The sequence below is a fragment of the Nonomuraea sp. NPDC005692 genome, assembly GCF_040631115.1.
Classification (GTDB): Bacteria; Actinomycetota; Actinomycetes; order Streptosporangiales; family Streptosporangiaceae; genus Nonomuraea.
On record NZ_JBEXYU010000037.1, the window covers coordinates 1 to 94,853 of the forward strand.

At 71.8% G+C, this 94,853-nt stretch carries 98 protein-coding genes and 3 tRNA genes; 73 read left to right on the top strand and 28 right to left on the bottom strand.

Features of this window, described 5'->3' with window-relative positions:
- Positions 1-196 precede the first annotated feature (196 nt).
- Positions 197-1,030: a carbohydrate-binding protein gene (locus ABZ459_RS44455; protein WP_357984624.1), complete on the bottom strand. Its 834-nt coding sequence runs from the start codon at positions 1,028-1,030 to the stop codon at positions 197-199.
- Between the two features lie 155 nt (positions 1,031-1,185).
- Between ABZ459_RS44455 and ABZ459_RS44460 the strand changes: the two genes are divergently transcribed.
- The 19 genes from ABZ459_RS44460 (at position 1,186) to ABZ459_RS44550 (ending at position 24,931) form a co-directional block, all read left to right on the top strand.
- Positions 1,186-2,511, top strand: a complete 1,326-nt coding sequence (locus ABZ459_RS44460) for a folylpolyglutamate synthase/dihydrofolate synthase family protein (RefSeq protein WP_357984627.1) — start codon at positions 1,186-1,188, stop codon at positions 2,509-2,511.
- Entirely contained in the window at positions 2,508-2,849 is a 342-nt protein-coding gene (locus ABZ459_RS44465) for a DUF4233 domain-containing protein (protein WP_357984630.1), read from the top strand. The genes ABZ459_RS44460 and ABZ459_RS44465 overlap by 4 nt, the downstream gene beginning before the upstream one ends.
- 11 nt (positions 2,850-2,860) lie before the next feature.
- On the top strand, positions 2,861-4,438 hold the full coding sequence (locus ABZ459_RS44470; protein WP_357984633.1) for a hypothetical protein: 1,578 nt from the start codon (positions 2,861-2,863) through the stop codon (positions 4,436-4,438).
- Between the two features lie 166 nt (positions 4,439-4,604).
- Positions 4,605-5,015 (top strand): nucleoside-diphosphate kinase, encoded by a 411-nt coding sequence (gene ndk / locus ABZ459_RS44475; protein WP_352358020.1) that lies wholly within the window; start codon positions 4,605-4,607, stop codon positions 5,013-5,015.
- Between the two features lie 273 nt (positions 5,016-5,288).
- Positions 5,289-6,320, top strand: a complete 1,032-nt coding sequence (locus ABZ459_RS44480) for a rod shape-determining protein (RefSeq protein ID WP_357984885.1) — start codon at positions 5,289-5,291, stop codon at positions 6,318-6,320.
- A complete protein-coding gene (gene mreC / locus ABZ459_RS44485; protein WP_357984636.1) occupies positions 6,320-7,198 on the top strand; it encodes a rod shape-determining protein MreC in 879 nt (292 codons plus the stop codon). The genes ABZ459_RS44480 and mreC overlap by 1 nt, the downstream gene beginning before the upstream one ends.
- 90 nt (positions 7,199-7,288) lie before the next feature.
- Complete coding sequence (mreD, locus tag ABZ459_RS44490) at positions 7,289-7,753, top strand: rod shape-determining protein MreD (protein WP_357984639.1); 465 nt, start codon at positions 7,289-7,291, stop codon at positions 7,751-7,753.
- Positions 7,750-9,798 (top strand): penicillin-binding protein 2, encoded by a 2,049-nt coding sequence (gene mrdA, locus ABZ459_RS44495; RefSeq protein WP_357984642.1) that lies wholly within the window; start codon positions 7,750-7,752, stop codon positions 9,796-9,798. The genes mreD and mrdA overlap by 4 nt, the downstream gene beginning before the upstream one ends.
- Positions 9,795-10,958, top strand: coding sequence for a rod shape-determining protein RodA (rodA, locus tag ABZ459_RS44500; protein ID WP_357984645.1), 1,164 nt, complete (start codon positions 9,795-9,797; stop codon positions 10,956-10,958). The genes mrdA and rodA overlap by 4 nt, the downstream gene beginning before the upstream one ends.
- A 69-nt stretch (positions 10,959-11,027) precedes the next feature.
- On the top strand, positions 11,028-12,938 hold the full coding sequence (locus ABZ459_RS44505) for a TIGR03960 family B12-binding radical SAM protein (RefSeq protein ID WP_357984648.1): 1,911 nt from the start codon (positions 11,028-11,030) through the stop codon (positions 12,936-12,938).
- 172 nt (positions 12,939-13,110) lie between these two features.
- Positions 13,111-13,863, top strand: coding sequence for a TIGR03936 family radical SAM-associated protein (locus ABZ459_RS44510; RefSeq protein WP_357984651.1), 753 nt, complete (start codon positions 13,111-13,113; stop codon positions 13,861-13,863).
- A gap of 144 nt (positions 13,864-14,007) precedes the next feature.
- Positions 14,008-17,250, top strand: a complete 3,243-nt coding sequence (locus ABZ459_RS44515; RefSeq protein WP_357984654.1) for an Rne/Rng family ribonuclease — start codon at positions 14,008-14,010, stop codon at positions 17,248-17,250.
- Positions 17,251-17,458: 208 nt separating this feature from the next.
- Complete coding sequence (rplU, locus tag ABZ459_RS44520; protein ID WP_055506260.1) at positions 17,459-17,761, top strand: 50S ribosomal protein L21; 303 nt, start codon at positions 17,459-17,461, stop codon at positions 17,759-17,761.
- 15 nt (positions 17,762-17,776) lie between these two features.
- Positions 17,777-18,034 (top strand): 50S ribosomal protein L27, encoded by a 258-nt coding sequence (gene rpmA, locus ABZ459_RS44525; protein WP_012893687.1) that lies wholly within the window; start codon positions 17,777-17,779, stop codon positions 18,032-18,034.
- Between the two features lie 136 nt (positions 18,035-18,170).
- Positions 18,171-19,523, top strand: a complete 1,353-nt coding sequence (obgE, locus tag ABZ459_RS44530; protein WP_357984657.1) for a GTPase ObgE — start codon at positions 18,171-18,173, stop codon at positions 19,521-19,523.
- Positions 19,524-20,199: 676 nt separating this feature from the next.
- A complete protein-coding gene (gene proB, locus ABZ459_RS44535; protein ID WP_357984888.1) occupies positions 20,200-21,330 on the top strand; it encodes a glutamate 5-kinase in 1,131 nt (376 codons plus the stop codon).
- Between the two features lie 10 nt (positions 21,331-21,340).
- Positions 21,341-22,624 (top strand): glutamate-5-semialdehyde dehydrogenase, encoded by a 1,284-nt coding sequence (locus tag ABZ459_RS44540; protein ID WP_357984660.1) that lies wholly within the window; start codon positions 21,341-21,343, stop codon positions 22,622-22,624.
- A 50-nt stretch (positions 22,625-22,674) separates the two neighbouring features.
- Complete coding sequence (locus tag ABZ459_RS44545) at positions 22,675-22,851, top strand: hypothetical protein (RefSeq protein WP_357984663.1); 177 nt, start codon at positions 22,675-22,677, stop codon at positions 22,849-22,851.
- A 91-nt stretch (positions 22,852-22,942) separates the two neighbouring features.
- Positions 22,943-24,931, top strand: coding sequence for a protein kinase (locus ABZ459_RS44550; protein ID WP_357984666.1), 1,989 nt, complete (start codon positions 22,943-22,945; stop codon positions 24,929-24,931).
- Between the two features lie 21 nt (positions 24,932-24,952).
- Here the strand turns inward: ABZ459_RS44550 and ABZ459_RS44555 are convergent, their stop codons facing one another.
- Positions 24,953-25,975, bottom strand: a complete 1,023-nt coding sequence (locus ABZ459_RS44555) for a M48 family metallopeptidase (protein WP_357984669.1) — start codon at positions 25,973-25,975, stop codon at positions 24,953-24,955.
- Between the two features lie 96 nt (positions 25,976-26,071).
- On the opposite strand from ABZ459_RS44555, the gene nadD reads away from it, so the two are divergent.
- The 3 genes from nadD (at position 26,072) to ABZ459_RS44570 (ending at position 27,802) form a co-directional block, all read left to right on the top strand.
- A complete protein-coding gene (gene nadD / locus ABZ459_RS44560; RefSeq protein ID WP_357984672.1) occupies positions 26,072-26,689 on the top strand; it encodes a nicotinate-nucleotide adenylyltransferase in 618 nt (205 codons plus the stop codon).
- Positions 26,690-26,780: 91 nt separating this feature from the next.
- Complete coding sequence (rsfS, locus tag ABZ459_RS44565; protein WP_357984676.1) at positions 26,781-27,176, top strand: ribosome silencing factor; 396 nt, start codon at positions 26,781-26,783, stop codon at positions 27,174-27,176.
- Entirely contained in the window at positions 27,173-27,802 is a 630-nt protein-coding gene (locus tag ABZ459_RS44570; protein ID WP_357984679.1) for a histidine phosphatase family protein, read from the top strand. Before rsfS ends, ABZ459_RS44570 begins: the two co-directional genes overlap by 4 nt.
- A gap of 9 nt (positions 27,803-27,811) precedes the next feature.
- On the opposite strand, the gene ABZ459_RS44575 is transcribed toward ABZ459_RS44570, so the two are convergent.
- Entirely contained in the window at positions 27,812-28,999 is a 1,188-nt protein-coding gene (locus ABZ459_RS44575) for an FAD-dependent monooxygenase (protein WP_357984682.1), read from the bottom strand.
- A gap of 156 nt (positions 29,000-29,155) precedes the next feature.
- On the opposite strand from ABZ459_RS44575, the gene ABZ459_RS44580 reads away from it, so the two are divergent.
- Together ABZ459_RS44580 and ABZ459_RS44585 are read left to right on the top strand one after the other, a co-directional pair.
- Positions 29,156-30,067, top strand: coding sequence for a TetR/AcrR family transcriptional regulator C-terminal domain-containing protein (locus ABZ459_RS44580; RefSeq protein ID WP_357984685.1), 912 nt, complete (start codon positions 29,156-29,158; stop codon positions 30,065-30,067).
- Positions 30,068-30,133: 66 nt separating this feature from the next.
- A tRNA-Ala gene (locus ABZ459_RS44585) sits at positions 30,134-30,206 on the top strand.
- 43 nt (positions 30,207-30,249) lie between these two features.
- Here ABZ459_RS44585 and ABZ459_RS44590 read toward each other — a convergent pair.
- The 3 genes from ABZ459_RS44590 to ABZ459_RS44600 form a co-directional block, all read right to left on the bottom strand.
- Positions 30,250-30,717, bottom strand: coding sequence for a hemerythrin domain-containing protein (locus ABZ459_RS44590; RefSeq protein ID WP_357984688.1), 468 nt, complete (start codon positions 30,715-30,717; stop codon positions 30,250-30,252).
- A gap of 158 nt (positions 30,718-30,875) precedes the next feature.
- Positions 30,876-32,150, bottom strand: a complete 1,275-nt coding sequence (locus tag ABZ459_RS44595; protein ID WP_357984691.1) for a PHB depolymerase family esterase — start codon at positions 32,148-32,150, stop codon at positions 30,876-30,878.
- A 125-nt stretch (positions 32,151-32,275) separates the two neighbouring features.
- Positions 32,276-33,247 (bottom strand): YafY family protein, encoded by a 972-nt coding sequence (locus ABZ459_RS44600; RefSeq protein ID WP_357984694.1) that lies wholly within the window; start codon positions 33,245-33,247, stop codon positions 32,276-32,278.
- Positions 33,248-33,293: 46 nt separating this feature from the next.
- Here ABZ459_RS44600 and ABZ459_RS44605 point away from each other — a divergent pair, with 46 nt between their 5' ends.
- Positions 33,294-33,749, top strand: coding sequence for a hypothetical protein (locus tag ABZ459_RS44605; protein WP_357984697.1), 456 nt, complete (start codon positions 33,294-33,296; stop codon positions 33,747-33,749).
- Positions 33,750-33,770: 21 nt separating this feature from the next.
- Here ABZ459_RS44605 and ABZ459_RS44610 read toward each other — a convergent pair whose 3' ends face one another.
- From ABZ459_RS44610 to ABZ459_RS44625, 4 genes are all read right to left on the bottom strand, one after another.
- Positions 33,771-33,914: a hypothetical protein gene (locus ABZ459_RS44610; protein ID WP_357984700.1), complete on the bottom strand. Its 144-nt coding sequence runs from the start codon at positions 33,912-33,914 to the stop codon at positions 33,771-33,773.
- A gap of 210 nt (positions 33,915-34,124) precedes the next feature.
- Positions 34,125-34,613, bottom strand: a complete 489-nt coding sequence (locus ABZ459_RS44615; RefSeq protein WP_357984703.1) for a hypothetical protein — start codon at positions 34,611-34,613, stop codon at positions 34,125-34,127.
- Between the two features lie 36 nt (positions 34,614-34,649).
- Positions 34,650-36,446, bottom strand: a complete 1,797-nt coding sequence (gene nhaA / locus ABZ459_RS44620; RefSeq protein ID WP_357984705.1) for a Na+/H+ antiporter NhaA — start codon at positions 36,444-36,446, stop codon at positions 34,650-34,652.
- Between the two features lie 88 nt (positions 36,447-36,534).
- A complete protein-coding gene (locus tag ABZ459_RS44625; protein ID WP_357984708.1) occupies positions 36,535-37,905 on the bottom strand; it encodes a Dyp-type peroxidase in 1,371 nt (456 codons plus the stop codon).
- A gap of 139 nt (positions 37,906-38,044) precedes the next feature.
- Here ABZ459_RS44625 and ABZ459_RS44630 point away from each other — a divergent pair, with 139 nt between their 5' ends.
- Both ABZ459_RS44630 and ABZ459_RS44635 read left to right on the top strand, forming a co-directional pair.
- Complete coding sequence (locus tag ABZ459_RS44630) at positions 38,045-38,644, top strand: TetR/AcrR family transcriptional regulator (RefSeq protein WP_357984711.1); 600 nt, start codon at positions 38,045-38,047, stop codon at positions 38,642-38,644.
- A 41-nt stretch (positions 38,645-38,685) separates the two neighbouring features.
- Positions 38,686-39,066 carry a hypothetical protein gene (locus tag ABZ459_RS44635; RefSeq protein ID WP_357984714.1) on the top strand — a complete coding sequence of 127 codons (381 nt, stop codon included), beginning with the start codon at positions 38,686-38,688 and terminating at the stop codon, positions 39,064-39,066.
- On the opposite strand, the gene ABZ459_RS44640 is transcribed toward ABZ459_RS44635, so the two are convergent.
- Positions 39,042-39,536 (bottom strand): DUF523 domain-containing protein, encoded by a 495-nt coding sequence (locus ABZ459_RS44640; protein ID WP_357984717.1) that lies wholly within the window; start codon positions 39,534-39,536, stop codon positions 39,042-39,044. The two genes, ABZ459_RS44635 and ABZ459_RS44640, sit on opposite strands and share 25 nt — an antisense overlap.
- 12 nt (positions 39,537-39,548) lie before the next feature.
- Here ABZ459_RS44640 and ABZ459_RS44645 point away from each other — a divergent pair, with 12 nt between their 5' ends.
- The 6 genes from ABZ459_RS44645 to ABZ459_RS44670 all read left to right on the top strand — a co-directional run bounded on the left by ABZ459_RS44645 (position 39,549) and on the right by ABZ459_RS44670 (position 43,249).
- The gene (locus tag ABZ459_RS44645; protein ID WP_357984721.1) at positions 39,549-39,671 is read left to right on the top strand and encodes a hypothetical protein; all 123 of its coding nucleotides are present in this window, start codon (positions 39,549-39,551) and stop codon (positions 39,669-39,671) included.
- An 11-nt stretch (positions 39,672-39,682) separates the two neighbouring features.
- Entirely contained in the window at positions 39,683-40,045 is a 363-nt protein-coding gene (locus ABZ459_RS44650) for a hypothetical protein (protein WP_357984724.1), read from the top strand.
- A complete protein-coding gene (locus ABZ459_RS44655) occupies positions 40,042-40,419 on the top strand; it encodes a hypothetical protein (protein WP_357984727.1) in 378 nt (125 codons plus the stop codon). The genes ABZ459_RS44650 and ABZ459_RS44655 overlap by 4 nt, the downstream gene beginning before the upstream one ends.
- Positions 40,420-40,450: 31 nt before the next feature.
- Positions 40,451-41,068 (top strand): SRPBCC family protein, encoded by a 618-nt coding sequence (locus ABZ459_RS44660; RefSeq protein WP_357984730.1) that lies wholly within the window; start codon positions 40,451-40,453, stop codon positions 41,066-41,068.
- A gap of 196 nt (positions 41,069-41,264) precedes the next feature.
- Positions 41,265-42,431, top strand: a complete 1,167-nt coding sequence (locus ABZ459_RS44665; RefSeq protein WP_357984733.1) for an MFS transporter — start codon at positions 41,265-41,267, stop codon at positions 42,429-42,431.
- On the top strand, positions 42,428-43,249 hold the full coding sequence (locus ABZ459_RS44670) for a metal-dependent hydrolase (protein WP_357984736.1): 822 nt from the start codon (positions 42,428-42,430) through the stop codon (positions 43,247-43,249). Before ABZ459_RS44665 ends, ABZ459_RS44670 begins: the two co-directional genes overlap by 4 nt.
- 22 nt (positions 43,250-43,271) lie before the next feature.
- Here ABZ459_RS44670 and ABZ459_RS44675 read toward each other — a convergent pair whose 3' ends face one another.
- Positions 43,272-44,012, bottom strand: coding sequence for a dienelactone hydrolase family protein (locus tag ABZ459_RS44675; RefSeq protein ID WP_357984739.1), 741 nt, complete (start codon positions 44,010-44,012; stop codon positions 43,272-43,274).
- Positions 44,013-44,061: 49 nt separating this feature from the next.
- Here ABZ459_RS44675 and ABZ459_RS44680 point away from each other — a divergent pair, with 49 nt between their 5' ends.
- The 7 genes from ABZ459_RS44680 to ABZ459_RS44710 all read left to right on the top strand — a co-directional run bounded on the left by ABZ459_RS44680 (position 44,062) and on the right by ABZ459_RS44710 (position 48,148).
- Positions 44,062-44,481 carry a MarR family transcriptional regulator gene (locus ABZ459_RS44680; RefSeq protein ID WP_357984742.1) on the top strand — a complete coding sequence of 140 codons (420 nt, stop codon included), beginning with the start codon at positions 44,062-44,064 and terminating at the stop codon, positions 44,479-44,481.
- A 50-nt stretch (positions 44,482-44,531) separates the two neighbouring features.
- The gene (locus ABZ459_RS44685; protein ID WP_357984745.1) at positions 44,532-44,747 is read left to right on the top strand and encodes a hypothetical protein; all 216 of its coding nucleotides are present in this window, start codon (positions 44,532-44,534) and stop codon (positions 44,745-44,747) included.
- A 3-nt stretch (positions 44,748-44,750) separates the two neighbouring features.
- Positions 44,751-45,281 carry a Clp protease N-terminal domain-containing protein gene (locus ABZ459_RS44690; RefSeq protein WP_357984748.1) on the top strand — a complete coding sequence of 177 codons (531 nt, stop codon included), beginning with the start codon at positions 44,751-44,753 and terminating at the stop codon, positions 45,279-45,281.
- Positions 45,282-45,386: 105 nt separating this feature from the next.
- A tRNA-Ala gene (locus ABZ459_RS44695) sits at positions 45,387-45,459 on the top strand.
- A 138-nt stretch (positions 45,460-45,597) separates the two neighbouring features.
- Entirely contained in the window at positions 45,598-46,395 is a 798-nt protein-coding gene (locus ABZ459_RS44700; protein WP_357984751.1) for a hypothetical protein, read from the top strand.
- Positions 46,392-47,510 carry a histidine kinase gene (locus ABZ459_RS44705; RefSeq protein ID WP_357984754.1) on the top strand — a complete coding sequence of 373 codons (1,119 nt, stop codon included), beginning with the start codon at positions 46,392-46,394 and terminating at the stop codon, positions 47,508-47,510. Before ABZ459_RS44700 ends, ABZ459_RS44705 begins: the two co-directional genes overlap by 4 nt.
- Positions 47,507-48,148 (top strand): response regulator transcription factor, encoded by a 642-nt coding sequence (locus ABZ459_RS44710; protein ID WP_357984757.1) that lies wholly within the window; start codon positions 47,507-47,509, stop codon positions 48,146-48,148. Before ABZ459_RS44705 ends, ABZ459_RS44710 begins: the two co-directional genes overlap by 4 nt.
- A gap of 8 nt (positions 48,149-48,156) precedes the next feature.
- On the opposite strand, the gene ABZ459_RS44715 is transcribed toward ABZ459_RS44710, so the two are convergent.
- On the bottom strand, positions 48,157-48,537 hold the full coding sequence (locus ABZ459_RS44715) for a hypothetical protein (protein WP_357984760.1): 381 nt from the start codon (positions 48,535-48,537) through the stop codon (positions 48,157-48,159).
- 61 nt (positions 48,538-48,598) lie between these two features.
- Here ABZ459_RS44715 and ABZ459_RS44720 point away from each other — a divergent pair, with 61 nt between their 5' ends.
- The gene (locus ABZ459_RS44720; protein ID WP_357984763.1) at positions 48,599-49,045 is read left to right on the top strand and encodes a MarR family transcriptional regulator; all 447 of its coding nucleotides are present in this window, start codon (positions 48,599-48,601) and stop codon (positions 49,043-49,045) included.
- On the opposite strand, the gene ABZ459_RS44725 is transcribed toward ABZ459_RS44720, so the two are convergent.
- The 3 genes from ABZ459_RS44725 to ABZ459_RS44735 all read right to left on the bottom strand — a co-directional run bounded on the left by ABZ459_RS44725 (position 49,042) and on the right by ABZ459_RS44735 (position 52,243).
- A complete protein-coding gene (locus ABZ459_RS44725) occupies positions 49,042-50,514 on the bottom strand; it encodes a pyridoxal-dependent decarboxylase (protein ID WP_357984766.1) in 1,473 nt (490 codons plus the stop codon). The genes ABZ459_RS44720 and ABZ459_RS44725 overlap by 4 nt on opposite strands.
- Positions 50,515-50,602: 88 nt before the next feature.
- Positions 50,603-50,788 (bottom strand): DUF4236 domain-containing protein, encoded by a 186-nt coding sequence (locus ABZ459_RS44730; RefSeq protein WP_352326433.1) that lies wholly within the window; start codon positions 50,786-50,788, stop codon positions 50,603-50,605.
- A gap of 36 nt (positions 50,789-50,824) precedes the next feature.
- Entirely contained in the window at positions 50,825-52,243 is a 1,419-nt protein-coding gene (locus ABZ459_RS44735) for a PLP-dependent aminotransferase family protein (RefSeq protein ID WP_357984769.1), read from the bottom strand.
- A 98-nt stretch (positions 52,244-52,341) separates the two neighbouring features.
- On the opposite strand from ABZ459_RS44735, the gene ABZ459_RS44740 reads away from it, so the two are divergent.
- The 12 genes from ABZ459_RS44740 to araA all read left to right on the top strand — a co-directional run bounded on the left by ABZ459_RS44740 (position 52,342) and on the right by araA (position 67,100).
- Positions 52,342-53,088: a metallophosphoesterase gene (locus ABZ459_RS44740; protein ID WP_357984772.1), complete on the top strand. Its 747-nt coding sequence runs from the start codon at positions 52,342-52,344 to the stop codon at positions 53,086-53,088.
- 452 nt (positions 53,089-53,540) lie between these two features.
- On the top strand, positions 53,541-54,524 hold the full coding sequence (locus ABZ459_RS44745) for an ABC transporter substrate-binding protein (protein ID WP_357984775.1): 984 nt from the start codon (positions 53,541-53,543) through the stop codon (positions 54,522-54,524).
- A 52-nt stretch (positions 54,525-54,576) separates the two neighbouring features.
- Entirely contained in the window at positions 54,577-56,085 is a 1,509-nt protein-coding gene (locus ABZ459_RS44750; RefSeq protein ID WP_357984778.1) for a sugar ABC transporter ATP-binding protein, read from the top strand.
- Positions 56,085-57,098: an ABC transporter permease gene (locus ABZ459_RS44755; RefSeq protein ID WP_357984781.1), complete on the top strand. Its 1,014-nt coding sequence runs from the start codon at positions 56,085-56,087 to the stop codon at positions 57,096-57,098. The genes ABZ459_RS44750 and ABZ459_RS44755 overlap by 1 nt, the downstream gene beginning before the upstream one ends.
- 5 nt (positions 57,099-57,103) lie before the next feature.
- Positions 57,104-58,078 carry a galactofuranose ABC transporter, permease protein YjfF gene (gene yjfF, locus ABZ459_RS44760; RefSeq protein ID WP_357984891.1) on the top strand — a complete coding sequence of 325 codons (975 nt, stop codon included), beginning with the start codon at positions 57,104-57,106 and terminating at the stop codon, positions 58,076-58,078.
- A 208-nt stretch (positions 58,079-58,286) separates the two neighbouring features.
- A complete protein-coding gene (gene chvE / locus ABZ459_RS44765) occupies positions 58,287-59,405 on the top strand; it encodes a multiple monosaccharide ABC transporter substrate-binding protein (protein WP_357984784.1) in 1,119 nt (372 codons plus the stop codon).
- A gap of 61 nt (positions 59,406-59,466) precedes the next feature.
- Positions 59,467-60,996 carry a multiple monosaccharide ABC transporter ATP-binding protein gene (gene mmsA / locus ABZ459_RS44770; protein WP_357984787.1) on the top strand — a complete coding sequence of 510 codons (1,530 nt, stop codon included), beginning with the start codon at positions 59,467-59,469 and terminating at the stop codon, positions 60,994-60,996.
- 5 nt (positions 60,997-61,001) lie between these two features.
- A complete protein-coding gene (mmsB, locus tag ABZ459_RS44775; RefSeq protein ID WP_357984790.1) occupies positions 61,002-62,261 on the top strand; it encodes a multiple monosaccharide ABC transporter permease in 1,260 nt (419 codons plus the stop codon).
- A 72-nt stretch (positions 62,262-62,333) separates the two neighbouring features.
- The gene (locus ABZ459_RS44780; RefSeq protein ID WP_357984894.1) at positions 62,334-63,317 is read left to right on the top strand and encodes a LacI family DNA-binding transcriptional regulator; all 984 of its coding nucleotides are present in this window, start codon (positions 62,334-62,336) and stop codon (positions 63,315-63,317) included.
- A 53-nt stretch (positions 63,318-63,370) separates the two neighbouring features.
- The gene (gene araB / locus ABZ459_RS44785) at positions 63,371-64,990 is read left to right on the top strand and encodes a ribulokinase (RefSeq protein ID WP_357984897.1); all 1,620 of its coding nucleotides are present in this window, start codon (positions 63,371-63,373) and stop codon (positions 64,988-64,990) included.
- Between the two features lie 11 nt (positions 64,991-65,001).
- The gene (locus tag ABZ459_RS44790) at positions 65,002-65,649 is read left to right on the top strand and encodes an L-ribulose-5-phosphate 4-epimerase (protein WP_357984793.1); all 648 of its coding nucleotides are present in this window, start codon (positions 65,002-65,004) and stop codon (positions 65,647-65,649) included.
- Positions 65,646-67,100 carry an L-arabinose isomerase gene (araA, locus tag ABZ459_RS44795; protein ID WP_357984796.1) on the top strand — a complete coding sequence of 485 codons (1,455 nt, stop codon included), beginning with the start codon at positions 65,646-65,648 and terminating at the stop codon, positions 67,098-67,100. The genes ABZ459_RS44790 and araA overlap by 4 nt, the downstream gene beginning before the upstream one ends.
- Here araA and ABZ459_RS44800 read toward each other — a convergent pair.
- Positions 67,097-67,444 carry a PLDc N-terminal domain-containing protein gene (locus tag ABZ459_RS44800; protein ID WP_357984799.1) on the bottom strand — a complete coding sequence of 116 codons (348 nt, stop codon included), beginning with the start codon at positions 67,442-67,444 and terminating at the stop codon, positions 67,097-67,099. The genes araA and ABZ459_RS44800 overlap by 4 nt on opposite strands.
- A gap of 66 nt (positions 67,445-67,510) precedes the next feature.
- On the opposite strand from ABZ459_RS44800, the gene ABZ459_RS44805 reads away from it, so the two are divergent.
- The 3 genes from ABZ459_RS44805 to ABZ459_RS44815 all read left to right on the top strand — a co-directional run bounded on the left by ABZ459_RS44805 (position 67,511) and on the right by ABZ459_RS44815 (position 70,040).
- Entirely contained in the window at positions 67,511-68,716 is a 1,206-nt protein-coding gene (locus tag ABZ459_RS44805; protein ID WP_357984802.1) for an FAD-binding protein, read from the top strand.
- Between the two features lie 91 nt (positions 68,717-68,807).
- Positions 68,808-69,599 (top strand): LLM class flavin-dependent oxidoreductase, encoded by a 792-nt coding sequence (locus ABZ459_RS44810; RefSeq protein WP_357984805.1) that lies wholly within the window; start codon positions 68,808-68,810, stop codon positions 69,597-69,599.
- 36 nt (positions 69,600-69,635) lie between these two features.
- Positions 69,636-70,040: a DUF3224 domain-containing protein gene (locus tag ABZ459_RS44815; protein ID WP_357984808.1), complete on the top strand. Its 405-nt coding sequence runs from the start codon at positions 69,636-69,638 to the stop codon at positions 70,038-70,040.
- Between the two features lie 29 nt (positions 70,041-70,069).
- Here ABZ459_RS44815 and ABZ459_RS44820 read toward each other — a convergent pair.
- A tRNA-Ala gene (locus ABZ459_RS44820) sits at positions 70,070-70,142 on the bottom strand.
- 94 nt (positions 70,143-70,236) lie between these two features.
- Here ABZ459_RS44820 and ABZ459_RS44825 point away from each other — a divergent pair.
- Positions 70,237-70,902: a tRNA-dependent cyclodipeptide synthase gene (locus ABZ459_RS44825; RefSeq protein WP_357984811.1), complete on the top strand. Its 666-nt coding sequence runs from the start codon at positions 70,237-70,239 to the stop codon at positions 70,900-70,902.
- 16 nt (positions 70,903-70,918) lie between these two features.
- On the opposite strand, the gene ABZ459_RS44830 is transcribed toward ABZ459_RS44825, so the two are convergent.
- Together ABZ459_RS44830 and ABZ459_RS44835 are read right to left on the bottom strand one after the other, a co-directional pair.
- Positions 70,919-72,262: a von Willebrand factor type A domain-containing protein gene (locus tag ABZ459_RS44830; protein WP_357984814.1), complete on the bottom strand. Its 1,344-nt coding sequence runs from the start codon at positions 72,260-72,262 to the stop codon at positions 70,919-70,921.
- Between the two features lie 384 nt (positions 72,263-72,646).
- Entirely contained in the window at positions 72,647-73,666 is a 1,020-nt protein-coding gene (locus ABZ459_RS44835; RefSeq protein ID WP_357984817.1) for a 3-oxoacyl-[acyl-carrier-protein] synthase III C-terminal domain-containing protein, read from the bottom strand.
- Positions 73,667-73,736: 70 nt separating this feature from the next.
- Between ABZ459_RS44835 and ABZ459_RS44840 the strand changes: the two genes are divergently transcribed.
- Positions 73,737-74,774: a helix-turn-helix domain-containing protein gene (locus ABZ459_RS44840; protein WP_357984819.1), complete on the top strand. Its 1,038-nt coding sequence runs from the start codon at positions 73,737-73,739 to the stop codon at positions 74,772-74,774.
- A gap of 1 nt (position 74,775) precedes the next feature.
- Here ABZ459_RS44840 and ABZ459_RS44845 read toward each other — a convergent pair whose 3' ends face one another.
- A complete protein-coding gene (locus ABZ459_RS44845) occupies positions 74,776-75,438 on the bottom strand; it encodes a TetR/AcrR family transcriptional regulator (RefSeq protein ID WP_357984822.1) in 663 nt (220 codons plus the stop codon).
- Between the two features lie 22 nt (positions 75,439-75,460).
- Here ABZ459_RS44845 and ABZ459_RS44850 point away from each other — a divergent pair, with 22 nt between their 5' ends.
- Together ABZ459_RS44850 and ABZ459_RS44855 are read left to right on the top strand one after the other, a co-directional pair.
- Entirely contained in the window at positions 75,461-76,792 is a 1,332-nt protein-coding gene (locus tag ABZ459_RS44850) for an MFS transporter (RefSeq protein WP_357984825.1), read from the top strand.
- Positions 76,789-77,196: a hemerythrin domain-containing protein gene (locus ABZ459_RS44855; protein WP_357984829.1), complete on the top strand. Its 408-nt coding sequence runs from the start codon at positions 76,789-76,791 to the stop codon at positions 77,194-77,196. Before ABZ459_RS44850 ends, ABZ459_RS44855 begins: the two co-directional genes overlap by 4 nt.
- A gap of 15 nt (positions 77,197-77,211) precedes the next feature.
- On the opposite strand, the gene ABZ459_RS44860 is transcribed toward ABZ459_RS44855, so the two are convergent.
- The 3 genes from ABZ459_RS44860 to ABZ459_RS44870 all read right to left on the bottom strand — a co-directional run bounded on the left by ABZ459_RS44860 (position 77,212) and on the right by ABZ459_RS44870 (position 79,183).
- Entirely contained in the window at positions 77,212-78,075 is an 864-nt protein-coding gene (locus tag ABZ459_RS44860) for a pyridoxamine 5'-phosphate oxidase family protein (RefSeq protein ID WP_357984832.1), read from the bottom strand.
- A complete protein-coding gene (locus tag ABZ459_RS44865) occupies positions 78,076-78,519 on the bottom strand; it encodes a VOC family protein (RefSeq protein ID WP_357984835.1) in 444 nt (147 codons plus the stop codon).
- A gap of 88 nt (positions 78,520-78,607) precedes the next feature.
- The gene (locus tag ABZ459_RS44870; RefSeq protein WP_357984838.1) at positions 78,608-79,183 is read right to left on the bottom strand and encodes an ABATE domain-containing protein; all 576 of its coding nucleotides are present in this window, start codon (positions 79,181-79,183) and stop codon (positions 78,608-78,610) included.
- 98 nt (positions 79,184-79,281) lie between these two features.
- Here ABZ459_RS44870 and ABZ459_RS44875 point away from each other — a divergent pair, with 98 nt between their 5' ends.
- Complete coding sequence (locus ABZ459_RS44875; RefSeq protein WP_357984841.1) at positions 79,282-79,911, top strand: TetR family transcriptional regulator; 630 nt, start codon at positions 79,282-79,284, stop codon at positions 79,909-79,911.
- Positions 79,908-81,389: an FAD-dependent monooxygenase gene (locus ABZ459_RS44880; protein WP_357984844.1), complete on the top strand. Its 1,482-nt coding sequence runs from the start codon at positions 79,908-79,910 to the stop codon at positions 81,387-81,389. Before ABZ459_RS44875 ends, ABZ459_RS44880 begins: the two co-directional genes overlap by 4 nt.
- Here ABZ459_RS44880 and ABZ459_RS44885 read toward each other — a convergent pair.
- Positions 81,348-81,962 carry a TetR family transcriptional regulator C-terminal domain-containing protein gene (locus ABZ459_RS44885; RefSeq protein WP_357984846.1) on the bottom strand — a complete coding sequence of 205 codons (615 nt, stop codon included), beginning with the start codon at positions 81,960-81,962 and terminating at the stop codon, positions 81,348-81,350. The two genes, ABZ459_RS44880 and ABZ459_RS44885, sit on opposite strands and share 42 nt — an antisense overlap.
- 38 nt (positions 81,963-82,000) lie before the next feature.
- Between ABZ459_RS44885 and ABZ459_RS44890 the strand changes: the two genes are divergently transcribed.
- Entirely contained in the window at positions 82,001-82,450 is a 450-nt protein-coding gene (locus ABZ459_RS44890) for a hypothetical protein (protein ID WP_357984848.1), read from the top strand.
- A 38-nt stretch (positions 82,451-82,488) separates the two neighbouring features.
- Complete coding sequence (locus ABZ459_RS44895; RefSeq protein WP_352357888.1) at positions 82,489-83,253, top strand: class II aldolase/adducin family protein; 765 nt, start codon at positions 82,489-82,491, stop codon at positions 83,251-83,253.
- Positions 83,254-83,258: 5 nt separating this feature from the next.
- On the opposite strand, the gene ABZ459_RS44900 is transcribed toward ABZ459_RS44895, so the two are convergent.
- Positions 83,259-84,209 (bottom strand): DJ-1/PfpI family protein, encoded by a 951-nt coding sequence (locus ABZ459_RS44900; protein WP_357984851.1) that lies wholly within the window; start codon positions 84,207-84,209, stop codon positions 83,259-83,261.
- 71 nt (positions 84,210-84,280) lie between these two features.
- Between ABZ459_RS44900 and ABZ459_RS44905 the strand changes: the two genes are divergently transcribed.
- Complete coding sequence (locus tag ABZ459_RS44905; protein WP_357984854.1) at positions 84,281-85,549, top strand: MFS transporter; 1,269 nt, start codon at positions 84,281-84,283, stop codon at positions 85,547-85,549.
- Complete coding sequence (locus ABZ459_RS44910) at positions 85,549-86,214, top strand: peptidyl-tRNA hydrolase (RefSeq protein WP_357984857.1); 666 nt, start codon at positions 85,549-85,551, stop codon at positions 86,212-86,214. Before ABZ459_RS44905 ends, ABZ459_RS44910 begins: the two co-directional genes overlap by 1 nt.
- Here ABZ459_RS44910 and ABZ459_RS44915 read toward each other — a convergent pair.
- Entirely contained in the window at positions 86,204-87,169 is a 966-nt protein-coding gene (locus tag ABZ459_RS44915; RefSeq protein WP_357984860.1) for a DUF3616 domain-containing protein, read from the bottom strand. The genes ABZ459_RS44910 and ABZ459_RS44915 overlap by 11 nt on opposite strands.
- A 170-nt stretch (positions 87,170-87,339) precedes the next feature.
- Between ABZ459_RS44915 and ABZ459_RS44920 the strand changes: the two genes are divergently transcribed.
- The 6 genes from ABZ459_RS44920 to ABZ459_RS44945 all read left to right on the top strand — a co-directional run bounded on the left by ABZ459_RS44920 (position 87,340) and on the right by ABZ459_RS44945 (position 93,464).
- A complete protein-coding gene (locus ABZ459_RS44920) occupies positions 87,340-88,140 on the top strand; it encodes a hypothetical protein (RefSeq protein ID WP_357984863.1) in 801 nt (266 codons plus the stop codon).
- 37 nt (positions 88,141-88,177) lie between these two features.
- Positions 88,178-90,097, top strand: coding sequence for an ATP-dependent zinc metalloprotease FtsH (ftsH, locus tag ABZ459_RS44925; RefSeq protein WP_357984867.1), 1,920 nt, complete (start codon positions 88,178-88,180; stop codon positions 90,095-90,097).
- A 100-nt stretch (positions 90,098-90,197) separates the two neighbouring features.
- Positions 90,198-90,788, top strand: coding sequence for a DUF937 domain-containing protein (locus ABZ459_RS44930; RefSeq protein ID WP_357984870.1), 591 nt, complete (start codon positions 90,198-90,200; stop codon positions 90,786-90,788).
- Positions 90,789-90,816: 28 nt separating this feature from the next.
- The gene (locus ABZ459_RS44935) at positions 90,817-91,398 is read left to right on the top strand and encodes a nucleoside triphosphate pyrophosphatase (RefSeq protein WP_357984873.1); all 582 of its coding nucleotides are present in this window, start codon (positions 90,817-90,819) and stop codon (positions 91,396-91,398) included.
- 10 nt (positions 91,399-91,408) lie between these two features.
- Complete coding sequence (locus tag ABZ459_RS44940) at positions 91,409-92,188, top strand: EI24 domain-containing protein (RefSeq protein ID WP_357984876.1); 780 nt, start codon at positions 91,409-91,411, stop codon at positions 92,186-92,188.
- 172 nt (positions 92,189-92,360) lie between these two features.
- Positions 92,361-93,464, top strand: a complete 1,104-nt coding sequence (locus ABZ459_RS44945) for a DUF4192 domain-containing protein (protein ID WP_357984879.1) — start codon at positions 92,361-92,363, stop codon at positions 93,462-93,464.
- Positions 93,465-93,508: 44 nt separating this feature from the next.
- Here ABZ459_RS44945 and ABZ459_RS44950 read toward each other — a convergent pair whose 3' ends face one another.
- Positions 93,509-93,853, bottom strand: a complete 345-nt coding sequence (locus tag ABZ459_RS44950; protein WP_352327808.1) for a hypothetical protein — start codon at positions 93,851-93,853, stop codon at positions 93,509-93,511.
- A 130-nt stretch (positions 93,854-93,983) separates the two neighbouring features.
- On the opposite strand from ABZ459_RS44950, the gene ABZ459_RS44955 reads away from it, so the two are divergent.
- Positions 93,984-94,580: a DUF1707 and DUF4870 domain-containing protein gene (locus ABZ459_RS44955; protein WP_357984882.1), complete on the top strand. Its 597-nt coding sequence runs from the start codon at positions 93,984-93,986 to the stop codon at positions 94,578-94,580.
- Positions 94,581-94,853 lie beyond the last annotated feature (273 nt).

Genomic DNA, 94,853 nt, shown 5'->3' on the forward strand with positions numbered 1-94,853 from the left:
CGGAAGTTAAGCTTCTCTGCGCCGATGGTACTGCACTCGGGAGGGTGTGGGAGAGTAGGTCACCGCCGGACAATCTTTCGAAGAGGCCCCACACGCGTTCGTGTGGGGCTTCTTCGCGTTCAAAGGCATGGCAACACGAACGAGGGCCACCCCCAGCAGCCGGGGTGGCCCTTTTGTGCGTTCGGGGACCAGTGGGTCAGACGCGCTGCCACAAGGCCGGGACGTTGGGTGGCTCCCAGCCGGTCAGTGACGTGTGCCCCTGCAGGCACCGGTACGTCGACCCGCCGTAGGTCACCTGGTCACCCGCCTGGTAGGTCACCCCAACCTTCCAGGTTCCGCCGCCCGGAGACGGGCTTGTCGTGGGCGTGGGAGTAGGCGTCTGTGTGGGTGGCACGCCCTGGACATTGAGCACGAAGTCGAACGTCGCTTCCTTTCCCGAGCCGACGGGGCGGACGTTCATGAGCAGTCTCGGGTCGTAGATGGTGTCGGTGTTGTTGCGCGGCTCACCCGGGAAGTAGAGCTGCGTGGTCAGGATCCCGCGACCCGGAGCCTGCGCCTTGACGTGGATGTGCCGGGTACGGCCGGGGTAGAGGCCGGGCACGATGGTGGTGAGCTTGAAGGCCCCCTGGGCGTTCGTGTACTGGTGCCCACGGAAGTTGTACGTGACGTTGTCGTAGTTGCCGTTGGTGTCGGCCTGCCAGAAGTCGAGCAGGACGTTCGCCAGCGGCTGACAGGACAGTCCGAACACGTATCCGCTCACCGTCAGCGGGGTTCCCGAGCCGGGGAGGGTCGAGCGCTGGGGGGAGTTGGGCTTGAAGTAGGGGCCCTCGGTCTGCGAGATCGTGAGATCGTCACCGTCGTCGCAGAACGGGGTGGGCTCAAGCTGCTGGCCGGTCCCAGCCATGGTGCGGGCCAGGGCCGGCACCTCGCCGATCAGGAACGGGACCGGTGTCGCTATGAGAGCCGCCTTGAACAGCGCTTTCCTGGTGATTCCGCGCTGCCTTTCCTCGCGAGTGTTCTCGCCTTCCACGATGGCCTCCTTGAAAGCGCCTGCTGGGGGGTAGAGCAGGCTGTTCTCCAAGGTGGCACCCTGCGGCGGAGGTGAGTACCCTCTAATTTTCTATACGATTCACGATATGTTTGCCCCGCGTCCAGACCGCTACGCGTGGTCAGTAGGGTTGAGGGGTGGATTATCGTGCGGTTGAACGTGCCATCCTCGAGCGGGGCGTCGAGTGGGATTTCGAGCCGACGCTCGACAGGATCGCTGCGCTCATGGATTTGCTCGGCTCGCCTCAGCGGGCGTACCCGGTCATACACATCGCCGGCACCAACGGCAAGACGACCACGGCGCGGCTGACAGAGGCGCTGCTCCGGGAGCGCAACCTGAGGGTGGGGCGGTTCACCAGCCCGCACCTGGTCACCGTGCGCGAGCGCATTACGGTCGACGGCGAGCCGCTGAGCGAGGAGCGTTTCGCCGAGGTCTACGAGGAGATCGCGCCCTACGTCGAGCTGGCCGACGCGCAGGGGCACCGGCGCATCCAGTTCTTCGAGCTGCTGACGGCCATGGCGTTCGCGGCGTTCGCCGACACGCCGGTCGACGTCGCGGTCATCGAGGCCGGCATGGGCGGGTCGTGGGACGCGACTAACGTCGCAGACGGCCTGGTGTCGGTCATCACGCCCATCTCCCTCGATCACATGGATCGTCTGGGTCCTGACATCCCGAGCATCGCCGGGGAGAAGGCCGGGATCATCAAGCCGGGCGCCACGACCGTGCTCGCTCAGCAGGAGCTGGCCGCGGCCGAGGTGCTCATGCGCCGCGCGGCCGAGGTCGGCGCGGTGGTGGCGCGCGAGGGGCTGGAGTTCGGCGTGCTCGGCCGGGAGCTGGCGATGGGCGGGCAGTTGCTCACGCTGCGCGGGCTCAAGGGCGTCTACGACGAGATCTACCTGCCGCTCCACGGCAGTTACCAGGCGAGCAACGCGGTGTGCGCGCTGGCCGCCGTCGAGGCGCTGACCGGTGGCGACGATCCGCTCGACGCCGACCTGGTGCGCCAGGCGTTCGCCCAGGCGGCCTCGCCCGGCCGGATGGAGGTCGTACGGCACACACCCACGGTGTTGATCGACGCGGCGCACAACCCCGGCGGGCTGGAGGCGAGCCTGGAGGCGCTGCACGAGGCCTTCGACTTCGCCAAGGTGATCGGCGTGGTCGCGGTCATGCGCGACAAGGACGTCGAGACCCTGCTGGAGCTGCTGGAGCCGATGCTCGACGAGATCGTGGTGACGCGTAACTCCTCGCCCAGGTCGTTGTCGGCGCAGGAGCTCGCCGCGCTGGCCGTGCCGCTGTTCGGCGAGGACCGCGTGCACGTCGTCGAACGGCTCGACGAGGCCATCGACAGGGGCATCGGCATCGCCGACGCTGAGGGCGAGTTCAGCGGGACCGGGGTGTTCATCACCGGTTCAGTGGTCACGGCCGGAGATGCCCGGCATCTGCTCAAGGCGGATGGTGTGAGATGAATTTCGAGGTCACACCGGGCATGCGCAGGCTCGGCGCGAGCGTGCTCGGCATGGAGGCCATCGTGGCCGGGCTCATCACGCCGGTGGCGATCACCGTGGGCGGCGTGGCCCCCGCGCTCGCCGTCACGGTGGGCATCGGGCTCGCGGTGTTGTGCGTGGTCGCCGCGGGCCTGCTCAAGCGGCCCTTCGGGTACGTCATGGGCAGCGTCATCCAGGTGCTGGCCATCGCCACGGGCTTCCTCGTGCCGACCATGTTCTTCCTCGGCGCGATCTTCGCGGCGCTGTGGATCACCGCGATTATCGTAGCTCGCCGTGTCGAGGGCGTGACTTCCCGCTAAAGTCGGCCTACATGGCCGTCCCCCCGATTCAACGGTCGCCGCATCCGGCTGGCCTCAGACATTCCTGGCTGCTCGACGTGGTGCTCGGGCTGCTCGTCCTCGTGGCGTTGCCGCTGGCGATCGTCGCGATACCCAACACGCTGTCCGTGGTCGCCGATCTGCTGCCGGGCGACTTCGACCAGATCGGACTGAGTCGTACGCACGGGCTGGCGCTGCCCGCCCTGATGCTGACGGTGCCGCTCGCGGCCGTCGCGTTGCGGCGGATGAAGGTGGCCCACGTGCTGGTCGCGGGGCTCGCGCTGGTGGCGGTGGCCGACGCGGCGGGCGGATACGCGGCCTCCGAGCTGGTCGTCGGGGTCGTACGCGTGCTGCGCGGCGTCGGCGGCGGCCTGATCGTGCCGGCCACGCTGGTGGCGGTCTGGGACCGTACGCCCGCGCTGCGCGGCCTGTGGGCCGGGGTGTTGTGCGTCAGCCTGCTGGAGGCTCAGGCGTTCGCGCTCTGGCCGCTGGTCGACGTGACGAGCTGGAAGGTCACGCTGCAGCCCTACCCGATGGCCACCGGGGTCGCGCTGGCGCTGGCGGCGGCGTACCTGGTGGTCTGGAGGTTCGCCGGGCGGCGGCCCGCGCCCGCGCCGGACGCCAGGGAGCGCAGCCGGCTACTGCTCGCGGCCGTGCCCGCGGCGGGCATCGCGGTCGTGGCGGTCAGCACGGCGAGCGCTGGGTGGGGCGTCGTCCCGGTGATCCTGCTGGCGGGGGTGGCGATCGCCGGCCTGCTGGCGCTCGGCTCGATCGGACGGGCGGAGGGCCGCACGCACGCGTACACGATGGTGGCCGTCGGGGTGGTGCTGCTGCCGAGCACGGCCCAGGTCACGCTGGTGGAGATGGGCGGCCTGGGCGGGCCGGGGCTGCGCGGGCTGTGGACGCCGTTCGGGGTGGCGGCGGTGCTCGCGGTCGTCGCCGGGGTGGGCGTGCGGCTGTTCGCCAAGGGCGTGGGGCGGCTCGCGGCGCCGCTCGGGCTGCTGGCGATGGTGGTCGGCCTGTGCTCGGTGCGGCTGGTCGTCCCGTCGGCGGACGGGCTGGTGCTGGCGGTGCCGTTCACGCTGCTCGCGGTGGGAGCCACCGTGGCGGTCACGGCCACGCTCGGCGAGGTCGGGATCGGGGCGGCGGCGTTCGGGTTGTCGCTGGGCGTCGCGGGCGTGCTGGCGGGCTACCTGCTGGGCACCGGCGTGCAGATGTGGATGCTGGAGGGGGTCGGGTCGCGCCAGGAGCTGGTCGACAGCTTCGTGGGCGCGTTGCACTGGTGGGCGTTGATCGGCGGGTTCCTGCTGGTGGGCGTGATCGTGCTGGCGGCGGCGATGGGGCGGCGGCCGTCCCGGGAGGAGGAGCCGTCGTCGGGCGGCGAGGCGGCGGAGGTCGCGGTCGCTGTCGGGGCCGGTCGCGAGCGCGGAGGCGCGGCGCAGGAGCCGGTCACGACGTGGGGCTCGGTCGTTCCCGAGGGTTCTCCCGCGCCGGAGGAGGACGAGCCTGCCGAGCCCGCGCCCGCGGTGCCGCCGCAGGCGCCATCGCCGGAGGACGGCGAGCGGTCCTGAAGTCCTCGCCCGCGCGCGTCATGCCTGTGGCGCCGAGGGTGTGGGCGCGGACGGTAAGCTGAGCGACGGCTATGGCGACGCGAGGGCCCGTGTCCCGCGGAGCGCCCTCGTGGTCAGGCCAGGCGCCCGTAGCCGCGACCCGAATCTGTTCAAAGGAGAACCACACGTGTCCGAGCGCACTCTTGTCCTGATCAAGCCCGACGGGGTGAAGCGTGGCCTCATCGGTGACGTGATCGCCCGCGTGGAGCGCAAGGGCCTCAAGGTCGTGGCGATGGACCTGCGCACCCTCGACGCCGACACCGCCAAGGCGCACTACGCCGAGCACGCCGAGAAGCCGTTCTTCGGCGAGCTGGTCGACTTCATCACCTCGGCGCCGCTCGTGGCCCTCGTCCTTGAGGGCCCGCGCGCCATCGAGGCCTTCCGCGCGCTGGCCGGCGCCACCGACCCGGTCAAGTCCGCCCCCGGCACCATCCGCGGCGACCACGCCCTGGAGATCGGCGAGAACGTCGTCCACGGTTCCGACTCGCCCGAGTCCGCAGCCAGGGAGATCAAGATCTTCTTCCCCGACCGCTTCTAGCAGTCAGCTTCACCCGCGCGCCCGCCGGCTTCACGCCGTGCGGGCGCGTCTTTTTGTCGGCGGTGAGTTGTAGCGTTCACCGAGTCTGGCAGGCGTCGGCGCAGTTGATCCGGTCGTGTGGGTGCAATTCGGGCAAAATCCAGGTTGAGGTAGGGGCTGGAGATTTTTGTGGAGCGCGAGGGCTCATTGCGCTCACTGGTGGGTACGTCACGTTACGATTCGAATTCGATCCGTAGTCATTCGCGAACGACGATACGGAGGGCTCCGTTCCCCATGGGCAGCAAGCTCGCGTTTCTCGGCCGTGACATGGCGGTCGATCTGGGCACCGCCAACACGTTGGTGTACGTGCGTGGCCGGGGCATCGTGCTCAATGAGCCGTCAGTCGTAGCGATCAACACCACCACAGGCAAGATCGTGGCGGTGGGCATCGAGGCAAAGCGAATGATCGGTCGTACGCCCGGCAACATCGTCGCCATCCGCCCGCTGAAGGACGGCGTGATCGCCGACTTCGACGTCACCGAACGGATGTTGCGCTACTTCATCCAACGAGTGCACAGACGACGCCATTTCGCCAAGCCGCGCATCATCATCGCCGTGCCGAGCGGCATCACCAGCGTCGAACAGCGCGCGGTGAAGGAAGCCGGATACCAGGCCGGCGCAAGGAAGGTCTACATCGTCGAGGAGCCGATGGCCGCCGCCATCGGGGCCGGGCTGCCGGTGCACGAGCCCACCGGGAACATGGTGGTCGACATCGGTGGCGGCACCACCGAGGTGGCCATCATCTCGATGGGCGGCGTGGTCACCAGCCAGTCGATCAGGATCGGCGGCGACGAGCTCGACCAGGCGGTGATCACGTTCGCCAAGAAGGAGTACTCGCTGATGCTCGGCGAGCGCACCGCCGAGGAGATCAAGATGGCGATCGGGTCGGCCTGCCCCAACGGCGAGGAGTCCCACGCCGAGGTGCGGGGACGCGACCTGGTCAGCGGGCTGCCCAAGACGATCATCGTGTCGAGCGAGGAGATTCGCAAGGCCACCGAGGAGCCGGTCAACGCGATCGTCGACGCGGTGAAGACCACCCTCGACAAGTGCCCGCCCGAGCTGTCGGGCGACATCATGGACCGCGGCATCGCCCTGACCGGCGGCGGTGCCCTGCTCAAGGGCCTCGACGAGCGGGTCAAGGCCGAGACCGGCATGCCCGTCCACCTGGTGGAGAACGCCCTCGACTCGGTGGCCATCGGCTCGGGCAAGTGCGCTGAGGAGTTCGAGGCCCTGCAGCAGGTGCTGGTTCCGGAGTCGCGGCACTGATGAGAGATTCGCGCCGGGCCCGGCTGATCCTGGGAGTGCTGCTGATGGCGGCGCTGGTCGTCCTGACCATCGACCATCGTGCGGGCGACAGCTCACCGCTGCGTCCGCTGCGCTCGGCGGGGTCCTGGGTGTTCGGCGCGGCCGAGCGGTTCGGTGGGGGCGTGGTGCGGCCCGTCGGCGGCTTCCTGCACGCTCTGGCCAGCGCGCCCAGCGCGCAGCGGCACATCGAGCAGCTGCAGGAGGAGAACGCCAGGCTACGGGCCGGGCTCTCCACCAGCACGCTCGACGCCACCCGCTCGGCGGAGCTGAAGAAGCTGCTCGGCCTCTCCGGCACCGGCGGCTACAAGGTGGTCACGGCCAACGTGGTGGCCAGGCGCGGGCAGCCGGGGTTCGAGGACAGCGTGCAGATCGACGTGGGCACCGGTGACGGGGTGCGTCCCGACATGACGGTGCTCAACGGTGACGGGTTGGTCGGCCGGGTCATCCACGCCTCGTCCGCCACCTCCACGGTGTTGCTGCTCAGCGACCCCGCCTCGGCCGCCGGGGGGCGGCTGGAGGGCGGCCAGGAGATCGGCGTGGTGCACGGGGTGGGCGAGAACGGGCGGCTCGTGCAGTTCAGGCTGCTCGACTCGACGGCGCCGATGGAGCGGGGCGGGCGCATCGTCAGCTTCGGCTCCAAGAACGGGCGGCCGTACGTGCCGGGGGTGCCGATCGGGGTGATCGAACGCGTGGAGTCGACGCCGGGGGAGCTGACCCGGATCGCCTACGCCAGGCCGTTCGCCGACCTGACGGCGCTCGACGTGGTCGGGGTGGTGGTCGAAGGGCCCAAGCGGGATCCGCGTGACGCGGTGCTGCCGGTCAAGGAGGGGGCGCGGTGATCGGCGACGGCACGGCCTCCGGCGAGGCCGCTGCTGGTGTGGTGATCGGGGGATGAGAAGCGTGCTGCTTTCGGCGGGGACGGAGGCGCGGTGATCGGGGCGATGGTCGTGGTGCTGGCGTTGCTGGCACAGGTCATGCTGGTCAACCGGCTGCCGTTGCCGGCGGGCGGCGCGCCTGACCTGGTGCTGCTGGCGGTGGTGGGCGTGGCGCTCGACCGCGGGCCGGTGGCGGGGGCGATGGCCGGGTTCTTCTCGGGGCTGCTGGTGGACCTGGTGCCGCCGACGGCGCATCTGATGGGCCAGTACGCGTTCGTGCTGGCCCTGGTCGGTTATGTGGCGGGGCGGGGCGCGGGCGGGCCGGCGACGACCGTCGTGCTGTGCGTGCTGATCGCGCCGCTGGTGGCCGTGGGTGTGGCCGGGCTGCTGTCCGATCCGCGGGTGTCGCTGGCGACGCTGACCCAGCAGGTGCCCGTCACCGTCCTCTACACGCTCATCGTGGCGCCGGTGGTGATCTGGCTGGCCACCCGGGGGAGACAGCCGAGGTTCTCGACATGATCCGCATGCGTACCAGGTTGCTGGTGTTGCACGTCCTGGTGGTGCTGCTGCTCGTCGTGCTGGCCGTACGGCTGTGGCAGGTACAGGTCGTGCGCGGCCAGGAGTTCGTGACCAGGGCGATGGAGACCAGGACGCGCACGGTGATCGTGCCCGCGGTGCGGGGGCAGATTCTCGACTCGTCGGGGCGTCCGCTGGTGCGCAACCGCACGGCGCTGGTCGTGTCCGTGGACCGGACGAAGCTGAACCGGATGCCGGGCGGGGGGATGAGCGTGCTGCGCAGGCTCTCCTCGGTGCTCGACCGGCCGGTCAAGGACCTGCGGCAGCGCATCACGCCCTGCGGGCCGGGGGTGGGCAGGCCGTGCTGGACGGGGTCGCCGTACCAGCCGGTTCCGCTGGACGAGAAGGTGGACACGCGCGAGGCGTTGCAGATCCTGGAGCGGCAGGAGGAGTTCCCGGGGGTGACCGCGGAGATCCACTCCGTCCGGCAGTACCCGGGCGGGCGGGCCGGGGCGCAGATGCTGGGTTACCTGCAGCCGGTGACCGAGGCGGAGCTGGAGAAGCGCGAGGGGCTCAAGGCCAGCTTCTCCGGTGTCGACCTGGCGGGGCGCGACGGCATCGAGTACGTCTACGACGACGCGCTGCGCGGCAAGTCGGGGCTGCGCAGGGTGCAGGTCGACCGGATGGGCAAGGCCCTCGGGGTCGAGGAGCAGGTGCCGCCGGTCGCCGGCGACCACCTGGTGACCAGCATCGACGCGCGGGTGCAGGCGGTGACGGAGAAGGCGCTCGCTCACGCGATGAAGAACGCGCCCGGGGCCGACGGCGGCGCCGCGGTGGTGCTCGACGCGCGTTCCGGGCGGGTGGTGTCGGTGGCCAGCGCGCCGGGGTACGACCCGGAGATCTGGGCCGGTGGCATCTCGGCCAAGGGGTACCAGTGGCTGTTGTCGGACAAGTCGGGTAAGCCGCTGGTGTCGCGGGCGATCAACGGACAGTTCGCGCCCGGTTCGACGTTCAAGGTGTCGTCGGTGTCGTCGATGTTGCGGGCCGGGTATCCGATCAACGGCACGTACGACTGCCCCGGGGCGTACATGGTGGGCGACCGGTCCTTCAGCAACTTCCGGGGCATCGGCCTCGGGCAGATGAACCTGCACACGGCGCTGGTCAAGTCGTGCGACACCATCTTCTACCGGGCGGCGTACGAGCAGTACCTGAAGGACGGCGGGCGTAACCCGAAGAAGCGCACGAAGGAGGTGTTCGCCAACACGGCCAGGGCCTTCGGCTTCGGCCGGCCGACCGGGGTCGACCTGCCGGGCGAGTCCTCCGGGCGCATCCCCGACCGGGCCTGGAAGAAGGACCTGTGGAACCGGACCAGCGCCACGAGCTGCGAGCGGTCGCGCAAGGGATATCCGGAGGAGAAGGACCGGGCGCGGGCCGACTTCCTCAAACGCCTGGCCCTGGAGAACTGCACCGAGGGCTTCCTGCTGCGGCCCGGTGACTCGGCCAACTTCGCGATCGGGCAGGGCGACGTCCTGGTGACGCCGATGCAGCTCGCGCGGGCGTACATGGCGCTGGTGAGCGACGGCAAGGTCCGCAGCCCGCGCATCGGGTGGGCGCAGGTGAGGCCCGACGGCAAGGTGGTCAAGACCATCGACGTGCCGGTGGTCGGCAAGCTGCCGATCAGCGACAAGGAACGCGCCTACATCAAGAACGCGCTGAGCCAGGTGCCCTCCGACGGCACCGCGGCGGGGGCGTTCACCGGCTTCCCGATGGACAAGGTGCGAATCGGCGGCAAGACCGGCACCGCGGAGGTGTGGGGCAAGAAGGACACCTCGTGGTTCGCGTCGTTCGCGCCCACCAACGATCCGCAGTTCGTGGTGGTCGTCATGGTGTCGCAGGGCGGCATGGGCGCCTCGACCGCGGCGCCGGCCGCACGTGAGATCTACGAGGGCATCTACGGCTTCAAGGGGCAGCCGGCCGCCGTGCCCGGCGGAAGACTTCCGACCAAGCTGCCGAAGTTCGCGCCCGACGGGACGGTGATCCACCAATGAACCGTGCCGCGGCCGCGCGGCGGCCCTCGCTCATCCAGCGGGCCATCGGCGAGCACTCGGTGGTTCGGCGCATGGACGGGCTGATGCTGGTCGCGGTGGCCGGGCTGTGCCTGATCGGCACCCTGCTGGTGTGGTCCTCGACCCGCACGTGGGCGCCCGGCGCCACCGGGCTGGTCAAGAAACACCTGCTCAACGAGGTCATCGGCGTGACCCTGTGCGCCGTGGTGGCGATGGTCGACCACCGGGCGATGCGGGCGTACGCGCCGCTGGTGTTCCTGGTGTCGCTGGTGGGGCTGGCGCTGGTGATCACACCGCTGGGCGCGACGATCAACGGGTCGCACTCGTGGATCCTGCTCGGCGGCGGGTTCGCGGTGCAGCCGTCGGAGTTCGCCAAGGTCGGGCTGCTGCTGATCATCGCGATGCTGCTGGCCCAGCCCGCCGAGGGCAGCGACCGGCCGCGCGGCCTGGACATCACGCTGGCCCTGATCGCGGCGGGCATCACGATGGGGCTGGTGATGCTGCAGCCCGACCTCGGCACGGCGCTCGTGCTCGCCGTGATCACGGCCGCGGGGCTGGTGATCGGGGGCGTGCGCAAGCGGTGGATCGTGGGGCTGGTGCTCGTGGCGGCGGCCGGGGTGTTCTGCGTGTTCTGGTTCAACCTGCTGGAGCCGTACCAGGTGGCGCGGTTCACCGCGTTCGTCGATCCGAAGGTGGATCCGCGCGGGGTGGGCTACAACAGCACGCAGTCGCTGATCGCGATCGGCTCCGGGCAACTGCTGGGCAAGGGGCTCTTCGGCGGCGGGCAGACGACCGGCCGGTTCGTGCCCGAGCAGCACACCGACTTCATCTTCACGGTGGCGGGGGAGGAGTTCGGGTTCATCGGGTCGGTCACCGTGGTGCTGCTGCTCGGCGTGGTGCTGCTGCGCGGGCTGAAGGTCGCCAGGCACTGCGACGACCGGTTCGGCACGCTGGTCGCGGGCATGATCGTGTGCTGGTTCGCGTTCCAGACGTTCATCAATGTCGGGATGACGATCGGGATCATGCCGATCACCGGTCTGCCGCTGCCTTTCGTGTCCTACGGCGGCACCGCCACGTTCGCGAACCTCATGGCGGTAGGGCTGCTCCTGGCCATCAGAGTGCGGCGGCAGTCGTTCGACTGAGCGCGTTGCGGGGGCCGTCCGCCGGTGGGCCGGATTTGTCACCGTCCGCGCGCCGCTACCCTGGACGGTATGCCTGTCGAGTCGATATTCCACCGCCTGGAAGCGCTGCTGCCCAAGGTGCAGAAGCCCATCCAGTACGTCGGGGGTGAGCTCAACTCGACCGTCAAGGACTGGGACTCCGCCGACGTGCGGTGGGCGCTGATGTACCCGGACGCCTATGAGGTCGGGCTGCCCAACCAGGGCGTGGCGATCCTCTACGAGATCCTCAACGAGCTGCCCCGCACCCTGGCCGAGCGCACCTACGCGGTCTGGCCCGACCTGGAGGCCCTCATGCGGGCCGAGGGCGTGCCGCAGTTCACCGTCGACGCCCACCGGCCGGTGCGCGCCTTCGACGTGCTCGGCCTGTCGTTCTCGACGGAGCTGGGCTACACCAACATGCTGACCGCGCTCGATCTCGCCGGGATCCCGCTCAACGCGGTCGACCGGGGTGAGGACGACCCGATCGTGCTCGCCGGCGGTCACGCGGCCTTCAACCCCGAGCCGATCGCCGACTTCCTCGACGCGGCCGTGCTCGGCGACGGCGAGCAGATCTCGATCGCCATCTCCGAGGTCATCCGTGAGTGGAAGGCCGAAGGGCGTCCCGGCGGGCGCGACGAGCTGCTGATGCGGCTCGCCGAGTCCGGCGGCGTCTACGTGCCTAAGTTCTACGACGTCGACTACCACCCCGACGGGCGCATCAAGCGTGTCGCGCCCAACAGGTCCGACGTGCCGTGGCGGGTGCACAAGCACACCGTGATGGATCTCGACGAGTGGCCCTATCCGAAGAAGCCGCTGGTGCCGCTGGCCGAGACGGTGCACGAGCGGTTCAGCGTGGAGATCTTCCGCGGCTGCACGCGCGGCTGCCGCTTCTGCCAGGCGGGCATGATCACCCGTCCGGTGCGGGAGCGTTCGATCACCACGATCGGCGCCATGGTCGAGAACGGCATCAAGGAGTCCGGCTTCAACGAGGTCGGCCTGCTGTCGTTGTCCTCGGCCGACCACTCCGAGATCGGTGAGGTCGCCAAGGGCCTGGCCGACCGCTACGACGGCACCAACACCTCGCTGTCCCTGCCCTCGACCAGGGTCGACGCGTTCAACATCGACCTGGCCAACGAGTTCTCCAGGAACGGCAGGCGCTCGGGTCTCACGTTCGCCCCCGAGGGCGGCTCCGAGCGCATGCGCAAGGTGATCAACAAGATGGTCACCGAGGAAGACCTCATCCGCACGGTCACCACCGCCTACTCGCAGGGCTGGCGGCAGGTGAAGCTCTACTTCATGTGCGGCCTGCCCACCGAGCAGGACGAAGACGTGCTCGGCATCGCCGACCTGGCCAAGAAGGTCATCCAGGCGGGCCGTGAGGCGACCGGCAGCCGCGACATCCGCTGCACCGTCTCCATCGGCGGGTTCGTGCCCAAGCCGCACACCCCGTTCCAGTGGGCCGGGCAGGCCGACCACGAGACCGTCGACCGGCGGCTCAAGGCGCTGCGCGACTCGCTGCGCGGCGACAAGCAGTACGGCCGGGCCATCGGCTTCCGCTACCACGACGGCAAACCGTCCATCGTGGAGGGCCTGCTCTCGCGTGGCGACCGCAGGGTCGGCGCGGTGATCAGGGCCGTCTGGGAGGCCGGCGGCAGGTTCGACGGGTGGAGCGAGCACTTCTCCTACGACAGATGGATGCAGGCCGCCGAGAAGGCGGGCGTCGACGTCGACTGGTACACCACACGTGAGCGGGCCGAGAACGAGGTCCTTCCGTGGGACCACCTCGACGCCGGGCTCGACCGCGAATGGCTCTGGCAGGACTGGCAGGAGGCCGTGTCCGGCGGCGAGGTCGAAGACTGCCGCTGGACCCCGTGCTACGACTGCGGGGTCTGCCCGACCATGGGCACCGAAATCCAGATAGGCCCGACAGGGCGCAAGCTCCTTCCTCTCACAGTGGTCTAGCGCGCTTCACAATGGTCTGGCGCGCTCAGTGGGCGAGCCGTGTCACGGCGTACACGTACACGCCTTGCGGCGGCTTATCCTGGGAGAAGGAACTCTTACAAGGGAAGGACGCAAAGCTCTGAAACCTGTTCCCGACGGGCCTCCGCCCGCGCCTACGGTGCAACGCCTACGTGTGCGTTACGCCAAGCGCGGACGTCTGCGCTTCACCAGTCACCGCGACATCTCGCGGGCCGTCGAGAGGGCGGTCCGCCGTGCCGGCATTCCGGTGGCCTTCAGCGCGGGCTTCTCGCCCCATCCGAAGATCTCCTACGCGGGCGCAGCGCCGACCGGCGTCGCCAGCGAGGCCGAATACCTCGAGATCGGTGTCACCACGCTGTGCGACCCCGAGCAGGTCAAGTCCAGCCTGGACGCGTCACTGCCGCCCGGTCTCGACGTGCTCGACGTCGTACAGGCGGGCCCGGGGGGGCTGGCCGACCGCCTGGAGGTCTCCGACTGGGAGGTACGCCTGCCCGGGGCCGATCGCGAGCTCGCCGAGACGGCGGTGCAGAAGTTCCTCGCGGCGGGCACGGTGGAGGTCGAGCGCCTCACCAAGAAGGGCCCCCGGCGCTTCGACGCGCGGGAGGCCGTCCTGGGGCTCGTGGTGTCCGAGGGAACAGACAGAACCGCAGCTCAGGTGCCAGGACAGACGTGTGTCATACTGCGCATGGTTGTTCGGCACATGACGCCTGCCGTTCGACCCGATGATGTGCTCACAGGGCTGCGCCTTGTGGCCGACTTCGCGCCGCCGGTTCCCCCCGAGGTGACCAGGCTGGCGCAGGGGCCGCTCGACGCCGGCACCGGTGCGCTTGCCGACCCGCTCGGCCTTGACCGCGACACCACGCGCGGCGGCGAGGCGGGACCGGCGGGTGAGCACGTCGTCGGCTAAGGAGGTGCCCTGCGCGAGCGGGGTGCCACCGCTGACAGGACTTGGCGCCCGCGCCTCCTTTCCGGAGGCGGGGGCGGACAACGAGACACGAGGGCTCCTGCGCGGCGCGGCGACGCGCCCGGGAGCTGACGGGAGAGCGCCCGCATGCTCGACAACGAGCCCAACGCCGGGGCCACTGGCCCTGACGGGGAGACAACTGAACAGCCCAAGGTGACCAGGCGCCGCCGCTCCGCGAGCCGCCCGGCGGGTCCTCCGCCGGAGCTGCCGGAGGAGCCGGCCGCCACCGCCCCGATCACCGTCGCGGCCGCCCAGGCCGCGCCGTCGGTTGCCGACGTGCAACCGGTGCAGACCAATGCCGTGCAGCGCGCTGCCGGAGAGCCCGCGCCCGACGCCGGGCGCGGCCGGAGAACCCGGGCCCGCGCGGCGGCGCCCGCGGCCGAAACGCCGGCAGGCCCGGCCGGAGCCGCCGAGGGCGGCCCGGAGGGCGTTCAGGCACAGCCCGGCGCGCCCGAGAGCGCCGTGGCTGGAGCCGGTGCGCCGCAGGGCGCCTCCGCTGTGGCCGGCGCGCCTGAAGGTGCGGCGGCCGGTGCGTACGAAGGTGCCGCGGCCGGGGCCGGTGCGCCTGGGGCTGTCGTGCCCGAGGGGCCGGCGCCGCAGCAGGCCGAGAGCCCTGCCGCCTCGCAGGCCGGCACGTCGGCAGAGCCCGTCGTGGAGCCCGTCGTGGAGCCCGTCGTGGCGCCGGTCGTCGAGCAGCGCGAGGCCGCCGAGCGGGTGGCCGGTGCGGCAGAGCCGGTCGTGGCGCCCGTGGTGCAGACTCCGGGCGCGCCGGAGGCCGAGAGCCCCGCGCACGCGGGTGGCCCGGCCGGTGCCGGCGAGGTGGCCAGTATGGTCGAGGCCGCTGTGGCCGACGCCGTGGTGGAAGCCGCCGACGTTCCCGAGGAGAAGCCCAAGAGGGCCACGCGCACGCGGTCCACCGCGACCACGACGCGCCGCCGTACGACGAAGAAGGCCGAGCCGGAGATCGCGGGAGCGCTCCCGGAGGAGGAGGCCGAGGCACCGAAGCGGCGGCGTACCCGGAAGAAGGCCGAAGAGGTCGTCGTCGAGGCGCCGGCCGGCGCCGACGTCGAGGTCGTCGCGACGCCCTCCGACGTGGAGGTGGCCGTCACCGTGCCCGAGGCCGCCGAGGCGGCCGACGAGGACATCCTGGAGATCCTGCCCGAGGACGAGCCGCTCGACGACGAGCCCGCCGGCGAGGACCTCGACGAGGACGTCGACCGCCCGAGCCTGCTCGCCGACCCCTTCGGGCTGAGCGCGCGCCGGCACGACGAGCCGGGCACGGCGTTCCAGCGTCCGGCGGCCATCTTCGCGCCGCTGTTCCAGGCCCCCGACCCCAGCCAGGGCAAGCCCGCCGTGATCCGGCGGCCCGAGCCGGAGCCCGAGCCCGAGGAGATCGAGGAGCTGGTCGACGAGACCGTCGTCGAGGACGAGGGCGACGTCGACACCTCCGACGAGCAGGAGGAGGAGGGCGGCGGCCGTCGTCGCCGTCGCCGGCGCGGCGGCAGGGGCCGCGGCAAGTCGCGCGAGCGTGACGAGGCCGAGGACGGCGAGGAAGGCGACGAGGAGGAAGGCGAGGACCAGGGCGAGGAGGCCCAGGAGGAAGAGGCCGCCGGCTCGCGCCGTCGTCGCCGTCGCCGTCGCCGCGGCACCGAGGAGACGCTGGAGCCCTCCAGCGACGACCCGCCGAACACGGTGGTGCGCATCCGCGCGCCGCGCTCCGGCCGTGCCGCCTCCCTGGAGACCGCCACCGACGGCGTGCAGAGCGTGCGCGGCTCGACCCGCCTGGAGGCCAAGAAGCAGCGCCGCCGCGAGGGGCGCGAGCTCGGCCGCAGGCGTCCGCCGATCATCACGGAGTCGGAGTTCCTGGCCCGCCGCGAGTCCGTCGACCGCATGATGGTGGTGCGCCGCCAGGGCGACCGTACGCAGATCGCGGTCCTGGAGGACGGCGTGCTCGTCGAGCACTACGTCAACCGCGAGGCCAGCCAGTCCTACGTCGGCAACGTCTACCTGGGCAAGGTCCAGAACGTGCTGCCGTCGATGGAGGCCGCGTTCGTGGACATCGGCAAGGGGCGCAACGCCGTCCTGTACGCCGGTGAGGTGAACTTCGACACCGCCGGGCTGGAAGGCCAGCCCAAGCGCATCGAGGCGGCGCTGAAGTCCGGCCAGTCGGTGCTGGTGCAGGTCACCAAGGACCCGATCGGCCACAAGGGCGCCCGGCTCACCTCGCAGATCAGCCTGCCCGGCCGTTACCTGGTGTACGTGCCGGACGGGTCGATGACCGGCATCAGCCGCAAGCTGCCCGACAAGGAGCGCACCCGGCTCAAGAGCATCCTGAAGAAGGTCATGCCGGAGAACGCCGGTGTGATCGTCCGCACCGCGGCCGAGGGCGCCTCCGAGGACGAGCTGGCCCGCGACGTGGCCCGGCTGTCGGCCCAGTGGGAGAACATCCAGAAGAAGGCCAAGTCGGCCAGCCCGCCCGAGCTGCTGTCGGCCGAGCCCGACCTGACGATCCGGGTCGTGCGCGACGTGTTCAACGAGGACTTCACCTCGCTGGTCGTGCAGGGCGACGACGCCTGGGACACCGTCGACGACTACGTCAAGTACGTCGCGCCGCACCTGGCCGAGCGCCTGTCGCGCTGGGACACCGGGCAGGGCGACGTGTTCGAGTCGTACCGGATCGACGAGCAGCTGGGCAAGGCGCTGGAGCGCAAGGTGTGGCTGCCGAGCGGCGGCTCGCTGGTGATCGACCGTACCGAGGCGATGACCGTCGTCGACGTCAACACCGGCAAGTTCACCGGCCAGGGCGGCAACCTCGAGGAGACCGTCACCAGGAACAACCTGGAGGCGGCCGAGGAGATCGTGCGCCAGCTGCGGCTGCGGGACATCGGCGGCATCATCGTGATCGACTTCATCGACATGGTGCTGGAGTCCAACCGCGACCTGGTGCTGCGGCGGCTGCTGGAGTGCCTGGCGCGCGACAGGACCAAGCACCAGGTCGCCGAGGTGACCTCCCTGGGCCTGGTGCAGATGACGCGTAAGCGGGTCGGTCAGGGGCTGCTGGAGGCGTTCTCGACGGCCTGCGAGTGCTGCAACGGGCGTGGGCTGATCGTCTCGACCGAGCCGGTCGAGGCCAAGCCGGAGCCGCGCGGCACGCAGGGCAAGATGGCGGTCGAGAAGGCGGTCTCGGACAAGGTTTCCGCGGCCAAGGACTCCGCCAGCCGTGATACCGTGACCGGTGCGCTTGATGACGTCCCGGCTGAGGACGACCAGGCCAGCCAGACTTCCGGCAGAGGGCGGCGACGCTCCCGCCGAGCCAAGTCAGCCGAGTAGCCTCGGCAGGCTTCCGACGATCCGTCCGGTTCGCCTAGGGCACCGTTAAGCGGTACCCTGGTGAATCGGTGCGTCAGGTGACGTGCCCTGTTGGCGCGCTTACTCGGTTCGTCGGTTTGAGACAGGCCGAATGATAGGCGCAGCATTCGGCGGCCGCCTCGATGCGGGGCGGCTAAGGGCAACAGCGAGTCAGTAGAAGGGTTCCGCGGTGTACGCGATCGTTCGTTGCGGCGGCAGGCAGCAGAAGGTCTCCGTCGGTGACGTCCTCGAGGTGGACAAGGTCGCCGGCGAGGTCGGCTCTTCGGTTACGCTGCCGACGGTGCTCGTCGTCAACGACGGCGATGTGACCACCGAGGCGGGCAAGTTCACGGTCAGCGCCGAGATCCTCGGTGAGACCAAGGGCCCGAAGATCCGCATTCTCAAGTACAAGAACAAGACCGGTTACAAGAAGCGCCAGGGTCACCGTCAGCGGTACACCCAGGTGAAGATCACCGGTATCGACCAGGCCTGATCGGGAGTTTGAGAGATGGCACACAAGAAGGGCGCGTCGTCCACCCGGAACGGCCGTGACTCCAATGCTCAGCGCCTGGGCGTCAAGCGCTTCGGCGGCCAGCTGGTGAACGCGGGCGAGATCATCGTTCGCCAGCGCGGCACCCACTTCCACCCCGGCGACAACGTCGGCCGCGGTGGCGATGACACGCTGTTCGCGCTGGCCGCTGGCCACGTGCAGTTCGGCGTCAAGCGCGGTCGTCGCGCCGTCAGCATCGTTCCCGTCGCGGAGTAATCAGCTTCGCTTCGGTGTTGCTTCAAGGGGTGGATCGCCTGTCGATCCACCCCTTAGGCGTTTTCTGGGGGCCCTGCGGGGGCGCCATGTTGTGAATGATCTTGTATGCCCTGGTGGGCTGATGGAGGAGAGCTGGATGCCGGACTTCGTGGACCAGGTGGTCCTGCACGTCAAGGCCGGTGACGGAGGGAACGGGTGCGCCTCCATCCACCGGGAGAAGTTCAAGCCGCTCGGCGGCCCCGACGGGGGGAACGGCGGTCGTGGCGGCGACGTGATCCTTGAGGTCGATCCCAACACCGCGACCTTGCTGGAATATCACCGCCGTCCCCATCGCAAGGCCGACAACGGCAAGCAGGGGCAGGGCTCCAACCGTGACGGCGCCAACGGCGACGACGTGCTCCTCGCCGTCCCGAACGGGACCGTGGTGAAGGACGCCAACACGGGTGAGGTGCTGGTCGACCTCGTGGGGGCCGGCACCCGGTACGTCATCGCGCAGGGCGGCCACGGCGGGCTGGGGAACGCCGCGCTGGCCACGGCCCGGCGGAAGGCGCCCGGGTTCGCGCTGCTGGGGGAGCCCGGTGACGGGCTCGACGTCATGCTGGAGCTCAAGAGCGTCGCGGACGTGGCGCTGGTCGGGTTCCCCAGCGCCGGCAAGTCGTCGTTGATCGCGGCGCTGAGCGCGGCCAAGCCGAAGATCGCGGACTATCCGTTCACCACCCTCATCCCCAACCTGGGGGTCGTGACGGCCGGCGAGAACGTGTTCACGGTCGCCGACGTGCCCGGGTTGATCCCGGGGGCCTCGCAGGGCAAGGGGCTCGGGCACGAGTTCCTCCGTCATGTCGAGCGCTGTGACATGCTCGTGCACGTCATCGACTGCGCGACCATGGAGCCGGGGCGCGACCCCCTCACCGACTACGAGGTGATCGAGGCCGAGCTGCAGGCGTACGGGAAGCTCGAGGACCGGCCGCGGATGATCGTGCTGAACAAGGCCGACGTGCCTGACGCGCGGGAGCTGGCCGACCTGGTCAGGGCCGAGTTCGAGGAGCGGGGGCTGCAGGTCTTCGTCATCTCGGCGGCCACGCACGACGGGTTGCGGGAGCTCACGTACGCGATGGGCGAGTGGGTGGCGGCGGCCAGGGCCAACAGGCCGGTCGAGGAGCCGACCCGACTGGTGATCAGGCCCAAGCAGCTCGGCGACGCCGGGTTCAAGGTGCGCCGGGTCAACGAGAACCTGTTCCAGGTCACTGGCGAGAAGCCGGAGCGGTGGATCCGGCAGACCGACTTCAGCAACGACGAGGCCGTCGGATACCTGGCCGACCGGCTCGAACGGCTCGGCGTGGAGACGGAGCTGGTCAAGGCGGGTGCCAAGGCGGGGGCCGAGGTGGTCATCGGGCCGATGGAGGGCGGGTACGTCTTCGACTGGCAGCCGACGCTCAGCGCCGAGTCGGTGCGGCAGGGGCCGCGCGGCTCGGACAACCGCCTCGACTGACCGCTGCCGGGGTCGACGGTCCTCTTGGCGTGACCACCGTCTGGTGACCACCGAATGGCGTGCCCGCCGTCTGGCGTGCCCGCCGTCTGGCGTGCCCGCTGTTTGGGGTGACCGCAGCCGGTGGGTGCGTTGCGAACGCGCCCGCCGGTGGTTTCTCATGGCGGGACCGTTGTGGTTCCACGGGAGGTAAAGGGCCGGTGGTGGTGGCCGTGGGGTGGATTGCTGCCGTTCTGTGAGGGTGGGGCTGGGGGCGGCGGGCGCGCGGCGGGATCGCTGTGGTTCTTCAGGAGGCGAAGGGCTGGCGGTGGTGGCTGTGCGGTGGGGCCGCTGAGGGGTCTCGGGGTGAAGGGTTCGGAGGCGGGGGCGTACGGGGACCCTCGCTGCTCTCTGGGGGATAGAGGGGCCGGAGGCGGGGCTGTTCGGTTCGGGGCTGCTTAGGTTCCTTGGGGGTGAAGGGGCGGTAGGCGGGCTGGTGGTGCGGTTGTTGGCGTTCTGTGAGGGGGAAGGCGGCGGTTGCGTGGAGGGCCGCGGTGGTTTTCCTGGGGTATAGGGGCTGGGGGCGTACGGGGGGAGCGTCGCTGATCCGTTAGGGGGCGATGTTGTGTGAAGGGGCGCGGGCGGGTGCGGTTCTGCGGGGGGCGAAGGGGGACGGGGGTGGGGGTGGGGCGCGGATAGGCTGTCAGGCGTGCGGGAACAGATCAGCTCAGCGTCGAGGGTCGTCGTCAAGGTCGGCTCCTCCTCGCTCACCACCCCCCAGGGCATGATCGACGTCGACCGGGTCGACGCCTTGGTAGACGTCCTGGCGGCGCGGCGGCGTGCCGGGGCGCAGATCGTGCTGGTGTCATCGGGAGCGATCGCGGCGGGTCTCGGCCCGCTGGGGTTGTCGGCGCGACCACGCGACCTGGCCACCCAGCAGGCGGCGGCCTCCGTCGGCCAGGGGGTGCTGGTCGCGCGCTACACCTCCTCATTCGCCCGCTACGGCCTGCGCGTCGGCCAGGTGCTGCTGACCGCCGACGACATGATGCGCCGCGCCCACCACGCCAACGCCCAGCGCACCCTGGCCCGGCTGCTGGAGCTGGGCATCGTGCCGATCGTCAACGAGAACGACACGGTCGCCACCGACGAGATCAGGTTCGGCGACAACGACCGGCTCGCCGCGCTGGTCTCCCACCTCATCCACGCCGACGCGCTGGTGCTGCTGTCCGACGTCGACGCCCTCTACGACGGCCCGCCGAGCCGGCCCGGCTCGCGCCGGCTGGCCGAGGTGCGCGGCCCCGAGGACCTGGTCGGCGTCGAGCTGGGCAGGAACGGCGCGGCGGTCGGCACCGGCGGCATGGTGACCAAGGTCCAGGCGGCCAGGATCGCCACGGGCGCGGGCGTGCCGGTCGTGCTCACCGCCGCCGCCCACGCCGCCCAGGCGCTCACCGGGGCCGACATCGGCACCTACTTCCACCCCGGCGGCCGGCACCCCGGCACGCGGCTGCTGTGGCTCGCCCACGCCACCACCGGGCGCGGCCGGCTGCACCTCGACGAGGGGGCGGTCGAGGCGATCGTGGGCCGGCGCAAGTCGCTGCTGCCCGCCGGTGTGACGTCCGTGGAGGGCGAGTTCGCCGCGGGCGACCCGGTCGACCTGTGCGGGCCGCAGGGCGGCGTGGTGGCGCGCGGCCTGGTCAACTTCGACGCCGTGGAGATCCCGGGGCTGCTCGGCCGCTCCACGAAGGAGCTGGCCAGCGCGCTCGGTCCGGAATATGAACGCGAGCTGATCCACCGCGACGACATCGTCATACTGGAAGCCCGTCACCAGTGAGGAGCACGCGATGTCCGAGGAGTTCCTGAAGGTCGCCCGCGCGGCACGAGAGGCCGCCGCCGAGCTGGCCCCGCTGCCGCGGGCGCCCAAGGATCGGGCGTTGCGGGTGATCGCCGACGCCCTGGTCGCGCACGCGGCGGAGATCGTCGAGGCCAACGCCGAGGACGTCGAGCGGGCGCGGGCCCAGGGCACGTCCGAGGCGATGATCGACCGGCTGCGGCTCGACGAGGCCAGGATTGAGGCCATCGCCGAGGCCGTGCGGCAGGTGGCAGACCTGCCCGACCCGGTCGGTGAGGTCGTCCGGGGCAGCACGCTGCCCAACGGGCTGGAGCTGCGGCAGCTCAGGGTGCCGCTGGGCGTGATCGGCATCATCTACGAGGGGCGTCCCAACGTCACGGTCGACGCCGCCGCGCTCTGCCTCAAGAGCGGCAACGCGGTGCTGCTCAGAGGCTCGTCTAGCGCCTACTCGTCCAACACGGCGCTGGTGCGGATCATGCAGGGCGCGCTCGCGGGCACGCAGGTGCCCGCCGGGGCGGTGCAGCTTGTGCCGGGTACGACGCGGGAGTCGGTCAAGGAGCTGATGCGCGCCCGCGGGCTGGTCGACGTGCTGATCCCGCGCGGCGGCGCGGCGCTGATCAACTCGGTGGTCGAGGAGTCCACGGTCCCGGTGATCGAGACCGGCGTCGGCAACTGCCACGTCTACGTCGACGCGGAGGCCGATCTCGACCTGGCCGTGCAGATCCTGGTCAACTCCAAGGCGCAGCGGCCGTCGGTGTGCAACGCGGCCGAGACGTTCCTCGTCCACGAGGGGGTCGCCGACGCGTTCGTGCCGAGGGCGCTGCGGGCGCTGGCCGAGGCCGGGGTGACCGTCCACGGTGACGAGCGCATCGCCGGCTACGGCGAGGTCGTGCCGGTCACCGACGACGACTTCGCCACCGAATACCTGTCGCTCGACATCGCCGCCGCCGTCGTCGGCTCGCTGGAGGAGGCCGTGGCCCACATCCGGCGCTACGGCTCCGGGCACACCGACGCGATCGTCACCCGGTCGCAGCCGGCCGCCCGCCGCTTCGTCTCGCTCGTGGACTCCGCGGCCGTGGCGGTGAACGCCTCGACCAGGTTCACCGACGGGGGCGAGTTCGGGTTCGGCGCGGAGATCGGCATCTCCACGCAGAAGCTGCACGCGCGTGGCCCGATGGGCCTGCCGGAGCTGACCTCCACCAAGTGGATCTACACAGGAGAAGGGCATCTGCGCACGTCAGAAGGCACCGTGGTGCCCGGACCGGCTTGCGGTTAGTCGGCGTGTCGGGCTGACCGACGGCCCGCGGCCTGGGTTGACTGGGTGTCATGGAAATTGTCGTCGCCCTTGTCTTCTCTGCCGCGGTGCTGTTCGGCGCCGACCGTCTGCTGCTCTGGCTGGAGAGCCGCGGGCACGTCAACTGGCGCAGGAAGGGGCGCAAGGCCCTGGCCGAGGAACCCACGGCCGAGCTCGACAGCATGCTCTCCGACCGTTCACACCGATAAAGGTTCAACGGCTCCGGCGCGCCGCGGGCGTCAAGTGTCGTCCCAGCGCTAGGGTTGTGTCCCTTATGGGCGCGCCGGGCGGGGAGGGACGGTGAGCAAGCTCGGCAAGGTCGGGCCGTACAGCCTGGTCGAGCGGCTCGGCCGAGGCGGCATGGGCGAGGTCTACCTCGCCACCACCCGCCGTGGCGAGCAGGTCGCACTCAAGGTCCTCCACGACCTGGCCGAGGACGAGATGTCCCGGGTCAGGCTGGAGCGCGAGGTGCGCGCGCTGCGCAGGGTCGAGAGCCCCTACGTGGCCAAGGTGCTCGACGCCGACCTGAGCTGCGCCCGGCCCTACCTGGTCATGGAGCACATCGAGGGCGTCACGCTGCTGGAGCGCGTACGCCAGAGCGGGCCGCTCGACCTCGGCCAGCTCGTGCACATGGCGCAGAGCATCGCCGCGGCGCTGGCCATCATCCACGCGGCCGGGGTCGTGCACCGCGACCTGAAGCCGGGCAACATCATCATGGGCACCGAGGGGCCGGTCCTCATCGACTTCGGCATCGCGCAGGTGCTCGACGCGACCAGGCTCACCATGACGGGCACGTTCCTCGGCACGCCCGGTTACACCGCGCCGGAGATCTTCGCCGACGAGCAGGTCGACTCACCCGCCGACGTGCACGCCTGGGCCGCGACGGTGGCGTTCGCGGCGACCGGGCGGCCCACGTTCGGGCGCGGCACGGCCGAGGCGCAGATGTACGCGGTGCTGAACGGGCAGGCCGACCTCAAGGGCGTGCCGGTGGCGCTGCTGCCGCTGGTGCGGGCCGCGCTCAACCGGGAGCCTGGCAAGCGGCCCACCGCGGCGTTGCTGGCCGACCGGCTCTCCCGGCTGGCCAAGGCCACGAACGGGCCCGACGGCGACGCGCCCGCGGCCGCCGAGGAGGCGTCCAGGGGCGAGAGCGCGCGGAACCGGGCGAACGGCGCGGCGGCCGAGGTCCCCGCGCCCCGCGGCCGGGCCGGCACGGAGGGCAAGACGCCCGTGCCGCGCGGCCGTACGGGCACGGACGGGAAGACGCCCGTGCCGCGTACGCGTACCGGCGTGGACGGAAAGCCGCCCGTACCCAGGAACCGGACGGAACCGCCGACGGCGCGGAACCGGACCGAGCCGCCCGCCGCGCGGAGCCGGGCCGACGGCGCGGCCTCGGGCGCACGCCCCAGGCCGGGCACGGACGGCGCGGCCCCCGGATCGCGCACCAGGACGGGCGCAGAAGGACCGGCCTCCGGCCCCCGCCCCAGGCCGGGAGCGGAGGGCACCCGCGCCAGGACCGGCACGGAGGGGACGCGGACCCGCACCGGCACGGAGGGCACGCGGGCCCGCACCGGCGCCGACGGGACGCGGGTCAGGGCCGACGGCGCGGTTCCGCCGCCGCGGAGCAGGACGAACACCGACGGCAAGGCCGCCACGCCCCGGACCAGGATCGGCGCCGACCCCAAGACGGGCCCGCGCGCGCGGGCGACGGCGGCCGTGCGGAGCAGGTCACAGGACGGCCGGCGGGGCAGGCTCAGGGGCGAGGCGCCGACCACGCTGCCCGCGGGCAACACGGCTCTGCTGCTGCTCGCGGTGCTGGCGGTGCCGTGCGTGGTGACGTCGGTGATCTGGCCGATCGCCTCGATCGCCATCACGACGGCGTTCGTGGTGCTGACCAGGACGCTCTGGATGAGTCATTGGCTGGTCAGGAAGCGCAGCGCGCGTCGCATGCGGATCGCGCTGCGCGTGTTGCTGTTCCCGTTCGCGCTGACCGGGGCGGCGGCGACCGCCGTGGTGTGGCCGGGAGTGCCCGTCGCGGTGGCGTCGGGCGGTGCGCTCTGGGTGACCGGTGGCGGTCAGATCGACTCCGACTGGTGGCAGCAGCCGGCGCCCGTGACGGTCGCGGCGGTGGTGTTCGGCATGTTGTGCGGCGGTATCACCGGGCGCGAGATCGAGCGGATCGGCGGCAAGCTGCCGGAGTTGCGCAGGGAAGGGCTGCGCGCACTGGCCGTGCTGGGCGGGTTCGTCGCCCTGTGCGCGGCCGCCGTGCGCGCGATCGCCCTCCTGCTGTAGGCGGCGAGGACGGCCGGCCGGTCAGCCCTGGCCGCCGTCGCGGCGCGAGAAGCGGTTGAAGATGCGCTCGCCCGCGTTCACCGCCCCTTCGGCAACGTCGCGCAGCACGCCGATGAACGGGTCCTGCGACTGGGACCAGGAGGCGCGGTAGGACTCGGCCGCCGCCTTGATCTCGTCGGTGACGCGGGCGTTGGCGTCGTCCTCCCGGCGCGGGTAGTCGCCGCCGATGATGCGGTCGTACTCGCCGCTGCGCTGCCACCTGTCGAGCTCGGCCACGCGCACCACGGCGAACGGGTGGGTGGTGCCGAGCAGGTTGAGCACCTTGAGGAAGCCGTCGCGCAGGTCGCCCGCGGTGTCGTACTCCTGGTACTGCGCCAGGAACGCCTCGATGTTCATCTCGTGGGTGTAGTCGCCGCCGGCGAGCTTCATCAGGGCGCGCTTGGCCGACTCGGGGTTCTGGGCGGTCAGCAGGCCGCCGCGGTCGGAGGAGAGCTCCGACTTGCGATACCACTCCTCCAGGCCCGCGACGATCGCGCGCAACCCGATGTAGCCGAGCGGGATCCAGGCGACGCGCGTGGCCAGGCGGGTGAGGATGTCGAGCATCGTCCGGTAGACCGCGTGACCCGACAGGATGTGCGAGGTCTCGTGGCCGATGACGAAGCGCTGCTCCTCCTCGTCCATGAGGTTGAGCAGGCCGGTGGTGACGACGATGAACGGGTCGTCGAAGCCGATGGCCTTGGCCTGGACCTGCGGGTCCTGCTGGACGTAGATCTCCGGGATGCGGTGCAGGTCGAGGATGTAGGCGGCGTCGCGCCCCATGTCGTACAGGGAGCGGAACTGGGTCTCGCTGACGCGCACGGACGACGCCAGGTACATCAGGCGAAGGCGGCGCTCACTGACAAGACCGGACATCTGCTTGAGAACCGTGTCGAACCCACTCAACTTGCGCAGAGCGACCAGGGCGGACCGGTCTGCGGGGTGTTCGTAGGCTCGGGACGAGATGCCGGGCAGTTGGACGCGGTTGCGGTCCGGGGTGGTCGTCATGCCCGGCATGCTACGTCCGCAACGGATGTGATGCGCGGACATCACCAAGGGGGGTGCCGTCATGTTCGGGTACCGCGTCCGCGTAGGGTCCGACTCATGATGAACGCGCCTGGGGTCCAGGGGAAGCGGCGGGTGGGTGTGATGGGCGGGACCTTCGATCCCATCCACCACGGCCACCTGGTCGCAGCAAGCGAGGTCGCCCATCACTTCGACCTCGACGAGGTCGTGTTCGTGCCGACCGGGCGGCCGTACCAGAAGTCCGGACGCGAGGTGTCGGCGCCCGAGGACCGCTATCTGATGACGGTCATCGCCACGGCCTCCAACCCCCGTTTCTCCGTGAGCAGGGTGGACGTGGACCGCCCCGGCCCCACCTTCACCATCGACACGCTGCGGGACATCTCCCAGGTCTACGGCCCGCAGGTGGACCTGTTCTTCATCACCGGCGCCGACGCGCTCGGCGCGATCCTGGGCTGGCAGGACGCCGACGAGCTGTTCGAGCTGGCGCACTTCGTGGGCTGCACCCGTCCGGGGCACACACTGCACGATCCCGGGCTGCCCGAGGGCCGGGTGACCCTGCTGGAGATCCCCGCGCTGGCCATCTCGTCGTCGGAGTGCCGTCAGCGGGTGGCCAAGGGGGAGCCGATCTGGTATCTGGTGCCGGACGGAATCGTGCAGTACATCAACAAACGAGGGCTGTATCACGGGGAAGGCTGAAGCTCTCCGCGCCGTGGGTGAGGGGTTTCGGCCTGGAAGGGTACCCTCGGTATATGGGCATGCTGCCGACACAGGAGGACAGACCCGCATCGTGACCGCATCCGACAGATCCGTTCAGCTCGTCCAGATCGCCGCCGAGGCCGCGGCCGACAAGCTGGCCGATGACATCCTCGCCTATGACGTGAGCGAGCAGCTCGTCATCACCGACGCCTTCCTGCTCTGCTCCGCCACGAACGACCGCCAGGTCCGCGCCATCGTCGACGAGATCGAAGACCGGCTGCGCGCCGAGGCCGACGCCAAGCCCGTGCGCCGCGAGGGCGAGCGCGAGGGCCGCTGGGTGCTGCTCGACTACATCGACATCGTCGTGCACGTCCAGCATGAGGAAGACCGTACGTTCTACGCGCTCGAGCGTCTGTGGAAGGACTGCCCGGCCATCGGCCTGCCGGAGAGCGTCATGCTCGCCAACATGCAGCGGGCCCGCAGTTGAGCAGGCGGATCGTCTGCCTCCGCCACGGACAGACCCTGTGGAACGTCGAGCACCGCTTCCAGGGGCACTCCGACATCCCGCTCGACGAGACCGGCGTCGCGCAGGCGGCCAGGGCCGCCTCGCTGCTGGCCTCGCTGCGGCCCACCCTCATCGTCTCCTCCGACCTCCAGCGCGCCCATGACACGGCCCTGGCGCTCGGCAGGCTCGTGGGGCTCGACGTGACCGTCGACAAGGACTTCCGCGAACGCGGCGGCGGCCAGTGGGAGGGGCTGACGCGCGACGAGATCGCCGCGCGCTGGCCCGAGGAGTACATCGCCTGGGAGGCCCCCGACGGCGAGCCCGTCTCGGAGGTCGCGACCCGGGTGGCCACCTCCATGCGCAAGTGGGCGGCCCGGCTCGACGACGACGGCCTCCTGGTCGTCGCCTCGCACGGCGCGGCGCTGCGCCTCGGCATCTGCGAGCTGCTCGGCCTGCCCGAGGAGCTGTGGCCGGCGCTGGGCGGGCTGGGCAACTGCTCCTGGTCGGTCCTGCAGGAGGGCCGTCAGGGCTGGCGGCTGCTCGAACACAACGCGGGCACCCTTCCCGAGCCCATCAGCAGCGACGACCGCCCTGACGCGGAGGCGTAGCCGACCTGCTCAGGCCGGCCGCGCGGGGCGGCGAGCGCCCTGCCCGGGGTGGTCCGGCAGCGTGACGGCGCTCGCGGCCTTGTCCGTCATCCGCTTGACCATGCCCTTGCCCGGCAGGTACGGCAGCATGCGCATCATCTGGTTCCGCAGCCGGATCCGCGCCCGCGTGCCCGGCACGAGGTATTTGTCGGCCCCCTCGGCCTGCTTCTGACACACCTCGACGTACGGCCGCATCCGCCGCTCGTAGGCGGCGAAGGCGGCGCTGTGGTCGTCGGGGGCCGTGGCCAGCTCGGCGGCCAGCACGTACGCGCCGATCATCCCGAGCCCCGTGCCCATGCCGCCGGGGCCGGGGGCGTACCCGGCGTCGCCGACCAGCGCCACCCGGCCGGACGACCACCGGGGCAGGACGACCTGGGCGGCCTGCCAGAAGTAGAAGTCCTCGGCCCTGTCCATGGCCGCCAGCAGGGACGGGACCTGCCAGCCCACTCCCCGGAACGCCCGCGCCACCAAGGCCCGCTGCGCCGCCTGGTCGCGGTGGCCGACGTCGAGCGGGGGCGTGGCGAAGTCGAGCGCCGCCCTGGTCCGGCCGTTCGTCCTGACGATGGTGGCGCAGCGGCCCGGCACGTTGTGCATCAGGCCGTCGTGGTCCAGCCCGTACGTGCCGGGGACGGAGAAGACGGCGCCGTAGAAGCCGAGATGGCGCAGGGGAGCGGCGGGGAAGGCCAGCTCGCGTACCTTGCTGCGGATGCCGTCCGCGCCGACGACCAGGTCGAACGTGCGGGGTGCGGCCTTTTCGAAGGTCACGTGCACGCCGTCGGGGCGCTCGGTCAGGGAGGTGATCGAGTCGCCGAGGAGGCGCTCGGCGGGGGCGGCTTCGTTCAGGATGCGGGTCAGGTCGCCGCGCAGGATCTCCACGTCGCCGCTGAACACCTCCGACGGCAGCCTGGCCAGCCGTCTGCCGCCGCTGTCGACGATGGCGATGTCGCCCATGCCGGTCCGGGCCGCCCTGATCGTGTCCAGCACGCCCATGCGCTCCAGGACCTCCAGCTGCGGGGCGCCGCGGAAGTCGACGGCCTGGCCGCCGGTGCGCAGGGCGGGGGCGCGTTCGACGACGGTCGGCCGGAACCCGTGGCGGGCCAGCCAGTGGGCGAGCGTGGGCCCGGCGACGCCGCCGCCGGAGATGAGTACGGTCTGCACGGAAGCCTCCCTTGGTAGTGCGCCATGTACGTTGTACGCCGTACCGTAGGTTCGGGTTTTCCAACAGGCAAGAGGGTCGCCCGGCGCACTAGTGCGGCCGTCAGGTGCCGATGGGTGCGCCGGTCCTGGTGCACTAGTGCTGCGGAGGGGGTGGACGTGGATCGGCCCGTGTATCTGCGGATCGTGGAGGAGCTGCGCGACCGCATCGCCGCCGGCGAGCTGGCGCCGGGGGACAAGGTGCCCTCGACCCGGCAGATCATCCGGGAGTGGGGCGTGGCGATGGCCACCGCGACCAGAGCCCTCGGCAGGTTGCGCGAGGAGGGGCTCACGCGGGCCGTGCCGGGCGTCGGGACCGTCGTCGCCGGGCCCGTGCGGCGGGCGGCGCAGGACCTCACCGGGCGGCGTGTCGTGCGCGAGGCGATCAGGGTCGCCGACCGGGAGGGGCTGGCCGCCGTGTCGATGCGCCGCCTGGCCGCCGAGCTCGACGCCTCCGCCATGTCCCTGTACCGGCATGTGGCGGGCAAGGACGAGCTCGTCCGGCTCATGATCGACGCGGTCTACGGCGAGGAGCCGCCCGCCGGGCAGCCGCCGCGGGGCTGGCGGGCCCGGCTGGAGCTGGAGCTCCGGCAGCTGTGGCGGGTGCACCTGCGGCATCCGTGGCTGGCGCAGGCGGTCTCGCTGACCCGGCCGCAGCTCGTGCCCAACGGCATGGCGTCCACCGAACGGCTGCTGCGCGCCCTGGACGGGCTCGGCCTCGACGCCGGCGCCATGCTGCACGCCGTCGTCTCCCTGGTGAACTTCGTCCGGGGCACCGCCGTGGCCCTGGAGGCGGAGCTGCAGGCGCGTACCGAGACCGGGGTGACCGAGGACGACTGGTTGAGCGAGCACGAAGGGGAGATGGCGGCGTTGTTCGCCTCCGGCGCCTATCCGACTCTGGCGAAGGTGGTCACGGATCCCGGGGTGGATCTGGACCTGGACTCCGTCTTCGAGTTCGGGCTCCGCAGGCAGCTCGACGGCCTCGCCGTGCTGGTGGCACGGGTGCAAGGCGGACGGCGGCCGGGCGATTAGGTGAAAGGGCGCGGATGGCTATATGCTCTCGGAGCGCCGCAACGGGTGATCCCGCAGCGGTGACCAGGGGCTATGGCGCAGTTGGTAGCGCGCCTCCATGGCATGGAGGAGGTCTGGGGTTCGAATCCCCATAGCTCCACACAGATTGTTTCCCTGGTTCGAGCGGTCGGCTCGAACGCTCGCTAGTCCAGAAACGCCGGAGAGCTCCACGTCGTGGCGGGCAGGGCGTTGAGGGCGGCGACGATCCGCTTCTCCTCGTAGACGAAGTGCGATTCCAGCAGGGCCGACAGGCCGTCCAGCTCGGTGCGCACGTCACGCGGGCCGCCGGGTGCGTCGGCGGCCAGCAGGGTCTCCAGGTCGCGCAGGATGACGGCCACCTGCTCGTGGTCCCGGCGCAGCTCGTCGAGGACGGGGCGCAGTTCGGGGAACTCGGCGGCGAGCACCGGGAAGGCCGTGGCGTCCTCGCCGGTGTGGTGGGTGGTGATCGCCGAGCAGAAGGTCAGACAGTGGGTGCGCAGGTCGCGCAGGGACCCGCCGCGGCCGGCGGTGTCGCGCAGCCTGGCCAGCTCTTCGCGGAGCCGGAGGTGCACGTCGATCAGTTGGTTGCCGAAGGCCGCCAGACGGCGGGCCGGCTCGGGGAAGTCGTCCATGGGTCTTGTCCGATGTCACGGCGCCTCCATGCCCGCGGCGGTCTCCTGGCCGGGTGCACTGCGACGCTGACTCGGGATCAGATCATGCTTTTCGCGGCGGATCAACTCGGAGGGCCGAGCCCCGAAGAGGCCCGGCCCCAGGAGAGGCGTGCCCGGCGTCAGGCGCAGGGGGTGTTGTCGAGGGTGAAGGCGGCCGGCGGGGCGGTGTTGCCCGTGTGGGTGGCCTGGAAGCCGAACGACGCCGAGGCGCCGGGCGCGATCGTGGCGTTGTAGGCGACGTTCCGGGCGGTGACCTGGCCCGTGGTGGGGGAGATCGTGGCGTTCCAGGCGGAGGTGACGGTCTGGCCCGCGGGCAGCGTGAAGCTCAGCGCCCATGAGGGCAGGGCCGTGGCGCCGGTGTTGGTGATCGTGACGGCGGCCGTGAGGCCGGTGTTCCAGGCGTTGGTGGTGTAGGAGACGCGGCAGGCGCCCGGAGGGTTCGGCGTGGGGGTCGGCGTGGGGCTCGGGCCGCTGCCGGTGAGGCCGAAGAAGGCGAGGGCGGCGGCGGCCATCCCGCTGGTGGGCAGGCTGTGCCCCACGCCCTGGACGCTCACCGCCTCGACCGGCGCGGTCGACCCAGTGCTGCCGTACCTGGTCCTGGTCCAGCCGGGCTGGGGCTGGTCGGTGAGGCTGGGGGTCTGGGGCAGGCCGTGGACGTTCGTCCACTGCTTGATCTCCTCCTGGAAGTTCGGGTAGCGCAGGGTGGCGTCCTCGGTGCCGTGCCACACCTGCATGCGCGGGCGGGGGCCGGTGTAGCCGGGGTAGGCGGCGCGTACCAGTTCACCCCACTGCTGCGGGGTCTTGGTGAGCCGGCCGTTCGCGCACGCGCTGTTCCAGCTCGACCCGTCGGTGGTGGCGAAGCAGCCGAACGGCACGCCCATGAACGCCGCTCCCGCCTGGAACACGTCGGGATAGTCGCCCAGCAGCACGTTCGTCATCATGCCGCCGGAGGAGGCGCCGGTCACGTACGTGCGGGCGGGGTCGGTGGCGTACCGCTGCTGGACGTACCGGACCATGGACACGATGCCGACGGGGTCGCTGCCGCCGTCGTGCCTCAGCGCCTGCGGGGAGGAGACGTCGAAGCAGGAGCCGCTCCTGGTCGCCGAGGGGTAGATCACGATGAACTTGTGGCGGTCGGCGAGCGAGGCGAACTCCGTGCCGGAGTGGAAGGCGGGGCCGGAGCCGGTGCAGTAGTGCACGGCGACCAGCAGCGGCGGACGGGTTCCGACGCCGTCCGGGACGTACAGGTGCATGCGCAGACCTGTCGGGTTGGCGCCGAATCCGGTCACCTCGGTGAGCTGGGCCGAGGCGGCCGGGGGAGCGGTGACCAGGCCCGCGACGACGAGTGCGGCGACGGCGATCACGGCGCCCGCCAGTCGAGCTCTCAGGTTCATCGGGTTCCTCTCGTTCGCCTGAAATATTGCGAGTATGAAGAGAAACTTTTCGGGACGGCAATGGCCTGACTGCCTGCCGCGCTTTGACCTGGGCCAGGTCGGAGAACAACCGTGAAACTTTCGGGTCAGGCGTAGCGCCGGGCCAGCTCCGCCGCCGCCGCGCCCAGAGCCTCGCGCAGCGCGGGCGGCGACAACACCTCGACGTCGGTCCCGAGCCGCAGGAACTCGCCGAGCGCGTGATCGTGCGACTCGATCGGCAGGGTGACCCGCGTCCAGCCCTCGGCGTCCGGCGGCTCGGCGGTCTCCCGAGCCGCCGCCGCGACGCCGGGCGTCATGAGGTCGGGCAGGCGCTCCAGGCCGCGCGGCGACAGCCGCACCACCGCCTCGCCGCGCCGCAGCCTGGCCTCGAACTCGGCCAGGTAACCCTGCCAGTACGCCGTCAGGGAGAAGCTCTCCGGCCTGGTGAAGGTCTCCGGGAGCGCGTGCAGGTCGAGGATCTGGGAGACGCGGTAGGTGCGGACGTGCTCGCCGCAGCGCGCCACCAGGTACCAGCGGCCCGCCTTGACCACCAGCCCGTACGGCTCCAGCCGCCGTTCCACCTCCTGCGGCGCCTTCCACCGCCGGTAGGTGACCTGAACGGGCCGCTCGTTCCACACGGCGTCGGCCACGGCGGGCAGGTACGTGACCGGCTCGGCGTCCCGGTACCAGGAGGGCGCGTCGAGATGGAACCGCTCCTGGATGCGGCCCGCGCGGTCGCGCAGCTCGACGGGGAGCGCGGCCATCAGCTTGAGCTGGGCGGCGGTCACCACCGCGCCGAGGCCCAGCTCGGCCGCCGGCCCCGGCAGCCCGGCCAGGAACAACGACTCGGCCTCGTCGGTGGTCAGCCCGGTGAGCCGGGTGCGGTAGCCGGCCAGGAGCTGATAGCCGCCGTTGGGCCCGGCGTCGCCGTAGAGCGGGATGCCGGCGGCATGCAGGGACTCCATGTCGCGGTAGATGGTGCGGACGGAGACCTCCAGGCGCTCGGCGAGGTCGTGGGCCGTCATACGGCCCCGTGTCTGCAACAGCAGCAGGATCGAGACCAGGCGGGAGGCGCGCACGGTCACTGACACTACATGTCAGTGACCCGGCCGTACGTTCGCCCGCATGAACGACTTCGATTTCCTCGCCGGCACCTGGGACGTCGTGAACCGCCGGCTCCTCAAGCCGCTGACCGGCAGCGACGAATGGGACGAGTTCCCCGGCCGTTCGGTCGCGACCCGGCACTTCGACGGCGCGGCCAGCTTCGACGAGATCGCCTTCCCCACCAAGGGCCGGCACGGGCTGACCGTACGCGTCTACAACCCCGGGACGCGGCTGTGGTCGATCTACTGGGGCAGCAGCGCGAGCGGCACGCTGGACACCCGGCCCATGGTGGGCGGATTCACCGGGAACCGGGGCGAGTTCCACGGCGAGGAGACCCACGAGGGCCGGCCGGTGCGCTGCCGGTTCGTCTGGACCGTCGTCGACGAGCAGCGGGCCAGGTGGGAGCAGGCCTTCTCGGCGGACGACGGCCAGACCTGGGAGACCAACTGGACGATGGACTTCACCCGGGCGTCCTGAGCGAGGGGCTTCGTCCGGGCCTCAGGACGCCTGGCCGCGCACCCACAGGACCGTGGCCACGGCCAGCACCGCGACCAGCAGCAGGAGCCCGCCCACCAGGACCACCCACCGCCAGGCGGACTTCGGGGGCGGCGTGGTCTCGTACAAGGGGACGTCGGGGAGCATGTCGGGGGTGTAGGGCAGACTCTGCGTGTACGGCGCCTCCGGCGGACCCTGCGGGGGGTGTTCCGGATGCGGGACGCGATGTCGGACGGTCCGGTTCGGGTCCGGCTCCTGCGGCTCTCGCTTCATGATCCCCTCAGACACGGCTCTGGAGGTGGGTTTCATCGACATTGTCATACTTGCCGGTGAAACGCGGTCCAGACGTCGGAAGGCTCAGTAACCGCTCTGATCGCCCCCGTGCGGCGGCTGCGGCGGCTGCCAACCACCCTGGGGGCCGGGCTGAGGGCCACCCTGGGGGCCGGGCTGCTGGTAGGGCTGCTGGTAGGGCTGGTGGTACGGCTGCGGGGGCTGCTGCCAGCCGGGGCCCTGCGGCCGCTCCTGCCGGGGGGCGGCGCGGCGCGCGACGACGGCCCAGATCAGCAGCCCGATGCCGGCCAGGTGGAAGAGCGAGGAGATGAGGTACGCGAACGGCAGGGCGGCCAGCATGCTGGAGCCGTACGACTCGATCAGCGTCTGGGTCAGGATCGCCAGCACGAGGTTGATCAGGGTGCCGATCAGCAGCAGCCCGCAGCCCGACATGCCGAGGGTGGCCGCGCGGCCCACGTGCCGTCTGTTCATCCCGATCAGGACGATGCCCACGACCAGCAGCAGGGCGGTCACGAGGGTGGGGAGCAGGTTCGTGAGTATGTTGAGGAAACTCATGGGGCGACTCCAGCCAGAAGGGGGACTCGGGCGACGTTACGGGGATCCGCGCAGTTCTTCCACCGCACGGCTGATCGACTGCAGGTCGAGACCGCCCTTGTGCCGGCGGCCGTTCAGGAACAGGGTGGGGGTGCCGCGTACGCCGCTCTCCCTGCCCGACGCCTCGTCGAGCGCGATGCGGGAGGCCTGCCCGGCCACGTCCGCCCAGGGGTCGACGTCGAGTTCGGCGGCGTAGTGCTCGAGGTCGGCGTCGGTGAGGAAACGCTGGTTGTCGTAGAGGATGTCGTGCATCTCCCAGAACCGGCCGTGGTCGGCGGCGGCCTCGGAGACGATGGCGGCGGACGCGGCCCGTGGATGCAGCGTCCGGATCGGGAAGTGCCGGAAGACCAGCCGGACGTCGGGGTTCCGGCGCAGGATCTCCTCCAGCACCGGGCGGAGACGGCCGCAGTAGGGGCACTCGAAGTCGCCGTACTCGACGATGGTCACCTTCGCGGTCGCCGGACCCCGTACGTGATCGTCGGGGCCGACCGGCACGGACAGCACGTCGGGCAGCTCCTCGTCGGGCTCGGCCTCGGGCGGCGCGCAGACGCCCCCCCGGTCCCAGGCCAGCCGGAAGACCACCCAGCCCAGCGCGGCGGACAACAACGACCCGGCCAGGATGCCGATCTTGGCCTGGCTCTGGATCGCCGGGTCGTCGAAGGCCAGGTCGACGATGAACAGCGCCACCGTGAAACCGATGCCGGACACCGCCGCGCCGCCCAGCAACTGCCCCCACACCAGGTTCCCCGGCAGGATGCCCCAGCCGAACCGCAGCGGCAGCCACGTGCCGAGCGAGATCCCGGCGAACTTCCCGAGCAGCAGCCCCAGCGCGATGCCGAGTGAGATCGGCGAGGTCAGCGCCGCCCGCAGGGTCTCGCCGTCGAGCCGCACCCCGGCGTTGGCCAGCGCGAACACCGGCACGATCACGTAGCTGCTCCAGGGATGCAGGCGGAGCTGGAGCCGTTCGTTGACCGAGACGGCACGCTGCACGCGCCGCGAGGCCTCCCTGGCCGCCCGCGCGCTCGGCTCGGTGGTGAACTCCTGGACGGCCTCGCCCGCCAGCAGCAGCTTCTGGTCGCTGGGGGCGTAGACGAACACGAGGACGCCCAGCGCGATGCCCACGAGCGTCGGATGGATGCCGCTCTCCAGCGTCGCGACCCACAACCCGAACCCGAGCGCGATGTAGGCCGGCGCCCGCCAGATCTTCAGCCAGCGCAGCAGCACGATCGCCGCCAGCAGCACGACGGCCACGACGAGCGCGGTGAGCTGGAGGCTGGCCGTGTAGAAGATCGCGATGATCATGATGGCCAGCACGTCGTCCACGATGGCCAGCGTCAGCAGGAACGCCCGCAGCGGGTCGGGACAGCGCGCGCCGACCACGGCCAGCACGCCCAGCACGAACGCGGTGTCGGTGGCGATCGGCACGCCCCACCCACCCGCGCCGGGGCCGCCGAGGTTGAGCGCGAGGTAGACGGCGGCGGGCACGAGCATGCCGCCGAGGGCGGCCACGGCCGGGACGGCGATCAGCCGCCGGTCCCTGAGCTGCCCGAGGCGCACCTCGTAGGAGACCTCCAGGCCGATCAGGAAGAAGAACACGCTCATGAGGCCGTCGTTGACCCAGTGGCGCAGGTCGAGGGAGAACACCGCGTCGCCGAACGAGATGCCCATGGGCAGGTGCCAGAACGACTCGTAGGTCTCGGCCCACGGCGAGTTGGCCCAGACCATGGCCAGGGCGGTGGCCACGAGCAGCACGCTCGTGCTGCCCGCCTCGGTCTTGAAGAACGCCCGCAACATCGTCAGATCTCCCCCCGGAGATCCGATCTTAGAACCCGCCCCGGCGGCGGCCGGGCCCGGCGGGGGTGTTCCCCGCCGGGCCCGGATGTCACAGGTTGCGGAGATAGGCCAGGGACGGCGCGAAGAAGTACTCGCCGCCCTTCATCGTGATCGTCTGGGCGACCTGGGCCTGCGGGGCCGACGCCTCGTCCCGGCCCCACACCTTCGGCCAGCTCACCTTGACGTCGCGGGCTCCCTGCCCGATGAGCGGGTCGTGCCCGGTCGCCGGGTTCTGGAAGTCCTCGTTGTTCGCCCAGCTCTGCTGCGTGAACTCGAACTGGGCGAGCAGGCTGCTGTTGAACGCCATGAACAGCAGGCCGACCTCACCGCTCGGGCGGGTGCCGGGCGGGGAGTCGTCCCAGGGGTCGTCGGTGCGGTCGCCGTAGGTCTGGCCCCGGCGGGCCATGAGGACCTCGCGGCCGAACGATCGCGGGTTCGTCTTCCTGATGTGCCCGCTGAAGGGGCACTTCGAGCCCGAGTCGTCGTCGAAGGTGAAGTCGTTGGCCACCGGGCCCCCACCCGGCTTCTGCTTGAGCGTGACGGGGGTGCCGTCCTTGAAGCGGCCGACGAGCATGGCGCCCGCGCGGTCGCGGTCGGCGCCGAGCAGGCCGAGGGCGTCGGCCAGGTCCTGCTCGATCTCCTTGAACGCCCGTACGTTCTGCTCCAGCTTCCTGAAGACCAGGTAGCTGCCGAAATGCCGCTTCGGGTGCGGCGCGAAGGGGTCGGCGACCAGGATGTTGGAGAGCGGGAAGGCGGGGTCCCAGTGCTCCTTCGGCTCCTTGTCCACCTCGTCCTGCACGAACAGCGGCTGGCTGCGGCCGTCCACGTACCCGAAGTGCTCGATGCCGTCGCCGGCGGGGTTGCGCATGCCCTGGCCGGTCTCCTCGCCGAGCAGCCGCGCGCTGGCGGGCAGCTCGCCCAGGATCTCCTCGCGCAGCTCCTCGACCCGGTCCTGGCGGGCGTCGCCGATGAGGATGACGGCGTGGATCTCCCGCTGATAGGCGGGCTCCCACTCCGTCACCGGCGGGTCGTCCAGCTCGGCGCCGCGCCGCTTCATGCCGTCGCGGAACGCCTTGTCGCCGAACTTGCGCACGTCCTCGACCGAGTGGCCGAGGTCGCGGTAGCCGGCCTTGCTGATGCCGATGCCGACGTACGGTGTGCCGCGCCGGCCGTTCGCGCCGAACTCGCGCACCTCCTCGAGGTGCCGGCGCGCCGACTTCATCTTGGTGACGGCGATGTGCCGCAGGAACGCCTTTCCCGCGGCGACGTCGTTGCACCTGACGAACAGCACGGACAGGTGCTCGCGCACGTGCGCGCGGAGAATGTTGGGCTGGAGATTGTCCAGCATCTCCTTGGTGTCCGCGTCGAGCTTGGCCGAATCCCAGGCCAGAGGTTGTGCGTTGTTCAGGTCGACAGCCATTGTCGCCGAATCCTTTCCCCGTTTCGAAATGAATCGGGCCCCCTGCATCTGTACGACTCCCGGGAATGCGAGAAAGTTTCCGTTGATCAGGTCAGTTCGATTTCCTGATCAAACCTGGCGGACCGTACATAATGACCGGATGAAGAACCGGGGCTGGGGACGTTCCAGCGGCACCCGCGACACGCTGCTGCGCGCGGCCCGCGAGGTCTTCCTGGCCAAGGGGTACGCCGAGGCCACCGTCGCCGACATCGTCGAGACGTCGGGCATCAGCGTCGGCAGCCTGTACCACCATTTCGGCGGCAAGCCGGGCCTGTTCCTCGCCCTGTGGGAGCAGTTCATGCGCGGTCAGGAGGAACGCACCTCCCGCGCGGCCAAGGCCACCGCGGGCGCCGGCGAGGAACGGTTCCTGGCCGGCGCCCGCGCCTATCTGGAGGGCTCGTGGGAGCAGCGCGACGTGGCCAGGTTGTTCCTGGAGAACGACGGCCCGGCCGAGTTCACCACCCTGCGCAGGCAGCGCGGCTGGGAGTGGATCGGCGGCAACAAGCGACTGCTCGGCCTGGCGGACACGCCGGAGGGCAACGTGCTGGTGGTGCTGCTGACCACGGTGATGGGCGAGGCCGGGCGCGAGGTGGCGGCCTGCGAGTCCGACGAGGACGCCCAGGAGACCATCGACGAGGTGATCCGGATCGTCCGCCGCATGCTGGCTACGACGGGCGGCGTACCGCGGCCTTCTCCCTGAGGACGATTCCGCCGCACGCCCGCGATGCGAGCGTGTAGCCCATGGACGCACTGCGCAAAGCCCTCGGCGCGCTCTCACTGACCTACGCGTTGATCTTCGCCGGGGCCGCGCTGCTGCACTCGGGCATCACGGTCGGCCCGCTGTCCCAGCCGGTCGTGCCGCCCGCGGTGGTGGTGGAGACGTTGTGCGCCCTGGGCCTGTTCGCCGGCGGCCACGGCGCGCTGACCCGCCGCCGGTGGGCCTGGGACGGCCTGGTCTACACCCACGCGGGGGCCCTGGGCGGCGTGCTGATCGGCATTTTGGCGCTGGCCCTGGACCCGTCGTCGGCCACGGCCCTGAGCACCTGGTTCCACGACACGATGGCGGTGCTGCTGGCCGCCGGTCTGGCCGGGGCCTTCTACGCCTCCAGATCGCGCAGGTGATCGGCCGCCTCGGGCAGCTGGTCCTCGGTGAACACGCGGACGCCGTGCGCCTCGAGCAGTGCGGTGGTCACCCCCTGGCCGGGCACCCGCCGTCCGCCGAACGTGCCGTCGTAGACCGCCAGCGCGCCGCACGAGGGGCTGCCCTCCTTGAGCACGGCCAGCCGGATCCCGGCCGCGCGGGCGGCCGCCAGCGCGGCCCGCGCCCCGGCCACGAACTCGGCCGTCACGTCGGAGCCGTCGCTCGCCAGCACGCGCGCGTCGCCGGAGAGCACCGCCGCCCCGCCCGCGCCGCCCTCGATCTCGGCCGCCGGGCGCGGAACGGGCAGCCCGCCCGTCACCTCGGGGCAGAAGACCACCAGCCGGCCCTCCGCCCGCCAGCCCGCGAGCAGGGCGTCGGCGCTGGTCTTCGCGCCGCCGTCGTAGCGGACCCGGCGGCCCATCAGGCAGGCGCTGACGAGGATTCTCTGCACGTCCCCGATCCTATGAGCGCGATCGGCACCAGCGAGACGACGGCCAGGACGCCCGCGCAGCCGGCCGACGGCAATTTCGAGCGCGGCCTGTCGTGGGTGCTGGACGGAATCGAGGGCGACCTGCACGGGCGCTAACCTGTGTCCCGATGAACACCACCGTCGCCACGATCGTCATCGCCGGCTCACTGCTGCTCATGCTGGCGAGCCTGGTCGTCGCCGTCCGCAATCGGCCCATGGGCATGGTCCTGCTGGTCGGCTTCGCCGTGCTGGAAGTGGCGATCCTGGTGCAGGCCGGGTTCGTGATCGCGGCGGTGAGCGGCGGCGCGGGGCCGCCGGAGAAGGTCACGCTGTTCGGGTACATCGGCGGTCAGGTGCTCATCCCGCCCGCCGGGGTGTTCCTCGCGCTGGCCGAGCGCAGCCGGTGGGGCACGGCGATCCTGGTCGTGGCCGGGTTCGCGATCGCGGTGATGAACGCGCGGCTGCTGCAGATCTGGCAGGGCGTGGCGTGAGCGCCCCTATCGGCAGCGGCCCCGGGCGCGCGCTGGTCGCCGTCTACGGGCTGTTCTCGCTGGCGGCCGGGGCGCGGGCGGCGGTGCAGATCGCCACCAGGTTCGACGAGGCGCCGCTGGCCTACGCGCTGTCGGCCTTCGCCGCGCTGGTCTACGTCGTGCTCACCGTCGCCCTCGTGCGCGGCGCCCGCCGTCTCGCGCTCGGCGCGCTCGCCATCGAGCTGGCCGGCGTGCTGCTGATCGGCACCGCGAGCGTGGTCGACCCGGCGGCCTTCCCCGACGCCACGGTGTGGTCCTCGTACGGCAAGGGTTACCTGTTCATCCCCCTCGTGCTGCCCTTCGTGGGTCTCTACTGGCTGCTGCGCAGGCGTTAACGCCGGGCGTGCGCGGGCAGGGACAGACCCCATGAGCACGATCGAGCACTCAGTAGACGTCAACGTCCCGATCCGCGTGGCCTACAACCAGTGGACCCAGTTCGAGAGCTTCCCCGAGTTCATGGAGGGCGTGGAGTCCGTCAAGCAGATCTCCGACACGCTCACCGAGTGGGTGGTCGAGATCGCCGGGGTCCGCCGCGAGTTCCAGGCCGAGATCACCGAGCAGCACCCCGACGAGCGCGTCGCCTGGCGCGGCACGGACTCGCCGCACCACGCGGGTGTCGTCACCTTCCACCGCATCGACGCCGACACCACCAAGGTCACCCTCCAGATGGAGTACGACCCCGAGGGCGTCGTCGAGACCGTCGGCGACGCGCTGCAGATCGTCCGGCTGCGCATCAGGAACGACATGGAGCGGTTCAAGTCGTTCATCGAGTCGCGCGGCGGCGAGACGGGCGGCTGGCGCGGCGACGTCCCCGGCGCCCACCAGCACCAGCACGAGCACGGCTCCACCTACGGCGACAGCGGCGCGCCGGTCCCGCCCGGGACCGTCGGCGGCGGTGACTACCCGCCGAGCGGCACCCTGCCGCCCCCCGGCCCGGTTCCCCCGCGCAACCAGCCCCCGGAGGGCCCGAGCCCGGTCCTGTAGGACGGGCTCTCCCTTGAGAATCTCAGCCCCCGCCCCGGGGGCTTTCTCATGTCCAGGAATAAAGGGACATTTCGGTCCTGTTAAGGTGGTGATTCGTCCCATGATTTGATGAGTGGAGGACCTGACCAGCATGAGCGTGCTAGCCCATGAGGCCCGTGGCAGAACAGGCAGAACCGCCCCCCTGGCCTGGCTTCTCGTGCTGGGCATCGTTCTGGCGGCGTTGAACCTGCGCACGGCCGTCACCAGCGTCGGGCCGCTGCTGGACCAGCTCGCGGGAGCGCTCGGCATGAGCAGCGTCGGCACCGGCCTGCTCACCACGCTGCCCGTGCTGGCCTTCGCCGGCGTCGGCGCGATCACCCCCACGCTGGCCCGCCGGATCGGCGAGCACCGGTTGCTGCTGCTCGCGCTGGTCACCCTCGGCTCGGGCATGCTGGTCAGGTCGCTGGTCGGAACGGCCCCGGTGTTCCTGGTGAGCAGCGCGGTCGCGCTGTCCGGCGGCGCCGTCGGCAACGTGCTCATCCCGACGCTGATCAAGCGTCACTTCCCCGGGCGTACCGGGATCATGACCACCGTCTACACCACGGCCCTGGCGGCGGGCACCATGCTGGCCGCCGCCGCGACCGTGCCGATCGAGCGCGCGTCGGGGGACTGGCACATCGCGCTCGGCGTGTGGGCGGCCCTGGCCGCCGTGGCCGCCATTCCGTGGCTTGCGCTGCTGCGCAGTGAGCCGGAGCGGGACACGGGCAGCCGGGACGCGGGCATCTCGACCCTGCTCAGGAGCAGGCTCGCCTGGATGGTGGCGATCTACTTCGGCACCCAGTCGATGATCGCCTACATCATGTTCGGGTGGCTGGCCACGATCCTCACCGACGGGGGCTACACCTCCTCGCAGGCCGGGATCATGCTCGGCGTGTTCACCGCCCTGAACATCCCGGTCTCGATCCTGGTGCCGACGATCGCCGCGCGCTTCCGCGACCAGCGGCCGGTCGTCGTGGGGCTCGTCGTGGCCTACGCGATCGGCTTCCTCGGGCTGTGGTTCGCGCCCTCCTCGACCGCCATGGTCTGGGTGGTGTTCGTGGCGGTCGGCATGGGGTCGTTCCCGCTGGCGCTGGTGATGCTGGGGCTGCGCACCCGTACGCCGGAGAGCACGGCCGCGCTGTCGGCCTTCGGGCAGAGCGCCGGATATCTCATCGCCGGCGCCGGCCCGCTGCTGGTCGGGGTGATCTACCAGATGACCGGCGGCTGGGCGCTGACGTACGTGCTGATCTTCGGCGTGATCGCCGTCCAGCTCGCCACCGGCCTGTACGCCGGCCGCGACCGCTATCTGGAGGACGAGCGCCGCCCTGCCACAATGACCAGGTGAGATCCACTGTCGTCACCTTCCCCAACGGCCAGGTCAGCGGCCGTTCCCCGATTGTCGGGGCCGTGCCGGTGGGGGACCGGCACGGCCTCGTCACCGCCGAGACGCCGTTCCACCCCCTCGACCACACCTGGCCCGACCAGCCCGCAGACCGGGGGACGATCGGCGAGCTGCCGGTCCTCGACTGCGTGACAGGGGCCCAGTCGAACGACGGTGAGATCTTCGTCGGCGAGTCCGTCCCGGTCCGGCGGGGCGCCGAGGGCTGGGAGTGGCTGGTCGTCCACGTCACCGACACCCCGCTGCCCGTCGGCGCCGAGGTGGCCCTGGAGGTGGACGCCGGATACCGGGCGGCGCTCTCGGCCGGCCACACCGCCTGCCACCTGGCCGCGCTGGCGCTCAACGCGGCGCTGGCGGACCGGTGGCGCAAGGAGGTGCGGCTGGACCGGCTGGGCCACCCCGACTTCGACCAGACGGCGATCACCTCCTCGCGCATCGTGCCGCACGGCAGCGTGGACGAATACCGCCTCGGCAAGTCGCTGCGCAAGAAGGGCTTCTCCGCCGACGACCTGGATCTGACCGAGCTGGCCCAGCGGGTGAACGAGCAGCTCAGGACGTGGGTGGCGGCCCGCGCGCCGGTCCGGCTCGACGTGCCGGGGCCCGGTCTGACCGCGTTGCGCACCTGGCACTGCTCGCTGCCCGAGGGGGAGGCGTCGATCCCGTGCGGCGGCACGCACGTGCGCGACACGGCGGAGCTGGGCACGGTCGAGGTCGCGTTCACCCTGGAGGAGGCCGCCCTCACCATGCGCACCACCTGCGGCTAGCGGGCCCTGACTCCGGGGCCCCTCAGGCTCTGGCGGCCAGGAAGGCGAGCACCCGGCGCCACGCGTCCGCGCAGATCGCCTCGTGCTCGCCGTGGGCCTCGTCGAAGAAGCCGTGCGGGGCGCCCGGGTAGACGACGATCTCGTGCTCCACCCCGGCCCCGGCCAGCGCGGTCCCGAACTCCGTCACCTGCTCGGCCGGGATGCCCTCGTCGGCCCCGCCGAACAGGCCGAGGATCGGCGCGCCCAGCTCGGCGGCGTGCTGGGTGGGGCCGGGGCCGTACGGGCCGGCGATCCCCGGCGCGCCGTAGAACCCGATCACGCCGGCGAACCCGAACCTGGGCGCCGAGGCGAAGAACGCGTTCCTGCCGCCCATGCAGAAGCCGAGCGCCACCGCCGGCCGTCCCAGGTGCTCGGTGGCGGCCCGGATGTCGGCCTGGATGTTCTCCCTGGTCAGCTTGGGGATGTGGGCCATGACCTGGAACGACTCGCCCCGGTCGGCGTCGGTGGCGGTCCTGCCGTAGTAGTCGAGGGCGAGCGCCGGATGACCCTGTTCGGCCAGCCGTACGGTGAGCTGCTTGTAGAAGCCGTGCAGGCCGCGGACGTCGGGCAGGATCACGACGCCGGGCCCGCTCACCTGGTCGGGACGGGACTCGTAGGCGGCGAACGACGTGCCGTCGGCGGAGGTCAGGCGCAGGTCGGCGGAGCGGGTGCCGGTGATCGGCGGTTGCGGGCGCGGTGGTGCGGCGTCGTTGTCGTAGCACATAGTGCCGGGAAACTACCAAAGCTGGATTGATAAAGCTAGACTTGGTTTTGTGCTCGCCAAGGAACTGCGGATCTCGGTCGGGCGGCTCGCCCGCCGCATCCGGCAGCTTTACACCAACGCCTCGGGCGACGACGTGTCGTTCACCGAGCTCGCCGTGCTCTCCCGCCTCGACCGGGACGGGCCGCACACCTCGGCCCAGCTCGCGCACCTGGAACGCATCACCGCCCAGGCGATCGGCACCGTCCTGGGCGGCCTCCACCAGCGCGGCATGGTGGCCCGCGAGCCCGACCCGGGCGACCGGCGGCGGGTGATCACCGCCATCACCGGCTCCGGCCGCGCCGCGCTGGTCAGCCGCGAACAGGTGATCACCGAACGCCTGGCCGCGGCCGTCGACTCCCTCACCCCCGACGAACGCGAACGCCTCGCCGCGGCCCTGCCCGTCCTCGCCGACCTGGCCGAACGGCTCTGAGGCGTCAGCATGTGTTGACAAGCTCCCCTCTGTCAGCACATGCTGACACCATGGACGTCACCGAACTGGCCGGGGCGGCATCCGACCGCGACCCCGGAACGGGCCTCGCGGCGGTGGCCGCGCTCAGGGCCCTGCTGGAGGAGCTGGAGGCGGTCCACGTCAGCAACGCCCGCGCGGCGGGGTGGTCGTGGGAGCAGATCGCCGGCGCGCTCGGGGTCCGGCGGCAGTCCGCCCATCGCAAGCACGCCCGCAGAACGGGGAGGTAGCAGGTGTTCGACAGGTTCACAGAAGGCGCCCGCCGGGCGGTGGTCCGGGCCGGGATCCTCGCGCTCGACGCCCACCGCAGCACGCTCGACGCCGACCTCCTGCTGCTGGGCGTGGCCGAGGTGCGGCCGTTCTCGCTGTCGTCGTTCACCGCCTCCGGCGCCGGCCTGCGCGCCCGCATCGACCTGGGCGACGCGCGTGCGCTGCTGGCCACCCTCGGCATCGACCTCGACGAGGTGCACCGCCGTACCAGAGCCGGGACGGACGCGCCTGACCAGTGGGTGCTGCGCCGATCCCGGCTGCGCCCGCTGCGCGTGACCCTGGACGGGCCGCTGGGCCGGATCCCGCTGGCCATGCACGCCAGGAAGGTGATCGAGGTGGCGATGTGGAAGCCGGGGCCGGTCACCGGCGAACGGCTGCTGTGGGGCCTGCTCGCCGACGGCGCGAACGGCGCCGGCCGGCTGCTCGACGAGGCCGGGGTCGACGTGGCCGCGCTGGTCAGGGAGGCGGGTATCCCGTCCCGCCGCGCCGCCTGACGGCACGCCGTTCAGGGCGGGCCGGAGAGCTCCTCCGGCCCGCCGGGGTGCGGGATCCGGCGTGACGCGAGGGGTCCGGAAGTCCGATACACTTGGTGATCGCAAGGGGCTATGGCGCAGTTGGTAGCGCGCCTCCATGGCATGGAGGAGGTCTGGGGTTCGAATCCCCATAGCTCCACAGAAGAGAAGGTGGCGTCCACAAGGGCGCCACCTTTTTTCGTGCCTGCGTCAGGCCGTGTCAATACCTCTCAGGTCACCTCTTGTCCGGACCTGGGGGAGACGCGGGCGGCCGGCCGGAGCCGGGATCGTCGGGGGCATGCGACTTCAACGACTGCAGATCTCGGCGCTGTCCGTCCTCGCGCTCGTCGTGGCGCTCGCGCTCGCGCCGCTGCCCGGGTTGCCGTACACCATGGGGTTCGCGCCGCACTGGGTGACCGTCCTGGCCGCCGTGCTGGGGGCGGTCTTCGTGGTGCGGCCGCATCCGGCGGGGCTGCTGCCCGTCCTGCTGCTGCTGTGGTCGGCGGGCGGGCTCGTGCTCGACGTCTTCCGCGCCTTCTTCGCGCTCACCGGGATCCCCGCCGGGGAGTTCGCGCAGGTCGACTGGCCCGGGATGGCGCTGCGCGGGCTCAGCCTGGCGGGCTGCGCGCTGCTGGGCGCGCTGCTGCTGCCGCGCGTCAGGGTGCCCGGCGGGCCCTGGCTCGGGTACGCCGCGTTCGCCATCGGGTTCGTCTACCCCCTGGCCAAGCTCTACTGGTCGGCGGGCGGCACCCTGCTGCGCCCCGCGGACTACGGCGAGGGCTTCCCGTACGGCGAGACGATCATGCTGGTCATCGGGGCGGTGGGCTCGCTGGCCCTCGTGCAGAGGTGGGGACGGTCGCTGCCGCGGCGGCTGGTGCTGACCGGCGGTTGGACGGGCGCCGCCATGTTGACCACTATGGGAGCCATGTCCGTTCTCGGCACGCTCTCCCAGCTCCTCGGCCTCACCCAGGGGCCCGTGCCGCTGTCCGATCCGGCCGCGGTGGCGGCGGTCGCGGTCGTGTACGGGAGCTGGCTGCTGTTCGGGCTGGCGGTCGCCGGGGCCACCCTCTCCTACCAGCGCACGACGGCGCGATGACGCCCCGCCGCGCCGACGTGGTCCTGGCCCTGGTCGCCGGGGTGACACTGTTTCCGCTCTCCCTGACGGTGGCGGTGTTGTCGGCGCCCGGCGTGCGGGCGGTCCTGCTGGCGGGGGCCTGCCTGGTGGCGCACGCGGCCGTGGCCTACCGGCGGCGGACGTGGGCCTTCCTCGTGGTCGCCGCGGCCTTCACCGTCCAGGTCGCGGTGACCGGGTTGTTCCTCGTGCTGCCGTCGTCGGCGCTGTTCCCGCTCGCGGTCTACTCCTGCGCGGCCCACGCCCGGCGCAACCCGCCGCTGCTGGTCGGCCTGGCGGGGGCGGGGGCGGCGGCGGCCAGGTTCGCGACCGACTCCAGCGTCGCGGCGGCCGGGCTCGGGCCTGACCCGTGGCTGCTGCTCGGGCTGCTGGCCGCGGTGGTGGTCGCGGCGTGGGGGCTCGGCCTGTACCGGCGGACCCAGCTGGCCCACCTCGACCTGCTGCGGGAGCGGGCCCGCGAGGCCGCGGCGCGGGCCACCGCCGAGGAACGGGCGCGGATCGCCAGGGAGATGCACGACGTGGTCGCCCACGCGCTGGCCGTCATCGTCGCCCAGGCCAGGGGCGGCCGGTTCGCGCCCGCGCGGGCGGCCGAGATCCTGGCCGCGATCGAGGAGACGGGCCGCGCGGCTCTCACGGACATGCGGGCCGCCGTCGGCGTGCTGCGCGCCTCGCCAGGGGACGGGCCGCCGCCCGGACTGACCGGCCTGCCGGACCTGGTGGCGCGGACCAGGGACGCCGGGCTGCCCGTCGAGGAGATCGTGCGCGGCACGCCGCGTCCCCTCGGGCCGGGGGCCGACCTCGTCGCGTACCGCGTGGTGCAGGAGGCGCTGACGAACACACTCAGGCACGCGGGTGCGGGCGCGCGCAGCACCCTCCATCTGGAGTGGACGGACGACGCCCTGCGCATCACCGCCGGCGACGCGGGCGGCACCGCCGCTGCTGGAACGCGCGGTGACGGGCCGGGGAACGGGCTGGCGGGCATGCGCGAGCGGGTGACCGCACTGGGCGGGATCCTGGACGTCCGGACGGAGGAGGAAGGCGGGTTCGTCGTCGAGGCCCGCCTTCCGTACCCGGCATGACCATCGGCGTGTACGTCGTCGACGACCAGCGGCTGGTGCGTACCGGCACGGTGATGGTGATCGACGCCCAGGACGACATGCGCGTGGTCGGGGAGGCGGGCGACGGGGTGGAGGCGCTGGCCGGGCTGCGCGCGGTGACGGCGGACGTGGTGCTCATGGACGTCCGCATGCCGCGCATGGACGGCGTCGAGGCGACCCGGCGGCTGCTGGCGGCCCCCGGCGCGCCCAAGGTGATCGTCCTGACCACCTTCGACCTGGACGAGTACGCCTTCGCCGCGCTGCGGGCCGGTGCGTCGGGGTTCCTGCTCAAGGACGCCCCCGCCGAGGAGCTGCTGGCCGCGGTGCGGACCGTCCACCGGGGGGACGCGGTGATCGCCCCCTCGACCACCCGCCGCCTGCTCGACCACGTCGCGCCGCAGCTGCCGGACGCCGGGCCCGACCCGCTGACCGACCGGGAGCGGGAGGTGTTGCGGCACATCGCCCTGGGCGAGACGAACGCCGAGATCGCGGGCTCGCTGTTCCTGTCGGAGGGCACCGTCAAGACCCATGTCGGCCGCATCCTGGCCAAACTCGGGCTGCGCGACCGGGTCCAGGCGGTCATCTGGGCCTACGAGCACGGCCTGAACCGCCGCCCCTGAGCGGGCCGTCAGACCGCGGCCGGGGCGCTGCGGGAACGGCGGGTCAGCGTCCAGGCCGACAGCAGATGGACGGCGGCGCCGATCGCCCCGCCCACCGCCATGCCGGGCAGGCCCTGCGCGAGCCCGATCGCGACGTCGGCGGCCTGCACCGCCCCGGACGCGACGAGCAGCGGGACCAGCGCGGGCCTGCCCTTCGCCGTCATCGACCACAGCAGGGCGGCGCCCAGGGGGAGGGCGCGGGCGGCGTAGGCCTGGGCGTACAGGGAGACCCCGCCGGAGACATCGGCGCCGGCAGGCAGGATGATCCCGGGGTCGGCAAGGGCGAGCACGCCGGAGACCATGGCGCCGGCGGCGGCCACGCAGTTGAGGACGATCAGCGGCTTGGACATAACACTTCTCCACTCGAATCGTTCATACTCTGAATGATGTATCGACGGTACCATTGGGGACGTGGACGAAGTCAAGCCGGTGTCGGTGGCGGGGACGATGGCCTTCAGGCTCGGGACGCTCGGGGCGATCCTGACCGAGCGGTTCACGGCCGCGCTCGTGCCGCTCGACCTCAAGCCCAAGCACGTCGGGCTGATGATCCTGCTGGAGGCGCGCGGCGCGGCCTCGCAGCTCGACGTCGCCAAGACGATGGGCGTCGCGCCGAGCCTGGTGGTGACGCTGGCCGACCACCTCGAACGGCTCGGCGCGATCTCCCGGGTGCGCGACCCCGGCGACCGGCGGCGTCAGCTCCTCGACCTCACCGGCGACGGGCGCGCGCTGCTGGGCCGGTGCCTGGAGGTGACGGTGCAGCTCGACGCCGAGCTGACCGCCGGGCTCGGCCCGCGGGACCGGGCCGTGCTCGCCAGGGTCCTCGGCACGCTGGCCGCCCAGGCGGGGCTGCCGGTCTAGTCGTCGCGGGCGGTCTCCCCGGCCAGCGTGGCGTGTCCCTGCCGGATGTCGGCCCAGGCGCGGTCGACGTGACGGCGTTCGGTGGCGGGGGCGCCGACGGCCATGCGGAGCACGATCCGGCCGCCGATCCTGGTGTGCGTGAGGTAGAGGGAGCCGCCGGCGTTCAGGGTCTCCATCAGGCGCAGCGTGGCCGCGTCGGCGTCGGCGGGCGGCAGGCCGGGCCAGCGGGGGCGGAAGCAGACCAGGCCGAGCGGGTGCGGCTCGTGCAGCTCGAAGGTGGGGTCGGCGGCGATCCGGGCGGCCAGGTGCTGGGCCAGGGAGACGCCCTTGCGGATGTGGGCGCGCAGGCCCTCGGCGCCGTACCAGCGGATCACCGACCACAGTTTCAGCGCTCTGAACCGGCGGCCCAGCGGGATCTGCCAGTCGCGGTAGTCGACCACCGAGCCGGCCGAGGTCGCGGCGTTGCGCAGGTACTCCGGCAGGATCGACAGCGCGCCGAGCAAGCGGGCGCGGTCGGCCGTCCACAGGACGGTGCAGTCGAAGTTGGTCAGCAGCCATTTGTGCGGGTTGGTGGAGTAGGTGTCGGCGTACTCCGCCACGCCGTCGTTGAGCCCGCGGAACTCGGGGCAGACCGCGGCGACCCCGGCGTAGGCGGCGTCCACGTGCAGCCACACGTCGTGCTCGCGGCACACCTCGCCGATCTCCGGCACCGGGTCGACGGCGGCCGAGGAGGTGGTGCCGACGGTGGCGCAGACCATCGCGGGGACCGCGCCGCCGGCCTTGTCGGCCGCGATCAGCTCGCGCAGCCGCCCCGGGTCCATGGCCAGCGTACGGGGGTGCACGTCCACCACCCGTACGCCGTCGGAGCCGAGACCGGCGACGCGGGCGGCCTTCTCCAGCGAGGAGTGCGTCTGTGACGAGACGTAGATCGTGTACCGCTCGGCGACGCCCGTACGCGTGACCCGGCCGCCGCTCGCCCGGTGCAGGGCGGCGAGCAGCGCGACCAGGCAGGCGCTCGACGCGGAGTCCTGGATCACGCCGCCGCCGCGCGCGTCGGTCCTGAAGTGCGCGGGCAGGCCGAGCAGGCTCGCCAGCCAGTCCACCACCACGGTCTCCAGCTCGGTGCAGGCGGGGCTGGTGACCCACAACATGCCCTGCACGCCGAGGCCGCTGGAGAGCAGGTCGCCGAGGATGGCGGGGCCGCTGGCGTTGGAGGGGTAGTAGGCGAAGAAGGCGGGGTGCTGCCAGTGGGTGATGCCGGGCAGCAGGATGGTGTTCAGGTCGTCCAGGACGGCCTCGAACGGTTCGCCGTGCTCGGGCGGCTCCGCGGGCAACGCGCGGCGGACGTCTCCGGGCTCGGCCCGTGACATCACCGGACGGGACTCGATGCCCGCCATGTAGTCCGCGATCCAGTCGACGACCTGCCTGCCGTGGCGGCGGAACTCCTCCGGGCTCATGTGGGCGTTCATGCCTACAGATCATCATCCGGGCGGCGTCCCGGGAAGACGGGAACGGGCCGGAGGCCGCGCGCCTCCGGCCCGTCGTTCCGGCGGGGGGTCAGCGCCCGCTGAGTGTCTTGCGCCAGTGGAAGCCGCCGGGCAGATTGACCGACAGCGTACGGCGGCCGTCGGCGGTACGCGTCACCCTGAACAGCCGGTTGCCCCAGCTGTGCCCAACGCCGCCGCGGGACAGGTTCAGCCGGACCGGGCCCAGCTTGATCGTCTTGCGGTAGCTCCAGCTCATCGGACTCCTCCGTCGAGGTCGGTGAGAGCTGGTCAACTACCCGGGAACGCCGGAAATATCGGGGTTTTCGGCGTTGGCACTGCTTCCGTCGGCGGACGCCCAGGTCAGGGCATCGGCGAGGGCTTCCAGGGCGGCCGGGTAGGCGCGTTCGGAGGGGGCGGCGTACCCGATCAGCAGGCCGCCGGGGCCGGGCGTCTGGCGCAGCGGGGTCAGGCCGCGCAGGACGACGCCGCGCCGTTCGCAGGCCGCCAGCACGGCGGACTCGGCCGGCCCGGCCGGCGGGAGCAGCAGCAGGGCCCGCAGGCCGGCGGCCACGCCGGGCAGGCGCGCGCCGGGCAGCGGGGCGGCCGGCCCGGGGCCGAGCCGCGACAGCAGCAGGTCGCGGCGGCGGCGGTAGCGCAGGCGCGCGGCGCGGACGTGCCGGTCGTAGTCGTGGTCGTCGATCAGCCGGGCCAGGACGAGCTGGCCCAGCACCCCGGTGTGGGCGTCGGCGTACAGCTTGGCCTCGGCGACCGGGCCCACCAGGGCGGGCGGGAGCGCCATCCAGCCCAGGCGCAGCGCCGGGGAGAGCGACTCGGAGGTGGTGCCGCAGTAGACGACCTGGTCGGGGGCCGTGCCCTGGAGGGCGCCCACGGGACGGCGGTCGTAGCGGAACTCGCCGTCGTAGTCGTCCTCGATGACCGGGCCGCCCCACTCGCGCAGCAGGCGGCGGCGCGCCGGGGCCAGGGGGACGCCGGTCGGGTACTGGTGCGCCGGGGTCAGCACGGCGGCGGCCACCCCGGACGTGAGATCGCCGGTACGGGCGCCCTGCTCGTCCACCGGGAGGGGGACGATCGTGCGGCCGGCGCGGCGCAGGACCTCGCGGTAGAAGTCGTGGCCCGGGTCCTCCATGGCGATCGGGCCCGCGCCGAGCACGTCCGCCAGCAGGTTGAGCGACTGGACGAAGCCCGTGGTGACGACGATCCGGTCGGGGGTGGTGCGCACGCCGCGGGTCCTGCCGAGGTAGCCGGCCAGCGCGGTGCGCAGTTCGATCCGGCCCGTGGGGTCGCAGGGGCCGAAGACCTCGGCGGAGGACGTGGCGAGCACGTGGCGGGTGGCCCGCAGCCAGGCGCGCGCGGGGAAGGCCGACACGTCCGGCTGCCCGGGACGGAGATCGTGCACCGGCTGCGGCGGCCCGGCGACGAAAGGAGAGCGGATCAGCGCGGGGGCCGGTGGGAAGGCGTCGGCGACCTCGGTGCCCGAACCCGGGCGGGTGGTGAGGTAGCCCTCCTCGGCGAGCTGGTCGTAGGCGGCGCTCACCGTGCCGCGCGCGAGGCCGAGCCCTGACGCGAGCGCCCTGGTCGAGGGCAGGCGGGTGCCGGGCGGCAGCCGCCCGTCGCGTACGGCGGCGCGCAGCGCGTCCTCGACGGCCCGCCGCCGCCCGAGTGCGGGATCGAGCTCCAGATGCAGGTCCACTCCGGAACTGGCCCAATGTTTCGCCACAAAACCGGATCTTACGGGTGGTCCGGTGGGCGGCTACCGTCGAGGGCGTACCTCGAAAGGAAGTTCTGCCCATGCTCGTGATCGCCCATCTCAGCGACATCCACGTCGGCGGCTCGGACCGGTCCGTCGAGCGCGCCGACGCCGTCATGCGCTACCTGGACGCCCTCCCGTACGACCTCGACGCGGTGCTCGTCTCCGGCGACATCGCCGACCACGGGCTGGCCGAGGAGTACGAGCAGGCGCGCAAGCTGCTGACCTCGCGCCACCCGGTCCTCGTGTGCCCCGGCAACCACGACGTCCGGGAGGAGTTCCGGCGGGTGCTGCTCGGCGAGCCGGCCGCGTCCGGGCCGGTCAACCGGGTCCACCGCACCGGCGGGGCCGTCTACGTGTTGTGCGACTCCTCCGTCCCGGGCCGGCCCGAGGGCCACCTGGACGACGAGACGCTGACCTGGCTCGACGGCGTGCTCGGCGCGGAAAGTGACCTGCCGGTGTTCATGGCCTTCCACCACCCGCCCACCACGCTGCACTCGCCGATCGACACGATCATGCTCCAGGCCCCGGACCGCCTCGCGGACCTGCTGGCCGGGCATCCGCACGTGGCCGCCGTGCTGGTCGGCCACGCCCACACATCGGCGGCCACCACCTTCGCCGGACGCCCGCTGCTGGCCGCGCCGGGCGTGGTGTCCACCCTGCGGCTGCCCTGGGAGGGCGCGACGACGCTGGCCGAGTGCGCCGACTACGAACTCCCGCCGGGGCTCGTCTTCCACGTGCTGGACGACGGCCGGGTCACCACCCACCACCGCGTGGTCCCGGTCTGATGGCGTAGGCGGACGGGCCGGGAGGCCGCGGGCTTCCCGGCGCCGGGACGGATCGCTTCATGGGAGGTGCTCCTCGGGCGAGGGACTGTTAGCGCTACCAGTCGAAGTGGCCGCTGACAAAGGTGATCGGCGTCACGTTAGGGAGGGGACACCCCTGGAGTCAAGGGGGTCCGGCGTGACGTGACCGTGATGCGCAGGGCCCTTGACGGATGTGCTTGTTAACGTTCACAGTCGTGGCCAAGCCAGGAAAGGAGCGGTCGCGGGATCGGTCCGGGGTCGTCTCCCCTCGGTCGCGGCCGAGGAGGCGAGGTGGCGGCCCGCCTCCTGGCACCCCGCGGTGGCCGGTACGCGAGACGGGCACGGCCCGACGGGACCGCGCAGGCCCCCGAGGCAGGAAGGCGCCGGCAGCCGGTTGCGGTTGTTAGCGCTCACATGAGAAGGGAACCCCCCACGTGTTCAGAAGGATCTCGGCGCTGGTGCTCGCCGGGCTCACCGCGATGTCGGTGGCGAGCTGCGGCGGAGGCAGTGGCGGCAGCGGCGGCAGCGGCGGCGGCGACGGCTCGATCACCATGGGCTTCGCCCAGGTCGGCGCGGAGAGCGGCTGGCGCACCGCGAACACCAAGTCCGTGCAGGACTCGGCCAAGAGCGCGGGCGTGACGCTCAAGTTCTCCGACGCCCAGCAGAAGCAGGAGAACCAGATCAAGGCCATCCGCTCCTACATCCAGCAGAAGGTGGACGTCATCGCCTTCTCGCCGGTGGTGGAGTCCGGCTGGGACACGGTGCTCAAGGAGGCCAAGGACGCGAAGATCCCGGTCATCCTGACCGACCGCGCCGTCGACTCCAAGGACACCTCCCTGTACAAGACCTTCCTCGGCTCCGATTTCGTCGAGGAGGGCAAGAAGGCCGGTCAGTGGCTGGTGCAGGAGTACAAGGACGCCAAGGACCCGGTGAACATCGTCGAGCTCCAGGGCACCACCGGCTCGGCCCCCGCCAACGACCGCAAGGCCGGGTTCGCCCAGGTCATCGGCGCCGACCCGAAGTTCAAGGTCGTCGCCTCGCAGACCGGCGACTTCACCAGGGCCAAGGGCAAGGAGGTCATGGAGGCCTTCCTGAAGTCCAACCCGGACATCGACGTGCTGTACGCCCACAACGACGACATGGGCCTGGGTGCGATCGAGGCCATCGAGGGCGCGGGCAAGGTGCCCGGCAAGGACATCAAGATCATCACGGTCGACGCCGTCAAGGACGGCATGCAGGCGCTGGCCGACGGGAAGATCAACTACATCGTCGAGTGCTCGCCGCTGCTCGGCCCGCAGCTCATGGACCTGGCCAAGAAGGTCGTCAAGGGCGAGCAGGTGCCGGCCCGCGTGGTGACCGAGGAGACCACGTTCACGCAGGAGCAGGCCAAGCAGGTCCTGTCCAGCCGTCAGTACTGATCGCGCGGGCCGGGCCCGGCGGCCCGGCCCCTTCAGGCGGAAGGGGAGGCTCATGGCCGCACCCGTGCCGGTCCTGACGATGAACGGGATCGGCAAACAGTTTCCCGGGGTCAAGGCCCTGGACGGCGTGGACCTGCGGCTGCTGCCCGGCGAGGTGCACGCGCTCATGGGCGAGAACGGCGCCGGCAAGTCCACCTTGATCAAGGTGCTCACCGGCGTGCATCCGGCCGACTCGGGCACGATCGAGCTGGGCGGGCGGCCCGTCGCCTTCGCCGGCCCGGCCGAGGCGCAGCGGGGCGGCATCAGCACGGTCTACCAGGAGGTCAACCTCTGCGCGAACCTGTCGGTGGCCGAGAACATCTTCATCGGCCGCGAGCCGCGCAGGTTCGGGCGCATCGACTGGAGACGCGTGCGGGCCAGGGCCGGCGAGCTGCTGAGCGGGCTGGACCTGAGCATCGACGTCTCGGCGCCGCTGTCGGCGTACTCGCCGGCGGTGCAGCAGATGGTGGCCATCGCGCGGGCGGTCGACATCGAGGCGCGGGTGCTGATCCTGGACGAGCCCACCTCCAGCCTGGACGCCGACGAGGTGCGGCAGCTCTTCCGGGTGATGCGGCGGCTCAAGGAGGAGGGCATCGCCATCCTCTTCGTCTCCCACTTTCTCGACCAGATCTACGAAATTTCGGACCGTATGACGATCCTGCGCAACGGACGGCTCGTCGGCGAGTACCTGACCCGCGAGCTCCCCCAGCTCGACCTGGTCGCCAAGATGATCGGCCAGGAGCTGGCCGCGCTCGAACGCCTGCACGGCGCGGCCAGGGTCTTCGACCGCCCGCTGGTCGAGGCGCGCGGGCTGGGCCGGGCCGGGGCCGTCGAGCCGTTCTCGCTCACCATCCACGAGGGCGAGGTCGTGGGGCTGGCCGGGCTGCTCGGCTCGGGACGTACCGAGGTCGCGCGACTGCTGTTCGGCGCCGACCACGCGAGCGGCGGCGAGCTGTCCGTCGGCGGCGCGCCCGCCGCGCTGCGCACCCCGCGCGCGGCGATGAACCACAAGATCGCCTTCTGCTCGGAGAACCGCAAGGAGGACGGCCTGATCCCCGACCTCACCGTGCGCGAGAACATCATCCTGGCGCTCCAGGCCACCCGGGGCTGGACCAGGCCGGTCCCGCGCGAACAGCAGGACGAGCTGGTCGGCCGGTACGTCAAGGCCCTGCGGATCAGCCCGCCCAACCCCGAGCACCTGGTGCGGAACCTGAGCGGCGGCAACCAGCAGAAGGTGCTGCTGGCGCGCTGGCTCATCCTGGAGCCCCGGCTGCTCATCCTCGACGAGCCCACCCGCGGCATCGACGTCGGGGCCAAGACCGAGATCCAGCGCCTGGTCGCCGAGCTGTCCGACGGCGGCATGGCGGTGCTGTTCATCTCCGCCGAGCTGGAGGAGGTGCTGCGGCTCAGCCACAAGGTCGAGGTGCTGCGCGACCGGCGGCTGGTGGCCGAGCTGCCCAACGACGAAGCCCTCACCTCGGACGTGCTGATGGAGACGATCGCGAGCGGAGGGCGGGCCTGATGCGGCGGCTGCTGTGGCCGGTGGCGGTGCTCGTGCTGCTGCTGGCCCTGAACGTGTTCTTCACCCCCAGCTTCCTCTCCGTCCAGGTCAGGGACGGGCACCTGTACGGGAGCCTGATCGACATCCTGCGCTTCGGCGCGCCGCTGATCCTGGTCTCGCTCGGCATGACGCTGGTCATCGCGACCGGCGGCATCGACCTGTCGGTGGGCTCGGTGGTGGCGATCTCGGGCGCGCTGGCCTGCCTGCGGATCAGCGAGGACGCCGGCGTGCTCGCCGCCGTGGCACTCGCGCTCGGGCTGTGCCTGCTGCTCGGCGCCTGGAACGGGTTCCTGGTCGCGCAGGCGGGCATCCAGCCGATCATCGCCACGCTGATCCTCATGGTGGCCGGGCGCGGCCTGGCCCAGCTCATCACCGACGGGCAGATCATCACGGTCAACAGCCCGTCGTACAAGCTGATCGGCGGTGGGTATCTGCTGGCGGTGCCGTTCGGGGTGCTGCTGGTGCCGGTCGTGCTGGCGGTCACCGCGTTCCTGACCCGCCGGCTGGCGCTGGGCCTGCTGATCGAGTCGGTCGGCGGGAACGCCGAGGCCAGCAGGCTCGCGGGCATCAGGTCGCGCGGGATCGTCATCATGGTCTACGCCTTCGCCGCCCTGTGCGCCGGCATCGCCGGGATCCTGATCAGCTCGAACGTCTCCAGCGCCGACGGCAACAACGCCGGCCTGTGGATCGAGCTGGACGCGATCCTGGCCGTGGTGATCGGCGGCACCTCGTTGTCGGGCGGCCGGTTCTCACTGGGCGGGACCGTGGCCGGCGCGCTCGTCATCCAGACGCTCACCACGACGATCTACTCCATCGGCGTGCCGCCCGAGACGACCCTGCTGTTCAAGGCGCTGGTGGTGACGGCGGTCTGTCTCGTGCAGTCGCCGTCGTTCCGCGCGAAGGCGCTGCGCCGGCGCGGTGGCAGCGCGCCGCCCAGCCCGGCCCCCGAGGAGAAAGTGCGGGTGACCCTGTGACGACCATGACCGTGGGCCGGGTCGCGTTGCCGGCCCGCCACCTGCCCGTGCTCGTGACGGCGTGCCTGTTCGTGGCGATGTTCGTCGTGGGCGGCGTCCGGTACGAGGGCTTCGCCAGCGGGCAGGTGGTGCTCAACGTCTTCATCGACAACGCGTTCCTGCTGGTGGTGGCGGTGGGGATGACGTTCGTGATCCTGGCCGGGGGCATCGACCTGTCGGTGGGGTCGGTGGTGGCGCTGTCCACGATGATCTCGGCGTCGCTGATGTCGGGGCCGGGGTGGCCGCCGTACGTGGTGGTGCCGCTGGTGCTGGCCGTCGGGGCCGGGCTCGGGCTGGTGATGGGGTACATCGTGCACGCCTTCGACATCCAGCCGTTCATCGTGACGCTGGCCGGGATGTTCCTGGCCCGGGGGCTGTGCTACACGATCGGCACGGACTCGATCCCGATCGAGGACCCGACGTTCACGGCGTTCGCGCAGACCAGGATCGACCTGTTCGCCGGTCTGTGGATCTCGCCGAGCGTGCTCATCGCGGTGGGGGTGGTGCTGGTGGCGGCGTACGTGCTGCACCACACCCGGTTCGGCCGGGCCGTGTACGCGACGGGCGGCAGCGAGCAGTCGGCGCTGCTCATGGGCCTGCCGGTGGGCCGGACGAAGATCACGGTCTACACGGTGAGCGGCTTCTGCTCGGCGCTGGGCGGCGTGCTGCTGTCGTTCTACATGCTCTCGGGCTACGGCCTGCACGCCGTGGGCATGGAACTGGACGCCATCGCCGCCGTGGTGATCGGCGGCACGCTGCTCACCGGCGGCAGCGGCTTCCTGCTCGGCACGGTGCTCGGCGTGCTGGTGCTCGGCCTGATCCAGACGATCATCAGCTTCGAGGGCACGCTCAGCTCCTGGTGGACCAAGATCTTCATCGGCCTGCTGCTCTTCGTCTTCATCGTGCTGCAACGGATCTTCAGCGCGCGCCCAAGGCGCTGACCTGCGAGGAGTCTGCCGCGAACGTTACCTAAAGGTTTCCGTGAGGTTATGCTCAACCGTTGACATCGTCTTTGTTAGCGATAACAATCGGCGAGAACGAAGCGAGAACTTTGTTCTGATTCGGCACGTTCTGTGACCGAGTCCTCTGCACCATCGGCAGTTAACGCTCACATTCCGCTGCCGCAACCCCCATTGCAAGGAGTGCCACATGAGGTTGGGACGTATCGGGGGCGTGGTGTCCGCCATCGCGCTCGCCGCGACCATGACGGCCTGCGGCTCCAGCCAGAAGACGGTCGACGCCGACGCCTCCACGTCGGCCGCCGCCGGGGGCGCGGGCGCCCTGATCGGCGTCACGATGCCCACCAAGTCGTCCGAGCGGTGGATCCATGACGGCGACAACGTCAAGCAGCAGCTCGAACAGCTGGGCTACAAGGTCGACCTCCAGTACGCGGAGAACGACATCCCGACGCAGGCCAACCAGATCGAGAACCAGATCACCAAGGGCGCCAAGCTCCTGATCATCGCCTCGATCGACGGCACCGCGATCACCTCGCAGCTCCAGCAGGCCGCCGACGCCAAGATCCCGGTCATCTCCTACGACCGCCTGATCCGCAACAGCCCCAACGTCGACTACTACGCCACCTTCGACAACTTCAAGGTCGGCGTGCAGCAGGCGACCTCCCTGCTCAAGGGCCTCGGCGTGGACGACGGCAAGAAGGGCCCGTTCAACGTCGAGCTGTTCGGCGGCTCGCCCGACGACAACAACGCCACGTTCTTCTGGAACGGCGCCATGTCGGTGCTCCAGCCGAAGATCGACGACGGCACCCTGCTGGTCAAGAGCGGCCAGAAGGACTTCAAGACCGCCGCCATCCTGCGCTGGGACCCCGCCACGGCCCAGAAGCGCATGGAGGACATCCTCACCAAGACCTACACCGGCGGCACCAAGGTGGACGGCGTGCTCTCCCCGTACGACGGCCTGTCCATCGGCATCCTGTCGGCGCTCAAGAGCTCCGGCTACGGCACCAGCGGCCAGCCCTACCCCGTCGTGACCGGCCAGGACGCCGAGCTCGCCTCGGTCAAGTCGATCATCGCCGACGAGCAGTACTCCACCATCTTCAAGGACACCCGCAAGCTCGCCGAGCAGACGGTGAAGATGGCCGACGCGGTGCTCAAGGGCGGCAAGCCCGAGGTGAACAACACCAAGGACTACGACAACGGCAACAAGGTCGTCCCCTCCTACCTGCTCGACCCGGTGATCGTGGACAAGAGCAACTACAAGGAGATCATCGTCGGCGGCAACTACTACACCGAGGACCAGCTCAAGTAAGGGCCCGCCCCGGGGGACGGCGATCCCCCGGGGGCACTTCCCACACCTGAGCGAGGGGCATATGACCGAGCACATCTTGCGGATGAGCGGGATCACCAAGACGTTCCCCGGTGTCAAGGCGCTGCAGGACGTCAACCTGGCCGTCCGGCGCGGCGAGATCCACGCCGTCTGCGGCGAGAACGGCGCCGGCAAGTCGACGCTGATGAAGGTGCTGTCCGGGGTCTACCCGCACGGCGACTACGAGGGCGAGATCACCTTCGAGGGCAGGCGCTGCGAGTTCGCCGGCATCCGCGACAGCGAGCACGCCGGGATCGTCATCATCCACCAGGAGCTGGCGCTCAGCCCGCAACTGTCGATCGCGGAGAACATCTTCCTCGGCAACGAGCGTGCCAGGCGCGGCTTCATCGACTGGAACCGCACCAACTACGAGGCCGCCGAGCTGATGCGCCGCGTCGGCCTGCAGGAGAACCCCACCACCACGGTCTCCGACCTCGGCGTCGGCAAGCAGCAGCTCGTCGAGATCGCCAAGGCGCTGTCGAAGGAGGTGAAGCTGCTCATCCTCGACGAGCCGACCGCCGCGCTCAACGACGACGACTCGGCCCACCTGCTCGACCTGCTGCGCGGCCTGCGGGACGAGGGCATCACCTGCGTGATCATCTCGCACAAGCTCAACGAGGTGACCGCGATCGCCGACGCCGTCACGATCATCCGCGACGGCCGCACGATCGAGACCCTGGACATGGCCACCGACCACGTCACCGAGGACCGCATCATCTCCGGCATGGTCGGCCGCGCGCTGGACAACCGCTTCCCGCCGCACGAGTCGACGATCGGCGAGGAGGCCCTGCGCATCGAGGACTGGACGGTCCACAGCCCGAGCCAGCCCGGCCGGAAGGTCGTGGACGGCGCCTCGCTCACCCTGCGCAGGGGCGAGATCGTCGGCCTGGCCGGCCTGATGGGCGCCGGGCGCACCGAGCTGGCGATGAGCCTGTTCGGCCGCACGTACGGCGTGCACATCTCCGGCAAGGTCTTCAAGGACGGCGAGCCGATCGAGATCCGCAACGTGCAGGACGCGATCCGCCACGGCCTGGCCTACGCCACCGAGGACCGCAAGCGGTACGGCCTCAACCTCATCGAGGACATCAAGCGCAACATCAGCGCGGCCGGGCTCAAGGGCCTGGCCCGGCGCGGCTGGGTGAACGAGAACGAGGAGTACAGGGTCGCCGAGGAGTTCCACCGGAGCATGAACATCAAGGCGCCCAGCGTCGACAGCGTCGTCGGCAAGCTGAGCGGCGGCAACCAGCAGAAGGTCGTGCTCTCCAAGTGGATCCTGACGCAGCCTGACGTGCTCATCCTCGACGAGCCCACCCGCGGCATCGACGTCGGCGCCAAGTACGAGATCTACACGATCATCAACCGCCTCGCCGACCAGGGCAAGGCCGTGCTGGTGATCTCCAGTGAGTTGCCTGAGCTGCTCGGCCTGTGCGACCGCATCTACACGCTCTCCGAAGGTCGCGTCACCGGCGAGGTCCCCCGCCGGGAGGCCACCCAGGAAAGCCTCATGCATCTCATGACCAAGGGACAGGAGTAGCTCCGATGAGCAGCATCACGCCCGCCGACGTGCAGGTCGGCGCGGGAGGCGACGGGGGAGCGCCGCGGCGGCCCGGCCGGGTCTCGCTGGGCGGCCTGTCGCTGAACCTGCGTTCGAGCGGCATCTACATCGCCTTCGCGCTGATCATCGTGCTGTTCTCGGTGCTCACCGACGGCGCGTTGCTCCAGCCGCAGAACATCTCCAACATCATCGTCCAGAACTCCTACGTCCTGATCCTGGCGATCGGGATGATCCTGGTCATCATCGCCGGGCACATCGACCTGTCGGTCGGCTCGGTGGTGGCGGTCACCGGGGCGCTGGCCGCCGTGCTCATGGTGAACATGGGCCTGCCGTGGCCGCTGGCCCTGCTGATCACGGTGGCCGCCGGGGCGCTGATCGGGGCCTGGCAGGGGTACTGGATCGCCTACTTCGGCATCCCGGCCTTCATCGTCACGCTGGCCGGCATGCTGCTGTTCCGCGCGCTCACCATGACCGTCCTCGGCAACCAGGGCATCGGCCCGTTCCCCGACCAGGTCCGTACGCTGGCCAACGGCTTCACCGACGGCTACCTCGGCAACGTGGGCCTCGGCCCGCTGGGCGGCGCCGACCTGTTCAGCCTGATCATCGGCCTGGTCGCGATCGGCGGCATGGTCGCCGCGCAGTGGCGCACCCGCAACGCCCGCCGGGGTTACGGCCAGTCGGTCGAGCCGATGGCCGTGTTCGCGCTGAAGATGGCGGCCGGCGCCGCGCTGATCCTGTTCCTGGTCGTGCAGCTCGCCCGCTTCAAGAACCTGCCGTGGGTGCTGGTGCTGCTGGCCGCGCTGGTGCTGGCGTACTCGCTGATGGCCAACCGCACGGTCTTCGGCCGGCAGATCTACGCCATCGGCGGCAACCTCCAGGCGGCGGTCATGTCCGGCGTCAAGGTCAAGTCGGTGGTCTTCTGGATCTTCGTCAACATGGGCGTACTGGCCTCCGTCGCCGGCATCATCTTCGCCGGCCGGCTCAACCAGGCGGGCCCGACCGCGGGCAACAGCTTCGAGCTGGACGCCATCGCGGCGGCCTTCATCGGCGGCGCGGCCGTCCAGGGCGGCGTGGGCAAGGTCGTCGGCGCGATCACCGGCGGTCTGATCATGGCTGTCATCAACAACGGCATGTCGCTCATCGGTTCGCCCAGCGAGCGCGTGATGCTCGTCAAGGGCGCCGTGCTGCTGGCCGCCGTCGCGTTCGACGTGTGGACCAAGCGGCGCGCCGGCGCCTCCCGCTGACCACCGCAGGCCCCGGCAAGCCCCGCGAAAGGAGAACCCGTGGTACCGAGCCCCAGGCCGCGTCCGCCGGTCATGGCCGACGTGGCCAAGGAAGCCGGCGTGTCGCACCAGACGGTCTCACGGGTGCTCAACGACCACCCGAACGTCCGGGCCGACACCCGCGCCCGGGTGGAGGAGGCGATCGTCCGGTTGGGCTACCGGCGCAACCTGGTCGCCCGCGCGCTGGTCACCAAGCGGTCGCGCACCCTCGGGGTGGTGAGCTTCGACACCACCCTGTACGGCCCGGCCAGCATGGTCTACGGCATCGAGCAGGCGGCCAGGACCGCCGGTTACTTCGTCAGCATCGTGAGCCTGAAGTCGATCGACGCGGCCGGCGTCCGCGACGCGCTCGACTACCTGGCCGAGCAGAGCGTCGACGGGGTGGTGGTGGTCGCGCCGCAGCGCTCGGCCGCCGCCGCCCTGGAGAGCCTGCCGCCCGGGGTGCCCGCGGTGGTGGTCGAGGGCGCGCACGGCGCCGACGTCTCCGCGGTCTGCATCGACCAGGTCGAGGGCGCCAGGCTCGCCACCCGGCACCTGCTGGACCTGGGCCACGAGACGGTCTGGCACGTCGCGGGGCCGCCCGACTGGCTGGAGACCGAGGGGCGCGTCGAGGGCTGGCGCTCCACGCTGGAGGCGGCCGGCCGCCCGGTGCCCGAGCCGCTGCCCGGCGACTGGAGCCCGCGCGCCGGGTACGCGGCCGGCCGGCGCCTGGCCGGGATGGACGGGGTCACCGCGGTGTTCGCCGCCAACGACCAGATGGCGCTGGGCGTGCTGCGCGCGCTCAGCGAGGCCGGGGTGCCCGTCCCGGGGCGGATCAGCGTCGTGGGCTTCGACGACATCCCCGAGTCCGAGTTCTTCTCCCCGCCGCTCACCACGGTCCGGCAGGACTTCGACGTGGTGGGCCGCCACTGCATCGAGGTGCTGCTGCGGCAGATCGACGCCGGGCCGGCGGCGTACGAGCGCATGGTGGTGCGTCCCAGCTTCGTCGTCAGGTCCAGCACCGCGCCGGCCCGATAGCCGGCAGGCGAACAGACAACTCTCTGGAGTGCAATGTGAACGCTAACAAGTTCGTGGTCGGAGTGGACTTCGGCACGCTGTCGGGGCGTGCGGTCGTCGTCCGCGTGTCCGACGGCGCCGAGCTGGGCAGCGCCGTCCACGAGTACGCCGAGCGCGTCATCGAGCACACGCTCCCCGGCACCGGCGTGCGGCTCGGCCCCGACTGGGCGCTGCAGTCGCCGCGCGACTGGCTGGACGTGCTGCGCGTGGCCGTGCCCGGGGCCCTGGCCGCCGCCGGGGTCGCCGCCGAGGACGTGATCGGCATCGGCACCGACTTCACCGCCTGCACCGTCCTGCCGGCCACGGCCGACGGCACCCCCCTGTGCTTCGAGACGCCCGAGCAGCCGCACGCCTGGCCGAAGCTGTGGAAGCACCACGCCGCCCAGCCGCACGCCGACCGCATCAACGAGCTGGCCGCGCGGCGGGGCGAGAGCTGGCTGCCGCGCTACGGCGGCAAGATCTCCTCGGAGTGGGAGTTCGCCAAGGCCCTGCAGGTCCTTGAGGAGGCCCCCGAGGTGTACGCCAGGGCCGAGCGCTGGATCGAGGCGGCCGACTGGATCGTCTGGCAGCTGTCCGGCGTCGAGAGCCGCAACATCTGCACGGCCGGCTACAAGGGCGTCTTCCAGGACGGGAGCTACCCCTCCGAGGACTTCCTCGCCGCCCTCGACCCCGGCTTCTCCGGCTTCGCCGGCAAACTGGCCACCGGCGTGGTCGGCGACGACGTCAACGGCACCACCCTGGCCCCCCTCGGCGGCCTGGCCGGTGTGCTGACGGCGCGGGCGGCCGGGTGGACCGGGCTGCCCGAGGGCATCGCCGTGGCCGTCGGCAACGTGGACGCCCACGTCACCGCCGCCGCCGCGGACGCCGTGCGCCCCGGCCAGATGGTGGCCATCATGGGCACCTCCACCTGCCACATCATGCCCAGCGACCGGCTGGCCGAGGTGCCCGGGATGTGTGGTGTCGTCCGGGACGGCATCGTGCCCGGCCTGTGGGGCTACGAGGCCGGCCAGTCCGCCGTCGGCGACATCTTCGCCTGGTACGTCGACACCTTCGGCACAGACGGCCACGAGCGCCTGACCGAGCTGGCCGAGCAGCAGGCCGTCGGCGCGCACGGGCTGGTCGCGCTCGACTGGTTCGGCGGCAACCGCTCGGTGCTCGTGGACCACGACCTGTCCGGCGTGATCGTCGGCCAGACCCTCGCCACCAGGCCCGAGGACGTCTACCGCGCGCTCATCGAGTCCACCGCGTACGGCGCCCGCATGATCGTCGAGACGTTCGAGAAGTCCGGCGTGCCCGTCGAGGAGTTCGTGGTCGCCGGCGGGCTGCTGAAGAACCGCTTCCTCATGCAGGTCTACGCCGACGTGCTGCGCCGCCCGCTGTCGGTCATCGGCTCCGACCAGGGCCCCGCGCTCGGCTCGGCCGTCCACGCGGCCGTCGCCGCCGGGGCCTACCCGGGCATCGAGGAGGCCGCCGCGGCGATGGGCAAGCGCACGCGGGCGGCGTACGTGCCGGACGAGGCCCGCGCCGACGCCTACGACCGCCTGTACGCCCAGTACCGCGAACTGCACGACCACTTCGGGGACGGGCGCATGCTGCACGCCCTCCGCGCGATCAGGAACGAGGCCGCCAAGTGAACCACGAGGCAATGAGAGCGACCGTCGCCGGGCTGCACGCCGAGCTGGTGAACTACGGCCTGGTCGTCTGGACCGCGGGCAACGTCTCGGGCCGCGTCCCGGGCGAGGACCTGTTCGTCATCAAGCCGTCCGGAGTCTCCTACGACGAGCTGACCCCGGAGAACATGGTCGTCTGCGACCTCGACGGCAACCTGGTCGAGGGGGCCCACGCGCCCTCCAGCGACACCGCCGCGCACGCCTGCGTCTACCGCGAGATGCCCGAGGTCGGCGGCGTCGTGCACACCCACTCGACCTACGCCTCGGCGTGGGCGGCCCGCGGCGAGCCGATTCCGTGCGTGCTGACGGCCATGGCCGACGAGTTCGGCGGCGAGATCCCGGTCGGCCCGTTCGCGCTGATCGGGGACGACTCCATCGGCCAGGGCATCGTGCAGACGCTCAAGGGCCACCGCTCGCCGGCCGTCCTCATGCAGAACCACGGCGTCTTCAGCATCGGCAAGGACCCCAAGGCCGCCGTCAAGGCCGCCGTGATGTGCGAGGACGTGGCCCGCACCGTCCACGTGTCCAGGCAGCTCGGCACGCCGCTGCCCATCGGCCCGGCCCACATCGACCGCCTGTACGACCGCTATCAGAACGTCTACGGACAGAGGAGCCCGCGTTGAACATCTGGTTTCTGACCGGCAGCCAGGGACTGTACGGCGAGGACACGCTGAGCCAGGTGGCCGAGCAGTCGCGGCGCATCGCCGAGCAGCTTCCCGTGCCCGTGCAGTGGCGGCCCGTGCTGACCGACGCCGCCGCGATCAGGCGCGTCATGCTGGAGGCCAACGCGGACGACGAGTGCGCCGGCGTCATCTCCTGGATGCACACCTTCTCCCCGGCCAAGATGTGGATCGCCGGCCTCGACGCGCTGCGCAAGCCGCTGCTGCACCTGCACACCCAGGCGAACGTCGAGCTGCCGTGGAGCTCCATCGACATGGACTTCATGAACCTCAACCAGGCCGCGCACGGCGACCGCGAGTTCGGGTTCGTGCAGACCCGGCTCGGCGTGCCGCGCAAGACCGTCGCCGGGCACGTCAGCGACCCGGCCGTCGGCGCGCGCATCGAGGCGTGGGCGCGCGCGGCCAGGGGCGTGGCCGAGGTGCGGGCGCTCAAGCTGGCCCGCTTCGGTGACAACATGCGCGACGTGGCCGTGACCGAGGGCGACAAGGTCGAGGCGCAGCTCCGGTTCGGCGTCTCGGTCAACACCTACGGCGTCAACGACCTGGTCGAGGCCGTGGACGCGGCCTCCGACGCCGACGTGTCGGCACTGGTGAAGGAGTACGCCGAGCTGTACCGGGTGGCCCCCGAGCTGCTCGGCGAGCGCCACGAGTCGCTGCGGTACGCCGCCAGGATCGAGCTGGGCCTGCGCGGTTTCCTGGAGCGCGGCGGCTTCCGTGCCTTCACCACGAACTTCGAGGACCTCGGCGGCCTGCGCCAGCTGCCCGGCCTGGCCGTGCAGCGCCTGATGGCCGACGGCTACGGCTTCGGCGGCGAGGGCGACTGGAAGACCTCGGTCCTGCTGCGCACCCTCAAGGCGATGAGGCCGGGCGGGACGTCGTTCATGGAGGACTACACCTACGACCTGACGCCCGGGAACGAGCTCATCCTCGGCGCGCACATGCTGGAGGTGTGCCCGTCCATCGCCGCCGGGACGCCGTCGTGCGAGATCCACCCGCTGGGCATCGGCGGGCGGGAGGACCCGGTGCGGCTGGTGTTCGACGCCGCACCCGGCCCCGGCATCGTCGTCGGCCTGGCCGACATGGGCGACCGGTTCCGCCTGGTGGCCAACGAGATCGACGTCGTCGCGCCGCCGCAGCCGCTGCCGAAGCTGCCCGTGGCCCGTGCCGTCTGGTCGCCGCGGCCGAACCTGCGCACCTCGACCGAGTCCTGGCTGAGCGCCGGGGCGCCGCACCACACCGTGCTGTCCACGGCCGTCGGGCGCGAGGAGCTGACCGACCTGGCCGACATGCTCGGCGTGGAGCTGCTGGTGATCGACAAGGACACGACGACGGCGCAGTTCGCCAAGGAGCTCCGCTGGAACCAGGCGTACTACCGGCTCGCCCAGGGCTTCTAGTCCTCCGGCGGCTTCTTCGGGGCGTTCCTGCGCTGCTCCTCGGCACGTTCGCGGCAGCGGCGCAGGAACTCCGCGTCGTCGTCGGGGTTGGTGGCGGCGAAACGCCCCGGGCGGTCGTACTCGGGGAACGCGCTCGGGCGTGAGGCCGCCTGCGGGGCGCGTTCGGGACGGCCGGCCACGAGCCAGATGACCGAGCCGACCAGCGGGAACAGCAGGACCACCAGCACCCATACGATCTTGGGCAGGTTCCTGCAGACCGCGTCCGGCGTGGTGATCACGTCGAAGAGGCAGTAGAGCCACAACACGAGGGTGGCCAGGCCCATGGCCTCGGACAGATACAGCACTTGGCCGAACGTAGTGACGGGCGGGGGAGTCGGCAAGGGAAACCGGATGAATAGGGTGAAGCCGTGATGTTGACCAACTGGGCGGGCAACACCGCCTTCCGGGCGCGGGCCGTCCACCGTCCCGTCTCGCTCGACGAGCTGCGCGGCATGGTGGCCGCCAGTGACCGGGTGCGGGCCCTGGGCAGCGGTCATTCCTTCAACGACGTCGCCGACTCCACCGGCGACCTCGTCGTGCTCAACCGCATGCCCGCGACGATCGAGATCGACAGCGCGGCGCGCAAGGTCCGGGTCGCGGCCGGCACCACGTACGCGCGGCTGGCCGAGGCGGTGCACGCGGCCGGGTTCGCGCTGGAGAACATGGCCTCGCTGCCGCACATCTCGATCGCCGGCTCGGTCGCGACCGGCACGCACGGCTCCGGCGACGCCAACCGCTGCCTGGCCGCCGCCGTGTCCGGTCTGGAGCTGGTCACCGCCGACGGCTCGCTGCTGTCGTTGTCCCGCGGGGACGCCGGCTTCGCCGGCGCGGTCGTCTCGCTGGGCGCCCTCGGCGTCGTCCACACGCTGACGCTCGACCTCGTACCGGCCTTCGAGCTGCGCCAGTACGTCCGCGAGGGCCTGACGCCCGACGCGCTCGACGGATTCGACGACATCATGGCCGGCGGCTACAGCGTCAGCCTGTTCACCGACTGGCGCGACACCCGGATCTGGCTGAAGCGCCGCGATGAGTTCACCGGCGACTCCTGGCACGGCACCCGCCCCGCCCCCGCCCCCCGGCACCCGCTGGCCGGGATGCCCGCCGACGCCTGCACCACGCAGCTCGGCGTGCCGGGCCCCTGGCACGAACGGCTGCCGCACTTCCGGCCCGACGCCCCACCGAGCGGCGCAGGCGACGAGCTCCTGTCGGAGTTCCTGCTGCCCCGGGCGCACGCGGTCGCGGCGCTGCGCGAGCTGTACGCCGTCGGCGACCGCGTCCGGCCGGCCCTGCAGATCTCGGAGGTGCGCACGATCGCCGCCGACGACCTGTGGCTCAGCCCGTTCCGCGACCGCGACAGCGTCGGCGTGCACTTCACCTGGATCAGGGACGTCGCCACCGTGCTCCCGGCGATCGACCTGGTCGAGCGGACGCTCGCGCCCTTCGAGCCGCGGCCGCACTGGGGCAAGCTGTTCACCCGCCGCCCGGCCTGCCCCGGCGACTTCCGCGAGCTGGCCGGGCGGCTGGACCCGGCGGGCAAGTTCGCCAACGACTTCGTCCGGCTACTGCTGGGGGAGTAGCGGCGCGCGCCGGGCATGCGCCCGCCGTCGTAGCGGGCCACCGGTCCGGCGGACGATGTGCCGGCCGGGCCGTCGCGGCATCGTGGAGCCCATGACCGATCACCCGTTCAGATTCGGGGCCGTCGCCGGTTACGCCCCCACCGCGCAGGCCTGGACCGGGCTGGCCCGCAGGGTCGAGAGCCTCGGCTTCTCCACCCTGCTCGTCCCCGACACGCTCGGGACGCTGTCGCCGTTCGCCGCCGCGGCCGCGGCCGCCGCCGTCACCACGACGTTGCGCGTCGGCACGTACGTGGTCAGCGCCCCGTACCGCACGCCCGAGACCGTCGCCTGGGAGACCGCCACCCTGCACACCCTCACCGGAGGACGCTTCGAGCTGGGGCTGGGCGCCGGCCGGCCGGGCGCCGAGCAGGACGCGGCGGCGCTCGGCGTGCCGTTCGGCAGCCCGGCCGAGCGCGTGGAACGCCTGGCCGCGACGATCGACGCGGTCAAGGACGTGCCGATCCTGGTCGCCGCGACGGGCGCCCGCGTGCTGGGGCTGGCCGCGCGCAAGGCCGACACGGTGGCGCTCGGCGTGCCGCCGCAGCATACCGAGGACCAGGTCGCCGCCAAGCTGGACGAGCTGTACGAGCTGGCCGGCGACCGCTTCCACGACCTGGAGCTCGGCATGAACCTGGTGGCCGCCGGCGGCGAGCCGCCCGCCTGGCTGACCGGCCGCTTCGGCCCGCTCGGCCCCGAGGCCACCGGCCTGCTCACCGGCACCCCCGACGAGATGGCCGACGTCCTGCGGCGGCGCAGGGACCGGCTCGGGATCTCGTACGTGACGGTGAACGCCCAGTTCATCGACGCCTTCGCGCCCGTCGTGGAACGTCTGGCCGGTACCTGACGGAAGCTGACAGGTAAGACCGGCAGGATGCCTCCCATGACCGCAAAGGGAACCTTCGACACCGCCGGCTGGGACGCCAAGCCGCCCTTCGACGACCGCGACGGCGTCGCGCTCGGCCTCGTCAGCATGACCAAGACCTTCCACGGCGACCTGACCGGGACGAGCGTCGTCCATCTGATGGTGGCCTCGACCCCGGTCGAGGACTCGCGCGTGTACGTGGCGCTGGAACGCATCGAGGGCACCCTGGAGGGCCGGAAGGGCGGCTTCGTCGTGGCGCACCACGCGACGAGCGACCGCGGAGGGCAGTCGCTGACCATCACGATCGTGCCCGACTCGGGCGTCGGCGAGCTGACCGGCATCACGGGACGGATGAACATCACCATCGCCCCGGACGGCTCGCACTCCTACACCCTGGACTACGAGCTGCGGGCGGAGAACTGACCCAGGCGGACGCCCGGGTGGATGAGGGGTGGAGCTATGGGGATTCGAACCCCAGACCTCCTCCATGCCATGGAGGCGCGCTACCAACTGCGCCATAGCCCCTTGCTGCGGTCACAAGTGTACAGGGCTTCGGGGCCCGCGACACACATGCGCGTACCAGGCATACGCTCGGTCAAATCTTGCTACTCTCCGTGCCATGTCCAGCGTGCAGGCCGTCCCGTTGACCCCGCGGTGCGCGAAGATCCTCGCCGCTCGTGAGCATGCCGTCGTCGAGGTCAGCGCGTTCAACGGGTTCTTCACCCTGCGGGCCATCCGCAGCCTGCTGGAGTGGGCCACCCGCACGTTCACCGGCGTGCACGTGCTCGTGCCGGGCGTCGAGCTGGCCGGCACGCTGGTGGCGCGCGGGCTCCCGTCCGGGGCGGCGCTGATCAAGGCGCGGTCGGCGGCCAACAACACGCGCAACCGGGTGATCCGGGTGCTCGAAGGCATGGGCGCGGCCAACGCCACCGTCTTCGACTGGAACGAGCTGGCCGGCAACCGCGCCTACCGGCGCTCCCGGCGGGAGCTGGAACGGCTGGCCGCGAAAGACGTCGCGTTCCGCGCGCGGTGCGTGGCGGCGGTGCTGCCGAGCGTCGGCGGGCAGGAGCTCACCCCCGAGCAGGCCGCGAACGCGCTGCCCTTCCTGCTGGCCGGGCTGCCGCTGGTGCTGAACAGCCCGGCGATCCTGCGCACGGGCTCGTCGGTGTTCTGCCATCCCGAGCCCATGCCGCTGGTGGGGGAGCTCTACGCGGGCACACTGCCCGTCTCGCGCTCGCCCCACCAGGGCTTCGTCGCCTCCCGGCCGGCCCCCGACCCCGCCTGAGCCGGCCCGGCTCCGGTCAGCCGACCGAGCGGGCCTTGTCGATCAGGGTGACCAGCTCGGCGACCATCGGGTCCTCCGAGGTCCGCGACAGGCGCTCGGCGTGCTCGCGCAGCGCCGGCAGGTCCAGGCCGAACGCCTTCCTGTCGCGCAGGTAGACCGCGAAGGCCGCGACCACCACGTCCACCTGCAGCCGGACCGGCGTACCGGTCCAGATCGAGGGGTTCAGCTCGTCGGCCCGCAGCGACTTGCCGGCCTCGGAGGCCGCCCGGGTGTCGGGGTCCTGCCAGCGCACGGTCGCCTGGGCGAGCTGGCCTCGCGCGCCCGGCTTGAGGTGGAGGGCGTACAGGGCCGTGACCGAGTGGCCGGGGCCGATCTCGCCGCCGTCGCGGCTGTCGTCACGGAACTCCTCGGCCGACATCGCGCGGTTCTCGTAGCCGATGAGCTGGTAGCTCTCCACGACCGAGGGGTTGAAGACGACCTGCGCCTTGGCGTCGCGGGCCCGTACCTCGATGTTGGCCGGGAGCCGGGTGGTGAAGACCTTCTCGGCCTCCTGCTCGGAGTCCACGTAGACGGCCATGCCGTCGCCGTTGTCGGCGAGCTGCTCCATCAGCTCGTCGCCGTAGTCGCGGCCGACGCCGACGGTGAGCAGCGTGACCTGCTTGCCCGCGTACTCCTTGACCTGCTCCACGATGGTCCGCCACTCGGTCTCGCCCTGGTTGGCCAGGCCGTCGGAGAGCAGGACGACCCGGTTCGTGGCGGCGGCCCGGAACGCCTGGGACGCCTCCCGGTACCCGGCCAGGACGCCGCTCTGCAGGTTCGTGCCGCCCTCGGTGGCCAGTTCGTCCACCGCGGCGTGGAGCTGGCTCCGGGCGGTGAGCGGCGTCATGGAGGCCAGCACCTCCGCCTCGTCGCTGAACGCCACGAGCGACACCTGGTCGCCGGGCGCGAGCTGGTCGAGCAGCTTGTGCAGGGCCGACTTGACCAGGTCGAGGCGGCCGGTCTCGGCCATCGAGCCGGAGACGTCGACCACGAACGTGAGGTTGGCCGGGCGGCGCGCGGCCGAGTCGGAGGCGCGGGTCTGCAGGCCCACGCGGAGCACGGCCTCGTCGCGGCCGGGCAGCCGCGCGCCGTCCACGTGCACGGCGAAGCCGTCGTCGGCGGGCTGCGCGTAGTCCTGCCCGAAGGCGTTGACCCACTCCTCGGGGCGGATCTCGGCGGGCGCGGGCCAGCGCCCTTCCTGGAGCGTACGGCGGGCGTAGCCGTACGAGGCGGTGTCCACGTCCAGGGCGAAGGTGGAGATCTGCGCCGTGGTCGTGTCCTGCTCGGTTTCCTGGGTGCCGGCCGGGGACGCGCTCGGCACGGGCTGACGCTGCGTGTCGGACAGGGGGGCCCGCGCGGCGCTGCCGCTCGACGATCCGCCGGAGCCGCCGCACGCGGCGAGTCCGAGAAGCGCGGCGAGCCCGACGCTGATGGCCAGGGGACGAATGGCTAAGGGGCGACATCTCATCGCAACCACCTCCGCGTCCTATGACGGAGATCGGCGCGGGAGCGGCCGGGCCGGAGACGCAAGCGAGCACAAACCGCGATCGTCACGTGATCAGTTGTGACAAATACGGATAAATGTGCTGGGCGGGGATGAGCGGCGCGGACGGTCGCGCGGGCCCGGAGGAGGCCGCCGTCGCCCCGTCGTTACCGGCCGTCGCCCGGTCGTTATCGACCTCGTCCGGCCGCGGCCCGGTCGCCGTCACCAGTGCAGCAGGAGCAGTTCGGCGGAGAAGCCGGGGCCCAGCGCCATCAGCACGGCGGGCAGCCCGGGGTGCCCGCGGGTCTCCTGGAGCACGTGGAGCACCGAGACCGACGACAGGTTCCCGTACGTCCGCAGCGACCGCCATGTCACGTCCAGGGCCCTGGGGTCGAGGTCGAGGCTCTGCACGATCTTGTCGATGACCTTGGGCCCGCCGGGGTGGCAGATCCACGTCGGCACCTGGTCGGGGGTCAGGCCGTAGTCGGCCAGGAAGGCCCTGATGTCGTCGGCCAGCACCTGGTCCACGAAGTGGGTGAGATCGGCGTCGAGCACGATGTGGAAGCCGTGGTCGCCCACCTCCCATCCCATCAGGTGCTCGGTGTCGGGGTAGAGCCTGCTGCGGGTGGCGACCACCTCGGGGCCCCGGCCGCGCCCGGTGGCCACGACGGCCGCCGCGCCGTCCCCGAACAGGCCGCTGGCGATCATGTTGGCGATCGAGGAGTCGTCGCGCTGGATGGTCAGCGAGCACAGCTCCACGCAGACCAGCACGGCGGCGTGGTCGGGCCAGCCGCGCAAGTAGTCGTGCAGGCGCGACAGGCCCGAGGCCCCGGCCGCGCAGCCCAGGCCGAACACCGGCACCCGCTTGACGTCGCCGCGCAGCCCGAGGCGCTGGGCGAGTTTGGCGTCCAGCGAGGGCGTGGCCAGGCCCGTGGTCGAGCAGAACAGCAGGTGGTCGATCTTCTCCGGCGGCACGTCGGCCTTTTCGAGGGCGCCTCTGACGGCCTGTTCGCCCAGGTCGAGGGCGACCTCGACGTACATGGCGTTGGCGCGGGCGAAAGAGTCGAGCTTGGTGTAGCCGTCCAGCGGGAGTGCGAGGTTGCGGCCCACGACGCCGGTGGCCGCGTGGAAGTGCCGCAGCAACTCCTCGTCGCAGTCCGTCAGACGGGAGAACGCTTCGGTGATCTCCGCCTGCTCGTAGCGGTGATCGGGGAAAACGGTCTCTACCCCCGAAATATGCATATATCACTCCTGCCGCAGGGAGCGGAGCGCTAACCTGCTCGCGCCGGATATGGGCGGTTAATATGCGGATGTGCCGCTTCCGACCTCCGGCCGACCGCCCTCCACCCACGCCGCCCCGCTTCCGGCCCCCGTCCGGCTGCCGCTTCCGGTTCCCGCCCGGCTGCCCACGGTCGCCGTGCTGGCCTTCGACGGGATGGCGCCGTTCGAGCTGGGGTGCGTCGTGGAGTTCTTCGGGCTGCCCCGGCCCGAGCTGGACGTGCCCTGGTACGACCTCAAGGTGTGCGCCGAGACCGCCGAGCCGCTGCGCGTGGTCGGCGGGTTCACCATGCAGGCCGCGCACGGGCTCGACGTCCTGGCCGGGGCCGGGACGGTCATCGTGCCCGGCGTGGCCGACGTCCGGGGCGAGGTCTCGGGCGAGCTGGTCGAGGCGCTGCGCCTGGCCCACGGCCGGGGCGCCCGGATGGTGTCGATCTGCTCCGGCGCGTTCGCGCTGGCCGCCGCCGGTCTCCTGGACGGCCGCGAGGCCACCACCCACTGGAGGTACGCCGACCTGCTCCAGCGACGCTTCCCCGCCGTCCGCGTCAACCCCTCGGTCCTGTACGTGGACGGCGGCGACGTGCTGACCAGCGCGGGCAGCGCGGCCGGCCTCGACCTGCTCGTCCACCTGGTACGCACCGACCACGGGCCGAACGTGGCCAACGCCGTCGCCCGCCGCCTGGTCGTCCCGCCGCACCGGGAGGGCGGTCAGGCCCAGTTCATCGAGGCCGCCGTCACACCCGTGGCCGACGACGGCGGCGTGGCCAGGGCCATGGGGTGGGTGCTCGAGCACCTGGCCGAGCCGATCGGCGTGGCGGACCTGGCCGCGGTGGCGCACATGTCGCAACGCTCGTTCATCAGGCACTTCAAACGGCAGACGGGGACCAGCCCACTGCGGTGGGTGATCTCGCAGCGGGTGGCGGCGAGCCTGCCGATGCTGGAGTCGACGGCGGCGCCGGTGGAGGAGATCGGGGCGGCGGTCGGGTTCGAGAGCCCGGCGACGTTCCGGCACCACTTCACGCGCGCCATGCGCACCTCGCCCTCCGCCTACCGCCGCACCTTCGGCGCCTGACTCAACCCGTTGCCGGGTGGCCGGGGCGGGGGAGCAGGCCGTCCACCAGGGTGCGCAGCCCCAGCTCGTAGGTGTCCTCGGCGGTGAGCTCGGCCCAGCGGCCGCCCAGTTCGGCCAGGCGGGGCAGGGCGGCCGGGTCGAGACCGGCGAAGACCTGGTCGCGGTAGGTCGGCCCGCCCTCCTCGCGCCTGCGCCCGGCAGCCGCGCGGATGGCGATCTCGCCCGCCGTGTAGTGCCAGATGATCCGGTAGAGGTGTACGGCGCGCTCGGCCGTCAGGCCCGCGTCGAGGGCCGCGTCGATGATCTTCTCCGGGTACCACAGCGCGCCTACCGCGAGCAGGTCGTCGGCGCGCAGCACGTCCACCGCCCACGGGCAGCCGGCCACCCCGTCGCGCATGGCCAGGGCCACGACGACCACGCGTTCGCGCGGGTCGGCGGGCAGGTCGGGGCGCGGCAGCCCGGCCGCGTACTCGTCGAGCAGGAGCAGCAGGAGCTCCTCCTTGTCGCGGACGTGGTGGTAGAGCGCCATCGGCGTGCTGCCGACCTCCTTGGCCAGCCTGCGCATGGTCAGCCCGCCGACTCCGTCGGCCTCGATGACCCGGTGCGCCGCTGCCACGATGTCCGCCCGCGAGATCCGGGGCGGCCTTCCAGTGCGTGCGGGCATGCCGTCATGTTACTTTCTATACATGTATAAAAAGGCATCTCCCTGGACGGCGGTGGTGGTCCTGGCGTTCGCCGTCGCCGTCGGGTCACTCCAGATGACCGTCGTCGTGCCGATGCTCCCGCTGCTCCAGAGGCAGCTCGGCGCGTCACCCACCTCCGTCTCCTGGACGCTCACCGCCGGCCTGCTGTCCGGCGCGGTCGCGATCCCGCTGCTGTCCCGGCTCGGCGACATGTACGGCCGCCGCGCCGTCGCCCTGTCCGCGCTCGCCCTGCTCGTGGCCGGTGCGGCGGTCGCCGCCCTGTCCGGCACGCTCGGCGCGGTGATCGCGGGACGGGTGCTCCAGGGCGTGTCCGCCGCGCTGCTCCCGCTGGCCATGGGGCTGGCCAGGCAGGCGGTCCCCGCCCACCGGCTGGCCACGGCGATCGGCGTGCTGAGCGCCACCATCGGCGTGGGCAGCGGCGGCGGCATGATCCTGGCCGGGCTGGTCGGCGGCGACCACCGGGCCATGTTCTGGATCCTGGCGGCGCTGGGCGCGCTGAGCTTCGTCCTGGTGGCGGCCCTGGTGCGGGAGGCCGTGCCGGCCGGGCCCGCGGGGCGTCCCGACCTGGTGGGGGCCGTGCTGGTCGCCGGCTGGCTGGTCTGCCTGCTGCTCGCGATCAGCAAGGGCGGCGCCTGGGGCTGGACGTCGCCGCCGACGTGGGGGCTGCTCGCGGGGGCGGTGGTGCTCGCGGTGGCGTGGGTGGCCACGGCCCGGCGCACCGCCTCGCCGCTGATCGAGATCCCCATGCTGCTGCACCGGGGCACGGTCGGGGCCACGGTGGCCTCGTTCCTCATCGGGTTCGCGCTGTTCGGGGCGATCACCACGCTGTCGGCGGTCGCCCAGGGCGCCCTCGGGGCCTCGGTGCTGCAGGTGGGGCTGTACCTGCTGCCCACCACGGTGCTGATGCTCGCCGTCTCAATGCTGGCCGGGCCGCTGATGCGGCGCTTCCCGGCCGCGGCGCTGGTCTCCGGCGGCTCCGCGCTGGTCACCGCCGCCGCGGTGTGGCTGATGGTCTTCCGCGACACCGCCGCCGACCTGTACGGGGCCGCCGCCGTCCTCGGCCTCGGCGTGGGCCTGGTCTACGCGGCGCTCGGCACGATGGCCGTCGAGCACGTCGAACCGGCCAAGACCGCGGCGGCCGGCGGCGTGAACGCGCTGGTCAGAGTCGTGGGCAGCAGCCTGGCCGGAGCCGTCGGCGCGGCCGTGTCGGCCGCCGGGGGAGCCGGCTGGAGCTTCGGCGTCGCCGCCGGGGCCGCCCTGCTGGCCGCCGTGTTCGCGGCCGTCCACCGGGCGAGGGCGGTGGTGTGGGCATGAGCGCGGAACAGCGCCTGATCGCGTGGGGCGACGAGCTGGTGAAGCTGCACGACGGCTTCCGGCGGGAGCTGGCACGCCTGCGGGCCGGTGGCGAGGGGTTCGACCTGCGTACGCACTGCCTGGCCTTCTGCGACGCCCTGCACGCCCACCACGAGGGCGAGGACGCGGTCCTGTTCCCGCACCTGGCCGCCGAGCGCCCCGAGCTGGCCGGCGTCCTGGCCCGGCTGGGCGCCGAGCACCGCGTGGTGGCCCGGCTGGTCGCCCGCGTCCGCGACCTGGCCGGCACGGACGCGGGCGACGAGCTCGACCGGCTGGCCGCCGAGCTGGAGGCCCACCTGGACTACGAGGAGGAACAGCTCGTCCCGCTGCTGAACGGCATGACCTCGATGCCCGAGAACCTGTGAGCCCGCCGCCCGTCGTCAGCGGGTGACGGGCGGGTTGAAGCGGTGGTGTTCCGGCGGCGTCCAGCCCGCCCCGACCGTGCCGGCCACCTCCGTGTACGCGGTCAGCCCGAACCGCACCGACCGTTGCTCCGCGGCCCAGTCCACCTCCGCCCGCCCGGTCAGGTGGAGGGTCCGGCCACTGTCCCAGTCGACGAACAGCAGCCCGGCGGCCGGGTCGAGCTCCAGGTTGCCGAGCGTCATGTACATCGAGTTGCCGACGTAGTCCGGGAACTCCAGCGACCCGGGCCCGGTCACCCGGACGAACCCCGGGTTGCCGCCGCGATGGGAGACGTCGGCCCCCAGGCCCGCGGCGCGGGTGGCGATGAAGAACGTGTCGGCCCGCTCGATCCACTCGACGTGGCCCGGCGCGAGCCGCGCCCCGCCGCCGACGACCTCCGGGACGCCGGGGGCGGCGGTGGGCTCGCGGGCCTGGATGTACTTGGGGCAGTTGGAGTACACCTGCTCCGTCCAGATCACCAGGCCGCCGCCGGCCTGCACGGCGGTGCCGTTCACGCGCATCCGGCGCCGGGTGTGCGGCTCGATGGCCAGCAGCCCGATGTCGCGTTCCGCCGTGAACAGGCCCCGCAGCGGCGCCGCGGGCAGGGCGCGGACGGTGATCGTGCGATCGTCGTCGGCGTCGGCGAACCCCGGCGGCCCGGTCAGCACGTCGGCCCACACCTGCCCGAGGTCGTCGGCCGCGCCCGCGACCAGCAGGTGCTGCGCACCCAGGAACGCGGCGGCCACCTCGGGGATCTCGGGACGGGTGCGCGAGCTGCCGAACGCGCCCGGCGTCCGCACCCCGGCGCGGGCCTGGACGGCGATCTCCCCTGGATGTCTCATTTAGAAGAATCCGCAGGTGGGAGCGCCGGCGGTGGGAGCGGGACGGTCGCCGGCGGCGCCGGGGGCGGAGATCTCCAGCCGGATGCCGTCGGGGTCCTCGAAGAACACGCCGCCGGAGGAGGCGCCCTCGCCGTGGGGGACCACGCCGTCGTGGTGCAGCTTCGCGCCGATCTCCCTGATGACCTGCTCGGCCCTGCGCACCGCGTCGAGGTCCTCGACCTGGAAGGACAGGTGGTGCAGGCCGGGCAGGGCGGTGGGGAAGCGGCCCTCGCTCTGCTGCCAGAGCGTGACCACGAGCTTGCCGTCCTGGGCGAGGAGGGCGTAGCGGCGGCCGTCCTCGGCGGACTCGCTGGCGACGGTGAAGCCGAAGACGCGGCCGTAGAACTCCTTCGACCTGTCGAGGTCGGTGACATTGAGCCCGACGTGCCCGGTCCGGAACGACATACGACTCTCCTCGTCTAACGGTTGCACGACCGAGTGGCCGTTAGAAATCAATATAACGGCAAAAGTCGGTCGTTGGCGTTAGAAGGGGTTATTTCTTGTGCTCCCGGTAGTGCCGCGCCGCCCGTGCGCGGTTGCCGCACGCCGGCGAGCACCATTCCTGGCGCGGGTGCTCCTTGACGAAATAGAGCACGCAGCGCGGCGCCCCGCAGGTGCGGAGCAGGACGTGCTCGGGGCCGGCCAGGAACTCCATGGCCGCGACGGCGAGCCGCCCCCGCAGGCGCGTGGACGGGTTCGCCTTGACCGCGGGGACCATGGTCAGCGCCGGCTCGCCGGTCCACGACAGGTGCGGGGCCGTGGGGGCGGCCAGGGCGGTCGCGTTGACGAGGGCCAGCGACTCGGCGAAACCGGGCAGCGTGGCCGCGTCCGCGACGCTCGGCGGCTCCGGCGCGATCGCCCTGGCCAGCAGCGCCCTGACGGCCTGGCGCAGGCGTACGGTCTGCTCGCGCAGCTCCTCCGTGGCGGTGAAGTCGGGCGGCAGGCCCAGGTCGGCCGCGTGCTCGCGGAGCCATCCGGTCATCGCGGCGGCGTCGCCGAGCCGGTCGACGGGCCCGTGGCGGTCGGCCCTGACCGTGCCGGCGAACTCCATGGTCAGCGTGGTGGACATGGCTCCAATCTAACGCCTGCTCCACGGCGCCCCCGTTAGGTAAAAAATTGCTTATCCAGAAAGATTGCGCGATCAGCAAAAGTGCGTAATCTGAAAGGGTGACCGGATTGAGGGAACGGAAGAAGCAGGCGACCCGCGAGGCGCTGATGGACGCGGCGCTCGGGCTCGCTCTGGAGCGCGGGCTGGAGAACGTCCGGGTGGAGGACGTCGCTGAGCGGGTCGGCGTGTCGCCACGCACGTTCAACAACTACTTCTCCAGCAAGTACGAGGCCCTGGCCGCCCGCCACACCGACCGCGTCCGGCGGACGGTGGCCGTGCTGCGCGCCCGCCCGGCGGCCGAGCCGCTGTGGGAGGCGCTGATCGCGGCCGTCGCCGAGCCCTGGGAACAGGCCATGACCAGCCCGGGGCCGCCCGACGCCGACCGGCTGGCCCTCACCAGGCTGCTGGCCGAGGAGCCCGCGCTGCGCGCCGAGGCGCTGAAGGCCCAGTTCGCGGCCGACGGCGAGCTGGCCGCGGCGGTGGCCGAGCGCACGGGTACCGATCCGGACGAAGACCTCTACCCGCACCTGGTGGCGGCCACCGTGAGCGCCGCCGTGCAGGTGGCCGTGGGCCACTGGCTGCGCTCCGACCCGCCCGTCCCGCTGGTGCCGGTGCTGCGCGAGGCGCTGCACCGCCTGGCCGCGGGACTGCCGTCCCCCCACCCCCGAACCGAAGGAGAGACCTCATGAACTCGGCGGACTCCACGATCGCGGACGTCGTCATCGCCGGCGCCGGTCCCAACGGCCTGATGCTGGCCTGCGAGCTCGGCCTGGCCGGGATCCGGTCCGTCGTGCTCGAACGCCTGCCCGCCCGCAGCGGCCGGCCCAAGGCCAACGGCATCATCGGCCAGGTCGTCGGCCTGCTGCACCAGCGCGGGCTCGCCGCGGCGCCCGTGCCCGTGCCCGCGTTCGTCTTCGGCGCCATGCCGCTCGACCTGGCCGGGCTCGACGGCAACCCGCTGCGCGCGCTCCCCGTCCGGCAGCCGGAGCTGGAGGAGCTGTTCGAGCGGCGGGCCGCCGAGCTGGGCGTGGAGATCCGGCGCGGCCACGAGCTGACCGGCTTCGAGCAGGACGCCGAGGGCGTCACGCTCGCGGTGACGGGCCCCGAAGGCCCCGGCGAGCTGCGTACGCGCTATCTGGTGGGCTGCGACGGGGCCCACAGCCTGGTCAGGAAGCGGGCCGGCATCGGCTTCCCGGGGGTGAGCGCGCCCGACGTGGTCAGCCGCACGGCCCACGTCACCGTGCCGGGGGCGGACGTGCGGCCCGGCACGGCCGAGATGGAGGTGCCCGGCCACGGCACGTTCGTGCTCTACACCTGGCACCGGACCGAGCGCGGCGCGTACGCGATGCTCCCCACCGGGCCGGGCGAGCTCTCGGTCACCGCGATGGAGTGGGGCGGCGAGACCCCCGGCGACGACGTGCCGATGACGATCGGCGAGCTGCGCGCGAGCCTGGCCCGCGTGCTCGGGGCCGACCTGCCGCTCGCCCCGCCCACCGGCGAGGGCCCCCATCTGCTGCGGCGTCTGAACGGCCGCGAGACCCGGGTGGCCGACCGCTACCGGGCCGGCCGTGTCTTCGTGGCCGGCGACGCCGCCCACGTGCACTCGGCCATGGGCGCCCCCGGGCTCAACCTCGGCCTCCAGGACGCCGCCAACCTGGCCTGGAAGCTGGCCGCCGAGCTCCAGGGCTGGGCGCCCGAGGGGCTGCTGGACACCTACGACGCCGAGCGCAGGCCCGCCGCCGAGCGGGTGGCCGTGCACTCCAGCGCCCAGCTCGCCCTGGCCGCGCCCGGCCCCGACGTGACCGCCCTGCGCACGCTGTTCGCCGAGCTGCTGGGCGACGACGCCAACCGGCGGCGCGTCGCGGCGCTCATGGCGGGCTCCGACCTGCCCTACCCGACGCCCGGCGGCGGGCATCCCCTCGCCGGCCGGTTCCTGGCCGACCTGCCCGCGGAGCCCGCCTTGCGGGCCCGGCCGCTGCTGCTCGACCGCACCGGCGAGCTGCGCGTGCGCCACGAGCGGGTCGAGACGGTCACCGTGCCGTCGTGCCCGGCCGAGGCCGTACTGGTACGCCCCGACGGCTACGTGGCCTGGGCGGGCACGCCGGACGAGACGCTGACGCAGGCGCTAGAGACCTGGTTCGGCAAGGGTGTCGAGGTGGCGGCGTAGACAGCGGCGCATCAGGCCGGGCGTCATCCGCTCGGGGTGCAGCACGCCCTCGACCGTGAGCCCGTCGATCAGCGCGCACAGCCGTTCGGTCTCCACCTCGACGTCGGCGCCCAGGCGGCCGTGCGCGGCGATGCCCTCGATGATCCGGCCGACCAGGCGGCGCATGCCGTCGTAGGCCTCGCGGGCCAGCGGCCGCAGCTCCGGCCGGGTGCGCGCGGCCGTCGTGAAGGCCAGCCAGACCGCCGCCTCCTCCAGCCGCGGCTCGTCCAGGGGCAGCAGCTCCGACAACATCTGCTCCACCAGCTCGGTCCGCTCCGCGCCGTTCTGTGCGGCGAGCAGCGGGCCGACGCGTTCCTCCAGGCGGGCGCCGACCCGCTCGATCGAGGCGCGCATCGCGAAGGTCATCAGCTCGGTGTGCCCGGCGAAGTAGTGGCGGACCGAGCCGATGGCGAGCCCGGCCTCCTCCGCCACGTTCCGCAGCGACGCCTGCTCGAACCCGGCGCGGCGCACGACCCGGAACACGGCGTCGGCCACCTCGTCGCGGCGGGCCTCGGGATCCACGACTTTCGGCATGTTGTCCTTTATAGCACGGCCCTGCTAATTTATTTAGCATGGACGTGCTACTAATCGCCGCGCTCGTCGTCTATGCCGTGGCCCGGCGCATGATCGGCCAGCCGCTCGTCGCCAAGGACGTGTACGCGCCGCCGGTCATCCTCATCGGCATCGGCCTCCACGGCCTGCTCGACTTGCGCCCCACCGCGCTCGACATCACGTGGCTGGCGGTCACCGCCCTGATCGGCGTCGCCTTCGGCGCCCTGCGTGCCGCCACCACGCAGGTCTTTCCCAAGGACGGCGTGCTCTGGCAGCGCTACACCTGGCGGACGCTGGTCGTGTGGGCCGTGACGTTCGCGATCAGCTTCGGCGTGGGCGCGCTGGCGCTGGCCACCGGCATGCACGAGGAGGTGCGCTCGATCCCGCTGTCGATCGGCGTCGGCCTGCTCGGCGAGGCCCTGGTGATCCTGGCCAGGTCGCGGACGGCGGGCGCGCCGTTCAAGCGTTAGTCTGCGGTCAGAACAACATTCTGTGCACGAGGAGAGCCATGCCGGACAACCTCATCTTCCGCCTGCCGCCGACGTTCGAGACGATCGAGGAGGAGCGGCGGCACCGCAAGGAACGGCTCGCGGCGGCGCTGCGCATCTTCGGCAGGTTCGGCTTCGAGGAGGGCGTGGCCGGGCACATCACCGCCCGCGACCCCGAGCTGAGCGACCACTTCTGGGTCAATCCGTTCGGCATGTCGTTCAAGCACGTCAGGGTCAGCGACCTCATCCTGGTCAACCACGAGGGCCAGGTCGTCGAGGGCCGCTACCACGTCAACGAGGCCGCCTTCGCCATCCACTCCCAGGTCCACCAGGCCCGTCCCGACGTCGTCGCGGCCGCCCACAGCCACTCGATCCACGGCCGCGCCCTGTCGGCGCTCGGCCAGACCATCGAGCCCATCACCCAGGACGCCTGCGCCTTCTACCAGGACAACGCGCTGTTCGACGACTACACGGGCGTCGTGACCGACCTGGAGGAGGGCAAGCGCATCGCCGCGACCCTGGGTGGCAACAAGGCCCTCGTGCTGCGCAACCACGGCCTGCTGACCGTCGGCGACACGGTCGACGCGGCCGCCTGGTGGTTCATCACCATGGAACGCTCGGCGCAGGTGCAGCTCCTGGCCAAGGCCGCCGGGCAGGTCGTGCCCATCGAGCCCGACAACGCCGCGCTCACCCACCAGCAGATCGGCAACGACCTGGTCGGCTGGATCAACTACCAGCCGCTGCACGACCAGATCGTGCGCGAGCAGCCCGACCTGTTCGAGTAGGGCTCTCAGGAGCTGCGGAAGGTGTGCCGGTAGGTCAGCGGCGCGACGCCGACGGCCGCGTGCAGGTGCTGCCGGAGCGAGACCGCCGTGCCGAAGCCGGAGCGCCTGGCCACCTCCTCCACGCCGAGGTCGGTGGTCTCCAGCAGGCGCCTGGCATGGCGGACGCGGTGGCCGGACAGCCACTTGGCCGGGCTCATCCCGGTCTCCTCGCGAAAGCGCCTGGTGAAGGTGCGCACGCTCATCCTGGCGTGGGCGGCCAGCACGGCGAGGTCGAGCGGGGCGTCCAGGTGGGCCAGCATCCAGTCGCGGGTCGCGGCGGTGCCGCCGGCGCCGTCGTGCGGCAGGGGGCGCTCGATGTACTGCGCCTGGCCGCCGTCCCGCCAGGGCGGCATCACGCAGCGGCGGGCGGTCCGGTTGGCCACCTCGGTGCCGTGGTCGCGCTTGATCACGTACAGGCACAGGTCGAGGCCCGCCGCCACCCCGGCCGAGGTCAGCACGTCGCCGTCGTCCACGAAGAGCACGTCGGGGTCCAGCTTGACCTGGGGGAACAGGGCGGCGAACCGGGCCGCCTCGCGCCAGTGCGTGGTGGCCGGACGGCCGTCCAGCAGGCCCGCCGCGGCCAGCACGAACGCGCCCGTGCAGATCGACATGACCCGCGGCCGGTCCTGCAGGGCCGCCCGCAGGCCGGCGGTGATCGTGCCGTCCTTCATCGCCCGGCCCGCGTGGATGCCGGGCACCAGCACCGTGTCGGCCGTGTCGAGCACGTCGAGGTCGTGGTCGGGCAGCACGGTGTAGCCGGCCGTGCAGCGGACCGGCTCGCGGTCGGGGGAGCAGGTCACGACCTCGTAGAGCTTCTCGCCGTCCGGCGTCTCGGCCGACTCGAAAACCTGGCCGGGCACGCCGAGGTCGAGCGGGGCGAAGTGGTTCAGCACGACGACCGCGACACGATGGGCCATGGCCCGATTCTTGCACATATTGGCTTTCGGGCCACTCACGCCGTCAAAAGGCCATGAATCAGGATTGGCGCATGACGTTGAGCACCACCCCCGCCCCCACGCGGACCCGCAGGATCCACCGAGCGTGGTGGGTCGCGGCCGTGGCCTTCGTGGCCATCCTCGGCGCGGCGGGCTTCCGCGCCACCCCCGGCGTGCTGATCACCCCGCTGCACGACGAGTTCGGCTGGAGCACGGGCACGATCTCGCTGGCCGTGTCGATCAACCTGGTGCTCTACGGGCTGACCGCGCCCTTCGCCGCCGCGCTGATGGACCGCTTCGGCATGCGCCGCGTGGTGTCGCTGGCCCTGCTGCTGGTCGCGGTGGGCAGCGGGCTCACCGTGATCATGACGGCGAGCTGGCACCTGCTGCTGTTCTGGGGCGTGTTCATCGGGCTCGGAACCGGGTCGATGGCGCTGGTGTTCGCCGCCACGGTGACCGACCGCTGGTTCGTCCGGCACCGGGGGCTGGTCACCGGCATCCTGACCGCGGCGGGCGCGACGGGGCAGCTCATCTTCCTGCCCGTGCTGGCCTGGCTCGCCGAGGGGCCGGGCTGGCGGGTGGCCTCCCTGACGGTGGCGGGCGCCGCGCTCGCGGTGGTGCCGTTCGTCTGGTGGTTGCTGCGCGACCACCCCGAGGAGGTGGGCACGACGGCGCTCGGCGCCGAGGCGGGCGCCGTACGGACCGGGCCGGCCGGCGGGAACGCGGCGGCGCGGGCGCTGACGGTGCTGCGCTCGGCCGCGCGCACGCGGCCCTTCTGGTTCCTCGCCGGCGGCTTCGCGATCTGCGGCATGAGCACGAACGGCCTGGTCGGCACGCACTTCATCCCCGCCGCGCACGACCATGGCATGGCCGAGCCGGTCGCCGCCGGCCTGCTCGCGATCATCGGGATCTTCGACATCGCCGGGACGGTCGCCTCCGGCTGGCTCAGCGACAAGGTCAACCCCAAGCTGCTGCTCGGCGTGTACTACGGCCTGCGCGGCCTGTCGCTGATGTTGCTGCCCGGCCTCTTCGCGGCCACCACCGAGCCCAGCATGCTGATCTTCATCGTGTTCTACGGCCTGGACTGGGTGGCCACCGTGCCCCCGACCGTCGCCCTGTGCCGCCAGATCTACGGCCAGGACGGCGCGGTCGTGTTCGGCTGGGTGTTCGCCTCGCACCAGGTGGGCGCCGCCGTCGCCGCCGTGGGCGCCGGCCTGACCCGCGACCACCTCGGCGCCTACGACCTGGCCTGGTACGCCGCCGGCGCCCTCTGCCTGCTGGCCGCGGGAATGTCCCTGGCCATCCGGCATGCTAGACGGTGATGAACGAGACCGAACTGATGGTCCTCCCCCTCGTGGTCAGGATCGAGAGGGCCGCTCCCCCCGAGCGCACCGACGCGCTGGAGGCCGCCGCCATGGCCGTGCTGAGCCTCTTGGACGACCCGGGGGAGTGGGCCGCCGAGCTGCACGCCTGGCAGTCCACCGGCAAGATCCGCAAGGTGGTGCGCCGCGCCAGGGGCGCCGAGTGGCGCAGGGCCGCCGCGCTCCCCGGCCGCACGGTCGAGCACCGCACGGCGGAGGTGCGGGTGCACCCCCCCGTCCCGCTCGACGCCTGGCCCAAGGACCTGGCCCGGCTCCAGGTGGGCGGCACCGAGCTGAACGACACCGCCGAGCCCGGCGATCCGCCTGGCCCGCCGGTCCTGTGGGAGAACCCGAGGCTGACCATGTCGGCGGGCAAGGCCATGGCCCAGGCCGGGCACGCCGCGCAGCTCGCCTGGTGGGCCAGCGACGAGGCCGAGCGGGCCGCCTGGCGGGCGGACGGCCTGGCGGTCTCCGTGCGCGCCGCGCCCGGCAGGGACGACTTCGACGCCAAGGTCGCCGCCGGGCTGCCCGTGGTGCGCGACGCCGGGTTCACCGAGATCGAGCCGGGTTCGTGCACGTTCGTCGCCGAGGCGCCCTGGCTGCTCGGGCGGGTCGCTAGATCGTGAAGACGTCGGCCAGCACGCCGCCCGCCGGGGTGATCCGGGCGGGCGACGGGCTGTCGTAGACGACCATGAGCCGGCCGTCGGGCAGCACGGCCAGCCCCTCCGGATGGTCGTCGCCGACGCCGTAGGGCAGCTCCAGGACCGTCTCCAGGTCGTGCGCGGGCACGAGCCCGCCGCCCTGCCGCTCCCGCCAGCGCACGACCCGCACCGGGCCGTCCAGGCTCATGGTGGGGCCGGTGAGCAGCAGCAGGTCGCCGCCGTGCGGGCACATGTCCCGCACGCCCAGCCCGCCGAGGTCCAGGAAGTGCTTGCGGTACGGCCCGTCGAGCCGTAACCGGCCGCCGCCGTCGTCGACCGGACGGATCTCCAGCACCACCGCCCAGCCGCGCAGCACCGGCCCGCGCAGCCCCAGGTAGACCCGCTCGCCCACGACCGCGATGCCCTCGATGTCGAGCCCGTTGTCCTTGCCCGGCAGCGCCAGGAACGGCGCCAGATGGCGGTCGCCGGCCAGCATGGCGGCGACGTTGCGCTCGCCGGACAGGATCGCGCCCGGCAGCGGACGCTCCCCGGTCCCGTCCAGCGGCAGCCGGACCAGGATGAACCGGTTCTCCTCGCGGACGACCGTGCCCAGCCTCCTGATCGACTTCTCCGGCGAGCCCGGCTTGGCCTTGCGGCGCTTGAGGCTGTGCGAGCCGACCGCCCACAGATGGCCGTCGGCCCTGGCCAGGCCCTCGATGTCGGCCTCGTCGAAGCGTCCGGCGGGCAGGTCCACGTAGTCGGCCAGGTAGAAGGAGCGCTCGTCGCCGAAGTGGTCGCCGGTCCAGGTGAGCCGCTCGACGGTGGCGGTCTCGTCGCCGGCCACCCACAGGCCCGACGGCTCCCACCTGACCGCCGAGAGATTCGTGTGCGTCTGGGCGAACCGGGAGTCCTCGCCGAACCGCAGTTCCACCTGTTCCACCTCGCCATGATTGCACTTCGGTCGCTTCACACACGCAATGGCGGGATATGTCGTACGCTCCCGTCGTGCTCCATGGGGAAGATGAGACCGAGGGTTCACGAGTGAGAACCACAGACCGCCCTGCGAACCCTGTTTCACCGCCCAGGCGCTCCCGCATCGGCGATGTCCGGATGCGGTCGATATATCGGGGGCTCGCCGTCGTGGCGGCCGTGGCGGTCGCCGCCACGGTGATCGTCCTGGCGCTCCCGTCCGGGCCGGACGAGGTCGTGGCGGGGCCGGTAACCGCGCCGCCGGCCGCACCCGCCTCGTCCGCACCCGCCTCATCCGCTCCGGCCCCCACGCCGTCGGCCACCCTCACGCCGACGTCGCCCCCCACGCCGACGTCCGCCCTCACGGCGACCCCGGCCCCGTCGCCGGGCGCCTCGCTCGCGCCCGGCTACACCGCCATGCAGGCCCTGTACGCCGACCCGCGGGTGCCCCGCCTGACCGGCCGGGTCAAGCGGATGGCCCTGCCCCGGCCGGCCGGGCGCCTGGTGAAGGACAGGCGCACCGGCCTGGCCGTGCCCCGGCTGGGCAAGCCGTGGAAGGCGCACGGCGCGGCGCCGTTCACCAGCAAGCAGGTGCTGCCGGCGGTGCGCGGCGGCAAGCTGCGCGGCATGCTCGTGACCTGCCCGCTGCCGATCATGGAGCAGCGGTCGCCGCGCGACACGGCGCTGCTGGCCGCCCGTTGGACGCTCAACCACCACCCCAAGGGCTCCAAGATCAGTTGGCTCGCCTCACAACGTGTCAAAACCGGATGGATGCTCGTATACCGCGTCAAATACGGCAAACATTCCTCCCGAGCGGCCGTCGTGGTGATGGACGGGGGAATGAGCAAGCCGGGACTTGCGTTCGTCACAGTGCCTGACTCGCAGAGAAAGCGTTGGCGTGATATTGGCCGCGTGGTCTCAGGAGTGCGTGTTCTAGGCTAGAAAGATCATGTATGCGGCGATGTGGGGGAGTGACGCCGTGGAACGCTCTGGACCGCCGCAGGCACCGAACAAGGGCAAGGTCAAGCCGCCCTGGCGCTCGGAAGGCCTGCCCGGTTCGCCAGGCGGGCGGCCGAAGATCAACTGGTGGCGCTTCGTCGTCACCCTGCTCGTGGTGTACGCGGGCTTCTTCGTCGTCTCCTCGCTGGTCGACAACAACTCGGTCGAGACGATCTCCTACACCGAGTTCACCAAGCAGGTCGATGCGAAGAACGTCAAGGACATCTACGCCCAGGGGCTGTCGGTCGAGGGCGACCTGAGGAGCGCGGCCAAGAACCCCGAGAGCAACGAGTCCTACACCAAGTTCCAGACCGAGATCCCCGCCTTCGCCAACACCGACCAGCTCGACCAGCAGCTCAAGTCGGCCCAGGTGGAGACCACGTCCAAGCCGCTGACCCGCGGCTTCTTCTCCAACCTGCTGCTGTCGCTGCTGCCCGTGCTGCTGCTGGCCGGCCTGTGGATCTGGATCATGCGCCGCGGCGCCAGCATGATGGGCGGCGGCCTGAGCGGGCTCGGCAAGTCCAAGGCCGCCAAGCCGGTCGAGGCCGGCAAGGTGCGCGTCACGTTCGACGACGTCGCCGGCATCGACGAGGTGGAGAACGAGCTCGTCGAGGTCGTCGACTACCTGAAGGACCCCGGCAAGTACCGCAGGCTGGGCGCCAAGCTGCCCAAGGGCGTGCTGCTCGCCGGCCCTCCCGGCACCGGCAAGACGCTGCTGGCCAGGGCCGTGGCGGGCGAGGCCAAGGTGCCGTACTTCTCGGCCAGCGCCTCCGAGTTCATCGAGATGATCGTCGGCGTGGGCGCCTCGCGCGTCCGCGACCTGTTCGAGGAGGCCCGCAAGGTCGCGCCCTCGATCGTGTTCATCGACGAGATCGACGCCATCGGACGGGCCCGCGGCGGCGCGGGCGGCATCGGCGGCCACGACGAGCGCGAGCAGACGCTGAACCAGATCCTCACCGAGATGGACGGCTTCTCCGGCGCCGAGGGCGTGATCGTCATCGGGGCCACCAACCGGCCCGAGATCCTCGACCCGGCGCTGCTGCGTCCCGGGCGCTTCGACCGTACAGTGCAGGTGGGCCTGCCCGACGCGGCCGGACGCACGGCCATCCTGGAGGTCCACTCGCGCGGCGTGCCGCTCGACGGCGGGGTCAGCCTCGACCGCATCGCCAAGACCACCCCCGGCATGACCGGCGCCGACCTGGCCAACCTGGTCAACGAGGCCGCACTCCTCGCCGCCAAGCGCGGCAAGGAGAAGGTCGACATGTCCGACTTCGCGGACGCGCTGGAGAAGCTCCAGCTCGGCGCGGCCCGCAGCATCGTGATGCCGGAGGAGGAGCGCACCCGCACCGCCTTCCACGAGGCCGGGCACGCCCTGCTCGGCATGCTCCAGCCCGGCGCCGACCCGGTCAGGAAGATCTCGATCATCCCACGCGGCCGGGCGCTCGGCGTCACGCTGTCCACCCCCGACACCGACCGCTACGCCTACGACGAGCCGTACCTGCGCGGGCGCATCACCGGCGCGCTCGGCGGCATGGCGGCCGAGCAGGTCGTCTACGGCATCATCACCACCGGCGCCGAGAACGACCTCGAACAGGTCACCATGATCGCGCGCGGCATGGTGGGCCGCTGGGGCATGTCGGAGAAGATCGGCCCGCTGACCATCCTGCCCAACGACGGCTCCTCGCCGCAGGCGTCGCCGGCCACGCTGGCCACCGTCGACGAGGAGGCGCGGCGCATCGTGGACGAGTGCTACGAGCGCGCCGTCCAGGTGCTCACCGAGAACCGCGAACGGCTCGACGGCATCGTGGCGGCCCTGCTCGAACACGAGACGCTCGACGAGGCGAGCGCGTACGCCGCCGCCGGCCTGGCCAGCGGCAGCAAGCAGCCCGCCCTCGACTGAGCCCCGACAGACCCGCCTTTTTCCGAGACTTAGGGGAACCCCGGCCTTGCCTCGATCACGGCCGGGGAACGTCTCCCGCGACTCGGATCGGGGGACTGCCTTGACACTGAATGACGAGCTCCTCGCCCAGCTCGGCGACTCAGGCGTAGACCAGATCGCCGGCATGCTCGGCACCGACACGGCCACGGCGCGCAAGGTCGTCGAGGCCGTGTCCGGCACCGTGATCGGCGGCATGGCCCGCAACGCCGAGCACCCCGACGGCGCCGAGGCCCTGCGCGGCGCCCTCGACGACCACGTCGACGCCGACCCCTTCAACGGTGACGTGGCCTCGCTGACCCGCGACGGCCACAGCATCCTCGGCCACGTCCTCGGCGGCCAGGGCACCGAACGGGCCGCGGCCGGGCTCTCCCAACTGGCCGGCGTCAGCTCCGGCACCATCATGAGGCTGCTCCCGCTCGTCGCCCCCATGGTCATGTCCCTCCTGGCCGGCCGCGCCGCGAAGGCCAACATGGACGCCTCCGCCCTGGCCGCCGACCTGCGCGAGGAACACGCCTCGCTGCCCGGCGGCCTCGGCCACCTGCTCGACGGCCTGCTGAGCGGCATCTTCGGCGGCACCGTCCCGGCCCAGAGCGGCCCGTACGACCCGGCCGACCGGCAGCCCGCGAGGGGCACCCCCAACCACGACTGGTGACCGCGCGGGCCTTCGGTAAGCTGGGACGGTGATCGTTCTGGCCTCTGCCTCGCCCACCCGCCTCACCGTGCTGCGCAACGCCGGCCTCGACCCCAAGGTCATCGTCTCCGGGGTCGACGAGGACGCCTTCTCCGCGCACTCGCCGGCGGCGCTCAGCCTCGTCCTGGCCAGGGCCAAGGCGGAGGCGGTCGCGAGCGGGCTGGAGGAGGGCCTGGTCATCGGCTGCGACTCGATCCTCGAGCTCGACGGCCGCCCCTACGGCAAGCCCGGCACGCCCGAGGAGGCCGTCGAGCGCTGGCGGATCATGCGCGGCCGCACCGGCCGCCTGGTGACCGGCCACTGCGTGATCGACGTGCCGGCGGGCCGGCAGGCGGCGCAGGTGGCCTCCACCGTGGTGCGCTTCGGCCAGCCGTCGGAGGAGGAGATCGCCGCCTACGTCGCCACCGGCGAGCCGCTCGGCCTGGCCGGCGGGTTCAGCATCGAGGGGCGCGGCGGCTGGTTCGTCGAGGGCATCGAGGGCGACCACGGCAACGTGCTCGGGGTGTCCCTGCCGCTGCTGCGCGAGCTGTTCGACGAACTGGGTTACGCGATCACGTCGTTCTGGCGCTAGCCTGCCGGGCATGCGATCTCTGCGCGACTTCGCCGCCGGCGTCGGCTTCTTCTTCCAGGGTCTCGGCTGGGTGTCGCGGCACGGCCGGTGGTGGCTGTTCGGGCTGATCCCGACGGTGATCGCGTTCGCCGTCTACGTGGCGGCGCTGATCCTGCTCGGCACCCACGCGCGCGACCTGGCCGAGTTCTTCACCCCGTTCGCCGACTCGTGGAGCTGGGCCGACCTGTTCCGCACGCTGGTGGGCATCGCGCTGTTCCTCGGCGGGCTGGCGCTGGCGGTGCTGACGTTCGCGGCGCTGACGCTGGCGATCGGCGAGCCGTTCTACGAACGCCTCTCGGCCGAGGCCGACCCGCTGCCCGGCGCGGTGGAGCAGCCGTGGTGGCGTACGCTCCCCCGCTCGATCAGGGACAGCCTGGTCACCCTGTTCTACGTGCTGCTGTTCACCGTGCCGCTGTTCTTCCTGGGGTTCGTGCCGGTGATCGGCCAGACGGTGGTGCCCGTGGTCGGGGCCTTCATCTCGGGGTTCTTCCTGACGGTCGAGCTGACCACGCTGGCCCTCGAACGCCGGGGTGTGGCCAGGAAGGAACGCTTCGCGCTGCTGCGCCGGAACATGGCGACCACGCTGGGGTTCGGGGTGGTGGGGTTCCTGCTGTTCCTGGTGCCGTTCGTGGCGGTGGTGGCCATGCCGGCCGCGGTGGCCGGCGCCGCCCTCCTCGTACGCGCTCGCATCGCCCCCACCCCACCGCTGGACCCCACCTCCAGCCCCACCCACCTGACCCCACCAGCCTGATCCCCACCCGCGTGGTGCCGCCCGCCTGACCTCCACCCGCGGCCCCGCCCCTGACCTGCCGGTCTGTTTCACCCCCGCGGTCGTCCACAGGGGTGGGCGTCGGGGCGCTCGTTGTCCACAGAACCGCGCTCGGGCGTTTTCGGTACGTGCCTTCCCGGCACCCTTGACGCTCATGACGACCAACGCCCCGGCCCCCTGCCTCACCCTGACCAGCCCGGCCGACATCCTGGCCGCCGTCCCCTACCTGGTCGGCTTCCACCCCCACGACAGCCTGGTCGTGATCGGCCTCCACCGCGGCCAGGCCAAGGTGGCCGCGAGGTGGGACCTCCCGTTCCCCCGGGGCACCCTCGACCCCCTCACCGGCCTCCTCTCCCGTGAAGGCGTCACCGAGCTGGTCATCGTCGGCTACGGCAGCGGCGACACGGTCACGCCCGCCGTCGACGGGGCCAGGCTGCTGGCCGCCGCGTCGGAGATCCGCGTGGGCGAGGCGCTCCGCGCCCACGAAGGCCGCTACTGGTCCTACGTCTGCGACCTGCCCCGCTGCTGTCCGCCCGAAGGCACCCCGTACGACCCGACCACCAGCCAGATCGCCGCCGAGGCCACGGTGCGGGGCCTGGTCGCCCTCCCCGACCGCCGCAGTCTCGAACGCACGATCGCCCCCGCCACCGGCCCGGTCCGCCTGGCGATGCGCCAGGCCACCGCCACCGCCGTAGCCGAGGTGCGAGCCCGCCTGACGGTCGCCCCCGACCTGGACACCTTCGCCCGCGGCTACGTCGCCGAGGCGCTCGCCGAAGTCCGCGCGACGCTGACCGCCCACGCCGGCGGCGTCCGCCTCGACGACATCGCAGCCGCCCGGCTGGGCCTGGCCCTGACCGTGATCAGAGTCCGCGACGAAGCCTGGACCATGATGCGCGAGGCCCACCTGCCCCTGTGGAAAGACCTCACCCGCCGCCTGGAGCCCCGCTTCGTCCCGCCGGCCGCTTCCCTGCTGGCCATGGCGGCCTGGCGCGCGGGCGACAACATCCTGGCCACCATCGCCCTCGAACGCGCCCTCACCACCGACCCCCACTACTCGATGGCCAATCTCCTGATGCACGCCCTGCAGAGCATGCTCTCACCCGCCGTCGTCCGAGACCGCCTGCCCACCCCCGCCGAGCTCGACACCGCCATGGGCCCGGCCAACGGCGGCTGGCTGATCCCCATGCTCGGCCTGCTCGACGACGCCCCGTCGCCGCCGGGGCCCGACCGGCACCCGAAGGCGGGTGGGAGCGCATGAAGAAAGGGTGCCGGTGGCCTCCACCAGCACCCTTCCCGCCAGAACTACAGGCTGCCTTCTTCGCGGCGCCGGCGCTCGTTGTACGCCCGCATCCGAGGGGGATAGCCCGTCAGCTGCACGTCGTACACCGGTAACGCCAGATCTCGGGCCACCTTGTGGATCACCGCGGGCGACCCGACCCTGCGCCTGGTCCACTCGCCGTCGTCGGCCACCGCCACAGCGGTCGTGTCGGTGGCGAAGGTCTCAGGCTCGACGTAGAACTCGACGCCACGCCGCGAACGTGCGAAGGCGATGAGCGCTTCGATGTCGGCATCGGTCGCCTCGCGGTCGAACCGCGCGATCTTCTGCCCGCGCAGCCGACGGATACCGTAGCGGTCTCGCCATCTCATGGATCCTTTTTATACCGTCCGGAGCGCCGGTGTCGGGGATGATCTCGGGGACAGCTCGGGGTTTCTCCCGATGGCACGTCCGGCTCCGAGGACGCAGTATGAAAGTTGACTGCCGATTCCAAGGAGAGGCATGACCATCATGGCTGGGGTACCCAAGACCCCCGGGCCGGGACAGGTGCCGCCAGCTCATCTGCGCGTCACCCACCAGGACCGAGAGCACGTCGTCGAGCACGTCAAGGCCGCCTACGCGGAGGGCCGGTTCGACAAGCTGGAGTTCGACGACCGGCTGGAACGTGCGATGACCGCGCGTACCCACGGCGACCTGTTGCCCATCATGAACGAGCTGTACGGGGCGATGGCGGTGCCCAGATTCGCGCCGCCAATGCCTCGGCCGGTCCGTCCGGAACGGGCTTCGGAGAGCAACGAACGCGTCCAGGCCGCCTTCGGCCACCTGCTGATGGCCATCGGGATCCCGGTGGTGGGCCCGTTGATCCTGCTGCTCACGGCGGCCAAGACCTCTCCGTACCTGCGGCGGCAGGCGCTGGAGGCCCTGAACTTCCAGCTCACCGTGGTGGGGGCCACCTGCATCCTGCCGCTCACCGTCATCGGCATCGTGCTGCTGCCGGTGATCTGGGTCGGCGCCGTCGTCCTGGGCATCGTCGGTGGCATCTCGGCCCTGGCGGAGAGCAGCTTCCGCTACCCGCTGACGGTCCGGCTGGTCAAGTAACGCCTCCCGGCAGCACGCGGGGGAGCCGGCTCTCGGCGCAACTGCGGCGTGCGCATGGGCTGGGTAAGTGCGACGCCCGGCTGGAGCCACCGAACGGACGCACGGACTGCAGATGCGGGGTGCCTCGCGGATAGCGGATGTCGGGGGATATCCGGGAGGCTGGATCGGGACCTCCGAGGGTTGCGTCCACGGGAGTGGTGTACGAGTTTGACCTGGTCACAAGCGTGGCGGCCGTGAAATGAAGACGGCCATCGCGTGATCCTTCGAGTAGCA

Excerpts from the sequence above, each read along its gene's own strand:
- mrdA (WP_357984642.1), top strand. The coding sequence starts at position 7,750 with ATGATCCGCATGCGTACCAGGTTGCTGGTGTTGCACGTCCTGGTGGTG.
- ABZ459_RS44635 (WP_357984714.1), top strand. The coding sequence starts at position 38,686 with ATGGACGCACTGCGCAAAGCCCTCGGCGCGCTCTCACTGACCTACGCG.
- ABZ459_RS44790 (WP_357984793.1), top strand. The coding sequence starts at position 65,002 with ATGAGAGCGACCGTCGCCGGGCTGCACGCCGAGCTGGTGAACTACGGC.
- ABZ459_RS44540 (WP_357984660.1), top strand. The coding sequence starts at position 21,341 with ATGTCCGAGGAGTTCCTGAAGGTCGCCCGCGCGGCACGAGAGGCCGCC.
- ABZ459_RS44810 (WP_357984805.1), top strand. The coding sequence starts at position 68,808 with ATGACCGATCACCCGTTCAGATTCGGGGCCGTCGCCGGTTACGCCCCC.
- ABZ459_RS44700 (WP_357984751.1), top strand. The coding sequence starts at position 45,598 with ATGCGACTTCAACGACTGCAGATCTCGGCGCTGTCCGTCCTCGCGCTC.
- ABZ459_RS44730 (WP_352326433.1), bottom strand. The coding sequence starts at position 50,788 with ATGAGCTGGAGCTACCGCAAGACGATCAAGCTGGGCCCGGTCCGGCTG.
- ABZ459_RS44850 (WP_357984825.1), top strand. The coding sequence starts at position 75,461 with ATGTATAAAAAGGCATCTCCCTGGACGGCGGTGGTGGTCCTGGCGTTC.
- ABZ459_RS44615 (WP_357984703.1), bottom strand. The coding sequence starts at position 34,613 with ATGAGTTTCCTCAACATACTCACGAACCTGCTCCCCACCCTCGTGACC.
- ABZ459_RS44715 (WP_357984760.1), bottom strand. The coding sequence starts at position 48,537 with ATGTCCAAGCCGCTGATCGTCCTCAACTGCGTGGCCGCCGCCGGCGCC.
- ABZ459_RS44940 (WP_357984876.1), top strand. The coding sequence starts at position 91,409 with ATGCGATCTCTGCGCGACTTCGCCGCCGGCGTCGGCTTCTTCTTCCAG.
- yjfF (WP_357984891.1), top strand. The coding sequence starts at position 57,104 with ATGACCGTGGGCCGGGTCGCGTTGCCGGCCCGCCACCTGCCCGTGCTC.
- ABZ459_RS44905 (WP_357984854.1), top strand. The coding sequence starts at position 84,281 with ATGACGTTGAGCACCACCCCCGCCCCCACGCGGACCCGCAGGATCCAC.
- ABZ459_RS44900 (WP_357984851.1), bottom strand. The coding sequence starts at position 84,209 with ATGGCCCATCGTGTCGCGGTCGTCGTGCTGAACCACTTCGCCCCGCTC.
- ABZ459_RS44755 (WP_357984781.1), top strand. The coding sequence starts at position 56,085 with ATGCGGCGGCTGCTGTGGCCGGTGGCGGTGCTCGTGCTGCTGCTGGCC.
- ABZ459_RS44675 (WP_357984739.1), bottom strand. The coding sequence starts at position 44,012 with ATGTGCTACGACAACGACGCCGCACCACCGCGCCCGCAACCGCCGATC.
- ABZ459_RS44595 (WP_357984691.1), bottom strand. The coding sequence starts at position 32,150 with ATGAACCTGAGAGCTCGACTGGCGGGCGCCGTGATCGCCGTCGCCGCA.
- mmsA (WP_357984787.1), top strand. The coding sequence starts at position 59,467 with ATGACCGAGCACATCTTGCGGATGAGCGGGATCACCAAGACGTTCCCC.
- ABZ459_RS44780 (WP_357984894.1), top strand. The coding sequence starts at position 62,334 with ATGGCCGACGTGGCCAAGGAAGCCGGCGTGTCGCACCAGACGGTCTCA.
- ABZ459_RS44895 (WP_352357888.1), top strand. The coding sequence starts at position 82,489 with ATGCCGGACAACCTCATCTTCCGCCTGCCGCCGACGTTCGAGACGATC.
- ABZ459_RS44845 (WP_357984822.1), bottom strand. The coding sequence starts at position 75,438 with ATGCCCGCACGCACTGGAAGGCCGCCCCGGATCTCGCGGGCGGACATC.
- ABZ459_RS44465 (WP_357984630.1), top strand. The coding sequence starts at position 2,508 with ATGAATTTCGAGGTCACACCGGGCATGCGCAGGCTCGGCGCGAGCGTG.
- ABZ459_RS44870 (WP_357984838.1), bottom strand. The coding sequence starts at position 79,183 with ATGTCCACCACGCTGACCATGGAGTTCGCCGGCACGGTCAGGGCCGAC.
- ABZ459_RS44835 (WP_357984817.1), bottom strand. The coding sequence starts at position 73,666 with ATGCATATTTCGGGGGTAGAGACCGTTTTCCCCGATCACCGCTACGAG.
- ABZ459_RS44825 (WP_357984811.1), top strand. The coding sequence starts at position 70,237 with ATGTCCAGCGTGCAGGCCGTCCCGTTGACCCCGCGGTGCGCGAAGATC.
- ABZ459_RS44945 (WP_357984879.1), top strand. The coding sequence starts at position 92,361 with ATGACGACCAACGCCCCGGCCCCCTGCCTCACCCTGACCAGCCCGGCC.
- ABZ459_RS44660 (WP_357984730.1), top strand. The coding sequence starts at position 40,451 with ATGAGCACGATCGAGCACTCAGTAGACGTCAACGTCCCGATCCGCGTG.
- ABZ459_RS44865 (WP_357984835.1), bottom strand. The coding sequence starts at position 78,519 with ATGTCGTTCCGGACCGGGCACGTCGGGCTCAATGTCACCGACCTCGAC.
- ABZ459_RS44645 (WP_357984721.1), top strand. The coding sequence starts at position 39,549 with ATGAGCGCGATCGGCACCAGCGAGACGACGGCCAGGACGCCCGCGCAG.
- mreC (WP_357984636.1), top strand. The coding sequence starts at position 6,320 with ATGAGAGATTCGCGCCGGGCCCGGCTGATCCTGGGAGTGCTGCTGATG.
- ABZ459_RS44610 (WP_357984700.1), bottom strand. The coding sequence starts at position 33,914 with ATGCTCCCCGACGTCCCCTTGTACGAGACCACGCCGCCCCCGAAGTCC.
- ABZ459_RS44545 (WP_357984663.1), top strand. The coding sequence starts at position 22,675 with ATGGAAATTGTCGTCGCCCTTGTCTTCTCTGCCGCGGTGCTGTTCGGC.
- ABZ459_RS44650 (WP_357984724.1), top strand. The coding sequence starts at position 39,683 with ATGAACACCACCGTCGCCACGATCGTCATCGCCGGCTCACTGCTGCTC.
- ABZ459_RS44470 (WP_357984633.1), top strand. The coding sequence starts at position 2,861 with ATGGCCGTCCCCCCGATTCAACGGTCGCCGCATCCGGCTGGCCTCAGA.
- ABZ459_RS44515 (WP_357984654.1), top strand. The coding sequence starts at position 14,008 with ATGCTCGACAACGAGCCCAACGCCGGGGCCACTGGCCCTGACGGGGAG.
- nhaA (WP_357984705.1), bottom strand. The coding sequence starts at position 36,446 with ATGTTGCGGGCGTTCTTCAAGACCGAGGCGGGCAGCACGAGCGTGCTG.
- ABZ459_RS44750 (WP_357984778.1), top strand. The coding sequence starts at position 54,577 with ATGGCCGCACCCGTGCCGGTCCTGACGATGAACGGGATCGGCAAACAG.
- ABZ459_RS44855 (WP_357984829.1), top strand. The coding sequence starts at position 76,789 with ATGAGCGCGGAACAGCGCCTGATCGCGTGGGGCGACGAGCTGGTGAAG.
- ABZ459_RS44815 (WP_357984808.1), top strand. The coding sequence starts at position 69,636 with ATGACCGCAAAGGGAACCTTCGACACCGCCGGCTGGGACGCCAAGCCG.
- ABZ459_RS44555 (WP_357984669.1), bottom strand. The coding sequence starts at position 25,975 with ATGACGACCACCCCGGACCGCAACCGCGTCCAACTGCCCGGCATCTCG.
- ABZ459_RS44885 (WP_357984846.1), bottom strand. The coding sequence starts at position 81,962 with ATGCCGAAAGTCGTGGATCCCGAGGCCCGCCGCGACGAGGTGGCCGAC.
- ABZ459_RS44705 (WP_357984754.1), top strand. The coding sequence starts at position 46,392 with ATGACGCCCCGCCGCGCCGACGTGGTCCTGGCCCTGGTCGCCGGGGTG.
- ABZ459_RS44630 (WP_357984711.1), top strand. The coding sequence starts at position 38,045 with ATGAAGAACCGGGGCTGGGGACGTTCCAGCGGCACCCGCGACACGCTG.
- ABZ459_RS44890 (WP_357984848.1), top strand. The coding sequence starts at position 82,001 with ATGGACGTGCTACTAATCGCCGCGCTCGTCGTCTATGCCGTGGCCCGG.
- ABZ459_RS44880 (WP_357984844.1), top strand. The coding sequence starts at position 79,908 with ATGAACTCGGCGGACTCCACGATCGCGGACGTCGTCATCGCCGGCGCC.
- ABZ459_RS44710 (WP_357984757.1), top strand. The coding sequence starts at position 47,507 with ATGACCATCGGCGTGTACGTCGTCGACGACCAGCGGCTGGTGCGTACC.
- nadD (WP_357984672.1), top strand. The coding sequence starts at position 26,072 with ATGATGAACGCGCCTGGGGTCCAGGGGAAGCGGCGGGTGGGTGTGATG.
- ABZ459_RS44590 (WP_357984688.1), bottom strand. The coding sequence starts at position 30,717 with ATGGACGACTTCCCCGAGCCGGCCCGCCGTCTGGCGGCCTTCGGCAAC.
- ABZ459_RS44860 (WP_357984832.1), bottom strand. The coding sequence starts at position 78,075 with ATGAGACATCCAGGGGAGATCGCCGTCCAGGCCCGCGCCGGGGTGCGG.
- ABZ459_RS44955 (WP_357984882.1), top strand. The coding sequence starts at position 93,984 with ATGACCATCATGGCTGGGGTACCCAAGACCCCCGGGCCGGGACAGGTG.
- ABZ459_RS44805 (WP_357984802.1), top strand. The coding sequence starts at position 67,511 with ATGTTGACCAACTGGGCGGGCAACACCGCCTTCCGGGCGCGGGCCGTC.
- ABZ459_RS44910 (WP_357984857.1), top strand. The coding sequence starts at position 85,549 with ATGAACGAGACCGAACTGATGGTCCTCCCCCTCGTGGTCAGGATCGAG.
- mmsB (WP_357984790.1), top strand. The coding sequence starts at position 61,002 with ATGAGCAGCATCACGCCCGCCGACGTGCAGGTCGGCGCGGGAGGCGAC.
- ABZ459_RS44605 (WP_357984697.1), top strand. The coding sequence starts at position 33,294 with ATGAACGACTTCGATTTCCTCGCCGGCACCTGGGACGTCGTGAACCGC.
- ABZ459_RS44740 (WP_357984772.1), top strand. The coding sequence starts at position 52,342 with ATGCTCGTGATCGCCCATCTCAGCGACATCCACGTCGGCGGCTCGGAC.
- ABZ459_RS44920 (WP_357984863.1), top strand. The coding sequence starts at position 87,340 with ATGCGGTCGATATATCGGGGGCTCGCCGTCGTGGCGGCCGTGGCGGTC.
- ABZ459_RS44685 (WP_357984745.1), top strand. The coding sequence starts at position 44,532 with ATGGACGTCACCGAACTGGCCGGGGCGGCATCCGACCGCGACCCCGGA.
- ABZ459_RS44950 (WP_352327808.1), bottom strand. The coding sequence starts at position 93,853 with ATGAGATGGCGAGACCGCTACGGTATCCGTCGGCTGCGCGGGCAGAAG.
- rodA (WP_357984645.1), top strand. The coding sequence starts at position 9,795 with ATGAACCGTGCCGCGGCCGCGCGGCGGCCCTCGCTCATCCAGCGGGCC.
- ABZ459_RS44505 (WP_357984648.1), top strand. The coding sequence starts at position 11,028 with ATGCCTGTCGAGTCGATATTCCACCGCCTGGAAGCGCTGCTGCCCAAG.
- ABZ459_RS44625 (WP_357984708.1), bottom strand. The coding sequence starts at position 37,905 with ATGGCTGTCGACCTGAACAACGCACAACCTCTGGCCTGGGATTCGGCC.
- chvE (WP_357984784.1), top strand. The coding sequence starts at position 58,287 with ATGAGGTTGGGACGTATCGGGGGCGTGGTGTCCGCCATCGCGCTCGCC.
- ABZ459_RS44480 (WP_357984885.1), top strand. The coding sequence starts at position 5,289 with ATGGGCAGCAAGCTCGCGTTTCTCGGCCGTGACATGGCGGTCGATCTG.
- rpmA (WP_012893687.1), top strand. The coding sequence starts at position 17,777 with ATGGCACACAAGAAGGGCGCGTCGTCCACCCGGAACGGCCGTGACTCC.
- obgE (WP_357984657.1), top strand. The coding sequence starts at position 18,171 with ATGCCGGACTTCGTGGACCAGGTGGTCCTGCACGTCAAGGCCGGTGAC.
- ABZ459_RS44725 (WP_357984766.1), bottom strand. The coding sequence starts at position 50,514 with ATGAACGCCCACATGAGCCCGGAGGAGTTCCGCCGCCACGGCAGGCAG.